Below are 92873 nucleotides of genomic sequence, written 5' to 3'. Positions count from 1 at the left end.
GGCTTGGAATTGATCAGAGCCTGAGGAGTGATGCCTGAAGGATCCTGGATCGTCATTCTTTCCTTGATCTCGCGCTCCATCTTCATCAGGGCGATCCTGAAATGATTCTGCAGCTGCTCTCCCACATCCTGACACGGCGGTTTCCAAGATGATCAATATCGTCCTCATTACCAATGCCGTTGGCAAATTCAAGCAGATAACGGATGGTTCCAACAATGTCATCCACTGTGATCAGACGACCTTTTTTCACAATTATCTTTCTGATATCCATGTTCTTGATCGCAGCCCAGATGGAAAAATTGATCTCTTCACCCACCTTGGCAATGACCCTGGATCCTTTCTTGATTTCATTGTGTACGATTCGTCCAAGCACACGCTTGCGATTCAAATCTTCATTGTCCATGTTGTACAGTTCAACTTCACCATACCAGCGGTTGAGTTCGGTGAGGTCCACAACCTTCGGTTCGCCGTCCTCGTTGCGCTTGACGATGAATTTGCGGTCTATGAGAGAACTGAACTGTTCAATCACTTCTGTATTGACAGGAGTACCGACAGCCAGCACAGTCTTTCCCATCTTCACTTCTTCAACCAGATACAGAAGATCCCGGATTTTCAATTCTTCGAAATCCTGCTCGTTGTAAATTACGAATTCCTCGCCGTCGTCGTTGACAACTTTGATCATGTCGACGCCGGTATCTTCGATCAGTTCGGAGGTTCGGGTGTTGATGTTTTCGCCCGGTTCCACCAGAATCTCATTGGTATCGGCCTTGATGATTGTCTGAGCTGCCTTACGGCGGACGATCCTGGAACGCATCCGCAGCTTATTGTTCAGCTTATACCTTCCCACATCGGAAAGATCATACCTTCTGGGATTGAACAAAAGCTGCTGCAGATGATTTTCGGCGTTTTCCACAGTGAACGGCTCGCCCGGCCGCTGCCTGGAATAAATTTCCTTCAGGGCTTCTTCGTATGTGGCCGCTTTATCGTTTACCAGTGTGTTTTTAATATAGGGATTGGCACTGAACCGTTCCAGGATAGTGTCATCCTTGAGAAATCCCAGGGAACGCAGAAACGCGGAGATGTAGACCTTGCGTTTGCGGTCCAGCCTGATATAGATTGAATCCTTGATCAGGTCCAGTTCGATTTCCACCCAGGCGCCCCTGCCAGGAATTATCCTTGCATCATAGATTTTTTTTATCCGGTCATAGCCGAAATACACACCCGGGGAGCGATGCAGCTGATTCACCACGACACGTTCAGCGCCGTTGAATACGTATGTCCCGCTGGTGGTCATCAGGGGAAGGTTACAGAGGAATACTTCCTGCTCTTTAACTTCTCCGGTATTTTTATTGATCAGTTTCACCTTCAGATTCAAGGGGATGCTGAATGTCTGGTCAAGCTTGCGGCAGTCCTCAGGAAGATATTTCACCCGGTAGGGCCGGCCATACAGGTTGAAAATCTGACATTTTCGTTCACGATAGTGGCATTTGAAAAATCTGCAGTTCTCTTCAGGGCTTTTCTTGAGTCCCGGACATTTTTTGCATCGGCCCAGTCCCAGGTTGTACTCCACGTAATCCAGCACCAGGTTTCCGGAAAAATCCTGGATCGGAAAAATCTCCAGGAAAACCTCGTGCATGCCCTGCCGCCTGCGTTCGTTCGTTTCACGTTCGGGCTGAAGAAACCAGTAATAAGAACTGAGCTGAACGTCGATCAGATTCGGGACGTCGAGCTTCTGGGGCAGCTTTTGAAAGCTGATTTTGTCGCGATTACCCACCCTGATGATTTTAGGCATCAATTCCCCCTTTAATTTATTTTATGAGAATCTTGAAAATTAAAATTCTGTAAATGCCTCTTAAGTAATGATATTTTGAATGAAACTGAACTGTCGGGAGAAGAAAAGAAAATAATGAAGAATTCTGTAATAATTTCCCCATACTTCTTAAGGTGTAAATAATGTATGTCAGGGTATATCTGAAGTCAATAAAAAAATAAATTACCACTCACCAATCCGGTGAGTCGGGATGAACTGAAAAAGTCGATCTCAGGCAGCTTCTACTGCCACAGCAATTCCCATGCCTCCGCCGATGCAGAGAGTAGCCAGGCCTTTCCGCAGATTTCTCTTTTTCATCTCGTAGAGCAGGGTCACCAGGATCCTGTCGCCTGAAGCTCCGATCGGATGCCCGAGGGCTATTGCCCCGCCGTTCACATTGACTCTGGATATGTCCCAGCCGAGGTCGCGGCCGACGGCAATCGACTGCACCGCAAAGGCTTCATTGGCTTCGATCAGCTCAAGGTCGGAAATTTTCCAGCCCGCTCTGTCCAGAGTGGCGCGTACCGCTCCCACGGGTCCAAGCCCCATCACCGAAGGATCGACTCCGCTGTAGGCATAGGCGACGATCCTGGCCATGGGCTTGAGATTGTTCTTTTTCAGATAATTCTCGGAACAGACTGCCACAGCCGCTGCTCCGTCATTGATTCCTGAAGCGTTGGCTGCGGTGACTGTGCCGTCTTTCTTGAAAGCAGGCTTCAATTTGGCAAGCCCCTCGACAGTGCAGCCGAATCTGGGGAATTCGTCTTGGCTGAACTGGATCGGGTCGCCCTTTTTCTGGGGTATGGCGACAGCTACTATTTCATCCTGGTATCTGCCGGCCTTGATGGCTGCCTCGGCCTTATTCTGGGAAGCGCAGGCGAATGCATCCTGCTCCTGTCTGGTTATTTTATATTTTTCAGCGATGTTTTCCGCAGTGATGCCCATGTGGTAATTGTTGAAAACATCGGTCAGTCCGTCCATGATCATCGAATCCTGGATGGTCTGATGCCCCATCTTGGCGCCGAAGCGGTTGGTGGTGAGGTAATAGGGGGAATTGCTCATGCTCTCAGTGCCGCCGGCAATGATCAGCTCAGCGTCCCCAGCCTTGACCGCCTGGGCAGCCATGGCCACTGATCTCAGCCCTGAACCGCAGAGCATGTTGATGGTCATGGCTGTCTTTTCCACCGGTATTCCTGCGCCTATCTGCACCTGCCTGGCCACGTTCTGCCCAAGTGAGGCCTGGAGAATGCAGCCCATCAGCACTTCGTCCACATCAGCCGGGTTGAGGTTTCCCCGCTTCAGGGCTTCCTTTGCGGCGATGGTGCCGAGCTGAACCGCGCTGAAGCCGGCAAGGGATCCGCCGAAATTCCCGATCGCAGTTCTGACTGCTGAGACTATATAAGCGTTGTTCACAAATCCTCCCTGGAATTTTTTTATTGAGATGATTATTTCAAACAATCCGCCGGTCTGTCAATTTATGGAAGGCACCAAAGGACCAAGGTGCTTAGTTATATCCTTATGCAATTTTTCTCGTCCACATTTGAGCTGAAATCGGAAGTTCGAATAAAGTCAGCTTTTCTCCCATTCCCGGTTTCTCCATTAAGCGGCACGGATAGGTTTCTTGGATTCCAGGTGATTGATAATATCCTTGAATCCAGGATCAGATTCCAAAATTTCGCGGGTTTTGCGGCACTTTTCGGCCCATGTCAACCCACTGTCTTCGCGATCAATTTCTTCCCGTCGTTTTCTCATCCATTCAACAGCGTCAAATGTCTTTTTCATCGCACAGAACCTCCCTGGGAGAACGGATTTCCATCAAACCATAGCCTTGCTGCAAATTCACGGCATTGAACATGCGTATCCTGCCGAGATTGACTATATGCTTGAAATTCCAGCTGACTAACACATCCACTTTCCCGATCGTTGCTAGAGCTATATGCAATGCATCTGCACGACTACCGGGACCGACAACTCCATGTTTGAGGTATTCATCAGCCAATGCATCGGCATCAGGACTGTCCGGCAGCACAAATTGGTATTGTGAAGGAATCTCGAGCAGCAGCACCCGGACTTTTTCAGGTGCACCCTGTAATTCCCTCAATGTATGCTCAGAGAGAACCTGGATCATTTCTCCCTTAATGAATTTATCCCATAATTTCCTGCTGAAGAGCGCGAATTCATCGTCAACGCACCCTCCAATCACTGAGGCATCAACATACACTTGAAGCAGTTTCATATCACACCTCTACAAGCATTATTATACCCTATTTCCCACCGCCGGTTTCAATCAATCCCTCTTTCCCGCTCAACCCCGGCTATTTCATACTTCGAATGTCAATGTTGAGATACGGTCTCGGCTACACTGCGGTCTCGGCTACACTGGTCTCAGCTACACTTTCATGTCCATTTTTAATAATCACTCTTTACTTTTTTGTATCAGCGCACCACCCCGAGATAAGCATATAGCAAAAATGATTACGGAAACAATCAAACCAGGAAAATACAAGAAATTTAAATCGCCTTGAAAGATGAAAAAACCGCGCGTACCAGCTAATAAAATCAACAACCCAATGAACTGAATCCCTTGCCCTTTACTCTTCAGTTGTAAATCGGACATAGTTGTTTCCTTCTGGAGAAAATAGCGCTCGTTTAGTCTTTGATAATTTTCTCAGCATCTTCATAAATTCACTTGATCTTATTGCCATAATAATCACTTATTACCCAACTTTCAATCGTGTTCAACATTGCTGAACTTCATGTTTCAGTGTTACCCAAAGATAGTCCAGGCGCTTTCAGTCCCAGCATAAACCCATCTTTTCACATGTCATAAATAGATAGATTCCAGCTTGCGCTGGAATGACGGGAGGTAATTCTCTGATTGTTGAAACCTTTCTTAGCCGCTCCTGGATGTGGCGGGGTTGAGAGGGTTGCTCCAGACCTTGGGTAAAGACGCGTAGACCTTCTTAGTCAGGTTATCCATTCTGTTTTCAAATATATGGTAAAAACATTTTGTGAGAGAAGTAGAATCCATTTACTCCCCGCCGGGGAGTTCAGAGGGGCGGAGTCGCTCTGATGGAAGGGTTCGCCAAGGGAAGGTGAAATCTTCCCTTGGCCTATGTTGCGTGGAGGCGAAGCCTCCAATAGGGCTCAATTCGATGCAAGAGCTTTCGCATTCAGATGGGGTCAGGTCGATTTTGGGGCTGGCTTTGGGTGAACGACCAGACCCCATCTAGCCGCGACATGTCCCCAACTTCCCACATCACCCCAGCCGGGGGCCTTTTTTCTGATCCTCGAAGTTGGTGACAAAGAAGCGGGAGAACTCTTCCAGGATACGTTGTGCAGCTTTATTTCCGCTTTCCTGGAGTTTTCTCAGTTCTGTTTCAGCCCGCTTTCTGGTTTCAACATTGGCGTCATAAAGCTGCTTTTCAAGTGCCGTGATATCTCCGGTGCTCCTCGCCACATCCTCGCTGACCTCTCCGCTCTTCGGCACATCCATCTGTCCTGCTTCTATGAATTTCCTCATGCTGTCTTCAAAAGTCAGCTGGCCCTCCTTGGCTCCGCCTTTCATCACTGTCGGCAGCATGAACAGCTTATCTTCCAGCAGAAGTTTCATGATGTTCTGGTTGACCTGAAGAATCTCGCGCAGAAACAGCGGCTTCTTTTCCTTGCTGTACATCAGCTTCTGGGAAATTACCAGTTTAAGCGAACCGGCCATCAGTGTCAGAATCTGCTTGCGCTGAAAATCAGCGAACTGGTGCAGAATATACTCCAGGCCTTGAATGCAGTTCACCATGTCCAGTGTCACTATCACAAGGTGCTGAGTCATGCCAAGTTTCAGAATCGGAAGCCAGAGATTGGGCTCTTCCATGTCATTGATGCAGATCACTTCCGGATTCTGATGCTGGATCACTTCCAGGGCCTCGGAGAAAGACTCCACATCCTTGCCGATTTCGCGCTGTATCACAAGTCCCTTGCCATTCTGGTAAATATATTCGATTGGTTTTTCCAGCGAAATTATCACGCATCTGCGATTCTGGTTGATGCGGTCGATGATGCTGCCGAACAATGTGCTCTTTCCGCTTCCCCCCGGGCCATTCAGGATGATCAGCCCTTCGCCCTTGTCGATCGTTGAGAGCACACTTTCAGGAACTCCCATTTCCTCAAGTGAGGGAACTTTCCTTTTGATCGGCCTGAAGATCATGGTAAAGCCCTTATCCATGGAAAAGAGATTCAGCCGGAATCTGCCGACTTCAGGAATGTCAACTGTCCTGTCCTGATCTTTTTTTTCAGCCAGGTAATCGCCGATCCTGTCGGCTCCCACGATTTTTTCCAGGATTTTCTTCTGGGTGTCTTCCTTTAGCGTCTCTCCGGTAAGGGGCTTGATTTCGCCACTGATTTTCACGAAAATCGGGGCTCCTGTACTGAAAATGATCTCGGTCGCGTTCTGGTCAAGACCCATCTTAAACAGACTGCTCAGTTCCATGAATCCCCCATGCTTTTGATATACATATCAGCATTACTATTCTTCAATGAACTTCCGGATGCTTTTTTCTATCCCTTCAGCATCCAGACCCAGTTCATGCAGCAGTTCTTCAACTGTCCCGTGCTGGACAAATTCGTCAGGTACGCCAAGCGTCAGCATATCGGCCTTCAATCCGTGCCTGGCCATCAATTCAAGCACTGCGCTTCCCAGTCCACCGATTATAGTGTTTTCTTCAACAGTAATCACTTTCTGATGTTTTCGAATTTCAGAGAGCAGCAAATCCTCGTCAATAGGCTTCAGAAAGATCGGATTCAGCAATGTGCCGTATTTGCCGCCTGCAGTAAGGCTTGCGACTGCCTGCTGGGCATTTTCCACCATCCTTCCCAGCGCGATTACCAGGAAATCACTTCCTGCGACAACGATTTCTCCACGGCCGACAGGCAGAATCTCACTCGACGTATCCAGTTCTCTGATTCCAGCGCTGCCCCGGGGATAGCGGATGGCAAAAGGCTTTTCGGTAGATCCGACGGCAGTATAGAGAAGATTTTTCAGCTGCGTGGCATTGCGGGGGACTGCAATCACAAGCCCAGGCACGGTTCTTAAAAAGCTCAGATCAAAAGTCCCGTGATGAGTCGGACCATCCTGTCCGACAAGACCGCCCCTGTCCAGAGCGAATATCACAGGGAGCTTCTGCAGGGCGACATCGTGGATGATCTGATCATAAGACCGCTGGATGAAACTGGTATAGATCGCCACTACAGGTCTGAATCCTTCTCTGGCTAGGCCTGCGGCAAAAGTCACGGCATGCTGTTCGCAGATGCCCACATCAAAATACCGGTCAGGGAACTTTTCCCTGAATTCGGAAAGGCCGGTACCGAGCGGCATGGCTGCGGTGATTGCCAGTACCTTCGGATTCTGCTCGGCAATCCGCACGATCGTCCGTCCAAAAACCGAAGTGTATGAAAGGTCTTCGCCTGACAGCAACTTTCCAGAAGCAATGTCGAACCTCCCGACTCCATGAAAGATCTCGGGATTGTTCTCAGCTACCTTGTATCCTTTGCCTTTGATGGTATTTACATGCAGAAGCACCGGGAAATGTGCCTTCCTGATCCAGCGGACAGCGGAAATCAACTGCCTGAGGTCATGGCCATCAATCGGCCCGTAATACTTGAATCCCAGCTCTTCAAAAAAGGCTCCAGGCACCACGACGTGTTTCAGCTGATTCTTGACGTCCTTCAAGCGCTGCACCATGCTCTTTCCGATAGGCGGCAGATAGTTGAACAGGTAATCCATATCATCTTTGAAGCGCCGGTATGCCGGATCATTCCTGATTTTCAGCAGATAGCTGGAAAGCGCGCCTACATTGGGAGCTATCGACATCTCGTTGTCATTCAATACTACCAGGAGATTTTTCTTCAGGTGACCTGCATGATTCATGGCTTCAAAAGCAAGGCCTGCTGTCAGCGAACCGTCACCGATTACAGCAATCACGTGATGGTCTTCGTGGTTAAGATCCCTGGCTACAGTGATTCCGAGTGCCGCTGAAATCGAAGTTGAGCTGTGCCCGGCTCCGAAAATGTCGTGAGCTGATTCCGCGGGCTTGAGAAAGCCGCTCAACCCGCCGTAAGTCCTTAGCGAACTGAATCTTTCCACCCTTCCGGTGAGCAGTTTGTGGGCATATGCCTGATGCCCGACATCCCAGATGATCCTGTCCCTTGGACTTTCAAAAACATAGTGCAGGGCGATGGCCAGTTCCACGCATCCCAGGCTGGGAGCAAGGTGACCGCCGTTGTTGGCCACTGTCTCGAGGATTTTCTGCCTGATTTCGAAAGCCAGCTGCTCCAGTTCCGGAAGCTTTAATTTACGGATGTCATCAGGTGATTTTATTTCCTGCAGAAGGTTCATTTTCCATCTCCGGTTGAAAGAAGGGCAACCGCATATGCTTTGATGCCTGAAAGCGACCCGGTGAACCCCAGTCCCTCTTCCTTTTTCGCCTTGACTGAAACACAATCAAGAGGGATTTTCAGGATCACCGAAAGATTGCTCCTCATCTGGTCAAAATATTGAGCCAGCTTAGGCTGCTCGGCAACAATCACAGAGTCGACATTGACAATTCCTAATCCCTGTTTCTCGAGCAATGTCACAGTACTGGAAAGCAGCACAATGCTGTCGATTCCTTTATAGGCCGGGTCTGTGTCCGGAAAATGTTCCCCGATGTTGCCCTGGCAGGCGGCCCCGAGCAGCGCGTCGATCAAAGCATGGATAAGCACATCGGCATCCGAATGACCGGAAAGGCCAAGCCTGAAAGGGATCTTCACCCCGCCCAGAATCAAGTCTCTTCCTTCAATCAGAGGATGCACATCATATCCGAATCCGATCCGCATCATTTTCTCCGTTCACAGATGAATCTGATCAGTTCCTGAAATATTCCCTTCCTGAACCGATCATCAGCCCTGATTTCCGAGAGGATTTCCAGGGCTTCGTCCCTTACGGCTCCAGCCATTTTTCTGCTCCGGCCAAGCCCGTACATCGAGACGAAATTGGCCTTATCATGGCAGCTGCCGGGTTTTTTTCCGGCGTCAGTCGCTGCATCAAGGATATCGTCGGTGACTTGAAACAGCAAACCGATTTTTTCGCCGAGTAGAGCAAGCAGGTCCAACTGACCGGGATCAGCGCCGGATATGATACCGGCAATTGAAAGCGGTGCGGTCAACAGGGCTCCGGTTTTTAACAGGTGCATTTCAAGCAGTGCTTTCCGGGAAATCCTGCGGTCTGCAGATCGAATGTCCAGGACCTGTCCACCCACCATGCCGCGGGTTGAGGCAGAAACGGCGATCTCTCTCAACACCGGCCGCAGATGTTTTACCGGAAACCCGGACAAAAGGACAAAAGCCTCTGTTAAAAGAGCGTCACCGGCCAGGATCGCCAGTGCTTCGCCAAAAACCTTATGGCAGGATGGCTTACCCCGCCTGAAATCGTCGTTGTCCATGGACGGCAGATCGTCATGAATCAGGGAATAGGTGTGGATCAGCTCAAGAGCACAGGCGGGCAGCCGGACTTTATCGGCTCCGGCTCCAAGCATTTCCGCGGTCAGGATCAGGAGCAGCGGCCTGATCCTTTTCCCTCCTGAAAACACGGAGTATCTCATGGCGCGATGGATTTCCACTGGTGCAGTTTTCTGGGACGGCAGCAGTTCGTCCAGCCATTTGTCGACCGTGTTCACGGTTTCCCGGAAATAAAGTTCCAGGTTATTTTTCTTCAATCACGATCTCGCCTTCCCGCTCCAGCACCTGATTCACTTTGAGCTCAACTTCTTTGAGCTTCTGTTGCAGACTTTTGTAAAGCTTGATCCCTTCCTGAAATGTCTCGATCATTTCCTCTATCTCGTACTCTTCCTTCTCCATCTTGTCCACAATCTCTTCAAGCCTTTTCAATCCTTCGCTGAATTTAAGCTTTCGTTCTTCACTCATGACAGGACCTCCGCTTCCTTTTTTCCATCGCTGAACTTGATCCCGATTTTATCGCCGGCTGCTATTCCGGCAGCCCTTTTGACAGGTTTTCCATCCTTCATAATCACAGCGTAACCTCTCTTCAAAACATTGTCCGGATTCAGCAGCGAAAGTTTGTCATGTTCAAACTCCAGTCGCTGATTCAATAACTTCAATCTGTTTTCAGGATATCTTTTGAGCAGCATGAGGCAATTTTCAAGCTGGCTGCGTTGTCTGAGAAAGGAGAGTTGAAATACCTTCGGCCAGCGGCAGGGAGAGAGAAGCAAAAGTCTGGATTCGATCCGGTGGAAAGCCTGCTGAACACCAGGAACAGCGGCAGTGAAACGCTCCAGAACTCTAAAATGGCGGTGCAGCCGTCCCTGGATATCCTGCTTCAGCCTGAGTTCCATGTTATCAAGCCATTGCTGCCTGTCGGTTATGGTTCTCACGATCTTCCGGCAGATCTTTTCCCGATCTCCTCGGATCGTCTTCTCAAGCTCATCCCTGTGTCTGACGGCCAGTTCGGCAGCCTGTGTCGGTGTAGCTGCACGGACATCCGCCACAAAATCCACCAGAGTGAAGTCCACTTCATGCCCTACAGCGCTCACGACCGGGCAGGCCGAGCTGAAAACAGACTCGACCACAGGCATTTCATTGAAACACCAGAGATCTTCCAGGGAACCTCCGCCTCTGGCGACTATGATCAGGTCCAGTTGATGAATTCTGTTCAGGAGACGAATCGCTCCAGCGATCTCGGCTGCAGCGCCATCCCCCTGGACCCTGGAATCTGCAATAAAAACCTGAAGCCCGAATGCCTTACCCCGGAAAACTTTAAGCATGTCCTGCAGGGCGGCTCCCCCTTTGGCAGTGACAATCCCGATCCGCGAGGGGAATTCAGGCAGCGCTCGTTTACGTTCAGCCGCGAAATAGCCTTTTCTCTCAAGCTCTTCCTTCAATTTCTGAAGCTTGAGCAGGATATTTCCTCTGCCGAAATCAAGCAGCTCTTTCACATAAACCTGGTATTCTCCCCTTTTTTCAAAAACCCCCAGTTCACCCCGCACAATTACCCTTGCGCCTTCGTTTAGAAAACTGTAGGTTTCCCGCTGCTGCCCCCTGAAAAAGACACAGCGGATCAGGGCGTTTTCATCTTTCAGACTGAAATAGATATGTCCTGAACCGTGGCGGGTCAGGCCTGTAACTTCGCCTGCGACAGACAGACGGGATAGGAAAGGATTGGAGCCAATCAGCCCCTTCAGATAAGCAGTGATTTCGGTGACTGATAGAAATCCGTGCTCAGCCTCTGCCGATGTATTCTCGCGTCCTGGTATCAATGCGGATCTTTTCTCCCTGGTTGATAAAGAGAGGGACTCCTATTTCATAACCAGTGACCAGCTTGGCTTTTTTCATCACATTGTTCACTGTGTCGCCCTTGACCGCTGGTTCGCATTCCACAACAACCATATAAATAAAATTGGGCAGTTCGATCCCGATCGGAGTGTTCTCGTTGTACATTTTGACATAGCATTCCATGTTTTCAAGCAGCAGATCCTTGGCATCCCCGATAAATTCCGGGGAAAGATGATACTGTTCGTAGGACTGCTGATCCATGAAGCAATATCCTTCGCTATCCTTGTATAAATACTGCATTGCCCGGTCTTCAACGTGTGCATCCTGGAACTTTTCCCCGGCCTTGAAGGTCATATCCCTCACCAGTCCGGTCTTGATGTTCTTCAGTCTGGTCCTGACGAAAGCACCGCCCTTGCCTGGCTTGACATGCTGAAATTCCACGATCACGTAAAGAACGCCTTCCATTTCTATACTCTTGCCGTTCTTGAAATCACTGGTGCTGATCATCTGTCCCCCGTCAGGATTAATTTTTGATAGAATATATCATAACATGTGAAAAATAGTCAAAATCCAAAGGAAATTTGACTATCCTGGAACAAACGACTAAAATGATTTAAATTCAGATGGAGGTCCGCGTTTAAATGCCTGAGATTTTTTTATATATGATCATGGCCCTGCTGGTCATGCTGCTCGTGGCAATCTCGATCAAAAACAAGCAGAACCTTGCCAGGATCGAGGAACAGCTCCTGAAGATCACCACGGAAAACACCAAGATCAAAAATGCACTTTCCAGCCTGGATGAAGTGGATGAGATCAACCAGATCTATACCTTCAAATATTTTCATCATCTCGTGGAACGTGAAATCGAGCGCGCCGAACGTTACAACACTAAATTTTCCCTGCTTTTCATTGAAGCCTTGGGATTGAAGGACATGGACAGCGCTTCCCAGGTCTCTATTTTCCGCAACATCATGGATATCATCAAATCCAATATCCGGCTTGTGGATATCTGCTTCCAGAACGAAATCACCTACACTTATGTTCTGGTACTGATGGAAACAGAACCGGGTCAGGCCAAAAAAATCGCCTCCAGAATTTACAGCTCGATTCTCAAACTTTCTCCCAATGTTCAGAATCTGGTGAACATGGGAGTGGTTTCTTATCCAGTAGATGGAACCTTGAGACGGAATCTGATCGAGAAAAGCAAGATCTGCCTTGAGGAGGCTTCCAAACTTAAGGATCAGCGGATCACAGTCTATTCTGAAATCAGCGGGATGGAATAGGCGAGTAAAGCACTTTCACAAGAACACATGTCATCTGCAAGAAGTTTATATGTTTTTAGGTTGGTAAGTTTGTATGTTGGGATTGGTATCAGATTTTTCTGTAACATGCCAACCTACTAACATACTAACCTACAAACCTCATGCAGTGGTGAATCGATATCATTTAATAATTTCTCAAATTACCAACACGTCAGCAGACGGCGCCAGTGCCTGCAGTTCAGATGCAGTAATTCCAGGAGTCACCACTTTCACCTTTCCCAGTGCATTCAGAATTCCTGAGATTGGACCTGTTGTGATTCCGGGCGGCAGATGCACGATCAGATCAGAGAAATGATCCCTGAGAGCTACCAGCAGTGTGTGAAAAATCGGTGTTTTAAGGATTTCAAAAGATTTTTCCACGCCTGAACCGAGCCTGACAGGAAAATAGAACAGGAGATTCTGACGGGCGAGCTTTTGGAAATCCAGCCTGCCTGGAGCAGCAAGATAATCTTCCAGCGTGAAACTGCCGTCTGACGAAAACTCATGAAAAAGACCTCCCTCGGGATAGAGGTCGATCAAAAGCATTTCCTTGTCCCGGCAATTGATCATGGATAGAAGGGCGGCAGGTTTCGAAACTCCGTGGTTGATAAGAAAAATAATTTCCCGCTGCCTGTCAGGCAACAGAATCCTTGTGCTGAAAATGTAAGGATCAGCCTTTTCGATCAGCCATAGCGCCAGACACCCCATTGCCAGCATCAACAGCAAGGAACCGACGGGAATCCGCCAGGTCACTCTGCAGTCCTCTTTGGCTCTGGAATTCAGAAGTCCAATTCTTTTTTCCAGTACTTTCTCGTACTTGGAGAGTTCCATCAGAGAAGCACTCAGATTCCCGCGCTCCATTGTTAGCGAATTGAGCCTGATCTGAGCTTGTTCAAACTTCGCCGAAAAGTATTCGTCGTGCTCCTGCGGGCTGCTTTCAATTCTGCCTGCCGCAGAAATTGACGCAGCTTCCTCTGTCAGCAGTCTGATCCTGAGGCTTTTCTTTAACACTTCCGGATGCCTTCGTCCGAAATAAACAAGCATCTCAGCTAATTTCAGCTTCTCGTCCTGAATTTCCTGCCTGCATTTTTTCAATTCTGAATCTGCTGATTGCTCCTGTCCTGCATAATCCTGATGGTCTATCAGGAATAAATCGCAGTCCCTGATTTCAGAATTAGAGCGCTCGATTTCCTGATCCATCCTTAAAAGATTCTGTTTGGCAGTCTCCTGCTCCGCTCTGGCCTTGCAAAGGTCAATTTCCAGGATCGGCCGCATTGCCAGGGCATCAGCAACCGCTTTCTTCAGCTCCAGATTTTCCAGCCTGTAGCAGGAGAAATCCTGCAGATACCAGAACAAAGGTGTCTCTGCTCTGCCAATGGTTGTCTTGAAAAGAAGCAGAGCTATGAAAGAAGCAGCCAGCAGAATGAAAATCAATTTTCTCTTGATCAGATATGTTTTCATGAATTCACCAGACAATCACCTGCGAAATTTCAGAGAGCGGAAAATCCGGATTCTGAATGGAAAAACTTTTTCTATCACCGCGGAAATCAACTAACTCCAGTTTTTCGATTTTACCGATCATTTCCTTTCTTAAAAATCGGGTGACTTCGCTCCAGTCGTAAAACAAATACCTTCCGGGTTCAAGCAGCTGTCCCAGAATTTCAATTTCAGCCGGCTTGATCAAACTTACTTCAACTTTCGGAGAGCGATAGATTTCCTCATTCTTGTAAATATCTGCAATCATCGCTTCGGCCTGACTCAGGGTCAAGCCATTCAAATCCAGCCTCCCGCTGATCAGAGGGAGTAGAACCCCTTGATCCTGGTTGATGGTCGTTTCCAGGGTGCGCTCTTCCAGTCCGGAATCAATCCTGATCAAAAGATGCAGACCTTCTGTGAGGGTCACGGCCGAGACATTCCCGATCCAGCAAAACAGCATAAATATCATTAAAAGTTTCATGCCAGTTCCAATAAAATCCGGTTCAGGGTTTTCCGTCCCAGCAGCTTGATTTTCAATGTCTTGGCGATATTTTTCGCCTCAAGGGTGAAACTGCCGCAGCTGACGTATATACCGATTTCAGCATTCTTCCTCCGCATTTCAGCGAGCATCTCATAGACCGCTTCCGGACCGGCACAGGTCATCCAATTCCTCAGGTAGACCAGGACCCTGTGTCGATCGTCTGAATCGGGATGAGCAATGTAATTGATTCCTCTGGGACGCATCTGCTCCTCGTCCACTTGCAGCTTCAAGTGATTCAAAATCCGGCTCCCTGTTTTTTTGAATGTCACGGCATTCTGCCTGGTCAGCTCTCTGACAGTACGGATTTTCCCCATGCTCTGCAGTTCATTTCCGCGCCTCCAGATTTCAAACTGCTGCTGCAGCATGGGAATGTCATATTTACAGGGATGCCCGATTACGGTTTCGAGATTCGGGATTGTCTCGAATTCCGGCACAGCCTGACTTTTCTCGTCTTTCAGAAGATATCCCAGGTAAAGGTGAGCCCTCGGATAATCGGAGCTGCAGTCAATGATCTTCTGGAATTCCCGCCTGGCTTCCTCCCGCCAGTTTTTTTTGCAATAACAAAGCCCGAGATAAAGATGCGCATCCCAGCCTGAGGGTTCGACTTCGACCGCTTTCTGAAACTCCCAGAAGGCTTCATCAAGCATCGATTGTCCTGCAAAAAACATTCCAAGATAAAGATGCGTCCGATACAATGCTCCATCCAGTTCCAGCACTTTTTTGAATTCCAGAAAAGCCTTGTCAAACTGTCTGTTTTTCTGGTAAAGCTCCCCCAGATTCTGGAAAATCGCCACTTGATTCCGGATGTTGTCCGGGTGGATTGACAGAAGCCTGTGATAAGTCTTTCCGGCTTCTTCCACATTGTTCAGGGCTTCGTAAATCCTTGCCAGATAAAGATTGGCTGAAACATGAAACTGGTCAATTTCGATCACTTTGCTGAATTCTGCAAGGCTTCCTTTGTAATCGCTGTGGTTGAACTTTTCCACCCCGTCCAGATAAAAACGTTCGATGCAGTAAATATATTTGAAATAAATAAACAGAATGGAAATTAAAAAAAGCGCCAACGCAAAAAATAAGTAAATCATACCTGACTGTTATCGGCGGAAAATGCCTATACTTGACTGCCAAAACTGGAATCCAGGATTAGATGGGGTCAATCCTTTCCCACTTGTCACAAAATCCGACAACTTAGTCATTGATGCAGAGCAAGTTCCTGACAAAAAAACAGACTTTGGTTGCTGTTTTCAAAAATTCTTCGGTCAATCTCTTCACAGCACCACTCCCTCTTCCATGATTCCGAGAAAGAAAACTCTTTCAGCCTGTACTCGATCTCCTGTGGCGTGCGCACGATGATGTCGAGAGGCCGCTCGATCTTCACTCGGATTCGAGGGCCATGCGGATGGCTGTGGCCTGTTTATATCCTTTCAGGTCAGTATCCATCAACACCAGAATGTCGTAATCTACTTCCCTGCCGGCTCTGCCCTCAGCGGCTGAACCGAAAAGGATGACTTTTTCAGGCTTGAACCTGGTACGGATCACTTCAACGCACTTACGGAGAAAGCTGTCCTTTTTCATCACTGCGGCTGCTGTCATTTTTCCTTCACTTCCGAATCACTGAACAGAATCTTCCCTTAAGTCCCTTACTCTTAAAATTATTTTAACCTCCCAGGAAGTAAACATCTTTCAAGCTGTGATCTTTCCAATCATGTGACCTCCAGACGTCCTTGCATGAATTCCCGTTCGGCTTGCTTTCAACCCTCAAGTTCTTGCAGCTTATCCTTCCAATAAGTCACAAAATCAAACTCCTTCTCTACTTTTCGCATAGTATTTTTCTAGGTAATCATGGGCAGCATTCAATTTCTTCGCCATTTCCTCGGCAACATACAACTCATTTTTATCCCTGCCGGCAAACTTATCAGGGTGATATTGCTGCATTTTTTGGCGGTAGGCACTTTTAATGTCATCAAATGAATTCGGCAACTCATAGAAACCTAAGATTTTTATATATTGATAAATTTCCTGCTTTTGAGGTGAGGCCGATTGAGAATCTTTTTTGTCATTTGCCCTCTGTTGTGAAGATTGTTCATCTTTCCTATTCTGATTTTCTTGAGTGCGATTTTGAAATTCAGGGATATCAAAAGGTTTTTTTATTCCATAATCTGAAGCTATCTTATTTGCGAAACGAAATAAAAATTCTCGTCTGAACTCTGGTTCTATATCATTGAGGCAATTAAGGGGAAACCATATCCTTTTTACTGAGCCATCAGGGTTTTTACCATCTGTAAGTGTTCCATCGAAAAGAAAAATTAATCGTAATACTTCAGAACGAGTAATCATAGTGTCGAGTCTGCCACGTACATATAAAAAGTAAGGCAGCCAGCCATCAATTAACCAGGATGCAATGAATAGATATGTGATAAAAATAATTATCACCGAGACAATGTTGATCCACTGAAATTTACTCTGCTCAATAATTTTTCCGAGTGGGGAAAAAATAATACCCAGAGTAGAGCCAATTCCCATGACTAAAAAAAGAACAAAAAGAGATCTGAAACTCCTTATCAGTTGGTCATCTTTACAACGAATTGGTAATAAAAAACTAAAAATTACAAGTATTATTTTATAAAGCGCGGGCCATCTTTCAATGAAATCCTTTTTTAATGTTGCTCTATAGTCTCGGCTATCCATCTGTTGCTTTCCCTGACTTCTTTGATCTGAAACTTTTGATAGAGGTGTCGGCCTGACATTGATGCTGCCCCTATCGAGTAAACTCCCTCACAATTTGGACTAGATTATCTGTATTAACCTTTAAAATTTTACTTTTTTTATTTGCAAGTAAAAGCTGCTCTCTTCCCCAAGGTTGAGAGAATATTTTGTTGCCATCAACATCCGTAATAATAAAGGCTTGTTGGGCTGATGCCGCTTTCAACAGAGCGAGGTCATCCGTTATTCCTTGAGGATAATACTCCTTCATCTTTTCGTATAGCTGATTGAATCGTTGGGTCGTGAAGTACTGCTTGCGATCCCACGAGGCAAGAACTATTGCGCCAAATTCAATTCTATAGTTAGCATTCAGTTCGAGTTCCTCGATAAAGTCTGCAGCTTCCACTTTAGAAAAATACCGGCCTAATCTTTTAGTAGCAGATTGCATGATACTGCGGAATTTAATTAAAGCATCTTCTGACAAAATCTCCACATCGGTGTGGGAAAGGAAGTCCTGAATTTTCGCACCTTCATCTGCATTAAATTTGATGAGCTCTGTTTGATTATTTTGGTTCGCTGTTGAATTGTCTGTAAGAACAAAGTAAGGCCAAGCAAAGGCTTTCACAGTAGCAACTATCTCTCCCAAGAAAAACCATTTTATAATACCACTTTCTCGAATGTAGACCCAGTTGTAGTAAGGTGCGAATACAAATAAAGAGAAGAAATATGCGCTTATTATAAAAGTAAATATTTTTTTCCCCATATCTATCCTCCAAACTTCTTTGTTCCACCCTGGTTTACGCTCCCAAGTGACTTAGCCGCAAAACACACACCGAAAACAATTAATAGAAAAATACACAGCATACACACTGGAGCATTCCACCAAAGAGGAGAGTTGCAGACTGGGTCCAGTCTGTCCCATTCTCCACCACCATTAATAAATTTGATAATAGTGTAAATATTGATAATCGCCATAGTGATCTTTAGCCCTCCAAGAGCTGCAAACACACGGGAACTATGTGATGGAGCTATTTTCAGTCCGCCGATTATAAAGAAAATCGGAGCATATGCTTGCCATGTCAAATAGTCAAAGCCAGGCTTGAATGTGAGTTGATGGTTTATGACTACCTCGATAATGGTAAAAATAAGCCGTGGGATAAACTCTGAAAATAGCCCCATAATAAAAGCCGCTGGGAGAACCATCACCCAGCGAAACCAAGACGGCAGCCTAGTCAATCTTGGCAAATTGAACAGCTTTAAGGAAGGTATAAGTATCGCACTGGAGACCGCAAAAATTGTTAGACTATAAACAAATACGACCCTAACCCAATCCCAGGTAAACGGCAGATAATTTTCCATTTAAAAGCCTTTCTGAAATTGATGGTCGCGTTCTAACCGCTAACGTCAATTTTCACCGATTGGATTACCAGCTTGAAAAGCTGCTAATACAGATCAGTGGAATGAGTTGTTAATGCTCATTCTTTACTATTTTTAAGCTTCTCTTTTAGTAATTTATTTATACCATCTATGTGCTCATAAAAAGGCAATAATTCCCCTTCTTTAACACTATATTTTTTTAAAGCCTCAATCGGATGAGATTTGGACAAAAATCTCTCCCAAGTTTCAACAAATTTAATTAGAGTAGGAAAATATTTTTTTGTTTCTTCTTCAGCTAACCAGTAATTATTTTCAAAAGTATCTTTCATTTTTCGATAGGAAGGAATTATTTTTTCAGTTAACTGATTATTGTCATATTCGATTAGAGTTGGAATCTTTTCACCTTCCTTGTCACAATATTCATTAGCTTTATCAGGATCTTCAATCTTTTCGGCAACATCGCAAACTTTTTGCCACCATTCTTGAGATGCTTTTCCCCCTTCGACGCGGAATTCACTAAGAATCCCAATTTCTTTCCTAATCCCTGCCAAGGGAGAATACAGTTCTCTTAGTTGTTTTTCATAAAAATCCAGTTTCTTTTGTGTACGATTTTGACGATTTGTAAGCCATGCGCCGATATATACACCCAGTAAACCAGTTATAGCTGCGAAGTTCTCGGAAATTATATGTTTAAGCCAGTCCATGGTTATTATTACCTACCCATTTTATTTACTTATTACTTCCAATTTTTTATGAAGGATAAAGTCTTTTCTTAAATTGGCTCATATCTACCTGGATTTCGCTAAATTAAGCAGGTCATAACTTAGCTACATAGTCAAGCACTTATCTTTTGAACGACTTATGCTATTTCATTTTCACAATGGACCTCCCTATATCGACTAAGATTATATAGCTATAAAAAATAATAATCGCCATTAAGACGCGGCCTGCTCCAACAAGCTTATGACTGACATGGAACCCACCTTCCTTGTCCCATGAAGTGATTCCTTCTTTGGTAAGCTTGTTATAGGCATGATTTATCGTAAACAATGTAATAAGTGGAAATCCAAAGCCTAACCCTCGAATCCATACCCTAAATGCCCTCATAAAAGCTTCTAAGAGGTTTAATTTAGTGCCGTCGATCTTTCTAAGGCGAATGTTGAAAAGAGCTTTACCTGGTGTTGTACCTATAGATGACAACATGCAAGGTTCGATGAAGATATAGAAAAATAACAAAATGAGTCCAAGAAGATTCTCATCGATACTTAGGAGCGTGGGGTAAAATCTTTGAAGAATGAGACCTGAAAGAAAAGAATATAATATCATATCGATTAATCTCGCACTGAAACGTACAAACGGCCTTACTTGTGGACCACTAGGTACATATACACAGAGAGTCGGTGTTTCTTGCGAGACAGTGGTTGGTAAAGGTGGTGGAACAAAAGATACCGGTATAAGGTTATCTATCGTATGCGCTTCCTGCCATTCCTTGAGACCTTCAGACCAAACGAGTGTATTCGCATTTAGAGAACCATTAACAAATAGTTTTTTAAATTCATCTTCAGCAATAGGTCCCTTTTGTTGGCCAGATTCGTGATAATACCAGTATTTCATGATTCACCTATCTGCGTATTTTGGAATTTACAATTAAAATTATTACATGCCATCGTTCATCACGTTCGCAAGACATAGGGCTTTTCTACTATGAAATAATTTTTTTCTGTATTATCCGGAAAAAATATTCGCCAAAAATTTTGCCTATAATCATCGTTCCATAATTTACAGTCGACTCTTTTTTTATCTAAAATTATCTGATGTTTTTCTTTAATCAAAAACAATAGTTCTCGCCCCAAAGCATAAGAAAATTTGACTATATCTTGAGATGACCCCACTGAACTGTAATAAAAATCTCCAGTAGGGTATTTTTCATAGAGTAGAACAGGTTGGGGAAATCTTGATTCAATGTATGCTTTCGCCAAGCAGTCTAATACATCCATTCCAGTAATATCTTTTGTAGAATCTTTACAAGTCCTAATTGGTCTATATTCCCGTTTCAAAAGAAGTGAAATACCACTTGTTGGGTTATCCGAACCAATTTCATTAATTGCCTCTTTTATTTTATGTTCAATTTTTTTTGCAATCTTGTCTATTCTTTTCTTTGCTTCTTCAAAGTTTTCATGTATATAACTTTCGCTTTCCTCAGCAATGGAAAATGCCTTGCATAAAAATTCAACACCCATAGAGCAAAAGAAGGGTTCGAGATTTATCCCAACATCGCTATGAACATCAGTAGTGTCCGCTAAAGCATAACCTATAAAATAAAACTCAAAACTACGAGTCATCCAAGTTTGCACAGCAATTTCTTTTGAAAGATAATTTGGAAGATACGGGGACGCCTTACTCAAATATCTTCTCCTTCTGCCGGTCCGGGATTAATCAACTCCGTCAAGGACTATGGGGCTTTATCTTTTTCATAACAGATTATCCAAGCAACCATAGGTCTTTGATTTCAAACCTTCCCCTCCAGCAGCCTGCTAGCCTTTACTTGTTCGTGCCGCCCTGGTCACCACCTGACTTTTCTTGCCGTGCATATCTGACATCTCGATCCTCTTGCATCACTTGCCCTCCAACAAATCTTCCCAAACTCTAGGTGCTCTTTTCATATGCATCACTGCGATAATCAACAGCTGATCTTCTTTTATCTGATACAAAATGGCATAAGGGAATTTATTCGTCAGGCATCGCCTTGTATGTCTGGAAAAAAGCGGCCAGGCATCTGGAAAAGAGACTATGCGGTCAATCGTGTTGCCAAGCTCAACGGCAAATTCATAACCCAATCCGGCACGCTGCTCGTTGAAATGAACAACCGCTTCGGCGAATTCTTGCTCTGCGCAGGAAAGAAAGTGTACCTTCACAGTCTGTTGATCCGTCCAAATACATTCTTCGCGGAATCTGAGCCGATCTTGCCTGTATCGTGAGCCTCAATACGTGATTCGGCTTCATCTGCCCACAACCGGTCAATTTCCGGATTCTGTTTTTTTTCGAAGCTTTGCAGAAGTTCTTCGATCAATTCCGCGCGTTGGACAGGTTTAAGGTTCAGTGCCTTGGTCAGGATGTTCCGCATTACAGCTGTCATTGCCAAGCCCTCTCATTTCTTCGGAAGTTGTTAACAATATACCATTTTTAGCATTTTCACGCTCAAAGAGAAAAATCTTGAAGACACACTGGGACACCTTGCTTTTCCTTTCATCCCATTTCCAAAACCCCGGCAAGATCTTCGAAACCTTGCCGGGGTTTTGCTGGTTACTACTGCGGCTTTTTCTTTACCCTCCTTAACCGCACCCAAACAATTTCAGGGGTTGAGAGGGTCGCTCCAAACCCTGGGTAAAGACGCGCTGACCAATTTAGTAGAATAATCAATTCTGTTATTGAACAGAGGGTAAGAACGGTCTGTGATAGAAGTATAACTCTGGAGCTCCCCGCTAGGGGGTTCTGGGGGACATCGTCCCCCGGATTGGAGGGTTCGCCAAGGGAGGATTAAGTCCTCCCTTGGCCTATACCTTCATCTTCTCTCGTCAATCACTCTTCTGATCTTACCGGTCCTGGCTATCCGTTCGATCGCTCCAGGATCCAGAATCCGGATCTCGATGTTCAACAGTCCCTGACTGATGGAAAAAAAGATGTTTTCAGCCTCGCTCTTGAGTATGCTCAGAAACTTTTCCTCGAGCTTCCGTAAATCCATCCTGCAATCCGGCCGGCGCTCGATCCTGATGATCAGCCGCTCTCTGTGGCCGTCTTTTCTTGCCACCAGCTGAAAGATCGGGGAAAAACCCGCAGTCTTGCCGACAGCACGTGAAATGTCGTCCAGAAGCAGATTCATGCCTCCGATTGTCAGAGTGTCATCGCAGCGGCCGAGCAGTTCAAAAACAAAATCCCGGTTCCCGCATGGGCAATCGAGCTGGACTTTCCTGCCCAGGTCGCCTGTCCGGAATCTGATCACAGGCATCAGCCGTCTGGAAAGGTTGGTGACAATGATTTCGCCGGTTTCACCGTCAGGCACGGGTTTGTGGTCGCGGATGAATTCAATCAGGTTGTACCTGGAAATGGCGTGATGCAGGGTACCGGAAAGGTGCCGGCACTGCACGCCGATCGGGCCTGAATCCACGATTGCGTATCCGGCAGACCGAACCTCAGTCACTCCCATCTGCCTGCGCAGAAAGGCAGCGGCTTCCAGACTCATGTGTTCGCCGCCGTAGAGTACTTTCCGCACACTCGATTTCAGCTTTTTTTTCCGGAAATGCTCGGCCACGCTGATAATGACGGAAGGCAGCCCGACAATGGCTGTTGCCGAAAAACGCGATACCAGTTCCGCTATCTCTTCAGTTCTGGTGTTCCCGCCGATCGGAAGATTGAGGCAGCCGATGTTCATCAGTGCCCTGTTGACAACCAGAAAAGAAGTCCAGAGATTGCCGGCAATGAAAGTGTTGGCGACAATGTCCCGCTGATTGATGCCGGCCTGCTTGTATATGTCTGCCAGAATCTCCGTAGACTCGAAAAAATCGTCATTGGAATAGAAAGAATATTTCGGGTTTCCAGATGTCCCGCCGGAACAGAAATAGAATCCTCCTGTCAACGGTCCTGTCAGAATTTCATCTGAAACAGGCGGCGAAATAGAACGGATTATATCCCGGTCCAGAAAAGGAATCCGGGTCAGATCTGCTTTGGGTTTTATGATTTTTCCATAATATGGAGAATTTTTCCTGGCAAAATCCAGGATATCCGCAAGCTTCTCCGAGGTTCCTTGTTCAAAACTGATGAAATCGATCAGTTCGTGTAGAAGGAAGCGTCCATCATGAGGAGCACCTGGCACTCCTTCACACATCCTGCCCGGCGGAACTATGCGCATGGCACCGGTGGCCAGTAACTTATCCGCCAGTTTCCTGCTCAGGCTGCTGATCTTGATGCCGATTGTCTGAAGAAACGGCCTCAAATCACTGGCTTCAGTAAGGACATCTTCCGGGGTTCTGATTTTCTTTAAAAAAACGTTGCGGTGGTTCGGGGAAATTCTTGCGCCCTCTTCGTAAAGCCTGATCAGGGCAAAGTCAGGAGAGCGGTTTTGGAAAAGCGGTGCGTCACCCCGTTCCAGGGCTTCGATTCTGGCTCTCTCGCGTTCCCTGCGGATTTCAACCCGCTCATCGAACGGTATTTTCCCGGGTGGGAAGCTGTTCAAGACCCCTGCCAGCGCCTGGTTCAGCTTGCGGGAAAATTTATTTTCATCTCCAATCAGGTAGATGATCTGCGGCGAAGAACAGGCCTGCTGCTCCCACATCACGATATCGCGGCCGAGCAGGTTGTAGTCCTCGTCGGTGAAACACGCTTCCTCAGCTACTGCCAGTGAAAAACGCGGCCCATTTAGTATCAGCCTGGTGGAGAGTCCGGCTTTATCGCGATAGACCGACATTGCCTCAGCCCCGCCCCAGAACAAAATACCGTCAGCCTCCCGGCAGATCCTGTCCAGTTCCGGACTGTCGTGGCTGGACTCGAAGAAGTCCAGGCAGGAGCTGACTATGCCCTGTTCGTCGACTGATTTCAAAGCAGCTGCAAAATAGCGGGGAAAAAAAGTATCTCGCGAAGAAAGCTTGATCAGCGAAGCGTTTTTTGTGATCAGAGCCATTACGATACTGTCAGCGATCCCAAGGAAAACATTGCCAGGCGCGATATGCAGAATCACTCCCAGCGGCCTGGCTTTTTGCAGTAGTCCGGTGGCTCCTGTTCTGACGAATTCATCCAGCAGGCGGAGATTGCCGAATTCACCATTGACACGGGCTAAAATCATCTCTCTGGACAGAATTTCAGAGAGAACCTGCAGCCCTGCTTCGCACATTTCAACGGAAAATCCTGTGATCCCGGGCAGTTTTTTCAGAAGCTCTTTCCGCACTGATTTTTTGGCGAAATGAGCGGAGAGTTTTTCCAGGACTCCGGCAATTTTCTCAAGTGACAGCCCTGCCAGAAGCTTCTGCCGCTGGCGGAGATTTTTAATCAGTTCAGGCATGACGTCTCCCTTCCTGCCTGGCCAGCAGTTCAGCGGCATTGATCGCACAGCCTTTATGCTTTTTCACCCCGCCGCGGCCCAGAATATTGAAAAAAGGTGTTTTTCTGCCGCAGGCACAGCCTTCACCCATGCTGATCCGGTCGGTAGAAAGCAGTGAGACAGCCGGGAAGGAGTGCATGTAAGGCGAAACGAGCTGGGCGATGCCTTCCCCGCCGTATGGCATGACGGAAAGGCTCAACGGTTCGCGTGCCAGAACCCTGGCATAGATCGGCACGTGGAAATTTCCCTCCCGGCAGTCAATGTAAGGAATCCCGTGTTCCACCATCCCATATGTGTCGACAATATGGTCAGGAGCAATGCCGAGCTTTTTCCCGATCATGCCTTTGAAGACCTGCTTGGGTACTTCCTCGCCGGTATGCAGCTTCCAGCCGCCTCCGGTAATCACGAAACTGTCGGCTGGAAACGAAAAATCACCATGATGGGAAGTAAGTACTTTCCAGAGGTAAGCGGGAAAACCCAGGATACGGAGGGGAAGGCCGGATTTCTGGTATTTTTTCAGAAGTTCCACGCATTCCTGCTCGTTGAACTCAAACTCTCCGGATTTATCGTTGAATTTCAGGCTGTAATATACTGAAGCCCGGGGAGTCAACCCGGTCAGCAGCTTGTCGGAAAAGGCAGTGCCGACATCTTTAGCCACCTTCGGGTCATAGGTGAAGCAGAGGTAGTTGCAGCGCTTGTCAGACACCAGTCCGTGGTCATCGAAAGTCTTGGCCACGATGCGTTTTATCCGGGAAAGGCTGATCCCGTCAAGGTAATGATAGCTCTTCCTCCCGCCTGTGCCTGACGAGGATAACCTGATCCTGATCTCGCGGGCTTTGACACTGCACATCCGCCTGGATTTGAAAAGATCCACGAAAAGATAAGGATAAGCGGGAAGATCTGCATCGCTTCTGGGGCACTTTTTTCCGAAGAAATCCGCATTTTTGCGGAAAAGATCGTTCCTGGAATAATGAAAATCAAAACATTCATTGAGCGCATCATAAAAAGCCTTTTGCGCAGGTTTTCCTGTTTCATAAGGAGCGTGTTTCTCGATCAGGATGTCCATTTTATCCATCATGACTCCTAAATAGTCTTTTCTAATGCCTGTAATTATTTTTTCCGCTTCTCGCAGTAAATTTTGGGCAGTATATTTTTATAGGGGGTGTTTTGCAGATAGGCGTCAATGAACTGCCTGTCTGTCTCGAAAAGTTTCACATTGGAGAAATTCAGCTCACGCGAAGAATAGGCGCAGACTATGAAATCCAGCCTCTCTCCATCGGCAAGGTCAAAAGCCGGATAATAGGCGCAAGGGAGGAACCCGGCGTCCAGCGAAGATTTCTGCTGCTTGATGTCATACCCTGATACCAGTAATTCGATGTAGTCCATTCTGAGAGTGGCACCGGTGCTGATCACACCTTTCAGGATCCTGGCCAGATCGTCCTTCTGCCTGGCCTGGATTCCGGTAACGCATGAATGCCCGTCCTTTTCTTCTACATACATGAATACTTTGATCGATTCGGCAGAATTCTCGAAACAGTAGTTAGGTTCATGCAGCGGGAAAAAGTCGAAAAACAGGCCCCCTTTTTTCTTCAAAGCAAGGAAAGTCTTTTTCACGATCTCACCCTGCAGTATTTTGTCGAACTTGAGCTCACGTTCCTTATGTTCGTCGCAGATTATGGCTTCTTCAAGCCCCATCTCCTGGCGCACAACATCGTAGATCGGGATCATCTCAGGCAGCAGAAATGGCGGTTTCTTGCGGTTCCTGACTGCTTCTTCGGAGATCCAGGCCTGCAGCCCGTGCGTTTCTTCCTCGTCCACCCTGTGCACGTTGGGGAAGATGCCCAGGCTCTTGAATCCCATGTCTGACAGCACTTTGCGCGGAGCGAGCGACACAGTGCGGAAAGTGGCGTAGACAGTATCCAGATAGATGTTCATCTCTTTTTCCAGATATTTTTTTGTGCAAGTGATCATTTTCACCATCAGGTCGTTTCCCCGGAAATCCGGGTGCACGACTGCAGCATAAAGCTTGCCGATTTTCTTCTCCAGCTCGATGGCAAAGATGTATGAGGCGCAGATCCTCTTGTTTTGCACTGCCAGTATCCAGAGATGGCTTTCGTCATACATGATTTTTTCCATCTTTTTGCGCTGGATGATTTCAGGCAGCGTGAAATTGCCCTCGTAAACCTCGTTATACAGTTCCTGGATCGCCTTGACATCGCGTTTTCTGGCTGTGGCGATCAGGAACTCCTGGTCCCCGATCCGGACTTTTCTCCTGAAACTGGGAATCATTGGTACACCACCTTTTTTTGGAAGCTGTAAAACTTTATGAATAATTGTAATGTTTTCCGAAATGGTTGACAACTATTTCAGGTGAAATGGCAGGGCAAACGCTGTCATCCCTTCCACAAAAGTGTAACCTGCCAGATGGTAGTACAATTTCCTGAGAAACATGCCTAAAGGTAATACACTGGAAAGAAAAATACTGCAGTGCCATTTCTTTTCATGCTTCCAATGAAGTTTTTTGTGAGCACGCAGGCGATCCCAGGCGAAAAAGTATCGATGAAACTGGACAGGCTCCGTGTGATCTGCGGGCTTTTAAAATCGGAGTACTTTACTTCGACAGGTATGATTTTTTCTCCCCTGCTGATCACGAAATCGACTTCAGCGCCAGCCTTGGTCCGCCAGAAATTAAGCCGTTCCATGCTGCCGAGCAGATTGTTCAATCTTGTAAAAACCGTATTTTCGACCAGTACTCCTGCGTCAGTCCTCTGATCAGGAGTCGAAAAATTTCCGAGCAGGCAGTTCCTGAACCCCTGGTCGATAAAATAATACTTCGGATTCTTGCAGAGTTCGCTCTGCCTGTTCCTGAAGAAAGGTTTTACTTCCCGTACAATGAAGGTTTGTTCGAGCAGCGAGAGGTGTTTCTTGAGATTGCGGCTGTCCAGTGAGGCAGCCTGGCCAAGGTTTTTGTAAACGACAATGTTCCCGGTCTGGGTGGCCAGGAGTTTCGCAAGCAGAAGCAGGTTCCTGTCTGTGGCCAGTTCCAGGAGTCCTTTAACGTCTTTCATGATATAGCCGTTGAAGATATCCTCCAAGATCTTGGCGCGGATATCGTCAGTATCAGCGAGCACCACTGCCGGATATCCCCCGAATACGGAATATTCTTCAAAACGAGTGATAAATTCGTCCCTGAAAAGATCACAGCCGTTCTCAAATTCAGGCCGCCTGTCTTTCAGGAGCAGCTCCAGAATCTTCCGGTTGTTTTCCAGGTAGATTTCGTGAAGCCTGTTGTCCCGGGTTTTAAGGAACTCGCTGAAGCCGAACTGGTAGAGCATGAAATACAGCATGCGGCCCGTCATGTGCCTGCCGGTTGCTGCTATTTCGAGCGACGAAGACCCGGTTACGATCACCTTGATCTGTTTCTGTGTATCGTAAACAAGCTTCAGTTTCTGTCCGCCATTCTCAGCGTATTGGAACTCGTCAATCATGAGGTAGAAGGTGCCTGTGCGTTCCCCGGGCACAAACGAGCGCACAAAGGATACCGGATCTGATTCAAACTGGACTAAGTGTTTACGGTTTTCGAAGGTGACAAAGCCGGTCATTTCAAACGGTATTCCGTGCTTTTCAACGAGATGGTTTCTAAGCATTTCCAGCAAAGTGGTTTTTCCGGCCTGGCGCGGACCAATGACAGCCAGAAATTCCGGCCGTTCGAGATAAGGGGCAATAGTTTCCATTAGTTCTCTTTGAATCACGTTAACCTCACTATTATTGCATTCGATGCATTAATAGTATCACTGTTTTTACATTGACTTCAACTATGGTAGAGAAATTCTAATAAAGTAACAAAGCGTTGTTGATCGGACGCTCGCGGCCGTCAGAGGGACGATTCATAAGCTGATTGTTGACGACTATCGTGGCTGAACCTCCCCCGTCCAGATTCAGGGCATTCTTGCAGCCGAGATTCAGCATGATTTCGGCCAGTTCTTCCAGAGTGACTCCGATGCTGTAGTCAGGCTGCCTCCCGTCTATCACCACCATCACGATCTTGTTGTCGATGGTGCCCAGCGCAGTCCTGGGGGCGCGTCCGACCAGAATGTCGTTCTGGAACTGCTCCCGGTCCTCGAAGGGACATAGCTTGCCGTCCCGCAGAAGCCTTGGCCCGCCGCCGATGGCATATTCGGCGAAAGACCATCTATAGTCAAGCCCGCTCATCACTTTGACGTGTTCCAGCAGGCTCACTGACTTGAGGGACTCTGCATAGTCGCCATATGCCCCAAGCACATATCCTCCCGGCGGGATCAGGCTGCCGCCCTCACCCAGGCCGAACACTGTGTCCCGCAGGATCACAAACTCCCTGCATCCCGGCTGTACAGGGGTAAAAGTGCCGAAATCGTGCGTGTAAAGGACCAGTTGGCTGCGGCTGGTGCATTGATTGATCCCATCCAGTGAGTATGAGCGGCCGCTCTCACGGAATTCCACCATCCCCTTGAAGACAGGATTGCCCCAGATTTCCCTGCGGTCGGCCGTGATTCCGAAGGCGGTCCGGCTCTTGAGAGGGACGCTTAGAAGTTCCCTGTTGCTCATCAGAATCCCGAGGGTCCCTGTTTCCTTGCCGAAATAAGTGCCGTTGACGGCTGCCAGTGGCTTGGCGCTCCTGCAGATCGCGGTGAGAGTATTCCTTTCGTTGGATTTGTCTCCTGCCAGAACGATCTTGATTTTTCGTTGAGGATTAGATAAATCCATCATCAGGATATGTATTACAAGGGGTCCGTCGAATTTCTGATTTTTCAGGCAGTAATAATTTAACCCCCTGGCAACTTGAAACCCGTTGCTCTCCGCATGAAGCGGAAACTGAAAAAAGCTAATCAGAAAAATCAGAAAAACTTTAGGCATAAGGTTTGATTTTCACGTAGCCTTCCTCATATACCAGGCAGGCGGATTTGATCTCCTCCTTGACCTGGAGTACACTTTTACCGATAGTGACGGTTACCCCGGGATATATGACTTTCTGGACTTTGATCTTCCCGCCTCTGGCGGACTCGAGCTGTTCATCCAGCTTGGTTTTGCTCTCGTCCTGTTCCTTCATGGTGACATCGAGCTGTTTTTTGATGGCCAGTGTCTTGTTAAGCTTGTTCTGATTCTCCTCGTTCAGTTCGCCGGAACGTTCCTTGAGTTTTTGAATCATGCCGACAGCCTGATTGACTTTGGTAAGATTGGCCACAGTCTCCTTGCAGGCTTTATCCAGATCCGCCATGCGCTGCAGCAGCTCCCTGCTGGTACCGAGTATGATCGAGGTTTTGGTGGCCATGGTCGAACCGATCGCAGTTGCCTCCACTTCGTCCTCAGCCTGGATTTCGCCTCCTACGATCAGCCCTTTTGAACTGGTGACTATTACACGCTTGGCTTTTACCCTGCTGTGCATAATCGCACGCTCCACAATCACCTCTTCCTTGGCCTCGATACTGCAGTTCTCTATGAACTTTGCGAACAGGCTGCCTCCGCACTTGATTTCGCCCTTGTCTTTGCCGAGTATTCCCCCCATGACGACGATATCTCCGGTAGCTTCGACATAGCTTGCACCGATAGTCTTGCCGACATCAATGTCACCCTTGGAACTCACCGTAAAACCGTCGAGGATGTTTTCCTTGACAACCACATTCCCTGCAAAATCAAGATCTCCGCTGGCATAGTCCACATCCCCGGCCACAGTTAATACCGGCATCACGTTGAGCACGTTTTTTTTAAAGCAGACCTGCCCGTCGATCATAGCGATCAGCGTCAATCCGTCAGCGCCAAGCACAACATTTTTACCTGGAATCAGCATGATATCCCTGCCTGGTATCGCGTTTACCAGTTCACCGAGCAGGTTCTGGCCGGGTTCACCGGGAGTTGCTGCGATCTTCTCTCCGATTTTCTCGCCTTTGACGATATTATCGATCAGGTTGAGTTTCTTGAAATCGACTCCGCCGTCATCACGCAGAGAGGGTGCAAGCTTATCCTTTTTGGGCTTGAATTTATACTCGATCCTGGCATCAGACCCGTTCTTCGGGGGTGTGCCTTCAGCAATCACAATCGCCTTGTTGTATATATTGCCTGAAATGGCCTCTTTAATTTCATTCTCCTTGAGCTTGACTTTGACGCCGTTCTCCCGGATCAAATCCATGACCTGTTCGAATGACACCGGATTGCCGCCCTTCGGGGATACAAGGATCAACTCCATAGTCATCAGGTCTTTGCTTAGAATCAGCTGCGCTTCTCCGTCTTTGTATACAGCCGGGTCGAATTCCGCGATTCTGACAGGTTTCTCGTCTGAACGGTTAACAGCTTCAGAAATCGCGTCAAAATCCACATTCACGATTCCATACTCTTCCACAAATTTCGCAGCCTGATCCAGGGTGATCCTGGAGCCCTTTCCCCGGGGAGGGGTGATTATCAGAAAAATACCGTCATTTTCGCGTCTGATGTCGCAATAACCGTTGATTTCCACAGCCAGTTTCTGTACATCATCCAGTACTTTGTCGATTTTTTCTTCGTCACTCAATAGAGTTTTTTTAAGCAGGACACGCAGCTTGAAATTCTGGCTGACCAGGCCGAAGAGACCTTTCTTGCCTTCAGCCAGAACTTCGAAATCAAGATCTTCTTTCTGACATTTAAGCTCAACACAAGCTTTTTTCAGGCATTCTTCGATTGAAGGGGCTTCCATAATCAATTGATTTGTCATCCCCATCTCCTTGTTGCTAATCAGATTTCCGCATTTTCCCCAGCTTGCCGCGCAACCTTAGAATAGCCTTTGTATGAAGTTGTGAAACCCTGGAATCCGTAACTCCGAGGATCTGGGCGATTTCTTTCAAGGTCAATTCTTCGTAATAATACAGCGTGACAACAAGCTTCTCACGCTCTGAAAGTTCTTCCAGAGCATTGGCAAGCATATCCTTGAGTTCCTGGCTTTCCAGGAGTTCCTGTGGAGAGTTGCGCCCGTTGTCGCTGATGAAATCGAGTCTGGACGAGCTGGATTCCTCGTCCTCGTATATTTCATTCAGTGAAAGCAAAAGGGATTTCTTTGTTTCATTATACAATTTATATAATTCTTCAAGAGGGATGTTCATTTCCCGGGCAATCTCTTCATCATTCGGAGTACGCCCGAGTTTCTGTGAAAGGTCATCTGTGATTTTTTCCAGTACGCGCATCTTCTGGCGAAGGGATCTGGGAGCCCAGTCCAGATTGCGCAATTCATCCAGGATGGCACCATTGATCCTCAGCTGGGCGTACGTTTCGAACTTGACGTTCTTATCCAGGGAAAACTTTTCAACTGCATCGATCAAGCCGAGCATGCCGTAACTCATCAGATCCCCTTCTTCAATGTTCTTGGGAAGGTTCATCGCCATTCTGCCTGCGATCAGCTTGACGAAAGGGGTATATTTGACTATCAACCGCTCCCTGGCCTTTGGGTTTTGGTTTTCCTTATAGTCATTCCAAAGTTTCAGTTCTTCTTCAGACACGATTCCCCCTCGTTTACCGGAAACAAGCGATGATAATGAAGGTTCAGCTGCTGTTCTTACCGTTGAAAACCCCTTATCGACTGATTTTACACTCATTTTCTTTGTTCACACTTTTTTCATCCGGATCGAGTTCAGGAAAGATGAAATCTGTTCTTTCCTTATCCTCGCCTTGTTCCATCTTCAGTTCCGGAAATAAAAGGCAGAGGATTTCTCCCAGCCCGCCGCCAAAAACAAAACCTCCGGCCAATCCGATCAAGGCTTTTTCGATTCCTACAACATACCCGTTCTTTAAACCAGCGAAAACCAACACGACCGCCGACAGTATAACACCAATGAAACTCGCTAATTTCCAGCTAAACCGGGAAAGCATAGTTTTTTCTGTTTCCCAGACTGTCGGTCAGCTCGATCCGGTTTTCTGAAGGCGAAACCAACACTCTGCTGCTGGCGTTCCCTCCGATTTCTTCAAAACTCAGTTCAATTTTGAAGCAATTTTTTATTTTATCAAAATACTGCCAATTGTTAAAGCCGGAACTGTATTTTTCATCCGGATGGATCAAAATATTTGCCCCGCCGAAGACCGAGACCCTGATAGTTTCACCTTCCCGGCACGATCTCCTCATCTGGTCGAGAGCGAACCAAATTCCTGGATTCAACCCATAAAAAAGATTCCTGTCGTACCACTGGACCTCATCCACTGCAAAAAGACCCAGTCCGAACAGGCGTGAAACCGGTGCCTGGAATACGACAGCCAGGCTGCTGGAAAACCAGGTTGAGGACAGCTCGGCCGAGCCTGAAATGCGGAACTCGCCTGGAGCCACAATTCCATTCAACATGGAAGGAATTTCGAACTGCGATTCACGACCATTTTTTTGGTCAGGATTTTCAATTTCAGCTGTCAAACCCCATAATTCCGGAATCAGCGCCATGAAAGTCAATCCCTGCAGAGAAAAATGGGAAAAAAAGAATTTCCGCCGTTCCCTGAGGGTTTCCGAAAGAAGCTGATCCGCTACCCCCTGATAACTGTTTTTGAATTGAAATTTATGATATGCTCCCCGGATTTCAGTGCCCATGTTTTCCGAAAAGCTTGCCAGCCAGGCTTTACCCATAATTTCTACTAATTCAAGACCTTCCTCCCTGGGAAGATTCTTCCCTTCGTCGGAAAGCACAAACCAGAGATTCCGGCTTTTCAAGTGCATGGCATAGAGCTTGCGCTCGCCCTCAGGAAAAAAAGGCAGGCTGCCGCCTTCAAAAGGATGAATCGTTAAATTCCTGACCTTGGGAATCCCTCCCAGAGTGTCGGCGACATATTCGGATGCCCATTCCAGTGATTCACGCCACTTCCAGGCTTGCTCCCAGATCCAGGATTCAGATTGGTCTGAATATATTTCTCGGTTCATGCGACCATTGTAACACATTTACCTCGTCTGTTTAAAGTCCCGCTTCATGTTATACTTGAGAGCATGGATTCCAACCAGAGACTATGCCGGAAGCTTTCCGGCGGCGGATTTTCCCACTCCGTGATTAAAGCGCTCGAATTGACCGACCGGGCCATGTTCGTGCCTCCGGAACAGAAACACTTCGCTTACGAAGATCGGGCTCTGCCGATCGGCCACGGGCAGACGATCTCACAGCCATCTGTTGTAATTCTGATGACTGACCGCCTTGAATTGACAGGTTCTGAAGAGGTACTGGAAATCGGCACAGGTTCTGGTTATCAGGCTGCGATTCTGGCTAAGCTCTGCCGAAATCTGGTGACAGTGGAAATCATTCCTCCCCTCCAGCAGCAGGCTCAAGCCCTTTTTACCAAACTGGGACTTTCGAATGTGGTCTGTCTGTCCGGGGACGCTTTTCTGCTTGCTGATTCAACCCAATACGACAGAATCATAGTGACCTGCGCCCTGCCTGTGATTCCGGCTGAATTGACCGGACTCTTACGGCCGGGTGGAATTATGGTCGCTCCGGTGGATGCAGGAATCTGGCATCAGGAACTCTTGAAAATAACCAGAAACAGGGATAAATTATTGATTGAAAAAATTGAGGATGTGGTTTTTGTTCCAATGACAGGAAAAATCAGAGAAAAGGCTTCCGCATGACAATCACTCTGCTTCTACTGTTCTGGCTTTGCCATCAGGCTTTGGCAACTGAACTCGATACCGACGAACTGGAGATCGAATCAGTCAGCAGGATTTTTTTCATTGAGGGACTCGTTTCAGTCAAGGAAAAGGATGGAACTGCCTGGGACACGGCTGAAGTGGGACAGACTCTGGCACCGGGCGATTCGCTGAAAACAGGTGAGGACAGCCGCGCCACCGTAAAACTGGCCAATTCTTCGGTCTGCAGAATCAAGGAACTGACTGAATTCCTGATTCCCCCTGATCGAAATACAGAGGAAAAATGTTCAGTGATCGAAATAATCACAGGAATACTCTGGGCAAAAGCTAAAAAAACCGAAGATTCACTCACGATAAATACGCCTAATTCCGTCTGCGGAGTCCGCGGTACCGAATTCACTGTTGACGCCATGGATGAGGATGCCACTGAAATCAACGTGCTGGACGGGGAAGTCGAAGTGAAAAGCAAGGACCCGAAATTCTCAGCGACTCCACTCAGGCTTCAACCGTCGCAGGGAACAATGATCCAGAAAAACCGGGCACCCCTCATGCCGTGGAAAGTCAGAATGAAAATCCAGAATCGGAAATTCAAGGATTTTGAAAAAATCAGATCCGGTAATCTTTTGAAGGCTACCCGGAATCTTCTCGTAGAAATCGACAGCCTGGAGCAGGCCTTGGAGAATCAATGAGATTCATGTTTAAATTCCTGCCTGCAGCAATTCTCCTTGTCCTGTCGGTTTCCACCATGATTCAAGCTGTCGAACTGACTCCGCAGAAAATCCAGGCACTGGAAAACCTGGTCAGTAAAGATCTGGATAAGGATCGTGTGGATGCAGATCTCTATCCGGATCTGCAGGTAAATCAGCAATTTCAAGGATTACGCGAAAAATTCAGGAAAAACGCCCAGGCGTTACTGGATGCTCTTAAATCCGGAAACGAGTCCGCGATCAAAGAGAATGCGAAGACCTATACTCAGGATAAAAACCGGCTGTTTGACCTGTATCGGGCCGCTGAACGCAACGCTAAAAAACCTTCAGCACAGAACAATGGTAAATCTTCTGTGGGAAACAGGAAAAATCTCCAGAATGCTATCAAAGCGCAGGCTATGAATCGCGGCAACTCTGGAAAGAGCAACCCGCTGGCAGACAAGCTGAAAAACGCCGTCATTCCCGGAAAAGGACTGCGCTCCAAATTACCCCCTGATAAACTGCTGGTAATGAAACTCAGGCTGCAGCTTAAGTTTCTCGCCCGCTCGGCTCCGCAGAATGCTGCGGCAGATTATGGCCAGGCTCTCAAGCTGCTGCAGTCCGACGATCCGATGATCATCAAGAAAAATCTGGGCGAAGTCAGAAACCTGATGAAAAGTGCTCTGGTCAAACTGCAGGGGTTGGAGGAACAGAGCGAGGAAATGGGTAAAAGCGGGGATCTCAGCAATATGGAACAGGAGCTTACGTTCCTGAAAAAAACCGTCAATCTGGAAGGCAACCCTGTGGTTCAGAAATTCATGCAGCAGATCCAGGAAACCAGATCCGGCAAAGGTGGAAAGCTCGATCAGCAGAAAATCAGGAAAGTCCGTGAGTTTCTTGTGCAGCTTCGAAAGAAAGCAGCCGATCTCTCTGCCGGAGAAGGGAAAAAACCTGCCCCAGACAAAACCGCGGTGATCGCAGAGTTTGCAGATGTCAAGAGGCTCCTGTCCCAAAAGGAACTTTCTGATGCGGATGAGGAAGTGATAGATCAGCAGTTCGAAAGCGCCAGGAAGATGATCAGGTCCGGAAATATAGTTGAAGCGAACTCCATCCTAACAATTCTCCGTAAATCAGCCGAAAAATAAGATAGAGGTAAATTGCCGGTGAAATTTCTGGCTCAATTTGTGTTTTTGCTGTTATTTTTGCTTTGGAGCGGGTCAGGATTCTGTCTGGACTTGGAGATCGGGCTGTCCAGCAGATTCGACCACGCCAATGGCAGTTCCGAGTTCAAGATTGATGACCTGGCCAAGGATCTGTCCCTGACCGGCTGGGAAGGCCTCAGCCGGAACATCGACCTGACTTATGGACTGCAGGGTTTTCTCAGCCAGGACTATGACGAAGCCGGCATCGACCTGGAAACAGGATTTTCCTCCCGGCCGTTCAGAATCGGAAGCAGCATCCGGTTTTCCAGCCACAAATTCCCGGTTCTTCCGGACTATCTTAACCGGAGTTTCGGCTTCAATCTGTCCCGGGAGATCAAGGACGGCACAATCTCTCTGGATTATGCTCTGGATCTCAACGACTATCTGAAATTCAATCTGCTCAGCCAGGACTATTCCCTGCAAAGCTGTGAGTTTGTTGTTACGCATTGCCACGGAGAACGGATCAGCAACAATCTGCTTCTCTCAAGCAGAGTCGAGCGGAACAAAGTGTCGAGCAGCCTGGATTTCAGCGACCTGGGCCTGGAATACAATTACAGGAACGAGCTGCTCCGCTACCTGAATTTCGAATGGAAGACCGGTCTTTTGCAACGTGAAGCCCATCCAGGCTGCGGTTCAGGGTATCATGAAATCCTGTCAGGATTCGATTTCGAATATCTCAGGGAAACTTACTCACTGGCTGTCAGCGAACAGATGACCGGCTGTCGCAAATTAGTCTCCCAGGCTTATGACAGCAGTTACATCCTGGAAAGCACGCAGTGGATGGTAGCGCATGATTTTTCCAGCCGGCTGAACCTGTCACTCAATCTTAATTTCGACAATGAAATACACAAGGATTTCGACTTTGAAACATGCTATAACAGTGAATGGAAATTAAACTTGGGTCTTCTGATCAATGAATTTACAGGGTCTGTCTTTTCAGGCTGCCGACTTAGAGATTTCTTAGCCATGGACGATCTGGGAGCCAATCCAGACGGGCGAATCACTGAAAACGGATTCAGAGTAGCTTATAAACTCACAACCGGCCCGGAAATTTCCCTGGACTGCCTGCACGAACTGGAACGTACAAACGACGGCACCCGCCGCAGTGAAAACAGCGGAAACCTGACGCTGAACGTGAAATTCTGAACCTTTATCTTACGGACAGATTACAGGCCCTCTTCGACTTCGCTGGTCCCGGCTTCAGAAAGCTTCAGGGTTTCACCGTCCAGCTTCACTTCTCCGGATTCGAAATCCACCAACCAGAACAGGATTTTCTGCTCTGACACCAGCGAAAGTCCCAGAGCCGGACCATCATCACCCCGCAGCGCTTTTGCTGCAGCCAGCACTTTGTCGGTGTCGTCCACTGTGGAGGGCAGTTTTCTGATCCTGCGTAAAGGTGCGGATTTTTCCTGAAGCCGGATTTTTTTTATCACACGGCCGGAGACTCCGTCCACCAGGACCTGCCTGAGAGTTCCATTGATCCCGTAATTAAATTTCCAGACCGGTTTTTTGCCCTGCATTTCCAGTGTGATCTTTTCCGGATCTACCTCTGCCTTGATTGCGCCATGTGCAGCTGCAAAGGCGTAACTCAGCGGGATTTTCGGCAGGATCAAGGCCTTCTGCCTGTCTTCTGCGTTCGCATGGATTGAAAAAACCATGATCATCAAAACAACATTTGTGAATTTAATCATCTGGCAGCACCTCAATTGGCTCATCCTTTCAACTGAGAGATCATTCTTCTGCAGTAATTCGCCTTATCCTCGTCTTTCAGCTTCAGATAAATCCCGCAAAGGGCCTCCCACAGCTCCAGGTCTTCCGGGAATACTTCCAGGGCCTTGTCGCAGAAGGAAACCGCATCATCGGTCTTCCCGGCGCTGATCATGGCTTCGAGGATTCCAAGATAAAAGCGCGGTTGATCGCCGAATGTCTTGATGTTTTCCTGATAAAGATCAATCATTTTCTGCCAGTTGGCTTCCTTCTTAAAAATACTGGCCTTGAACATCCAGACTTCTGCATCTTTGGAATTGATCTTCAGATTTTCGTCGATGCTCTGATGGGCTTCCCTGGTATAGTTAAGCGCCAGCAGGGCTTTGGCTTTAAGCAGATACAAATCAGGATTCTCCGCATATTCTCCCTTGAGAGCATTCTTGCATAGTTCAAGGGCTTTCTGAGGGTCATCAGACAGGGAAATTTCAATCTGATGCAATGTTGCAGGCAGGTACTTCTTATTAAATTCCATTGATTTTCCGAAACTGGCAAAAGCATCAGGTTTCTTGTTGAGCATTTCCAGAAGCTCACCCTGCAGGAAGTAAAATCGATAGTCTTCCTTGACTTTGAGGGCTTTCTCCAGGCAGGTCAGTCCTTTGGCCGGCTGCCGCACTTCCTTCAGGATTCTAGCGGTATAATACCAGTATTCCGGTTCATATGGTTCCTGTTCCAGCGCCTTGTTGAGCATCTGGATGGACTCGATATAAGCCTTGTTCTCGAAACTGATCCTGGCAGCCTCAAACAGGGCTGGAACAAACCCGGGGTCCTGTTTGAGCGCTGCTGCAAGATCTGCTTCAGCTTCGGTCTTCTTCCCGCGTTCCAGTTCAAGCAGGGCGCGGATATAATGATACAAAGGCTTCTCGCAAATATTCTGAGGTAAAATTTTCTCAGTCTCTTCCTTTTTCCCCAGACGATAAAACACAAGTGCCTTGAACAGATAATATTCTTCAGAGTTAGGAACTATATTCAGGGCGGCTTCAATGGAGTTCAGGGCTTCGTTGTATGAACCCCGCTCATATGTAAGCCACGCTTTCTGATACCAGTAACTGTCCTGCTGATAATTATTCTTGCAGGCCATCGCGATATGATGCAGTGCCTTATCGTAATCGCGGTAGTGATGGAAAATACACCCCAGGTAATAATGGGCGATATCGTTGCCCGGGTTCAGATCCAGGGTTTTCAGAAAATAATCACGGGCTTCATCGTATTTTTTTTCAGCATTGAGAAGCTCTCCAATCTTGACCGAAAGTGTTTCATTGGAAATTCCCGCTGTTTCAGCCATCCTGAGCGTTGAAAGAGCTTCCGCTCCGCGCCCGTTCTTTTTCAGCGCTTCCGCCAGATCGAAATAATTCCCTGGATCTGTCGGATTCTTGCTGATCAATTCCCTGAAGACGCTGATGGCTTCGTCGATGCTGCCGTCCTTGAACAGCTGATAAGCCTGGAGATATTCCTGCTTCCGCTGCATCTCCTTCTTCAGATTCTCCAGTTCCTCATCGCTCATTATCTTGTGGATGCTGTAAAGCCAGCGTTCCATGAACTGATGGACTTTGCCTGAACGAGTGCGCACGAGGAACGACCCTTCTTTGGCATCCCTGATAAAATCCTCGGCTTTTTCGATTTTCATTTCAGCACGGGAAATGCCTTCCATGGCCTTTTGCCGGTCTTCGCTCGTCTGAAGCCGCCCGATGAACCAGGAGTGGCAATTGGTCAGGCCCTTGTAATCGATGTCCCCGGGATTCTGGGTAGACAGCACCATTCCGACTCCGAAAGCTCTTCCCTGACGCAGGAGCAGATTCAAGGCAGGTTTCGCAATGTTGTAGAAAGGTTCAGGCGGAAAAAAGGCATTGTTGTCACTTCCACCAATCTCGTCCAAGTAAATCAGCAGCCGGAGTTCATCGGAATGGGTGCGCCGGTATGTATTGTAAATACTGTAAGCCAGCTGCGAAACTACCAGACTTTTATCAGCGAAAGAATCCAGCTCAGTCAGGTTGAAGATTACTACCTTGGTTTCCTTGCTTTCATAAACATCTTTCACAATCTGCGAGATTGCCTTTCCCTCGAACCAGCATCGCTGCGATCCCAGCAGCAGCGAATTGAGTTTCCGCACCAGATCCATCCTTTTTTCCTCTGGAAAATACTCATCAAGTTTGAGTTTTCCGATTCTCTCAAAGGGAGGAGTTTTAATCGCGTCGATCAGTCGTTCGATGCCTGCTGTCCCTTCCAATTTTGATTTTTCGAGCCAGAGATGCTTGATGATCTCTTCCAGAAAGGAATTTTCGATCATCATGTGCCTGGGGTCTGCGTCCGGATAAATCCTGCTCAGGACCGACAGGGCCATATTCTGGATCATGCCCGCAACTATCTCAGGCTCCTGTCTGAAATAATTCTCGATGTCTTCGGGTCCGGAATAAAGTTCTGAGATGCTGAATTTGTCACCTTTGCGGGACCGGGGTGTGTAAATGTAAAAAGTACTCTGGCGGCGGAACTCCTTTAGCGAATCCTGCGCCATCCCGAAAAATTTCAGTTTCTGTTTATAATTGTTGATGAATTCCCGCGATTCCTCCTGCTTCTCTTCCTCGGATTTCCCGACCGGGAACCAGGGAATCACCTCATCAGGCATCAGATTGATGAATGGAATCGCCATTGAGGAAATGTCGCCCTTGAGATCGAGCAGGATCGAAGAGACACCGTTTTTTGCCGCCTCTTCCACCAGTATCTTGCCGATCACCGTCTTTCCGGCGCCGGTAGAGCCGCAGATAAAAGCATGGCGTAGAAAATCGTCTATAGGGAGTGTAAATTTCTCTTCAGTAAGTTTGTTGAGCTTGATCTGCAGGCCCAGGAAGAAATTTTTCATATAAGTCATCCTCTCAATTAATTACTGAACTACCCCGTAAAACTGTAAACCTTATCAAAGGCTCCATGCTCTATAACATATAACCCATAATCAGGGTTTTACAATCTAAACAGCATTATAAATCAGAACAACTCAAAAACAGAGCATGTCAGCTGCATCGAAAAAAATATTGACAATGGATTGGATAGAAAATATCATGAAAACAAGTGGGCGATTGGCTCAGTTGGTTAGAGCGCTGGCCTCACATGCCAGAGGTCGCTGGTTCAATTCCAGTATCGCCCACCATCTATCAATAAATTGAAACAATATTCCAATAATCCCTTGTTAACGGCAAGAAGTTTTTAAGTTTGTAAGTTGGAATTTTACCTGAACGGGATTTCCCAGGAAAACATCAGACTCTGCACTCGGGTCTCAAAGCTGCGTTCTATTGCCAGAGTCCCTCCAGCGGTTTTCCGGAAGGACAGCCCGAGCAGGAAATCATTGGCATTCCGATGCCATTCGCTGATCAGAGAAAGATATTCGTCGATGCTGTATTGAATCCCTGACTGAAAGTCAGTCTCCCAGTCCAGCGGGTCATCGACTCTGTTCCAGGCAACAATCGCCCTTCCCCATTCAAAATCATGTTGATACCCCGAAGTCAGATTCCGCTCTCTGAGGAACTGGTCGCTGTTGGGAAAATAGCCTTCGTAAGTCATGAACATTCCAGGCGCTGGAATGTATTTCAAAGCCAGGCCTTCCCCGCTCGAACAACGGGTCAGGCTGCCGGATCTGTAGCTGGTCTTGTTCTCAGAGAAGGAGATTTCACTGCGGTCGAAACTGATCCCCACCGGAAAAAATGTTTGATAACCCCGCCCATTGTCCCATCTGTGCTGCAGGATCCTGCAACCGGTGGTCAGGCTGCCGGTATCAGCTTCCTTGAGAGTTGCGCCCGGGATTCTCACCAGGCCGGAAAGACCTGAAACAGTAGAATTTTGTTTGGGTTTTACCACAGGTGCAGGTTTTTTTCTCTGTCCGAAGTCGAACATTTTTTTCAGGCATTCCGCCTTGTCGCCGCCCATCTGGAATCCGAGGTCTTTCTCATGAGTGTGATAATATCCCGCCAGAACTGAGTAATCATCATCCGCAGGCCGGACCTTCATCCGGCAGAGTGCCTCAAAACCGTTTGCATACAGGATTTCTTTCTCATTATCATTCATCCTCGCGTAAACATCAGGATTGACGAGAATCGCCTTCCGGCACTGCAGTGCGGAATAAACATCATCTTCAGCCATGGCCCCCACGGCGATGATCAGCAACAGGACGATCGTGCTATTTCTCACTTTCCACCTTTTTGACATTTCCCAGAAAATCATCCAGCCTGCATTCGGACTTCAGGTAATAGTCTCTGATTTTTCCCTTCCTATCGACCAGAAATAAAATAATCTCATGCCTGGGAGCATAGTAGCTTCCACAGATATCCCGGTCCCAGTCGATAACCCAGTGAATTTCCAGATCCTGCAGAAATTTTTTCCGCTCAGCAGGCGCTGTTGCGATCACTTCCGCGGTGCGTTCATTGATGCTCCTGCGGATTCTGTGAACCACTTCTCCCCTTGGTACTGCCGGGGAAAGCCCACCCGGAAAGTAAACATTCACGAATAAGGTTCCGCCAGGCAATTGATACAGATTCTCCCAGCTGCTCCAGAATGAATCCTCGATTCTGGATCTCTTGTCGCCCAGTGAAACAATGATGATCCGTCCGAGACATGAGCTGAAATTGAATTTATTGCCGAAAGCGTCGGTATGTTCGAAAACCGGCACTTTGGCACCTATCATCCGTCTCCAGTCGGCATGGGAGGGAGTGAGACAAGCGCTAATTAAAACCAGCAGTAGGAATAATTTCCACATTAGTTTTGATTGATACTTTTTCCTGGGTTGTGAATCTATGCGGTCCGCCAGTCAAAAGAACAGTGACCCTTACATCCTGGATCAGGCCGATTTCAATGTTGATCGAGCCGGAATTGTTCCAGGTGTGAAAGTAATCAGGGTCGCTGGGATCCATCGGAACTCCCATCGGGTTGTTTGGCGTGATGGAGTTGGGCAGAACATTCATGGCGATGATTTCTGCGGGTTTGTAGCGGGGACTGTGGGACATTTTGATGTATTCCACATTTTCCACCATCACTTTGTCGTTGACCGGCTTGATGATGGTTGAATCAGTAGTGGTACGGCGATACACTATCACATTCCGCCTTTTGGTGTCATAAGGAGATCTCTTATAGGCCACTATTTCGCAAACTGCAGCAAAGGAGGGATCTGAATCATTCTGTCCCTGATCTTGAGCCAGATCAACCGTAACTCCCGGGTGGCTGATCTGCCATTTCATCAGGATCTGTCCGTCTGAGAGGGAATCGAACTTGATGATCGAGGTATTGGGATCATTGGGGTCAATCGCCCCACCCTTTAGATATTGTAATTTCATCGCATTTGTCGGATCTGGAACCGTAGTCATATCCGCATCAATCGTGCTCGGATAGGTGGCTTTATTAATATCAGGAATCAGGTAATCCTTATAAAATCTGCGGATTGTATCCTGGGATTGCGTCTTCCAGCGGACAAACTCGGTAGTGCGGTTCATGGACGCCTGCAGACGATATAAAGCAGCAAAGAAAAAGCCGCAAAGCAATACGGCCATCATCATTTCCACAAGAGACATGCCCCGCCTGTTCATCTCATCATCCTCCATATTTAAGTATAATTTCGTGAACTTCCTCAATTTTCAAGCCTTCACGCAACTGAACCGGATCGCGGCTTCTCATGACTTCACCCACCGTCTTGCCGCTGTCTTCTCTGGCCCAGACCTTGATCTTCACAGCATCATTACGGTTGCCTGAGCGCCTGGTGATGAATCTCAACTCAGTCACAAAAAACTGGCCTGTAAACGGGCCGTCGCAGGTAAGACCTTCGGTCATGCTCCAGCCGGCAGTTGCCCCTTTAAACATCTTCATCTGCAGTTCGCGGATAAATTCACCTTCATGAATCCAGTCGCCTGGGACATCCGGATTTCTGAGTCCGAGAACGGTCAGGCGATCCGGAGCCGACGCCAGCCCTCCCGAAGCTTCAGACATGTTTTCAATGGTTCCCTTTGCGTCAAAAAAACAGCAGGCATCTCTCAGTTCCTCGGGAAATTGCCTGGTCTTCAGCATGGCCATCTGGATAGCTCCCTTGGCCAAATAGATGGCCCTGTAATTTTCCCTGACTACCACCTGGTCAATCGTATTGGAACGGTTGAGCTGGGAGATGAAAAGGATCAGGCCGAAGGCCACGAAGATGAAAATCATTGCCACAGCAAGCGCGATACCCTTCCGATTCATATCTCCTCCTACTTGTCGTTGGAATTGTCCAGATTGGCCTTGAACGTGACGAACGAATATTCCATGTCACGGTCATATTCCTTCCACTTCACATAAAGAATCAGCTGTACAAACATGTCCCTCTTGATGTCGTTCACATCAAGAGTCTGAACATTGGGTTCGACTCCAGCCGGTTTGATCTCCCAGCCGATGACCTCATTGTGGTTTTCATTGGTTTTATACTGTTTCCAGTGAAACTGCAGGGGTATATTGGTAATTTTCAACGTGAAGTAGTAATCGACCTTGTTCGAACGGAAATAGGTGCCATTGCCGCTCACCCGCCACAACCCTTCAGGGGTGTTTTCCTGTCCTGAATTATCTTGCGGACAGATCTGCTTACCGTCACGATTCACCAATTTTTTATCTGTCAGATCCGTGATCAACGCGAAGGCTCTGTCCTGAAGGTCGATCACATTCTCGCAATGCCCGCCGCCTTTTTCTTTCATAAGTGTATAAACTACCTCAAAACTGACATCATCGAGCAGGGCATTCAGGACCGCCTGAGCCCGATTCGTGAAACCAAGGGAGCCTTCAATGGTCTTGACCCTCTTGAAATATGAAAGCATGCTTCCGGTGATTGGGACCAGCGAAGCTCCAACCACCGCCACAGCCAGAACAAATTCGATCATCGTCACTGCTTTATGATTCATTTCAGACTCCTTTCCAACTTATTAATACCTCCGTAAACTGCAGTAGTTTCATTTCAGGACAATGTCAGGGATCAGATTTTCCTCGCTGGTTTCAAGTCGAACCGCTTTGAGCACGGTTTTGCACCCTTTTGCCTCTGCCACAATCCAGTGTACCCCCGAAGGACTTCCTTCAAAACTGAAGTTTCCCTTTTTATCAGTGGTGATTCTCATGATTTCTCCTGATTTTGAAAGCAGCGGGGTTACCTTTACGCTGTCTTTGTTCCTGAGCTTGCCGAATGTGATCTGGACTCCGCTGTAATCGACCTTGCCCTTGATCACTACACGGCCGCGGACATTGGTGTAGAATTTAGCGCAAGTCCGCTTACGGTACATTCTGGTCGCAAGCAGCAGGAAAATCAGGATTATTGTAATTGCCACTGCCACAGCCAGGTAATCAATCAGATGGGTCATTTGAAGCATGTCCATTCTAATAAATACCCTCAGACTGCATTTCCAGAAGATTTAAACCAAGTTCCTGAAAAAAATCATTCAATCTTCCTATCGGCAATCCAACCACATTGAAAAAACAACCTTCGACCCTCTCGACGAGAAGACGGCCGATTCCCTGGATGCCGTAAGCTCCAGCCTTGTCAAATGGTTCCCCAGTATCAAGGTATGCTTCGATTTCAGCGGCCGAAAGGGTTCTGAAGCTCACCACAGTGCGTTCTTCGGCAGAAAGACATTCGGCAGTGCCTGAAACCAGGAGGCAGAGACCGGTAAATACTTCGTGTTTCTTCCCGCTCAATTCCAGGAGCATCCTGCGGGCATCATCACGATCCTTCGGTTTTCCGAAAATGACTCGGCCCTGCACCACCAGCGTGTCAGCCGCGATCACCAGATTGCCCGGAGCAACCCGGGAAGCAACGGCCAGGGCTTTTTTTGAAGCCAGCTTCTGCGTAAGTCCTGGATAAAATTCCTCGCTCCCTTCGTCGATCTCAGGCACCATGATTCTGAATTTCAGCCCGAGTTCGCGCAGCAGTTCGCGTCTCCTCGACGACGAGGAGGCCAGAATTATTTCTCCGGAAAATTTTCTCACTAACTAATTTTACCTGAAGCCAGGTGACAAAACAAAGGGGCATTTGCAAAACTTAACTTTAACCTGAAAATTGCACTGCAACAGATTCAATCCAAAAGTTTTTAGTAATGCCCCTTGTAAAATGCTTGCTAACGCTATATCTTGGGGAGACAATCTGTCATTGTCCCACGGAGGTACCATGTTCCAACCTGATTCCATCAAAGTCAGGATTTCTAAGGAAGAAATCTCACAACGCATTAAAGCGCTGGCCTCAGAAATCAATGCTTACTATGGAGACCAGGAGATCCTGATGGTCTGCATACTCAAAGGCGCTTTCATGTTCCTCGCGGACCTGATCCGGGAATTAAGCATGCCGCTGACAGTTGACTTCATGGTGGTTTCAAGTTATGGAGATGAAACTGAGACCAGCGGGGAAGTCCGGGTGCTGAAAGATCTTCAAAAGAGCATTAAAAATCAGCATGTCTTGATCGTCGAAGACATCGTGGATACAGGATTGACCCTTAATCACATCCTTAAATTTCTTGGAACCAGGGAGCCGGCGGAACTCAAGGTATGCACATTTCTCAACAAACCGGTTGCCCGCAAGGTGGATATCCGCCCGGATTTCTGGGCTTTTGAAGTCGGACAGGAATTCGTGGTCGGCTACGGACTCGACTATGCCCAGCATTACCGCCAGCTTCCTTTTATCGGCGTCATGACTGAAGGTTGAGGATGACCAGGCTCGTCAAAACCTTCACACTGGGAGATATTTCCACTAACTGCTATCTGCTGCAGATCGGTGACGGCAACGAACTGATCGCCGTTGATCCTGCCCTGGCGGATCCGATCCTGGAATTCTGCTCTGAGAATGACTGGAAGCTCCTTCACATCCTCTTCACCCATGGACATTATGACCATCTAACCGGCGCCGGGGAGCTGGTTGAAAAGACCGGGGCATCCCTTGTGGCCGGAGTGCATGAACAGAAATGGTTTACAGATCCCGAGCTGAATTTTTCTTCTTTTCTGTCTAAACCGATCGTGCTGGATATCGACCGATTCCTCGAAGATGGAGAAGAATTTGCAGGTCTCAGAGTAATCCACACACCGGGACATACACCGGGTGGACTCAGTTTTGCAGGTTCCGGCTTCGTGATTTCAGGGGATACCCTGTTTGCCGAATCGATCGGTCGCACAGACCTGCCGGGTGGTGATTACAAAGCTCTGATCCGCAGCATACAGAAGAAGCTTTTCACTCTGCCAGATCTGACTCTGGTCTACCCTGGTCACGGCCCTCAAACCAAGATCCTGCATGAAAAACAACACAATCCATTTCTGGTGGGGATAAAAGGAGATCGGTAAAATATCATTTATGCTGAAGCGAATCGTGAAACTGAAATTTTACAAGAGGCTCAATGGAAAGTTGAGGTAAATGCATGGAACGGAAAAAAGTACAGTCTTCGCAGCTTAAATCTGTCGGCTATGACAATGAGAACAAAGTCCTGGAAGTCGAAATGAGCGACGGCTCGATCGTCCAGTACTACGATGTTCCGAAACGGGAATACGAGAATCTTTTGAATGCAGAATCGCACGGTAAATTTTTTTACCGCTATGTTAAGGAAAAATATCAGCATCAGCAGGTAATTTGAAAATCCGGACTGACTAGTGGTCCGCCACACTTAAATTTGTGGTTTCAGAAACATGAGATCGAGACAGATTCGCAAAGCGGCGACAAGGCAACCTGGGCTGGTTGCCGCGACAGCCGCGACAAAGAAGCTGGCCGATATCATGTTTCATTACTCGCTGACTGCCGGGTGGCGGCGATCCGTCTGCTGCGTTGCGGTTCGTCGAAAATGCACCACATTTTCTTCCTCACCGCGCCTTGCATCCGAATCTCCGGCACTCCGGCTGAAATCATAAATTTAAGTGTGGTGAACCACTAGTGGTCCGTATCATTTGAATTTCATAATAATGCTTTCCTACAAACGCCTGTAGCAGAAGCGTTTCCGGAAACTGACAGTTGGTAAATTCAAATGTAACGGTCCACTAAGATTTAAGCGGTCCGGTTTCAAAATAAACCATAAATAATTCTTTGTTTTTCCTTGACTCTCTGTTACTATATTATGGCCATGCAAAATATATCGGAGATGCTTGCTAAAACATTTAAAGAAAACAGGCGCCTGGAAGGCTTCTTCCTGGCGGCCAGAATCACGGCCGTCTGGCAGACGATCGGAGCCACCTTTCAGAATGATTTCCGCATCGTAAATTTCAGTGAGGGGGTAATTACCCTGGCCGGCGAGAATAATCTTTATCTTTACCATCTCAAGCAGATGAAAAAGAACCTGATCGAAGCCTTCAACAGGGAACTGGGTGCTGAAACTGTAACAGACATCCATTTCAAAATCTGCAGGCTGAATGACTCTCAGGCCGAGCAAAGAGATTCCTGGCTGGAATACCAGGCTGGGCATCCTTTAACAGGAGAAATCCTGGATGAAATCAACGCACTGCTCTCGGATATTGAAAGCAACGAATTGAGGAAGAATTTCAAGTCATATCTGGGCAATGCCTGGCTGTATGAGCGATACTTGAATGAAAAATAATTATCTGCATCTCGGATTCGGAGAATATGCAATGACAGCTTCTGTGATCGGAATTTTCAAGAGTTCCTGTCTGCCGGATTCTAAATCCTGCGGAAAAACAGCAGTTCTGACTGACAGGGGTTTCAGGTATACCGAACTCCGCAGTGAAACACTGCTTGGGCGTGTTTCGGGGAAAAAGAACTACAATGACGTCTACCGGAGGAGCAATGAATAACTCAGCATTCGATTATAATGCGAACAGCATCAAAATCCTGAAAGGCCTGGAAGCGGTCCGGAAACGTCCGGCCATGTATATAGGCAACACTCATACAGAAGGATTGCATCATCTGGTTTATGAAGTGGTCGACAACAGCATCGACGAAGCACTGGCAGGGTACTGCACACAGATCGATGTTTCGATCAACGACGACGGAAGCGTGTCTGTAACAGACAATGGCCGTGGCATACCCGTCGACATCCATCCTGAAACTGGAAAGAGCGCGCTCGAAGTCGTGATGACCGTGCTGCATGCTGGCGGTAAATTCGAAAAAAAAGAATACGAGATCTCGGCTGGACTGCATGGAGTCGGTGTATCTGTGGTAAATGCGCTCTCCGAACTTCTGGAAGTCGAAGTGTACAAAAACGGCAATGTTTATTATCAGGCATACCAGCAGGGCATTCCAATCGAAGACGTCAAGATCATCGGCAAAACCGATTCCAAGGGTACAAAAGTCCGTTTCAAGCCGGACCCGGGAGTCTTTGAGATCACCAATTTCAGCTTTGATGTACTGGCCAACCGCATGCGGGAAATGGCTTTCCTCAACAAGGGGGTCCACATCAACCTGGTCGAGGACTCCACCCAGAAAGTTTACAATTTTTTCTATGAAGGAGGGATCGTTTCCTTTGTGGAATTCCTCAATACAACCAGAAAAGCGATTCATCCCGAAATCATCAGCTTCGAGAAGAAAATCAACGGGATCGGGGTAGATGTGGCGTTCCAGTATAACGACAGCTACATGGAAAATTTGTTTTCCTTCGCCAACACAGTCAACACCCACGAAGGCGGCACCCATCTCACAGGTTTCAAAACTGCCATCACCCGCGCCATTACCGAATACATCAAAAACGCAGCACATCTTAAAGTGGACAAGGAACTGAAAATTCAGGGCGACGACACACGTGAAGGACTGGTGGCGATCATCAGCGTCAAAGTTCCTGAACCCCAGTTTGAAGGCCAGACCAAGGGGAAACTTGGCAACAGCGAAGTCAAGGATATAGTGGCAGACATCACCTTCGAAAAATTCGCAGCATTTCTGGAAGAAAATCCGAATTCCGCAAGAGCCATTGTAGATAAAATCATGCTCGCCACCCAGGCCCGTGAGGCGGCCAGGAAAGCCAGGGAAATCACCAGGCGCAAGAATGCGCTGGACAGTCTCTCACTGCCTGGTAAGCTGGCCGACTGCTCGGAGCGGAGAACTGAGCTTACGGAACTGTTCTATGTGGGAGGCGATTCGGCAGGCGGTTCCGCCAAACAGGGCCGGAACCGATTTTTCCAGGCGATCCTGCCTCTGCGAGGTAAAATTATCAATGTGGAAAAGCAGCGTATCGACAGAGTCTTGAAAAACGAGGAAGTGCAGACTTTGATCTCAGCCATTGGCACCAACATCAAGGACGAATTCAAAATGGACAAACTCCGTTACGGCAAGGTTGTGATCATGACTGATGCCGACGTGGACGGTGCCCATATCAGAACCCTGCTTTTGACCTTTTTTTATCGATACATGCCGGATTTGATCAGGAACGGGCATGTTTTCATCGCCCAGCCTCCTCTTTACAAAGTGAAATCCGGTAAAACCGAAACTTATGTTTACAGCGACGATGAGCGGGATTCACTTTTGCAGAAGATGGACCTGAAAGACAAGAGCAACTGCTCCCTTCAGCGCTACAAAGGTCTGGGCGAAATGAACGCTGAACAGCTCTGGGACACCACCATGGATCCTGAAAAGAGAACTATCCTAAAGGTTTCCATGGACCACGGCTTTGAAGCAGATCAGATGTTTTCCACCCTGATGGGTGAAGAGGTTGAGCCGCGGAAGGCCTTCATCCAGGAACATGCGAAGAAAGTGAAGAACCTAGACATTTAGATACATTATTTCTAAGGAGCTGACATGGACGAGCTGAAAAACACCCACATTATTCCAGTCCAGATTGAAGAGGAAATCAAGTCCGCCTATATCGACTACGCGATGAGCGTAATCGTCTCCCGTGCCCTGCCCGATGTCAGGGACGGTCTTAAACCGGTCCAGAGAAGAATCCTTTTTGCCATGAACGAAAACGGGATGCAGCCAGGCAAAGCCTATCGCAAATCCGCCAGGGTCGTCGGCGACGTGCTCGGTAAATATCATCCACATGGCGACAGCTCGGTTTACGAGGCAATGGTGCGCATGGCTCAGGAATTTTCCCTCCGCTACCCGCTGGTGGACGGGCACGGTAACTTTGGATCGCTGGATGGGGACTCCGCAGCTGCGATGCGTTACACAGAAGTCAGGATGGACAAGCTGGCGATGGAAATGCTTTGCGACATCGAAAAGGAAACCGTCAATTTCCGTCCTAATTTTGATGAGTCCGAACAGGAACCTGTAGTACTGCCGGCCAGGATCCCCAACCTCCTGATCAACGGAGCTGCCGGAATCGCTGTCGGCATGGCTACCAACATTCCTCCGCACAACCTGCATGAGGTCTGCCAGGCTACTCTGCACCTGCTTAAAAACGGATTCGAAAAGACTGAAGTGATCGATCTTTTAAAATACATCAAGGGTCCTGATTTTCCCACAGGCGCTGCAATCCTTGTCAACCGCAGCATTGAAGATGTCTACCGCACTGGGCGTGGAAGCGTCACCATCCGTTCCAGAATCGAACTGGAAGACAGTAAAAAGCGCAATCTGGTGGTAATCAAGGATGTTCCATATCAGTGCAACAAATCCACCCTGGTGGAAAAGATTGTTGAACTGATCAAGCTCAAGAAACTCGAAGGTGTGACTGATCTGCGCGACGAATCCAACCGGGAAGGAGTGCGGATCGTACTTGAAGTCAGAAAAGAAGAAAATACGGATGTGATCATAAACAGGTTGTACAAGAACACTCCTCTGCAGACCAACTTCAATTTCAACCTGGTCGCACTGGTGGACAATGTACCACAGCTCCTTAATCTGAAATCTCTTCTGGTCAATTACATCGGCCACAGGCGGGAAGTGATCACACGCAGGACAAAATTCGAGCTCAGCAAGGCCGAAAAACGTCTGCACATAGTGGAAGGCCTGGTCAAGGCTCTGGACCACATCGATGCCATCATCGCGCTGATCAAAGCTTCAGAGACCGCTGAAATAGCCCGTGAAAAGCTTTCGAAGAAATTCGGATTCTCGGAGCTCCAGTCTCAGGCCATCCTTGACATGCGCCTGCAGAGGCTGACTGGACTTGAGCGTGAAAAACTGGTGAGTGAATATCAGGAACTGCTCAAGATGATCGAACGATTCAAAGCGATTCTGGCAGATGCTAAACTGGTCGACGAAATCATAGTCCAGGATCTGGAAGAAATCGATTCCAAATATGGAGACAAGCGTAAGACGGAAGTTGTGCGGATGGAAATGTCCGAAGCCTCGTTCGAAGAAGAAGACCTGATCAAGGACGAGCCAATGGTGATCACTGTGACCCGGGACGACTATATCAAGCGCCAGGCCCTGGAAATTTACCGCACCCAGAACAGGGGGGGCAAAGGTGTGACAGGCGGCAAAATGAAGGATGAGGACTCAATCAGGGACATTTTCGTTGCCAACACCAAGGATTATCTGCTGTACTTTTCCAACCGTGGAAAACTCAGGGCAATGAAAGTATACCAGCTCGAGGAAGCCAGCAGAATCGCAAGAGGCAAGGCTATCGTTAATTATCTCAATCTGGAGAAAGACGAGCGGATCGCCACCCTCATCCCGGCAAAAAATTTCACAGATCCCTTTTTCATACTGATGATCACTAAGAAGGGCAAGGTCAAGAAAACCCCGCTCTCCGCCTTCGTCAATCTGCGCCGCCATGGTGTGGCTGCCATCTCTCTTCAGGATACGGATGAACTTGTCAGCGTCAATCTGACCAGCGGACAGAACGAAGTGATCGTGGTCACCCGCAACGGACAATCCATCCGTTTCAATGAAAAGGATGTCAGGTCCATGGGACGTCAGGCAGCCGGAGTCAGGGCGATCAGACTGAAAGGTGACGATGAAGTGGTCAACGCCGACATCGTCAAAAATGAAAGCGCCAGCCTGCTTGTTGCCACCGTGAAGGGCTGCGGCAAGCGCACACTGATCAGTGAATACAGAGCTCAAGGCCGAGGCGGCTCAGGCATCAAGACCATCCGCATCACTCCAAAGACAGGACGCGTTGTTTCCCTCTGCGAAGTCACTGATGGGGATGAACTGATTCTGATCACTATGCAGGGTATGATCGTGCGCTGCAAGGCAGGGGACATCTCCCTGATCGGACGGACTACACAGGGTGTGCGCCTGATCAGGCTCAATCCTCAGGACGAACTGGTGGCTGTCGAGAAAATCTCAGCTGACGAAAGCATCACCACCAGTACTCTGGAAAAGGACGACGAACCAGATATCGGCGATTCCGAGTGAGAGTTCTTGAATGATTATGAAATTCAAGGATTTTTCCCTGACGCCAGGAAAATCTCCCCAGGAATCCAGAAAAATCCGGATCGTGCTCACACAGAAAATCATAGTGCTTTTCGGCATAATTTTTATCCTGGCCGTCTGCATCCTGTTCAAAAACAGATTCGATGAAATCAAGGCCAATCAAGCCATGGTCCAGAAAAAAATCGAGGAAAATCAGGTTCTGCGCGAAAAAATAATTGAACTGGAGAAGAAAATTGCCGAAATTAAAACTGATGAGGGCGTGGAGAGACTGGCGAGGGAAAAGCTCAAACTCATCAAAAAAGGTGAAAAAGTGATCCGGATCGTGGATCAGAAGGAAAAGGTACCTGATGGCAGCGGAACAAACTGAACTCAATTCGAAAAACCCCCAGGCGCAGAGAAATGCACTCAAGGATCTGATTAAAAACGGCGACATCGCCTCGATCAGGGATCTGGAAAAATTCACCTGCGAAAGAACTTCCAGCGAATTATACTATCTGGCCCGCAAAGGCATTGAAATTCTCAAGGATAAATTCCGGATCGAGCCATCCAGTCTGGACCATGGGAAGGGAAACCTGGATCGGAATTCCATCGTCAATCTGCTTGTTTCCGATGATCCCTGGAAAAGGATCAAGGCAATCCAGAATCTCACAATCAATGACAGGAAAGAATACCTCCCTGATCTGAGAGAACGGCTGAAAAATGAAAAAAACAACTATGTGATCGCCACCATCGTCAAAGGGCTGGGACTGCTGGGCGGAATGAATGAAATTCCGTCCCTGAAAGATTTCCTGCGTCATAATGATTCCCGGATCCGCGCCAATACCGTGGAAGCTCTTTCGGCCATGAACACTGTGAAAATCTATCCGCTGATCATACCCCTGCTCAAGGATGAAAGCCCCAGGGTCAAGATCAACGTGGCCAAAGCGCTTGTAGATTATAAAGAAATGGATATACTAACCACCATCAAGTCCATGCTGTGTTCGAACGAAACCTGGCAGCTGGAAAGCGTGCTCTATTTTCTCTCCCAGACCAAAATCGCAGACGATGAAATCCGCTTCTGCCTGATCGAGCTCCTGCGCAAGGCCAAGACCGAGAGCCTGCGCAAACGGATCAACGATACCCTGCGTGAACTGTCGGTAAAAAATCTGAATACCATTTCAGCCATGATCAAGGATGCCCAGGTGGATGAACTGAAAATCCTGGAAAAAAAGGTGACTGAAAAGCACCTGATCGACAGGGCGCAGGAATTGTCTGAGAAAGTGCCTGAACTTCCTAAGACTGAACATGAGAAGCTGATCCAGCAGGCGAAAAACGGGGATTTTCACCAGAAGCGCCAGGCCCTGGTGGATATGCTGAATTTCCCGAGGAAAGAATATACGCGTGTGCTTTTAGAAATCGCAAAGACCGATCACCCTGTGCTCAGATACTTCGCGCTCAAGGGCCTTGCCAGAATTCAAAAGTAATCATGACCGGCTGACCGGCAGCCCGGTCCCACGTTTTTTCTTGACAATACTGAGCTCCATCCTTTAGTCTTTTGCTTACCCGCGTGGGAAATACCGTTTTTTCATTATATAAGGAGGCGTGTATGTACGCTATAGTAGAGTGTGGAAACAAGCAGTACAAGGTCGAGGAAGGCAAGTGGTTCGACGTTGACCTGCAGCCTTACGAAGCGGAAGAGAAGATCGAGCTCGACCGCGTCCTGATGGTCAACAGGGACGGCAAGCTGGAGTTCGGCACACCATACCTTGAAAAAACCAAGGTTGTGGGAAAAATCGTGAAGAACTTCAAGGACAGGAAGGTCACTTCCTTCAAGTACCGCCGCAGAAAGGACTCCCATGTGAAAAGGGGATTCCGCCACAGCCTGAGCAGAATCATGGTGGAGAAAATCATCGCCTGATCCTGTGAGAGGTCCAAGCATTGATTACGGTGAAAACCGAGCGGGAAAACCATCTAGTGCTTGTAAAAGGACATGCCGGGTTTGCCGGCAAGGGTTTGGATATAGTCTGTTCAGCGGTTTCAGCGCTGGTGTTCACATACCTGAACAGCCTGCGGGAACTGTTGAGCCTGGAACCTGTCGTGGTCGAGGGGAAGAAAAACAACTCCCTGTCAATCACAATGCCTCAGGCGGATTTATCTGAAGCGGAAAGATTGAAAGCCGACCTTCTCTTTGACAGCCTGATACTGGGTTTAAGGGAGATCGGCAGGAATTACGGAGATTATCTCAGGATAATAGAAGGAGGATCAAATGGCTCATAAGAAAGGCGTCGGCAGTTCAGGCAACGGTCGCGACAGCCATCCAAAGTATTTAGGACCCAAGCGTTTTGCCGGACAGCTTGTTACAGCCGGTTCCATCCTGGTCAGACAGAAGGGCACCAATTTCTTCGCAGGCACCAATGTAGGATGCGGCGGAGACTACACCCTGTTCGCCAAGATTGATGGAATCGTCAAGTACCAGGCCAAACGGGACGGCAGGCGCTATGTCCATGTGCTCCCCAAGGATGCATAATTCACCTGGTGAATGAAAATTGGCGTGCTGGGAGGCAGTTTTGACCCTGTCCACAGGGGTCATTTGCTGCTGGCCAGAAAAGCCCAAAAAAAACTGGCTCTTGATCGTATTCTTTTCATTCCTGCCTATCAGAATCCGCTGAAATCGACTCTTCCTGCTGATATCCGGCATAGATTTGTGATGCTGGCACTTGCATTGAGAAAAGAAGACACTTTTTTTCTGTCCGATTTCGAGCTTCAGCATCCTGGAAAAAGCTATACCTATGACACGCTCGTGCATCTCCACAAAATCTTCCCGGGAGGGAAGTTTTACCTGCTGGCTGGCACTGACAATCTTTCACAGTTCAAGCGCTGGCATCGTTTTCAGGAGCTCGAAAAACTGTGCCAGATCGTGCTGATCTCCAGAGGGAAACGCTCTGCAGAACAATATCCTGTGCTCCCTTTTTCCTGTCCTGTTTCCTCTACACAGATCAGGAAAAAATTAAAAAACGGTGAACCTGTAACAAGAATGGTCCCCGCAGAAACCCTGAAGTACATTAAAAAAAATGGTTTGTATATATAAGGCTCTACAAAATATTTAGCAAGAGGTACCATGTTCATAGATGAAGTAAAAGTCCATTTGCAGGCAGGCACAGGCGGAAACGGCTGCGTATCATTCCGCAGGGAAAAATGCGTCCCCCGCGGCGGGCCTGACGGCGGTGACGGCGGTGACGGAGGAAGCATCCATCTGAAAGCCTCCCGCCACCTTAAAACACTGATTGACCTGCATTATCAGATACACTATACAGCGAAAAACGGCGCACACGGCAAAGGCTCCAACAAAACCGGAAAAAGCGCTGAAGACATGACGATCATCGTCCCGGCCGGTACAACAGTATTCAGCGAGCAGGGCGAACTACTGGCGGATCTTGTGACAGACGGCCAGGTGCAGTTGCTTGCGAAAGGTGGAAGAGGAGGAAGGGGAAACGCCAGATTCCTTTCTGACAGCCGCAGGGCGCCCAGATTTTCCGAAAAAGGGGAACCTGGTGCAGGTTTCTGGATCAGGCTGGAACTCAAGCTTCTGGCAGATGTAGGCATTGTCGGATTCCCGAACGCCGGAAAATCCACCCTGATCAATGCGATTTCAAACTGCAAGGCCAAGGTGGCCGACTATCCCTTCACTACGCTCGTACCGAACCTGGGCGTAGTCAAACTGGAAGATTCAAGCTTCACTGTGGCAGATATCCCGGGATTGATTGAAGGAGCCCACGATGGACATGGGCTGGGAGACCGCTTCCTGCGGCACGTGGAACGCACGAGAGTCATCCTGCACCTCATCGACGGGAGCGAGCCAGACCTGGTGACGCGTCTTAAAATCATCCTGAGCGAGCTCGAATATTACAAGCCGGAACTTCTGAAGAAATCCCAGGCGGTTGCAATCAGCAAACTGGACCTGGCACCCGACGAAAAACAGCTTGTCAAACTGGAAAAATTCTGCAAAAAGAACGGCTGGCCCTGCTTCAGAATTTCCGCTGTAGCTAAGAAGGGACTGAAAGAGCTGCTGTATTTTCTTTCCACCAGACTGTCCGAGATTACCGAACCGGTTGAAGAACAGGAATACAAGGTTTACAGACTTGAAGAAAATGAGACTCCTCTCAAAGTTTTCAAGAACGGGAAGGTGTTTGTGATCAAGGGGTCCAAGATCGAACGGGTGGCAATCCGCATCGATTTTCAAAACAAATTCGCCATGGAATGGTTTTACAACTTTCTGGTGGAAAAGGGCGTGATCTCTCAGCTGAAGGAGCTCGGGATCAAACCGGGAGAGACTGTAAACATCGGAAAATTCGGATTTGAATATTTTGAAGACTGAAGAACTTCGCTCTGAGCTGAAAGTGCTGCTCACTCCAGAGCGGATGCTGCATTCTGAAGGATGCGCTGAAATGGCAGCAGCTCTAGCCGCACCGTTTGGAACCATTCTGCTCGAAAAGGCTTGTTTTGCCGGCCTGGCTCATGATATAGCCAGGGATTTTCCGGAAAGATTAATTAAGAAATTTTCAGCCATTGAAGATGGCAGAGACATCGAAAGATGGAAAAAGGGTGCGCTTTTGAGCCATGGCCCGCTGGGCGCCCGTCATGTCGCCGCTAATTTCTGTTTCGACAGAGCCATCTACAAAGCCATCTTTTTTCACACTACAGGCTGCAGAGGGATGAGCCGGCTGCAGCAGATCCTTCTGATCGCGGATTTCTGCGAAAAAACCCGCAGCTTCAAGGAAGCCCTGCTCCTCCGCCGGGAAATAAGCAGCACCAGGCCTTCAAAGGAACGCCTTTTAATTTGGTCTGTGCAAGTGCTAAAATATAAACTACGCTATCTGCTGGATGAAGGGCGCAGGATTTCTCCGCTCAGCCTCCAGGCTTACAATTCTATGCTGAAACGGATTTCCTGACATGACGAAAAACTCAAGAATCGAACTCGCTGCCAAAGTCATCCGCTTTAAAAATTATCAAGGCCATGACAAAAAATCCTTCCACATACTGAGATACCTGATTGCCTTTTTCACCACCGCTTCGCTCTTTCTCTTCGCTTTTCTCTGGTGGCTCGGCAGCGGCATCGGGGTCAGAAACCTCTTTTCCAGCGACCTGACTGAGCAATTCACGATTCTGATCGCAGGCGCTGACATGGATTTTCAGGGGCAGCGTACAGACACGATGTTTATAGGCGTGATCACACCGGAACAGCAGAAAATGGACTTCATCTCACTGCCCCGTGATACCAGGGTAAAGATTCCGAAATTCGGGTATAGAAAATTAAATCAGGCTTATCTATCCGGTGGAGAGCAACTGCTGAAAAAAACAGTAGAGCAGAATTTCAACTTCAAGATTGATCATTACGCAGTAGTGAATCTCGATGGATTCGTAAACATTATCAATATACTTGGAGGCATCAACATCGACGTGGAACAGGACATGGACTATGACGATGTGCGTGGAAATCTGCACATCCATCTGAAAAAGGGCCAGCAGCACCTGGATGGGCAGAAAGCCATGCAGTACGTCAGATTCCGCGAGAAACTGTTCGCTGATCTGGGCAGAATCAAACGTCAGCAGAAGTTCATGGAAGCAATTTCTGAAAAATTCAAGGAATTCGACATTCTGTGGAAACTTCCTTCCCTGGTCAAGGAAATCAGGGACAACATCAAGACAGATCTGTCCTACGAATCAGTCCTGAAGATAGCCGGCAATTTTCACAGCTTTGAGAGGAAAAATCTGACAATGAGAGTGCTGCCCGGCTCCCCGGAATATATCGGAAAGGTTTCCTATTTTCTACCGGATATGGCTGGTTTCAAAGAGATGCTGGAAACAGTCCTGTCCGAGGAAGGTAACCCGGACGAAAAAAGCAAAGTCGGCAATTTTATCAAGGAGATAAATCAAAACTCTGCAGAAACAGCTGCTGACTCGTCCGAGATTTTCAGATCATATCTGCAAGCAGAAACTCTATCCTGCCCATCCACAGAAGAAATACTAGAAACCGAGGAAACCGATGTTGACAGTCCATACCAGGAGCTCCCGCAACCGGTCCCGCAGGGGACTCTTGAAACTTCCCCACGGTGAGGTCGAGACCCCGGTCTTCATGCCGGTTGGAACGCTGGGATCCGTTAAAACTCTTTCATCTGAAGATCTTACGGAAATCGGCTTTCGACTGATTCTGGCAAATACCTATCATCTTCTTCTGCGGCCGGGTCCGGATCTGATCCGGGATGCGGGGGGACTTGCCGGATTCTGCAGCTTCCCTCATAATTTTCTCACTGACAGCGGAGGGTTTCAGGTCTTTTCCCTGGCTACAAACCGCAAAATCAGCAGGGAAGGCGTAGTCTTCCGCTCCCACATTGACGGCAGCCCTCTCAAGCTGACTCCTGAAACATCAATCGAGACTCAATTGAAACTTGGGTCCGATATCATCATGGCAATGGACGAGTGTCTCCCGTTCCCGACTGATACCGCTCATGCCAGAACTTCGTTGAATCTTACACTGGACTGGGAAGAGCGGAGCAGGGATTTTTTTTCCAAATACCGTGACCCTGGACGCGGTCAGAAACTTTTGGGAATTGTGCAGGGTGGTTTTGACAGGGACCTGCGGATTGAGGCAGCCAGGAAAACCGTGGAGCTGGGATTTGACGGTATTGCGATCGGCGGATTGAGCGTGGGTGAGCCTCATGAACTCATGCACGAAATTCTGGATGCAGTCGTGCCGGAGCTTCCAGAACATAAGCCCCGTTATCTGATGGGGCTGGGATCTCCCCTGGAACTGGCCCGGGCTGTATCCCAGGGCATCGATATGTTTGATTGTGTGCTGCCGACCAGAATCGCGAGACACGGCATGCTTTACACCTGGCAAGGCAAATTGAGGATCAAGAATCAGATCTTTGCGCATGATTTCGGGCCTCTCGACCCTGAATGCCGCTGCCTGGTCTGCAGAAATTATTCGCGCGCCTATCTTCGTCATCTCTTCCATTGCGGAGAGTTTCTGGCTCAGCGTCTCCTTTCTTATCACAATCTCTTTTTCATGAAAACCCTGATGGACAAAGTCAGAGAGGCTGTTTCAGCTGACAACCTGGAAAACCTGATTTGGATGCTTCAAGAAATCTATTCCGCCTGAACAAACAGGATTATTTACGTAAATTTCCTGTTTCCCAGTTATTTCAGCTTGACAATTTATGGTAGTATTTGTACAATTCACCTAGGGTCGAACAATTGACGAATTACAGGAATTACTAAAACGAAGGGAGCTAACATGGAAACTAAAACAGCGATCGAGCAGTATCTGAATTTCATCTCAATAGAAAAAGGGCTGGCTACAAATTCCCAGCTGAGTTACAGCAGGGATCTGGTAAATTTCGACAAGTTCATGAATGAGCAGTTCAAGAAGCACATTGTTCATGACATCAGCCGGGACGATCTGGAAAACTACATCGCCCACCTGCGCGATATGGGCAGAAAATCCACTACAATCACCCGTACAATCACCACGATCCGTTCATTTTACAAATTCTTGATCCAGGAAAAGCAGCTGGAAAAAGATATCAGCCGCGAAGTGGAAACTCCAAGAGTCGAGCGCAGGCTGCCTTCCTTCCTGACTGTGGAGGAAGTGGAATTGTTGTTGAAGCAGCCCCGGGTGAGACGGAAATATGAGTTGCGCGACAAAGCCATGCTGGAATTGCTTTATGCCACCGGAATGCGCGTATCCGAACTCGTGGGCCTGGATAATGATTCCGTCAATCTAAAGGAAAAATTCGTCAAGATCATGGGTAAAGGCAATAAGGAACGGATCGTCCCGGTTGGAAAAACCTCGATCCATTTTCTCAAACGCTATTTAACGCTCTCCTTCCCCCTGATCGACAAGAACCGCGACCCCAAAGCGCTTTTCCTGAACTGCCAGGGACGGCGGATGACCCGACAGGGTTTTTGGAAGCTGATCAAGAAATACTCGGAACGCGCCAACATCCAGAAAAACATCACTCCACATGTACTGCGCCATTCTTTCGCCACCCATCTGCTGGAAAACAATGCTGACTTGCGTTCAGTGCAGGAAATGCTCGGGCACAGCGACATCACCACCACCCAGATTTATACTCACCTCACCCGCAAGGGCTTGAGGTACGTATACAGCAAAACACATCCCAGAGCTTAAGTTAGAATCAAATCACCAAGAAAAGTCCTGCCAAAGCAGGACTTTTTTTATTCAAACTTTTGGAATTCACTGATTCGGCGGAAATATCACATTGATCGCTTCATCCAGAGATCGTTTCATTTCCGGTGTCGCAGTGGAATAGATTTTTTTGACGACTTTCTTGATACTTTTCAGATGCTTTTTGTCCAGTTTGATTTTGCTTAGACTCTGCAGCGACATGAGCCGCACTTCCTCGAAATCAGAATACTCAAGATCGTGCAGAAATTGACGGACCTGGCGATCAGTATACGTGGATCCAAAGCTGGTGCTGGAAGTGCCGTCAAACTGGCTGGAATCCATCATCCCTGATTCAGGAAGAATCGGTCCAGGCACTCCCGGCTGCACTGGTCCGGTATCAGCTACGGATTTCATTTCAGCAAGGGAATCCCGCTTGGTTTCGGATGCGGCTGGTTGGGAAAGTTCCACCAGATCCTTCAAACCATTCTCCCGTAAAAAATTGGTCAATGCCCTGTTGCCCTCAGGGTTGATTCTCTGAAGTGTCAGCTGCGCCCAGTAGCAAGTGTCCCGGTCCTTCTTCTTTGCAGCCAGTTCCAGCAGAGGAAAGATCACCATCGAACCCAGGTTGATCAGAATTTCACTGCTCTTCTGGCGGATGGGCCAGTATGGATCGGCCAGAGCAGATAACAGCAGTTCCTGCAATCTGTTGCTGAACCTGGATTGCGGGAGCTGTGAAATGGACTGGATGATGTTCAATCTGATAGCCTGGCTGCGTACTTTGTAGTAATTCTGATATATTTCCAGGAACGGCAGCGCCGCTTCTTCGGCGATCTTGAGTATCCAGGGACAGATTTCCTCGTTCTCTGCAGCAAAATATGCTGACAGTAACGACACTGTCTCTTCGGGAATCAGATTGGCAATAAATCCTGCTGCCCTGACCACCTCTATTTTGACCAGCCAGCTGTCATCTGCCAGTAATTCAAGCAGAAGTTTTACTCCTTCTCTGGATCCGGTTTCCCCGAGAGCTTCCACAATCAGTATCTTCTCCTCGCGCGGGGAGTCGGAACGCAGTTTACCAAGCATTTTCCGGAACAAAGGCACAGCTTCATCGTGCAGGATTCTGGCGATGATCTTGCATAGAATCTGCTTTGTCTCCGGTTTCAGATTATAGGCTGAAACTTCCTCCAGAAACGGGATTGCCTTCTCTCCGAAACTCTCAAGATAAGCTGCAGCCTGAATCCTGGTATACAGATCAGCATCATCCAGGTTTCTGAGTAAAAGTGGTATCGCTTTTTCCTCTCTAGTCGCAGCCAGTGCGGTCATGGAAAAATACTTGGAATCGCGGTCCCCTTTTTCCATGAATTTCCGGAATGGTTCGATCCCTTTATCCCCAAGAATCGTTCCCAGGCATTTCAGGATCCAGTATTTCTGCTCAAAAGGAGAATCTTTGTAATATTGATTCAAGATTTTAACTGCATTCATCCCCATCTGCATAATACCATCAGCAGCAAATTTTCTGTGATTCCAGACAGGATCGGAAAGAGCCTTGATCAGAATTTCGAGTTTAAGGGGATTCTTGATCTGTGGGAGATTCAGGATGGTGTAAAACCGCACCTTCTGATTCCCAGTCTGGATAAATCTGGTGAAAACTTCCAGAATCTCGAAATCTTCTACAGCCACCATCGTTCTGATCGACCAATAAATAATGTCCAGATTCTCGGTGGTGGTGATTGCGCTGATCAAAGGTTTAAGAACATTCTTTCTGATTGTGGTAAGTGCGAGAGAGGCTTTTCTGCGATAAATCCAGTGCTGTGAGCCGAACTGATCGATCAGGTCCCTGATCAATTTGTATTGTTGTTCAAAGGATAATGCAGAATGGATCTCCTGAATTTTTTCTTCCAATTTCTCAAAGGAGATGTTTTCGATAAATTTTTTGATGTCTGGGGTATTATCTGCCATTTTTTCTTTTCCCGAAAACCGCCAAATAGGTATAGACCCCGCTATGTAGAGGCTCTTCAATTACTATTGTTAGAGCCTCTCATCCCAAAGCCGCAGGATTTGGGACGTCCTGTCTGCGACAGGACTCCGGGGATCAATATCTGTAAGTAAATACTCGTACACTCGTATTTACTAACAGCTATAGATGGCGGAGAGGGTGGGATTTGAACCCACGGGACTTTTGACATCCACACGCTCTCCAGGCGTGCTCCTTAGACCGCTCGGACACCTCTCCGTATATTTCATTTCCTGCAGCTATAACAGCTATCCCGCTCAGCCCTGTCTGCGACAGGACTTCGGGGATCAATATCTGTAAGTAAATACTCGTTACACTCGTATTTACTAACAGCTATAGATGGCGGAGAGAGTGGGATTTGAACCCACGGTACGTTTCAGCGTACTCTCGATTTCGAGTCGAGTGCCTTAGACCAGCTCAGCCATCTCTCCGTATCATTGCGAAAAATCTAACCAGGCGTGTCAAAAATGTATTTATGCTAGGCGCCCGAGTTCGCGCAAGGCGAGGCGTACTTAAAGGTACGTTGAGCCGCGCAGGACGAGGGCAACGACGCAGAAATGCATTTTTCACACGCCGATTGGATGGCGCACCCGAGTGGGCTCGAACCACCGACCTTTGGCTCCGCAGGCCAACGCTCTATCCAACTAAGCTACGGGTGCTCCAATATTTTTGGCGGAGAGGGAGGGATTTGAACCCTCGCGGCTGTTTAGACCCTATCGGTTTAGCAAACCGACCCCTTCGACCACTTGGGTACCTCTCCGTTTTTTTTCTCCGAAAATCCACTCTTGGGATCCTCCAGTTTGTCAAATAGCTCGGATGATAGGCGCCCGAGTCCGCGCAAGGCGAGGCGTACTTGACGTACGTTGAGCCGCGCAGGACGAGGGCAACGACGCAGCCGGGCTATTTCACAAACTGGTTGGCGGAGGGACAGGGATTCGAACCCTGATGGCTTTCGCCTTACCGGATTTCAAGTCCGGCCCCTTAGCCATTCGGACATCCCTCCGAAATATTGCGGGTTATAGTTTAATGTCAATTAGATGAATTTGTCAATTATTTTCCTTCTCAGATAAATTTATAGAGACGTGCCATGACCTGCCATTGTAAAGGCGCGCCATAGCGCACCTCAACAATGGCAGGTCTCAACTGTAGATTCTGGTATAATATCCAAAAATCATCCGGAGAAAACAGTGGGAAGTTATCTTGAAATCAATCTCGATAAAATCAGGCAGAATGTCAGCACAGTTTCCTCCATCTGCCGAAGATATGGAGTCACACTATATGGCGTGACCAAAGTCTTCTGCGCTGATCCTCGAATTGTGAAGAGTTTTCTGGACGGAGGAGTCGCCGGCCTCGCTGATTCCAGGATCGAGAACATTATTAAATTGAAGGAACTCAACACTGGACTGCCTCTGATGCTTCTACGCCTCTCGTCCCAGTCCGAAGCCAGGGATGTGGTCACGCTCTGCGATTTATCCCTCAATTCCGAGATCTCCACCTTAAAAGCACTGGACAGAGCAGCCAGAGAATTTGACCGTGTGCATGAAACAGTTATTATGGTCGATCTAGGCGATCTGCGGGAAGGAGTGCTGCCTGACAAACTTTTCGAACTGATCGCTGAAGCTGTATTATTCAAAAATCTCAGGATCATCGGCCTCGGAACCAATGCCGCCTGTTTCGGAGGTGTGATTCCTACGCCCGAAAACATGGGACAACTGCTGAATTTGAAGCATCAGGTTGAGCGAAAATTCAAGCTGAAACTTCCTTTCGTTTCAGGAGGAAATTCCAGCGCTCTGCCACTTCTGCAGTCCGGTAAAATGCCTGCGGGAATCAACAATTTCAGGGTCGGGGAAGCAATCGCCCTTGGCAGGAATGTGATCGACCGCTCACCTTATCCGGGAACCACACAGGACACTTTCGTTTTTAAAGGTGAGATCGTGGAATATCGCGACAAACCCTCGGTGCCGATCGGTGACCGGGGTCAGAACGCCTTCGGCGAAACTGAAGAATTTCCTGAACGCGGAATCATCAGGAGGGCGATTGTCGCTGCAGGAAGACAGGATCTGAAGCCGGACGGGATGATGCCTGCAGACTCACTCGTCTCAGTGCTGGGCGGATCGTCAGATCATCTGATCCTGGAAATCAGAGGCCGGAAAAACCGGTACAAGGTCGGGGATTTTCTGGAATTTTACCCGAATTACGGCAGTCTGCTGGCATTAATGACTTCGCCGTATATAAAAAAAGTATATGTATGATCTTTGCAAGGGTGAACGGCAGTTCACTCTTACGAAAAAAGCCGTTCGCCCCGACAAAGACATTGTCATGATAAAAATCAATTGCGATCTAACGAATTTCGTCCGGGAAAACCAGCTCAACATCGTCCTGTTCGAGCCGGAAATCCCACCCAATGCGGGAAATGTAGCCCGCCTCTGCGCAGCCACCGGGTCGTCCTTGTTTTTAGTCGGAAAGCTCGGTTTCAAGCTGGAAGACAGGCATCTGAAGCGGGCAGGCCTCGATTACTGGCCCAAGGTGGACTTGTACCATCTGGAATCCCTGGACGAACTCTGGCTGAAATTTTCCAGAGACTGCTTCTACCTGGTCAGCACCAAAGGAAAAATCAGCTATACAAAAGTCTGCTACCGCAAAGGAGACTTCCTGGTTTTCGGCAAGGAAAGCGCAGGACTTCCAGCAGATTTTCTGGTCGACAACCTGGACCGCACAATCACGATCCCGATGCCTGGGGAAATCCGTTCTCTCAATCTTTCCTCGTCCGCGGCCATTGTAGCTTATGAAGCACTCAGGCAGATTCACGGATGGTAGAGGAAAAAAAATAAGTGATGAGCAATTCTATTGATTATCGTTTCCAATACACATATTACTTGTCTATCTGCCTTAAAAAAAATATAATGTTGCCTGATGGATCCAATCATACCGAATCGAGGTAATCATGAAAAAAATGCTGCTGTTGCTTCTTTGCATCTTCACATTCTCACTCGCTGCCGCTACCGAAGAGGAGTTGTCTAAAAAATACGGCCCCCAGCCTGCAGGTACAGGTGAAACGAAAATCACGCTGAATTCTACTGAAGTAGCTCAGTTGATCGCATCAATCACCTGGGAAACCAACGACAAAGCCACTTCCATCGGAGACCCCAAGGCAAAAAAGGGCGGAACTTTCAGCTGGGGCCTGACTGGCTATCCTCCAACATTGAGGACTGAAGGTAAAAATTCAGCCACTACTTTCAACACCTTGATGGGAGGACTGGTTTATGAGACCCTGCTGAGCCTCGATCAGGTGACTTCGAAATACACACCGGCCCTGGCAGATAAATGGTCGATCGGACCCGATAAAAAGACATTCTTTTTTCACATCGATCAGAGGGCCCGCTGGCAGGACAAAACTCCTGTCACCGCCTATGACTATGTGGCGACCTGGGATCTGGAAACCAGCCCTGACATCGAAGATCCGTTCATCAATGAATACTATAACAAGTTCGAGCGCCCGGTAGCCTTCTCCCGGGAAATTCTAATGGTTAAAACAAAAGAACTGGAATGGAGGCTCTTTCTGTCCGCTGCGCTGATGAACGTGCTTCCGCAGCATATCATCGGTGAAATGACAGTGAAAGACTATATGACCAAATTCCAGGACAAAATGATGCTCGGTTCAGGCCCTTATAAATACAAGGAAAGCCGTACCAACGAGTTCATTGTGCTGGAACGGAACCCTGAATGGTGGGGAGTCTCCCTGCCTGTGAATCTCGGCACCTGCAATTTTGATCAGATCAAATTCTTCTTCTTTAAGGACGACACTCTGATCAAGGAAAAATTCAAGAAAGGCGAACTGGATTTCCTTTATATAAACAAAGCCCTGGACTGGTTCGAGGATTTCACGCCCGACAAGATTGCTGCGATTAAAAACAACTGGATTGTCAGGCAGCGCGTCTTCAATCAGAAACCCGAAGGTTCAGGCGGACTCGCCTACAATATGAGGACTGAACCTTTCAGCGATATCAGAGTCAGGCAGGCCTTATACTACCTCTACAACAGGGAAAAACTCAATGAAAAACTCTTTTTCAAGGAATACAAACTCAAAGATTCATTGTTTCCAAATACCCGTTATGAAAATCCCGGCAATCCTAAAATCCGCTTCAACCGGGAAAAGGCGATCGAGCTGCTGGAGGCGGCAGGCTGGAAGCAGGAAAGCCTGAACAATGACGGCTACATGGTCAAAGACGGCAAAGTATTCGAACTGGACCTAGACATCTATTCCGATGACACCAGAATCCAGACCATACTCCAGGAAGACCTCAAAGCAGTCGGCATCAAGCTCAATCTGAGACAGGTCACCTGGCCTGCCCATATCAAAGATATGGGAGAGCGTAATTTTAAAATCGCGGAAGTCAATTACTCAGGTACTCTTTTCCCGAATCCGGAAAGCGCATATCACAGCAAGTGGGCTGACCAGAAGAACACCTCGAACATCTATGGATTCAAAAACCAGCGTGTCGATGAAATCTGCGAACTGTACAACAAGGAATTTGATCTTGACAACCGGACAAAACTTCTGCAGGAACTGGACGGGATCATCACAAACCAGTATATCCTGGCTCTGAACTGGTACTCTGATAATTCCAGGCTCCTCTTCTGGAATCGCTTCGGCACTCCGGAACCGGTTCTTTCACGTTTCAACGACTATACTTCGGCTCTCTTCTACTGGTGGTTTGACCCTGACAAGGACAAAGCCCTTCAGGATGCAATGAAAGACCAGAAATCACTGCCTGCCCTCCCCGAAGAAGTAAAATACTGGGAAAAATTTTCCAAGGATTTTAAAATACAGTAACTGACAGGTCTAAGATGCTGACTTATTTCATCCGCAGACTCATGATGGTGATTCCGACTTTCATCGGGATCACTTTTCTCTGTTTTACAGTGATGCGCTTTGTGCCTGGCGGTCCTGTGGAAATGGCGATCATCCGTTACCAGCAGATGCAGGCCCAGGGAGAAGCCGGCTCTACTGCAGCCACTGACAACAAAGGCAACAGCCAGGTCTCTGATGAAATGGTCGAGAAACTCAAGAAAATCTATGGATTCGACAAGCCCTTCTGGCTGGCCTACCTGATCTGGCTCAAAAACCTGTGCCTGCTTGACATGGGAGATTCGGATACTTATGCGCAACCGGTCTGGTCTGTAATCGTGGAGCGCTTCCCGATTTCGATCCGTTTCGGGATTACCGGATTCCTGCTTTCATATATGATCTGCATTCCACTCGGTGTATATAAAGCCATCAAGCACGGCTCGTCTTTCGATATTCTGAGTTCCGCTCTCGTGTTCATCGGCTATTCAGTTCCCGGATGGGTCGCAGGCATTGTTCTGCTGGTGCTTTTTGGAGGAGGCTCGTTCTGGAATCTATTCCCGCTCGGCGGGATTCACTCTCAGGGCTATGAAACCCTGTCTTTTTTTGCGCAGTGCAAAGACACGGTCTGGCACCTGGTGCTGCCGGTATTTGCCTATATGCTGGGATCGTTCGCCTCAATGACCATCCTGATGAAAAACTCGCTGATGGAAAACCTTGGCATGGATTATGTGCGCACTGCCTATGCCAAAGGCCTGTCTGAAAAAGTGGTGATCTTCAAGCATGCCTTCCGGAATTCCCTGATTCCCATTGCCACAGGTTTCGGCGGAGCTTTTTCCCTGGTCCTGGCCGGATCGTACCTGATCGAAAAAATCTTCAACATCAACGGCTTCGGACTGCTCGGCTATGAATCCCTGATCGCCAGGGATTACCCGGTTACGCTTGGCATCCTGGTCATTTCATCGATTCTGAGGCTGCTCGGCAATATTCTCTCTGATTTTCTTTACTGTGTGATCGACCCGAGGATCAGGCTGGAATGAAGATTACCTATACTGAAAAAATTCTGCTGACTTTTTTTTCTCCGCTGCTTGTCAAACGGATCAGAAAATTCAAGACTCTCAGGCGGGGTTATTATTCGTTTCTGATCATCACAGGTCTTTATTTTCTCTCCTTTTTTTCGGAGTATTTCATCAACGGCAATGCCCTGATCGTAAAATACGACGGCAGTTATTACTTCCCGATATTCAGGACAATCCCCCTGAAAAAGGAGATCATCAGGCTTGACACTGAAGCACGCAAGGCTTATACGGCGCTGAGGGACAAATACGACTCAAATCCGGAGGAAGAGCAGGCCAGGCTGAAACCTGAACTTGATGCCCTGAAATTGAAATATGAGAAATACGAAGAACAGAAAAAATACTCTCAGAATTACAGGCTGCTGAAGAAGCTTTTTTCCACCCAGAATGAAGGAAACTGGTTGATCCTGCCGATTTATCCCTACAGCCCCAATGAAAACCTGCTGGATGAGCTTGTCTCCAATCCGCCCACCCATCCGGACAATATTCATTTTTTTGGTACTGACGACCGGGGAAGGGATGTCTTTGCCAGACTGGTGTATGGCTTCAGAATTTCCATGTCCTTCGCACTGATTTTGACTCTGATCAGCTATATCATCGGCATCGCAGTCGGTGCATTTCTCGGCTATTACGGAAAAAAAATCGATTTCTTCGGAGTCAGGCTCATCGAGATCTGGTCAGGACTGCCATTTCTGTATACGGTTATGATCGTCAGCTCTATCGTCATCCCCAGCTTTTTCCTTCTGATCTTCATTCTGACCTTCTTCAGCTGGATGGGAGTGAGCTATTATATCCGGGGTGAGTTTCTGCGAGAAAAGTCAAAGGATTATGTGCTGGCAGCTGTTGCCATCGGCTTATCCGACCGGCTGATCATCTTCCGCCACATCCTGCCCAACGCGCTTACACCAGTGATTGCTTTCCTGCCGTTTACCATAGTCGGAGCCATCAGCTCCCTTGTCTCGCTCGATTTTCTTGGTTTCGGCCTGCCGCAACCCACGCCCAGCTGGGGAGAACTGCTCGGGCAGGGATCAAGAGCTCTCAACTGCTGGTGGCTCGGGCTGGCTCCTGTTTCAGCTCTTTTTTTGACACTGATGCTGGTTACATTTATCGGCGAAGCGATCCGCGAGGCATTTGATCCGCGGATTTACTCCCGCCTGAGATAACGGAGGAATTTTGGAGAGAAAGGAACTGCTTAAGGTCAGGAATCTGAAAACCTATTTTTACATCCCTGATGGAATCGCCAAAGCAGTTGATGATGTTTCATTCGACCTCTACCAGGGCGAAATCCTCGGCATTGTAGGTGAGTCTGGCTCAGGCAAATCCCAGACATCTCTCTCAATACTTCGTCTGATTCCTGACCCTCCAGGCAGGATCGCCGGAGGAGAAATCGTTTTCCGCGGGCGGGACCTCCTGAAACTTTCCTGGGAAGAAGTACGGGCAGTTCGCGGTAATGAGATTGCCATGATTTTCCAGGAACCCATGACTTCGCTGAATCCGGTTTTTTCGATAGGCATGCAGGTGATGGAGCCGATCATTCTGCATCAGAAGAAGACTCCTCAGGAAGCAAGAATCCTGGCTACCCAGATGCTCGAGCTGGTGGGAATTCCGGACGCAGGGAAAAGGCTCGATGATTACCCGCACCAGTTTTCAGGCGGCATGCGCCAGCGGGTGATGATTGCCATGGCACTGGCCTGCAATCCATATCTCCTGATTGCTGACGAGCCCACCACAGCACTGGATGTCACCATTCAGGCTCAAATCCTGGACCTGATGGTGCGCCTCAAAAACCAGCGGCCTGAATCAGCGATCATTTTGATTACCCACAATCTCTCAGTGATCGCTGAAACCAGCCACAGGATTGCAGTCATGTACTGCGGAAAAATCCAGGAAATCGCAGACACTGAAACACTTTTTGCCGAGCCCTTCCACCCTTATACAAGGGGGTTGATGGAATCGATCCCATCCCTGGAATCTAAAAAAAAGCGCCTTAACGCCATTCCGGGCAACGTACCTGATATCATGAATCTACCTGCAGGGTGCAGTTTTTCTACCCGCTGCAAGGATAAATTCGGACCCTGCGAAAAAAAGATCCCTGACCTGATTGAGATAAAACCCGGGCATCAGGTGAGATGTCATTTGTATAGGAGCAAGGTTTGAATAAACTGCTGGAAATCAAAGATCTGAAAATGTACTTCCCGGTACTCGGCGGAGTTTTCAGGCATGTCGTGGCAACCGTCAAGGCTGTGGACGGAGTGAGCTTTTCAGTGAATCAGGGGGAAACGCTCGGACTGGTCGGGGAATCAGGCTGCGGCAAGACTACTGTAGGGCGGACTATCATCAGGCTTAATCAACCGACAGACGGCAGTATCCTGTTCCATGATCCGGACAAAGGCGAAGTTGAACTCGCACATCTTAGCAGAGCTGAACTGCGACCTTACAGAGCCTCAATCCAGATGATCTTTCAGGACCCTTATTCCTCTCTCAATCCCAGGCTTACAGTCGGGAACATCATCGAAGAACCGATGCAGGTGCATCCTCAAAAAATCAATTTCAAATCCAGCCTCGATAAAGTAACCTGGCTGCTTGAAAAAGTCGGACTCTCGCCTGAGCATGCCTTCAGATATCCGCATGAATTTTCCGGCGGACAGAGGCAAAGAATCGGGATCGCCAGAGCCCTCTCCACAAACCCCAGCCTGATCATCGCCGACGAACCTGTCTCTGCCCTGGACGTTTCGGTGCAGGCACAGGTGATCAATCTGATGCAGGATCTGCAGGAAGAGTTTGGTTTGAGCTATATTTTCATAGCCCACGATCTTTCTGTGGTCAAGCATATCTCACACCGCATTGCAGTAATGTATCTTGGAAATATCGTGGAAATCGGTCCGGCAGAAGATGTGTACAACAGGCCCAAACACCCTTATTCACAAGCTCTGCTGGCTGCAGTGCCGATACCGGACCCCAGGAAGAAGAACAGGGAAAAACCGGTGCTGGGCGGTGATGTGCCTTCCCCTCTTGCCAAGCCGTCAGGTTGCGGATTCCGCACCCGCTGCCCGGCCTGCCAGCCGGAATGCGCAGAAACCATTCCAGCACTCAAAGAAATTTCACCTGAGCACTGGACTGCGTGCCATTACATTTAGTGGCTGTTAAATTTGAACAAAGTGAAAATTTTACAGCCGCTTAACCCCCGAAGTCCTTTAGAACGGAGTGGGGTATATTGAACGATTTCCAAATCATTACTTATTCAACATTGGAAGTTAGTAGGTTAGTAAGTTAGTATGTTGGTATGTTGCAGAATTTTTCCGTACATACAAACTTCCATCAGCAATCAAATGTTGTACTGTAAGCTGCATGTAATATTAACATACTAACCTGAAAAGGAGCTTAAGCGATTAGTTGTATGAAAAAAGCCATACGCTTCATCCACACCGCTGACTGGCACATCGGTTATCCTTTCACAGGCATCGGCAGATCGGACTCAGCCCTGCAGGAGAAACTTCTTTCCGCATCATTCAATTCCATCAGAAATATCTTTGAGCTCGCCAGATCCGAGCAGGTTGATTTCATCCTGATTGCAGGCGATGTCTTTGAAGATGTCCAGTATTCACAGCTGATCCCGCTTAAATATGGGAAGCTCCTGGCTGAGGCTCCGCCGGTCTTCATCGCCTGCGGAAACCATGATCCACTGCCCTGGGACTTCAAGCTGCCTCCCAATGTGCACTTGTTTTCCGAACGCTTCAGCACTGTAGAACTGGACAGCGTTTTCGGTAAAATCGCGATCACTGGAATCTCACATCCGCAGAAAAACATCGAATCAGATCTGACCACAGGCTTTCCCGAAAAGATCCAGGGAGACGTCTTTCTCAGGATCGGACTGATACATTGTAACCTGACAGAAATCTCTCCTGAATACAATTATGCACCGACCACCAGGAAAAGGCTGCTGGAGCTGCCGGTAGACATCTGGTGCCTTGGACACATCCATCAAAAAACAATGGTTTATAACGAGCGGAACCGTGTGATCCTCTATCCTGGAACTCCGCAGGGAAAAAAGTCCAAATATTCCGGACTGTGCGGGTGTTATCTCGTGGAAATCGATGAAAACAGGAAAATCGATGCCCGTTTCATAGCCACCGCAGATGCAGAATGGCTGGAAATAACTGCAACTTTGGACGACCTTTCACAACTTCCGGAACTGATCGAAAAGAGCTCTGTAATCGGGCTGGCTTCTGTCAGGCTCTGCAAGCTGCGCCTCACATTGCCGGCAGGAGTCCAAATCCCTCCGGATTTTCTGACTTCTGACGGGAAAAACTACTTCTATGATCTCGAAATAAATCATCCCAGGGAATTTCTCACCCCTCTGGAAGATCAGATTCAAACACTGCTTTCAGAGATTTGTGACGGACATTCCGACCTGCCGTCGTTTCAATCTGTCAGGAACGAGATTCAGTCTCTTTATTCTGAATGCGGTCAAACCCCTGACTGGCCGAAACTGACACAGGAAGCTGAAAAACTGGCGACTGAACTATTGTTCCATGAAGATTAAACGGGCTTTTATCGGAAATTTCAGGCCATTGTCAGATAAGGAATTCCTGTTTTCCAGAGGATTCAACTTTATTTTTGGCGAGAATGAGGCAGGCAAGACCAGCCTGTTCAATTTTTTCCGTTTCTTCTTTTTTTATAAAGGCAAAAAGGGCATCACAAAAAATTCGCCTCTCTCAGCTCTGAAAGATGATCTGGATGGGTGCAGCGGCGAGATGAATCTGGAAGAAGCAGGCGAAATCCAGAGAATTGTAAGATCCGGAAAAAAAACCGAACCGAAAAGCCTTAGCGGGATATTCGACTGGGACGAACGGAAATATTTTAATATTTTCAGCCTGACCCTTTCCAGCATTGAGACCCTTAAAAACGACCCTGTCCACCCTTTTTACAGCCTTCTTTCAGGTTCCAGAGGTGTCAATCTGGGTCAAGTGGAGAAAGAACTGAGCTGCAGGCTGGAAGCTCTGCACACTGACCGTTCCCAGAAAAAGCCTATGGATGTTTCGCGATCTGTGGTTAATAATCTGGAACAGAAATTAGAACTGCAGAGATTGAAATCAGCTCAGCTCAAGCCTCTTACACAGGAATTGAACACTCTCTGCGCAGAGAAAACAAAGCTGGAGGAACTGCTCCAGAAAATCAGCACAGAGCAGAAATTATCCAGTCTGAGAAAAAAACTTGTGGAAGATCACGCGAAGATTCAGGCTGAACTCAAGGAATGGGATCTGAATCCGGAGCTTCTGGCATCGCTTTCATACCGCCTCAGCGGTTTAGCGGAAAAAAAACCGATTCTGACAGGTGCCTTCGGATTAAAGGAAAAACTGACCAGGCTTTACGGCGAACGGGAAAAACTGATCCAGGAATCTCAACTTCTCCAGGAAGAATCAGACCTGATGTCGCAATCCCTTCTGCGTAAAGAATTCAAGCTGAGTCATCAAAATCTGTTTAAATTTCTTTATCTGATTATCCCTCCTTTGCTGATCGCTCTGTTTGTCCTGTCCGGAGCAAGCTACTGGCTGCTGGCGCTGCTCCTTTCCGCTTTCTGTTTCGCAGCCTGGCGGCAGTCGGTTTCCGGAGCCAGGGAAGCTGAGAAAAACCTGGATTCTGCCAGGCAGCTTGTAACTATTCAGGAGAAATTCGAGAAAATTCAAGCCAGGCTGGAATCGACTGAGCTAGAATACAGGGAAATCATTTGCCTGAACAAACTTCCTGAAGAACATTCCAGTGCTCTAGAAATCCTGCGCAGGGAAGAACATAAAGAGATCATCCATGATCAGGAAATCCTGGAGATCCAAATCCTCATTGATCGCATCAGGGACAGAATTCCTGAGTTTTCCATGCCCTCTTTCATTCCAGCGGAAAGCGAACTTTATTTAAAAATCATTGCAGAACTTCAGAACATCACAGGCAAACAGCACGAACTGCGGCATAACCTGCAATTGATTGAACTGCAGCTTTCCACCCTGCCTGAGGTAAAAAATACAGACACTCTGGAGCAGGAAACACGCGATAAAATCCAGGCTTTGACAGCCAAAATCACTGACCTGAATCTCAGGATCAGAGACAATTCAGGCCAGGACCCCGAAATTCTCAGTCAGGAACTGGAAACTGCCAGAAGCAGGCTGGCTTTGCAGCTTAATGAATACGGCAGCCTCAGGATCGCTCTCTATTTTGTGCAGACAATCAAAAAAAAGATGGAAGATAAAATGCAGCCTGCTACACTGGACATTGCAGGCAGGTTTTTAGAAAAAATCACAGCCGGGAAATACAATTCCATAGTCAAGACACAGGAGGATTTCCTGATAATGGATAAGCTTGGAAAAAGCTTGAATCTATCCATCCTGAGCACAGGCACCTTTGCACAGCTTTATTTCGCGCTCTCAGCTGCTTATCTCACTTCCCCGCCAGGCCTGGAAAACGACAAATCCATGGACCTGCCCCTGTTCATTGACGAAGCCTGGGCAGTCTTTGACGAGAAAAGGGCTGAAGCAGCCCTGGAAATCCTGCTGGAAATCTCCCGCAAAAACCAGGTGTTCTTCTTCTCCTGCCACAGGTATCTGCTGGACATCTACAAAAAGCTCGCGCCTGACGGAAACATAGTTGAATTGAATCAATAAATCAGAAAACAGGGTTGACACACGGGTCAACCCTTATAGAATGATAGAATGAAATTTCTGTAAGGGCGGACCCCTGTGTCCGCCCCATCTCACTTGTATAAAATGGATTTCCACTTTGCTAATTCTGCTGTATCCTGATTCTAAAACTTGTCAGAGGTGTGCCATGAAACTCATGCTCTGCTCTCTGCTCACATTTTGTCTCTGCGCTGCCACAGCAGCTCCGCTTGACCCTGGCTGCAGACAGGTGATCCTGGTCCTCAGCCGCGACTGGAGCGAAATCCATGGAAGGATGTTCCTGTTTGACAAAGGCTCGCACTGGACCGAATACAGGGGAGACATCCCTGTCACGCTCGGGAGAAGCGGGCTGGGCTGGGGGCTCGGGCTGCATCCCGCCAATCTTCCAGGACCCGAAAAGCGGGAAGGAGACGGCAGGGCTCCGGCAGGGATCTTTTCCATCGGCGACTGCATGGGATATGCGCCGGCTCCTCCGTTTCAGACAGCGTATAAATACGTCCACACTTTACCAAGCATTCTGGGCATAGATGACCCTGAATCGCAGTATTATAACCAGATAATCGATACCGCTGGGCTTCCGCAGGGAGTCACCTGGAAATCCTTCGAAACAATGAGAAGGGATGATATCCTCTACAAATGGCTGTTTGTAGTCAATCACAATCCATTGCGAATCCCGCAGATGGGAAGCCTGATCTTCATCCACATCTGGCGGGGTTCCGACAAATCCACCTCAGGCTGCACAGCCATGTGCGAATATGACATGCTCGACCTGATGCGCTGGCTCGACCGGTCCAGATCACCGCTCCTCGTGCAGATGCCGGTGGAAGCCTATCAGAAGTACCGGAAAGCCTGGAAACTGCCGGATGTCAAACTCTAATCCACTTGTGCATTAGCCGGAAACGATTTAAAATAGTAATGCAATGATACTTAGTTGCCTGCTTGTTCACGGCACGATGTTGGTAAGTTAGTATGTTAGTAAGTTGGTATGTGGAAGAATACTGCAAATCGGCCGGCAATATTTTATTTCAGGAGGACTGATGAACACAAATTTCAGGGGCAAACATTTCATCGACACTGACGAATTCACCAGAGAAGAAGTTGATACAATGCTGGAGGCTTCCAGTTACCTGAAGCTGAAATTCGCATTGGGAGAGCAGCATCGCCTGCTGCAGGACAAGACGGTTTTCATGATGTTCTTCGAGCAGTCCACCAGGACCAGGAACTCGATGGAGGCCGGCATCACCCAGCTCGGCGGGCACGCCCACGACCTGACACCGGACAAGATGCAGCTGTCTCATGGCGAATCAGCGAAGGATACCGCCGAAGTGCTGTCCCGGATGGGTCACGCCATCGCCTGCCGCAACTGCTTTTTCGGATACGGTGAGAAGAACGAGCTCGGCAATAATTACTTGCGCGAACTGGCCAAATATTCCCAGATTCCGATCTTGAGCCTCCAGGACGACTGGTATCACCCGATGCAGTCCCTGGCAGACCTGCTCACGATCCAGGAGAAGTTCGGAAAAAACCTCAAAGGGCTGAAAATCTGCATTTCCTGGGCTTATGCCACCAGCCACGCCAAACCCCTGTCTGTACCGCAGAGCCAGATCCTGCTCTTCCCGCGCTATGGCATGGATGTCGTAGTAGCAGGGCCAAAAGAATTCCCCTTTATCCCGGAAATAGTGGAAAAAGCCAAAAAAAACGCTGAAAAACACGGCGGAAGCATTAAATTTGTAGACAACATGGAAGAAGGATTCCGCGGCGCTCATATAGTGATCCCTAAGAACTGGGGAGGATTCCTGGGAGTCGAAGTTCCTCCTGGTCAGTCCCGCATCAAACACCTGTCCACTGACGACGGCAAAAAAGTCATGAAAGCCAATCTGGAAAAATACAAGCACTGGATCTGTGACGAGAAATTGATGGGCATCACTGATAAGCAATCAGTCTACATGCACGCTCTGCCGGCGGATCGCGGCAAAGAAGTGGTGGACAGCGTGATCGACGGTGAGCATTCAATCGTGATCGACGAAGCGGAAAACCGGATCCATACGGCAAAGGCTGTGATGGCGTTGACCATGGGAGGGCGTCCTTAGCAACAGCGAACGTTGCAACAACCAATTCTGCACTGCATGATGTTAGTAAGTTGGCAGGTTTGTAGGTTAGTATGCTGAAAAATAGCTTTTCCCAACATACAAACTTACCAACCTACTAACATACCGACTTCTTGGAGTTTATCAGAACACAGCTTACTCATCATCCTTTTCCGAGAGAAACAGGCCGGTAAGATTATTATGTGAGGGAAAAACAAGGTCTTTATGGATTTCCTGCCCGTTCGTGAGACAATAGATCGGAATAGTCCGAAAGGCTTCGCTCAGATTAATCAGAAATCCGAATTTTTTGGTTTCATCAAGCTTGGTGATGATGCAGCCCTTGGGATTGGCGCGGCTGAATTTCTTTAAAATATTCTCCTGGTCAGCTTCCTTGGAGCCGGCAGTGAGAACCAGGAAATTGCTCAGTTCCGGAATTGCGAGCTCTTCGCACATGCTGGTGATTTCATGAGGGTCATTCGGGCTTCTGCCTGGAGTATCGATGAAAATCAGGTTATAGCCATCCTGGCAGTATTTCCGCACTTTTTCCTTGGTCATCTTCTCGCGTTCCGGAAGGTCGCAATCGATAACCTCCACTGGAATTCCGAGAATCTCCCCGTGCTTTAAAAGCTGCTCTGTCGCACCAATGCGGTATGTGTCCAGCGTAATGAAAACAATCTTCAGATTTTCATGTGAAAGTTTCCACTTGGCGGCCATTTTGGCGATTGTCGAGGTTTTGCCTGTCCCGGTGGGACCGATCAGGGAGATCACCTGGCACTGCCCCTGGTACAATTCAAAGTTTTTGATGCTGACAAGATTCTGCAGTTCTTCTTTGAACAGTTCTGAAAGCGACCAGCTGAAGCTGTTTCCCCTTTTTTTCAGGGTTTCAGCGATATTGGCACAGATTTTCTGGACTTTCTCAGGTTTCACCCGGTGCAGGGTCAGTTTTTCACCCAGCTGACGCACTTCAAGCGGTAAAGTATCAAGGCCGAACCTGCTTTCCGGATTTTCCGGAGCCAATACGCTGTTCTGAAGGTCATCCAATTTTTTCTTGATACTGCTGACTTGATCGCCGATTCCTTCCAGAGCCTCGGATTTGCTGTGGGGTTCCTTCAGCAATGCATCCGGTTTTTCTTTGATTTCAGGTTTGGGTTCAGAATTTTTCCTGCCCTTATCGACCAGCTTGAGAATTTTTTTTATGTTCTCCAGATCAGGTGGGGCTTGACATACAATCACAGGTTTCTCTTTTTCGGATTTTACTCTGCTGGATTCAGGCTTGGTCGGTTCGACGGGCTTCTCCGGGGTCACAGTGATCTCGATTTCCCGCCTCCTGAAAAAACCGAAAAATCCACCTTTTTTGACCTCGCGCCTTCCGATCACCTTGATCCGGCAATTGAAGGCAAGACTAGCCTTAAGTTGAGCTTCACTATATGTAGGTGCGGAAAACGTCTGGTGATTCGATTCGTTCATTAATTTGCCGTCACAGCTTCTGGAGAGCTGTTTGATCTTTCAGGATAAAAAACCTGGGTTTTCATTAATTTTACTACTCCCTTTTCAAAATTTCATCTAATCGAAAAAAAACTGCTCAACCGCTTCAGAATACTGTGCCCTGCATCGGGTTTGTATTCTGAAGCTCCCAGTACTACTTCACCAATCCCGCGCAGGTTTCTCGTGACTTCTGCAGCCGGGCTCAGAATGTAAAAAGGCTGCATCTTCTGAGTGGATTCCCGAACCAGTGGTTCATCAAGTATGATGCCGGCCAGCTTCAGATCCTTCTTCAGAAATTTCTTTGCTGTGGCGCAGAGTTTGTGGAAAAGCATTCTGCCATGCTTTTCGATCCGGATCCGATTCATGATCACAGTGATTTTACCCTGATAATTGGCCTGGCTCAAGGCTTTGACCACACCATAGCTGTCAGCGATCGAAGCCGGTTCATCGGTCACGATCAGCACCACCTGGTCGGCCAGAGTAAGGAATCCCAGCACATTCTGAGAAAGACCGGCTCCGGTATCGATCAATAAAATCTCTCCCTCATACTGCAGCGAGGCGATTTCCCCGATCAGGTTGCGCCGCTCGGTTTCGCTCAGATTGGCAAGGTCGGCAATCCCGGAAGCTCCGGAAATCAATTTCAATCCCATGGGGCCGGGCTGAATGATCTCTTTGAGACTCTTTTGCCCCCTGATCACCTGCAGCAGAGTGCCTGAAGGCTTCACCCCCAGGATCACGTCTATGTTTGCAAGGCCTAAGTCAGCGTCCATCAGGATCGTTTCCAGCCCTCTGGACGAAAAATACAGCCCCAGGTTGGCGCTGATGGTGCTCTTTCCCACCCCGCCCTTCCCGGATGTGACAGCCAGTATCTGCCTGAGCCTGGGAGGAGGCATTTCACCCGCGCTGTCGATCAGGCTCTGCAGCAGGGTGGCTCTCTCCTTGAGCTCGCGCTCCCTGGTTTTCTTTGCCATCATCACCCTCAATCCGCTCGCCTGGTCTTTCATATTTCGATCATCCCCAGAGTGTTGACTTCAATATTCGGCTGCAGTTCCAAAGTAGACAGGACTACGATTCCAGGGGCAAGCCTGTCGAACAAATCCTTCACCATCTTCCGCAGGTCCGGCGAAGTCAGAATGATGCAGGGCGAAATCTTTTTCTCGCTCAGACTTCCGAACAGTTTATCCATGGAAGAACGGATTTTTTTCATAGTCCCGCTGTCTAACGCTATGTGCTGGTCTGATTCGTCCGGTCCCTGGAGGCTATTCCGGAAAAGTTCCTCGAGTTCCGGATCGAGCGTGATTACATGCACCAATCCGTCACGGGCGAATTTCTGGGTGATCAGCGGAGCCATCCTGATCCGGCAGAGCTCGGTCAGTTCCCCTGCAAACAAAGTTGCCGACGACTTGCAGCGCTCCATGATTCCTTCGAGTATCAAGACCATGTTACGGATCGAGATGCCCTCACGGAGGAGATTCTGAAGCACTTTCAAGAGCACTCCCTGCTCATAGGCCTTGGTCTTCCTGACTTCTTCTATCAGAGACGGATAATTTTTCTCCAGATTCTTTAGAATATCCTTCAATTCTTCCTGACCCAGGATCTGAAAAGCAAAGTGCCTGATGACCTCGGTCAGGTGAATGGTAAGTATGGCCGGCACATCCAGGACAGTATACCCTTCCTGTTCGGCTTTTTCACGATTCTCCTCATTCACCCAGACTGCCCGGGATCCGGAAATCGGTTCCTTGATTTCAGTCCCCTCGATCAGATTGCCTGATTCTTTGAGACCCATCACCAGATACTGCTTCAGCATCAATTTACCGCGTCCCGCCTCGAATCCCTTGATTTGAATCGTATATTCGTTCATCTCCAGATTGATGTTGTCCCTGATTCTGACCGACGGCACTATCAATCCGAGTTCCAGGGCAGTGTTGCGCCTGATCGTCTGGACCCTGTCCTGCAGATCACCGCCGGATTGCACATCAAACAGCGGCACAAGCCCATAACCCAGTTCCAGTTCCAGGGGCTCTATCTGCAGAAGAGCTGCAACATCTTCGCTCTTTTTTTTCTTTTCCTGATTCATCTTCGCGGTCTCTTCCTCGGACGGGCGCCAGAGCTCTTCGGCTTTCTTGCGTTTCAGGGCAAATCCAAGCGAGACAGCCATCAAAGCCAGCATCAGGAATGAGAGAGTGGGCAACCCGGGTGTGAAACCGAGTGTAGCAAGAAGAGCGGCGATGATGAAGTAGACCTTGGGTTCTACAAGAAATTGTGAGATCAGGTCCCTGCCCAGATTGGATTCTGATGCAGCCCTGGTCACGATCAAGCCTGTGGCAGTGGAGACGAGCAGAGCAGGAATCATTGTCACCAGTCCGTCTCCGACGGTCAAAAGGGTATAAGTCTGAGCAGCTAGAGCAATGCCCTCACCCCGCTGAAACACTCCTATGATCAAGCCTCCGATGATATTCACGACAGTGATCAGGATGCAGGCAATGGCATCACCCTGCACGAACTTGGATGCTCCATCCATAGCTCCGTAAAAATCCGCTTCCCGCTTGATGTTCTGGCGCTTTTCCCTGGCCTGGTCTGCATCGATCAGGCCGTTCTGCAATTCAGCATCCACACTCATCTGCTTGCCTGGCATGGCATCCAGAATGAACCGTGCCGCCACTTCCGCCACTCTGGTCGCCCCGCGTGTAATCACTATGAACTGGATAATGACCAGTATGATGAAAATGACGATTCCGACCACATAATTCCCTCCCACTACGAAATCCCCGAAAGCGCGCACGATTTTGACGTTGAAGGCGACTCCCTGGAGCAGAATCAACCGGGTGGTGGAAACATTCAGAGCCAGCCTGAATAAAGTGATGAGAAGCAGAAGGGATGGAAAAACGGAAAACTCCAGTACATTCCCCAGGTACATAGAAACCAGTAGAATCGCCATGGAAATGCTGATGTTCATGGCGATCAGAATGTCGAGCAGGAAAGAGGGCAATGGAATGATCATCATCACCACTATAGAGACGATGCCGATGGAGATCAGGATGTCGCTGTTGCGCAGGAATGCGGCTAAATAAGTGTTCTCGAATTTGCGTTCCTGCATCAATCACGCCTTCTTTTCATGGGAATGATCTGGGCCAGAATCTCGGAGATAATAACATACAGTTCCGAAGGGATTTCCTGGCCCACTTCACAGTTCTTGTAGATCAGTCTTGCCACTTCCTTGCGCTCCACGATCGGTACATTATACTCCCCTGCGATTTCCTTGATCCGCTCTGCAATTTTTCCGGCTCCCTTGGCGACGACATATGGAGCGCTGTGGCGCGGATTTTCCGGATCATATTTCAGCGCGACTGCAAGCTGTGTAGGATTGGTGAGCAGGACATCTGAGGAAGGTATATCTTTCAGCGTAGCCCTCATCAGCATGCTGCGGGCGCGCTTCCGCTGTTCATGCCTGACCTGCGGATCCCCGTCAATGTCCTTGTGTTCCTGTTTCACATCATATTTAGACATTTTCAAGTTTTTCTCGTACTCATATTGCTGGTAATAATAATCGAAGATTGCAAGCACCAGAAGGGCCAGTAAGACCTGAAGCAGTATTTTCACCAGCAGCGACATCATCACAGAGATGATCATTTCCATACTCATACCTGAAAGCATGATGAAGGTCTTGATCGAACCGGTGAGGGTGCGATACGGCAGATATCCGATTACCAGGAGCTTAAGAATATCCTTTGCCATTTCCACCAGGGAACGGGTGGAAAAGATTCTTGACAGTCCGGCCACAGGGTTGAATCTACTTGGGTCAAAGGCAAATGGATAAAAAGTGAATAGAAATCCCCTGGATTGATAGAAATTGATGGCGACCGCTGAAATCATGACAACTGTTAGGATCGGGGCAAGGGTATACCCGAAGACAAACATCATGTAAGTAACGATCTGCAGGATCTTGCCTCCTGACAATGGGGAAGCCAGTTCGCCCAGGCAGTATGTGAGAAAACCCTGCATCTCTTTCCGCATCTGGTGGCCGAAAAAATACAAAGCCGCGAATCCGGCAAACAGTACTACTACACTGTTTAAATCGATGCTCTTAGCCACCTGTCCGTGTTCACGGGCTTTCCGAATGCGCCGCTCAGTAGGCTTTTCAGTACGGAGTCCTGTCGGAGAATCATCTGCGAAATACTGCAAGTCAAAGCTGGGAGAAAATGGCCGCTTTTCAAACACTGGAATATTGTTCAAAAGTGGTCGGATGCGAGGCATAAGAGCCTCTACAAATAAATTTGAAGAGGCTCTATACAACGCAGCAGACGGCCGCTTTTCAACAATATTGTTCATGATAAAAGCCTCAGGGCAGTGTTAAGTTCCTGATAAAGCCTCAGATATACCTTTGAGATGAGGATCGCCACACCAGGAAAAATCAGGATCAGCAGTCCCAGTCCAACACCGATCTTCAGGGGAAAGGAGATCAGGAACACCTGCACCCTCGGTGCGGTTTTGGCCACAACACCCAGAGCAATGTGTACGATCAGGATGGAAGCCACGATCGGGAGAACTATCAGAAAAGAAAAATAGAACATCCAGGCGAAATTTTCGATCAATATCCTGCCGAAATCAGGAGATATCGATAAACCTCCGATGGGAATGGTTCTGAAACTCTGGATAATCGCATCCACAAGCATCAGGTGTCCGTTGATCGCAAAAAAGATCAGCACAGAAAATAAATACAGGAAGGAGTCCATGCCGGTGAAACCGTTTGCATTGTATGGGTCGATCACGTCCACCAGGCTGAAACCGAGTTCCAGGCCAAGATAACTGCCGGCAGCGTGAAAAACCTCAAAAATCACTGCGCAGAGTATTCCCAGCATCATACCCAGCAGGATTTCACTGCAAAGCAGAAGGACGAAACCGACAATGTTTCCCGGGATGGCCCGCAGGGCAACAAAAGGGAGTACGACCAGACTGAAGATCGCGGTCATTCCGGCTTTGTAACGGATGGGGATCGTCTGTCCGCCGAATACCGGCAGCAGCTGGATGAATGTACCCATCCGGACATTGATCAGTAAAAACAGAAAAAGCTGATTGAAAACGGCATTTTCCATGCTCATCCGACAAAATACCGAAGATTTCCAAGCAGCTTGACTGTAAATTCCACCAGGTCTGACAGGATTTTGGGACCGAAGTAAACCATCGCGAAAAGAATCGCCAGTATTTTAGGCACAAATGTCAGGGTCTGTTCCTGGATGGATGTGGCAGTCTGGAGAATCGACACCACCAGACCTACCAGCACTCCCAGAATCAGTATCGGTCCGGCAGCGGCAATCGATATCTTCAAAGCATCACGGGCAAGTGAGATCACAACAGTCTGATCCATCAGCCAAAGCTCTCCACCAGCGATTTGATCACCAGGCTCCAGCCGTCTGCCATCACGAAAAGCAGCACTTTGAAAGGCAGCGAGACCATCACTGGCGGCAGCATGATCATTCCCATCGACATCAGAGTGCTGGCCACAACCATGTCGATCACGAGGAAGGGGACAAAAATCACTACTCCCATCTGAAAGGATGTCTTGACTTCAGAAAGCACAAACGCGGACATCAGCACATGAAACGGGACATCGGACTCGCTCTTGGGTTTGTCCTGTCCGGCAGTTTTTAAAAAGAGTTCAAGGTCGCTCTCCCTGGTCTGCCTGAACATGAATTTTTTCAAGGGAGACAATGCTGTTTCCAAAGCCTGAGTCTGCGTGATCTTGTTTTCCAGATACGGATTCAGGGCTTCCTGATAGATCTTGGTGAAAGTCGGATTCATGATATAGAAGGTCAGGATCAGAGCCATATTGATCAGAATCTGATTGGAAGGCATCGACGGAGTGCCGATGGCCTGCCGCATGAAGGAAAAAACGATAATGATCCTGGTGAAGGATGTCACCATCACCAGAATGGTGGGAGCAAGGGAAAGCACGGTCAGGATCAGCAGAAGCTGCAGGTTGATGCCGAAATCCTTGGGATTCGAGGATTGGCCGATCTGAATGTTGAGGTTTGGGATTGTGATCGGTCCGGGAGCCGCCTGAAGCGGGATTGAAAAGAGCAGGAATAATAAAATCAGTTCAATCGTGCGCTGAATCCATTTTCGTTCTATTTCTTTTGAGCAAATCCGCAGCGAGACCATTCTGATTCGATTCACCTTTTTTTGTGTCCCGCCCGCATCAATTCGAAACCGTTATCATAAATGATTATAAATGATTTCCGGGAAAATAAAAACAGCTTAACACCGGAAGACCAAATAATGCGGTCAGCTGATTTTATTGATCTTGCGCAGTTTTTCAATCTGTTTCTGCAGTTCATTGACTGTGACCTGACGCTTGGAGAGCTTTCCCTTGATCAGTTTTCCAAAATCCACGCTCTTTTTTTCGTATTTTATTTTCCAGAGATCGCGCTGCTCTTTATCGATTTCCGTAATCAGCGAGATCTGCTCGTCCGTAACCCCGAGAATCAGCAGACGCTCGCATGCCTCCACCAGATAGAGCATGCGCTTGGGTCCGAGCGGGAAACACTCCAGCACCCTGAAGGCTTCGCTTCCCTGCGTATAAGATCTGCGCGAGAGGAAAAAATGGAAAACCAGGATTAACCCTATGATCAGAGCCAGGGAAACGGAAATCCGCAGCAGCATGCCCTCGAAATTCAGATTGGGCTGGAAATTGATGCTGTCCCTGGATTCCCTGGTAAAAAGAGACAGTTCTTCGGAAGCAACGGCGGCCAGAAATAAGAAGGAACAGATCATAAAAAATCCCGACTAGTCAGCAACCAATGTTGCGTAAACATCTCCCACATACAAACCTACCAACTTACTAACTTCTTGCAGCAACAGAACGATGTATTGAATTCAATTTACAGCTTTACGCCGTTTATCATGTAAACAAGTATTTTCTGAGTCTTGCCTTTGACCTGCGAATAGCCCAGCGCCTTGGCGTCCACAATCTCCTTCACGAGCTGGTAAGTGTACTCGCTGATCAGCATGTGGCAGTTGAATTGTCTGGTGAGTGTCTGAATCCTGGAGGCGGAGTTCACATGATCTCCGATCACTGTATAGTCCATTCGTTTTTCAGATCCCATGTTCCCTGCGATCATCTCGCCTGTATTGATGCCGATGCCGATGTCGAATGGTTCCACGCCTCTCTTCTGCCAGCTCTTCTGAAGCTCCTTGAGTTTCAGGAGCATGGCCCAGGAAGCTTTCACTGCCAGGTGGGCATGCTCTTTCTGGGGAACAGGCACTCCCCAGATGGCCATGATTTCGTCGCCCACGAACTTGTCCAGGGTGCCGTTGTAGTCCATGATGATATCGGTCATTGCGGTTAAATATTCGTTAAGGATCGCCACCACCCGTTCAGGAGGATATTTTTCGGAATAGGTGGTGAAACTGCGGATATCGGAGAAAAAAACAGTAGCCATGCGTTTCTCGCCGCCCAGCTTGAGCATTTCAGGATGGTTCAGCACCTGTTCCATGACAGCAGGGGATGTATATCTCGAAAGAACATCTTTGATCTTCTTTTTTTCCTCGATCTGGTCCTGAGAAATTTTCTTCTGAGAAACCAGCTCGTCTTTTGTCAGTTCATAGATATTCGAGTTGGCCATTGCAAGTGCCGCAACGCGCCCGACTGTAGTGATCAGGAGCTTCTCTTCTTCCTTGACATCCTCGCGGTTTCCACTCAGTTTCCCTACATTGATGACGCCGGCGATCTCTTTGCCCTTGAAAAGGGGAACGCAGACCACAGCCGGAATTTCACCCTTGTTCAAAAGTCCGGCCAGCAGCGCATTTTTCCTGGCTTCATCCCTGATTACAAACAGTCCTTCCCGGGTGGCTTTGGCGAGCAGGGATTCGTCGGACAGCTTGAATTTCACGTCTGCTCCCTGAGGATAGTGGTTGCTGCGCACAAGAAAGGCTTCCTGCTTCTTGGCGTCGACCAGAAAAATATCTACAGCCTCGGCTTCAATGCCTTTTTCCAGCACACTGATAATGGTGGTGAACAGGGTTTCCTTGTCGATTGCAGAGGCAATGTCCTTAACTTTCACCATCAGAGAGGTGAATTTTACCGCTTTATCCCTGAACTCGTTGTTTAAACGCTCCAACTGGCGCTCGAGCTCCTGTCCCTTGACTTTCATCGCTCCGCGAGCGGCGTTCAGTTCGAACGGCAGGGAGAAAAGCAGATAAAACTGCAACCCGTTCATGATGATCAGGGCCAGCAGGATAAAGGAAAAAAAAGGAGCGTTCTGAGGATTCTGCAGCAGCTTCCCGAAATATCCATAAAAGGAATAGATCTGACCTTTGAAGGCGAACGCCAGCGCGAGCAGCGCTATCGGGATCAGCAGTTTGACCATCTTGATGATCAGCTGTTTCAGTTTCAAGACCCTACCTCCATAAAGAAATCATCCTGCTGCTTTCCGAGGACTCCTTGCCGACCACTGATTTGACTTTGATGCCAACCCAGCATATCTCTCTGCTAGTATACCATGTCACGCTCAAACTCGGAACTTCCTTGGTGGTGAAATTCTTGTCAAAAAAAGTGAGGGTCATTTCCGAGACGTTCTGCCCAAGAAGAGAATTGGTTTCAACCCGGTTCCCGTTTTCGAAACGACTGTTCCAGAGTCTGACTTCATGAGAAATCAAGTCATTGTACAGTCCGTAGTATTTGGAATGTTCATCGATCTGATCCTCTGCGTCGAACGGCAGAGCGATTCCGTTCCTGAATGCAAACGCTGATCTCCACTTTCTGGGCAATGCAAGCTGAGTTTTGATCGTTTCAATGTCGTATTTCTCAGTCCCGACATACCATTCCATGCAGTTGAAATAGTTTTCCTTCAGCAGCTTTTCCAGTGTGTCAATGATATAGGTGCTGCTCTGAGCCGCATCCATTCTGGAACTGGAAAAATCCCAGGACTGCACTGATACGTTGAAAAAACTGTAGGCAGCCATCAGCACGATCGAAGACACTGCCAGGGAAATGACGATCTCGATCAATGTGATGCCTCTAAGCCTGGTCATTCAATCCTCGGTTTTCCTGTGCTGAGGTCAATCGTAATCTTTCTGGTCTGATTGATGTATGTCGAACGAAAAATTATCTGGTTATTGCCGAGCAGGTTGATTCCATCTCCAGTCGGTTCTCCCCGGTTATTATACAGGATTTTATGGGGAGGAGGAGAAACCGGGTCTGAGAAACCTTCGATTTGCGCGCCTGCCGGGAAAAATTTCACTTCCGTAAGATCGTTTTCCACATCCCAGGTTTTGGTATCCGGGTTGTAAACATAGCGATACAGCTTGTATGATTTGTCGCTGGTAAATTCAAGCCCGTAGCAGACATTGATGTAAGCTTCCCCAGTGCCGTTCTGCCTGACCACTTCCTTATGAGAAAGAGATTCGTTCATGATGAACCTGATATCGCCGGCCACATTCACCACACAGCCTTCCAGCTGAAACACATAATACATTCTGCTGAGGTTTGGATAACCGATGACTGCTATGATACCGATCAGCACGATCGCTATCGACAATTCGATCAGGGTAAAAGCATCATGTTTCACGAACAGCGTAAATCCGCATCAGTTGGGACTGACGCCAAGCATAGGCGTGAGGTTCTGGAAGTTCCCGGGTACCTGATCCCAGGTAAAATATCCAGCAGGACCGGCTTTGGCTTCGCCGCCGTCATATCTGAGCCAGTCCTTGATGTCGTCATTGGGAGTGGCTGTGCCTTTCAGGCCGTCCGGGCCGAATGAATAGACCACAAATCCTGAAGGACCTGCAGTTTCATAATATACGATATAGGGGTGTCCCCAGGCATCGGTACAGACGTCTTCCACTGCACCATCCATGTAAGGGCCTTTCCAGACTTCGACTCCTGCGATCCAGGGAGCTTTGCTGTTGGAATAATTGTCTGCCGGAGCCACCATCAGGTTGTAAGTGGACTGCGGCATGACACGCATGTGCATCTCATACATCTTGGCCGCGGATTTGATCGCTGACATTTCCTGTTTGGTGGCGGAAACCCGGCCTTCTTCAATGAATTGATTGAAACGAGGCAATCCAACTGCCACCAGGATACCAATTACTACCAGAATGATCATCAGTTCGATCAAAGTGAAACCTTTTTTAAGCATGGTCTATCTCCCAAACTTACTGTTTTTAACAATTTATCAGATTATCGCTTATTGTCAACAGCTGCGTGAAAATCTCCTCAGTGCCTTTCATTTCCGATTGAGATGATGCTGACATCTGAATTCAAGATCTCGTCATAACATTTTTTGGAAATTTTGAGAAAAGATTCCACCACCTGCGGGTCGAACTGAGTACCGGAATTTTTGCGGATTTCCGCCATGGCAGCTTCATACTCCATGGCCTGACGGTAGGATCGGGTGGAGGTCATGGCGTCGAAAGAATCAGCCACAGCCACGATCCTGGCTTCAATGGGTATTTTAGTCCCTGCCAGTCCGCTCGGATAACCCTTCCCGTTGAAACTTTCGTGATGATACCGGATGGCAGAAAGTTTTTCCTCCAGGAATTTGATCGGTTTGATGATTTCAAATCCCTTGACCGGGTGCTTTCTGATCAACTCAAACTCGGAATCCGACAGGCGTCCGGTCTTGTTGATGATTTCAGGCGGGATACCCACCTTGCCGATATCGTGAAGAAGTGAGCCGTAGCGCAGATTCTTGATCAGCATCTCATTCAGACCCATCTGTTCCGCAATCTCCACAGAGTAGCGGGACACGCGCACAGAATGTCCATGTGTGTAAGGATCAGAAGCATCCAGGACATTGGCCAGAACTTCAACCGAAGCCAGATAACTTTCTTCCAGGTCCGCATAGAGTTTGGTTTTTTCTATGGCAGTAGCCGCCTGAGCGGCGAAACCTTCCAGAAGTTTCAAGTCTTTACTGTTAAAACAATGGGACTTCTGCCGGTTGTCGACATAGAGCACCCCCACGATCTCGCGCCTGGTTTTCAGAGGCACGCACATCACTGAGCGGATGTTCATGTTGATGATGCTGGCTCCTTCCTTGAACCTGGGATCCAGCAAAGCATCGGTGGTGACGATGGATTTTCCGCTCTTGGCCACCTGAGAGGCGATGCTCTTGCTGACGCCCTGCCGCTCTTCGCTTGACAGCACATCGTGCATTTTCCTGGCGACCGCAGGGACGAGTTCCTTGGTTTCTGCGCTGTATAACATCAGAAATCCCCGCTCCGCGTTCATGATCTTGATCACCATGTCAATGATCAGATTCAGAAGTTCCCGGAGATCATAGACAGAACTGACAGCTTCGTTGATCCTGTTTAGAGTCAGCATGATCTGATAGGATTTTTCCATTTCCCGGCACGAATTCAAGGTTCCAGTCAGGGAGTCATGAATTTTTTTCAGGTCGCAATAGTTGATTGCACTCTTCCCCTGCTCTGCCATGGCAATCGTCTTTTCCAGCTGTTTCGCCATCTGTTCCAGATTGTCGCTGACCTTCTTCTCGGTCTTTCCACTCTGTCCTTCCCGTTCGTCAAAAACTCCCTGGATCAATTCGGGAATTGCGGTGTCCCTCCGGAAAACGATCATGGTGTCACCGATCATGATCTCGTCGTTGTGGATAAGCCTCGCTTTTTTCACTCTCTTCCGATTGACAAAGACTCCGTTCGTGCTGCCGAGATCTTCAATATAAGCTCCGTTGACTTCATAATAAATTCTGGCATGGGTACGGGAAACCTTATAATCTTCTAAAACAATCAGATTGTCTTTCCCCCTGCCCATCCGCAATTCGGGCCGCTCAGCGGAAAGATGAAATGACTCCTGATCCTTGTTTAAAAAATATACGGTGATTAACGGCATAAATTAAATTCGCACCTGTTCCTCTATCACCAACTATTATACTGCTTCCTCTTCTTAATTCCCATGTCCCTTGCACAACCAGGATACTAATCGCCCGACCATGGCATCGTCTGCATCTATCGACAGGATCAGTTTCAATTCACCTGGAGCCAATCCGATTTCCAGGATTTCCACGTTCGCCATGCCTTCGGACAGGTCGAAGGACAGCGCCAGTTCCTGGTGAACGATCCTGCAGTCAAATCCAGGCAGCCATTTCCGCGCGAGAGGTGATGTCAGGGAAAGGAGCAGATTGATCAGCGCGGAATTGCATGTAAAAACCGCGTGACAGCGTCTTCCTTTCTGATAAAATTCCCGAAGCAGCAGTGAGATTATGATTTTTTCCCTGGGAAAACAGCTGAAAGCCTTCCTGGCATAAAGGACTAGAATCAACGTTTTTTCCTTGAAAAGCAGCCGCAGTATTTTCCCGTCCAGATTTCGCTCCTGCAGAGCTCTCTCAAGAATTCGATTCGCCAGATCCTGCGACAAGCGAAGGTCTAAAACAATACCCTGCATAGTGCAACTCCGATCAGGATCGCAACTCCAAGGATCACAGGCGGGTAAACTTTATGAAGCCGGGACCCGAAATATTCGTTGGAGAGAATCAGGCAGAGATGTACCGGGGAACAGAGCACGCCTCCGTATCCGGACACATATGCCAGCAGAACTCTGGAAAAGTCCACGTCGCCGTTCTGACGGAGAAGGGGCAGGAGCAGGGGAAAACCGATGCCGACAAAAGCATTCGAGACACCGGTAAGCAGCCCGATCATAAATGGCAGCAGAATCAGCAGAAGTTCGACGCTGAATCCCGCGTTCTGAGAATACACCTTGAATTCCATCGCCATTCCTGAAAGTTCAATCGTTTTCTTGAAAAAGAAAACTGTGACAATCAATGCCGCCATTTTGATCTCCAATGAATCGTACAGAACCCTCCAGAAAGACCCCTTCATTTTCACAGTGAGCCAGATGGCGTAAGGGATCGTGGCCAGAGCTATCAAAACCACGAAATCCAACTTCAGAAATACTCCTATCACTATCACGATGAAGGGGAAAAATGCAGTCAAAACCTGTTTCCCGCTGATTGCCTGCTCAGAGCCCAGGTCGGAATCCGGCGGAGGTTGCTTTTTGATGAAATGGAATAAGTATCCCACTCCGTAAACCAGGGCGATTGGAGTCATATACCACTGACTCTTGACTATCATCCAGAGCGGGACTCCCAGTATTTTCACCATCATCACTACACCAGAATAGAGGGGGAAAAAAAACTCCCAGACATGGCGGAACCAGTAATTGGCAAAAGTCTTATGTTCGGGTTCAAGGGTGAGGTTGCGGCCGGCTTCTTCTACAAATGGAGCTGAAAAGACCGCCCCGCCCAGCATGGGCAGCAGTCCAAGTATCGATGGGAAAATCGGAATGATCAGGCGCTTGTCTCGCAGCCGCTGGTGCAGGAAATTAAAGACCGGGGGGAAAACCTTGTAAACTTCAATCAGTTTAGCCAGAAACAGGATCAGGTAAATAGCGATGAAAAGTTCCCATACATCACGGTCAGACAA

General features: G+C 48.0%; 90 protein-coding genes, 6 tRNA genes and 2 pseudogenes (1 of these 98 only partly in view). 35 read left to right on the top strand and 63 right to left on the bottom strand.

Features of this window, described 5'->3' with window-relative positions; all coding sequences use genetic code 11:
* The 12 genes and pseudogenes from PHW04_04800 to efp form a co-directional block, all read right to left on the bottom strand.
* Positions 1-223 (bottom strand): annotated as a pseudogene (locus PHW04_04800) (hypothetical protein).
* A gap of 585 nt (positions 224-808) precedes the next feature.
* A pseudogene (locus tag PHW04_04795) lies at positions 809-1636 on the bottom strand (hypothetical protein).
* Between the two features lie 405 nt (positions 1637-2041).
* Positions 2042-3223: an acetyl-CoA C-acetyltransferase gene (locus PHW04_04790; protein ID MDD2715193.1), complete on the bottom strand. Its 1182-nt coding sequence runs from the start codon at positions 3221-3223 to the stop codon at positions 2042-2044.
* Positions 3224-3409: 186 nt separating this feature from the next.
* Positions 3410-3592, bottom strand: coding sequence for a hypothetical protein (locus tag PHW04_04785; protein MDD2715192.1), 183 nt, complete (start codon positions 3590-3592; stop codon positions 3410-3412).
* The gene (locus PHW04_04780; protein ID MDD2715191.1) at positions 3576-4046 is read right to left on the bottom strand and encodes a PIN domain protein; all 471 of its coding nucleotides are present in this window, start codon (positions 4044-4046) and stop codon (positions 3576-3578) included. Before PHW04_04780 ends, PHW04_04785 begins: the two co-directional genes overlap by 17 nt.
* 1023 nt (positions 4047-5069) lie before the next feature.
* The gene (locus PHW04_04775) at positions 5070-6293 is read right to left on the bottom strand and encodes an ATPase, T2SS/T4P/T4SS family (GenBank protein MDD2715190.1); all 1224 of its coding nucleotides are present in this window, start codon (positions 6291-6293) and stop codon (positions 5070-5072) included.
* Positions 6294-6329: 36 nt separating this feature from the next.
* Positions 6330-8198 (bottom strand): 1-deoxy-D-xylulose-5-phosphate synthase, encoded by a 1869-nt coding sequence (dxs, locus tag PHW04_04770; protein MDD2715189.1) that lies wholly within the window; start codon positions 8196-8198, stop codon positions 6330-6332.
* Complete coding sequence (gene ispF, locus PHW04_04765; protein MDD2715188.1) at positions 8195-8677, bottom strand: 2-C-methyl-D-erythritol 2,4-cyclodiphosphate synthase; 483 nt, start codon at positions 8675-8677, stop codon at positions 8195-8197. Before ispF ends, dxs begins: the two co-directional genes overlap by 4 nt.
* On the bottom strand, positions 8677-9555 hold the full coding sequence (locus PHW04_04760) for a polyprenyl synthetase family protein (protein ID MDD2715187.1): 879 nt from the start codon (positions 9553-9555) through the stop codon (positions 8677-8679). The genes ispF and PHW04_04760 overlap by 1 nt, the downstream gene beginning before the upstream one ends.
* The gene (gene xseB, locus PHW04_04755; protein ID MDD2715186.1) at positions 9542-9763 is read right to left on the bottom strand and encodes an exodeoxyribonuclease VII small subunit; all 222 of its coding nucleotides are present in this window, start codon (positions 9761-9763) and stop codon (positions 9542-9544) included. The genes PHW04_04760 and xseB overlap by 14 nt, the downstream gene beginning before the upstream one ends.
* A complete protein-coding gene (xseA, locus tag PHW04_04750; protein ID MDD2715185.1) occupies positions 9760-11112 on the bottom strand; it encodes an exodeoxyribonuclease VII large subunit in 1353 nt (450 codons plus the stop codon). The genes xseB and xseA overlap by 4 nt, the downstream gene beginning before the upstream one ends.
* The gene (efp, locus tag PHW04_04745; protein ID MDD2715184.1) at positions 11075-11635 is read right to left on the bottom strand and encodes an elongation factor P; all 561 of its coding nucleotides are present in this window, start codon (positions 11633-11635) and stop codon (positions 11075-11077) included. Before efp ends, xseA begins: the two co-directional genes overlap by 38 nt.
* A gap of 134 nt (positions 11636-11769) precedes the next feature.
* Between efp and PHW04_04740 the strand changes: the two genes are divergently transcribed.
* The gene (locus PHW04_04740) at positions 11770-12411 is read left to right on the top strand and encodes a hypothetical protein (GenBank protein ID MDD2715183.1); all 642 of its coding nucleotides are present in this window, start codon (positions 11770-11772) and stop codon (positions 12409-12411) included.
* A gap of 174 nt (positions 12412-12585) precedes the next feature.
* Here the strand turns inward: PHW04_04740 and PHW04_04735 are convergent, their stop codons facing one another.
* The 21 genes from PHW04_04735 to PHW04_04635 all read right to left on the bottom strand — a co-directional run bounded on the left by PHW04_04735 (position 12586) and on the right by PHW04_04635 (position 33513).
* A complete protein-coding gene (locus PHW04_04735) occupies positions 12586-13890 on the bottom strand; it encodes a hypothetical protein (protein MDD2715182.1) in 1305 nt (434 codons plus the stop codon).
* 4 nt (positions 13891-13894) lie between these two features.
* The gene (locus PHW04_04730) at positions 13895-14365 is read right to left on the bottom strand and encodes a hypothetical protein (GenBank protein ID MDD2715181.1); all 471 of its coding nucleotides are present in this window, start codon (positions 14363-14365) and stop codon (positions 13895-13897) included.
* 17 nt (positions 14366-14382) lie between these two features.
* A complete protein-coding gene (locus PHW04_04725; protein ID MDD2715180.1) occupies positions 14383-15510 on the bottom strand; it encodes a tetratricopeptide repeat protein in 1128 nt (375 codons plus the stop codon).
* A gap of 310 nt (positions 15511-15820) precedes the next feature.
* Positions 15821-16039: a nucleotidyltransferase domain-containing protein gene (locus PHW04_04720; GenBank protein ID MDD2715179.1), complete on the bottom strand. Its 219-nt coding sequence runs from the start codon at positions 16037-16039 to the stop codon at positions 15821-15823.
* Between the two features lie 204 nt (positions 16040-16243).
* Positions 16244-17134 carry a J domain-containing protein gene (locus tag PHW04_04715; GenBank protein ID MDD2715178.1) on the bottom strand — a complete coding sequence of 297 codons (891 nt, stop codon included), beginning with the start codon at positions 17132-17134 and terminating at the stop codon, positions 16244-16246.
* A gap of 70 nt (positions 17135-17204) precedes the next feature.
* Positions 17205-17912 carry a hypothetical protein gene (locus PHW04_04710; GenBank protein ID MDD2715177.1) on the bottom strand — a complete coding sequence of 236 codons (708 nt, stop codon included), beginning with the start codon at positions 17910-17912 and terminating at the stop codon, positions 17205-17207.
* A gap of 2 nt (positions 17913-17914) precedes the next feature.
* Positions 17915-18508, bottom strand: coding sequence for a hypothetical protein (locus tag PHW04_04705; protein MDD2715176.1), 594 nt, complete (start codon positions 18506-18508; stop codon positions 17915-17917).
* Positions 18509-18624: 116 nt separating this feature from the next.
* Complete coding sequence (locus PHW04_04700) at positions 18625-19230, bottom strand: hypothetical protein (protein MDD2715175.1); 606 nt, start codon at positions 19228-19230, stop codon at positions 18625-18627.
* Positions 19231-19390: 160 nt separating this feature from the next.
* Positions 19391-20140: an RDD family protein gene (locus PHW04_04695; GenBank protein ID MDD2715174.1), complete on the bottom strand. Its 750-nt coding sequence runs from the start codon at positions 20138-20140 to the stop codon at positions 19391-19393.
* 59 nt (positions 20141-20199) lie between these two features.
* A complete protein-coding gene (locus tag PHW04_04690) occupies positions 20200-20931 on the bottom strand; it encodes a hypothetical protein (protein MDD2715173.1) in 732 nt (243 codons plus the stop codon).
* A 210-nt stretch (positions 20932-21141) separates the two neighbouring features.
* Positions 21142-21441: a type II toxin-antitoxin system RelE/ParE family toxin gene (locus PHW04_04685; GenBank protein MDD2715172.1), complete on the bottom strand. Its 300-nt coding sequence runs from the start codon at positions 21439-21441 to the stop codon at positions 21142-21144.
* The gene (locus PHW04_04680) at positions 21438-21662 is read right to left on the bottom strand and encodes an addiction module protein (protein MDD2715171.1); all 225 of its coding nucleotides are present in this window, start codon (positions 21660-21662) and stop codon (positions 21438-21440) included. Before PHW04_04680 ends, PHW04_04685 begins: the two co-directional genes overlap by 4 nt.
* 426 nt (positions 21663-22088) lie before the next feature.
* Positions 22089-24578: an acyl-CoA reductase gene (locus PHW04_04675; GenBank protein ID MDD2715170.1), complete on the bottom strand. Its 2490-nt coding sequence runs from the start codon at positions 24576-24578 to the stop codon at positions 22089-22091.
* A complete protein-coding gene (locus PHW04_04670; GenBank protein MDD2715169.1) occupies positions 24571-25692 on the bottom strand; it encodes a hypothetical protein in 1122 nt (373 codons plus the stop codon). The genes PHW04_04675 and PHW04_04670 overlap by 8 nt, the downstream gene beginning before the upstream one ends.
* A gap of 35 nt (positions 25693-25727) precedes the next feature.
* A complete protein-coding gene (locus tag PHW04_04665) occupies positions 25728-26906 on the bottom strand; it encodes a hypothetical protein (protein MDD2715168.1) in 1179 nt (392 codons plus the stop codon).
* Positions 26907-27070: 164 nt separating this feature from the next.
* Positions 27071-28351, bottom strand: a complete 1281-nt coding sequence (locus PHW04_04660; protein ID MDD2715167.1) for an ATP-binding protein — start codon at positions 28349-28351, stop codon at positions 27071-27073.
* Between the two features lie 97 nt (positions 28352-28448).
* Complete coding sequence (locus PHW04_04655; GenBank protein ID MDD2715166.1) at positions 28449-29510, bottom strand: phosphodiester glycosidase family protein; 1062 nt, start codon at positions 29508-29510, stop codon at positions 28449-28451.
* Entirely contained in the window at positions 29503-31338 is a 1836-nt protein-coding gene (locus PHW04_04650; GenBank protein MDD2715165.1) for a FapA family protein, read from the bottom strand. The genes PHW04_04655 and PHW04_04650 overlap by 8 nt, the downstream gene beginning before the upstream one ends.
* 16 nt (positions 31339-31354) lie before the next feature.
* A complete protein-coding gene (locus PHW04_04645) occupies positions 31355-32116 on the bottom strand; it encodes a FliA/WhiG family RNA polymerase sigma factor (GenBank protein ID MDD2715164.1) in 762 nt (253 codons plus the stop codon).
* Between the two features lie 73 nt (positions 32117-32189).
* Positions 32190-32426 (bottom strand): hypothetical protein, encoded by a 237-nt coding sequence (locus PHW04_04640; protein ID MDD2715163.1) that lies wholly within the window; start codon positions 32424-32426, stop codon positions 32190-32192.
* 43 nt (positions 32427-32469) lie between these two features.
* On the bottom strand, positions 32470-33513 hold the full coding sequence (locus tag PHW04_04635; GenBank protein MDD2715162.1) for a hypothetical protein: 1044 nt from the start codon (positions 33511-33513) through the stop codon (positions 32470-32472).
* A gap of 63 nt (positions 33514-33576) precedes the next feature.
* Here PHW04_04635 and PHW04_04630 point away from each other — a divergent pair, with 63 nt between their 5' ends.
* From PHW04_04630 to PHW04_04615, 4 genes are read left to right on the top strand one after another with little or no spacing between them, the layout of a single operon-like run.
* Positions 33577-34209, top strand: a complete 633-nt coding sequence (locus PHW04_04630) for a protein-L-isoaspartate(D-aspartate) O-methyltransferase (GenBank protein ID MDD2715161.1) — start codon at positions 33577-33579, stop codon at positions 34207-34209.
* Positions 34206-34916, top strand: a complete 711-nt coding sequence (locus tag PHW04_04625) for a FecR family protein (GenBank protein ID MDD2715160.1) — start codon at positions 34206-34208, stop codon at positions 34914-34916. The genes PHW04_04630 and PHW04_04625 overlap by 4 nt, the downstream gene beginning before the upstream one ends.
* Positions 34913-36058, top strand: a complete 1146-nt coding sequence (locus PHW04_04620; protein MDD2715159.1) for a hypothetical protein — start codon at positions 34913-34915, stop codon at positions 36056-36058. The genes PHW04_04625 and PHW04_04620 overlap by 4 nt, the downstream gene beginning before the upstream one ends.
* A gap of 12 nt (positions 36059-36070) precedes the next feature.
* Positions 36071-37261: a hypothetical protein gene (locus PHW04_04615; GenBank protein MDD2715158.1), complete on the top strand. Its 1191-nt coding sequence runs from the start codon at positions 36071-36073 to the stop codon at positions 37259-37261.
* Between the two features lie 20 nt (positions 37262-37281).
* Here PHW04_04615 and PHW04_04610 read toward each other — a convergent pair whose 3' ends face one another.
* On the bottom strand, positions 37282-37806 hold the full coding sequence (locus PHW04_04610; GenBank protein ID MDD2715157.1) for a PepSY domain-containing protein: 525 nt from the start codon (positions 37804-37806) through the stop codon (positions 37282-37284).
* A gap of 20 nt (positions 37807-37826) precedes the next feature.
* Entirely contained in the window at positions 37827-40736 is a 2910-nt protein-coding gene (locus PHW04_04605) for a DUF853 family protein (protein ID MDD2715156.1), read from the bottom strand.
* Positions 40737-40944: 208 nt separating this feature from the next.
* On the opposite strand from PHW04_04605, the gene PHW04_04600 reads away from it, so the two are divergent.
* Positions 40945-41021: transfer RNA gene (locus PHW04_04600), tRNA-Val, on the top strand.
* 77 nt (positions 41022-41098) lie between these two features.
* Here the strand turns inward: PHW04_04600 and PHW04_04595 are convergent.
* From PHW04_04595 to PHW04_04565, 7 genes are read right to left on the bottom strand one after another with little or no spacing between them, the layout of a single operon-like run.
* The gene (locus PHW04_04595) at positions 41099-42073 is read right to left on the bottom strand and encodes a hypothetical protein (protein ID MDD2715155.1); all 975 of its coding nucleotides are present in this window, start codon (positions 42071-42073) and stop codon (positions 41099-41101) included.
* The gene (locus PHW04_04590) at positions 42045-42548 is read right to left on the bottom strand and encodes a hypothetical protein (protein ID MDD2715154.1); all 504 of its coding nucleotides are present in this window, start codon (positions 42546-42548) and stop codon (positions 42045-42047) included. Before PHW04_04590 ends, PHW04_04595 begins: the two co-directional genes overlap by 29 nt.
* A gap of 37 nt (positions 42549-42585) precedes the next feature.
* Positions 42586-43443 carry a hypothetical protein gene (locus PHW04_04585; GenBank protein MDD2715153.1) on the bottom strand — a complete coding sequence of 286 codons (858 nt, stop codon included), beginning with the start codon at positions 43441-43443 and terminating at the stop codon, positions 42586-42588.
* A gap of 4 nt (positions 43444-43447) precedes the next feature.
* Complete coding sequence (locus PHW04_04580; GenBank protein ID MDD2715152.1) at positions 43448-44086, bottom strand: hypothetical protein; 639 nt, start codon at positions 44084-44086, stop codon at positions 43448-43450.
* Between the two features lie 8 nt (positions 44087-44094).
* Positions 44095-44775, bottom strand: a complete 681-nt coding sequence (locus tag PHW04_04575) for a hypothetical protein (protein ID MDD2715151.1) — start codon at positions 44773-44775, stop codon at positions 44095-44097.
* A 48-nt stretch (positions 44776-44823) separates the two neighbouring features.
* Positions 44824-45225: a carboxypeptidase-like regulatory domain-containing protein gene (locus tag PHW04_04570; protein MDD2715150.1), complete on the bottom strand. Its 402-nt coding sequence runs from the start codon at positions 45223-45225 to the stop codon at positions 44824-44826.
* A 16-nt stretch (positions 45226-45241) separates the two neighbouring features.
* Positions 45242-45850: a Maf family protein gene (locus PHW04_04565; protein MDD2715149.1), complete on the bottom strand. Its 609-nt coding sequence runs from the start codon at positions 45848-45850 to the stop codon at positions 45242-45244.
* Between the two features lie 178 nt (positions 45851-46028).
* Between PHW04_04565 and hpt the strand changes: the two genes are divergently transcribed.
* The 18 genes from hpt (at position 46029) to xerD (ending at position 61263) form a co-directional block, all read left to right on the top strand.
* Complete coding sequence (gene hpt, locus PHW04_04560; GenBank protein MDD2715148.1) at positions 46029-46559, top strand: hypoxanthine phosphoribosyltransferase; 531 nt, start codon at positions 46029-46031, stop codon at positions 46557-46559.
* Between the two features lie 2 nt (positions 46560-46561).
* Positions 46562-47188 carry an MBL fold metallo-hydrolase gene (locus PHW04_04555; protein ID MDD2715147.1) on the top strand — a complete coding sequence of 209 codons (627 nt, stop codon included), beginning with the start codon at positions 46562-46564 and terminating at the stop codon, positions 47186-47188.
* Positions 47189-47262: 74 nt separating this feature from the next.
* Positions 47263-47475 carry a KTSC domain-containing protein gene (locus PHW04_04550; GenBank protein MDD2715146.1) on the top strand — a complete coding sequence of 71 codons (213 nt, stop codon included), beginning with the start codon at positions 47263-47265 and terminating at the stop codon, positions 47473-47475.
* A 480-nt stretch (positions 47476-47955) separates the two neighbouring features.
* On the top strand, positions 47956-48426 hold the full coding sequence (locus PHW04_04545) for a DUF721 domain-containing protein (GenBank protein ID MDD2715145.1): 471 nt from the start codon (positions 47956-47958) through the stop codon (positions 48424-48426).
* Positions 48416-48640, top strand: coding sequence for a hypothetical protein (locus PHW04_04540; GenBank protein MDD2715144.1), 225 nt, complete (start codon positions 48416-48418; stop codon positions 48638-48640). The genes PHW04_04545 and PHW04_04540 overlap by 11 nt, the downstream gene beginning before the upstream one ends.
* Positions 48633-50549: a DNA topoisomerase (ATP-hydrolyzing) subunit B gene (gene gyrB, locus PHW04_04535; GenBank protein MDD2715143.1), complete on the top strand. Its 1917-nt coding sequence runs from the start codon at positions 48633-48635 to the stop codon at positions 50547-50549. The genes PHW04_04540 and gyrB overlap by 8 nt, the downstream gene beginning before the upstream one ends.
* Before the next feature lie 24 nt (positions 50550-50573).
* Positions 50574-53075, top strand: coding sequence for a DNA gyrase subunit A (gene gyrA / locus PHW04_04530; GenBank protein ID MDD2715142.1), 2502 nt, complete (start codon positions 50574-50576; stop codon positions 53073-53075).
* 10 nt (positions 53076-53085) lie between these two features.
* Positions 53086-53460 (top strand): septum formation initiator family protein, encoded by a 375-nt coding sequence (locus PHW04_04525; protein ID MDD2715141.1) that lies wholly within the window; start codon positions 53086-53088, stop codon positions 53458-53460.
* Positions 53441-54556, top strand: a complete 1116-nt coding sequence (locus PHW04_04520; GenBank protein MDD2715140.1) for a HEAT repeat domain-containing protein — start codon at positions 53441-53443, stop codon at positions 54554-54556. The genes PHW04_04525 and PHW04_04520 overlap by 20 nt, the downstream gene beginning before the upstream one ends.
* A 122-nt stretch (positions 54557-54678) precedes the next feature.
* The gene (gene rplU / locus PHW04_04515) at positions 54679-54990 is read left to right on the top strand and encodes a 50S ribosomal protein L21 (GenBank protein MDD2715139.1); all 312 of its coding nucleotides are present in this window, start codon (positions 54679-54681) and stop codon (positions 54988-54990) included.
* Positions 54991-55019: 29 nt separating this feature from the next.
* Positions 55020-55349, top strand: coding sequence for a ribosomal-processing cysteine protease Prp (locus PHW04_04510; GenBank protein MDD2715138.1), 330 nt, complete (start codon positions 55020-55022; stop codon positions 55347-55349).
* The gene (gene rpmA, locus PHW04_04505; GenBank protein ID MDD2715137.1) at positions 55339-55599 is read left to right on the top strand and encodes a 50S ribosomal protein L27; all 261 of its coding nucleotides are present in this window, start codon (positions 55339-55341) and stop codon (positions 55597-55599) included. Before PHW04_04510 ends, rpmA begins: the two co-directional genes overlap by 11 nt.
* Positions 55600-55611: 12 nt before the next feature.
* Entirely contained in the window at positions 55612-56160 is a 549-nt protein-coding gene (gene nadD / locus PHW04_04500) for a nicotinate (nicotinamide) nucleotide adenylyltransferase (GenBank protein ID MDD2715136.1), read from the top strand.
* A 30-nt stretch (positions 56161-56190) separates the two neighbouring features.
* Positions 56191-57447 (top strand): GTPase ObgE, encoded by a 1257-nt coding sequence (gene obgE, locus PHW04_04495; GenBank protein ID MDD2715135.1) that lies wholly within the window; start codon positions 56191-56193, stop codon positions 57445-57447.
* Positions 57428-58021: a hypothetical protein gene (locus PHW04_04490; GenBank protein ID MDD2715134.1), complete on the top strand. Its 594-nt coding sequence runs from the start codon at positions 57428-57430 to the stop codon at positions 58019-58021. Before obgE ends, PHW04_04490 begins: the two co-directional genes overlap by 20 nt.
* A 1-nt stretch (position 58022) precedes the next feature.
* Positions 58023-59186: an LCP family protein gene (locus PHW04_04485; GenBank protein ID MDD2715133.1), complete on the top strand. Its 1164-nt coding sequence runs from the start codon at positions 58023-58025 to the stop codon at positions 59184-59186.
* Complete coding sequence (gene tgt / locus PHW04_04480; GenBank protein MDD2715132.1) at positions 59167-60231, top strand: tRNA guanosine(34) transglycosylase Tgt; 1065 nt, start codon at positions 59167-59169, stop codon at positions 60229-60231. The genes PHW04_04485 and tgt overlap by 20 nt, the downstream gene beginning before the upstream one ends.
* A 135-nt stretch (positions 60232-60366) precedes the next feature.
* Entirely contained in the window at positions 60367-61263 is an 897-nt protein-coding gene (xerD, locus tag PHW04_04475; GenBank protein ID MDD2715131.1) for a site-specific tyrosine recombinase XerD, read from the top strand.
* 66 nt (positions 61264-61329) lie between these two features.
* On the opposite strand, the gene PHW04_04470 is transcribed toward xerD, so the two are convergent.
* The 6 genes from PHW04_04470 to PHW04_04445 form a co-directional block, all read right to left on the bottom strand.
* Positions 61330-63219 (bottom strand): HEAT repeat domain-containing protein, encoded by a 1890-nt coding sequence (locus PHW04_04470; protein MDD2715130.1) that lies wholly within the window; start codon positions 63217-63219, stop codon positions 61330-61332.
* Positions 63220-63404: 185 nt separating this feature from the next.
* Positions 63405-63493, bottom strand: a tRNA-Ser gene (locus PHW04_04465).
* Between the two features lie 121 nt (positions 63494-63614).
* Positions 63615-63705, bottom strand: a tRNA-Ser gene (locus PHW04_04460).
* A 151-nt stretch (positions 63706-63856) separates the two neighbouring features.
* Positions 63857-63933, bottom strand: a tRNA-Arg gene (locus PHW04_04455).
* Between the two features lie 11 nt (positions 63934-63944).
* Positions 63945-64034: transfer RNA gene (locus PHW04_04450), tRNA-Ser, on the bottom strand.
* 157 nt (positions 64035-64191) lie between these two features.
* Positions 64192-64277, bottom strand: a tRNA-Ser gene (locus PHW04_04445).
* A 184-nt stretch (positions 64278-64461) separates the two neighbouring features.
* Here PHW04_04445 and PHW04_04440 point away from each other — a divergent pair.
* The 11 genes from PHW04_04440 to PHW04_04390 all read left to right on the top strand — a co-directional run bounded on the left by PHW04_04440 (position 64462) and on the right by PHW04_04390 (position 77954).
* Positions 64462-65526: an alanine/ornithine racemase family PLP-dependent enzyme gene (locus PHW04_04440; protein MDD2715129.1), complete on the top strand. Its 1065-nt coding sequence runs from the start codon at positions 64462-64464 to the stop codon at positions 65524-65526.
* 67 nt (positions 65527-65593) lie between these two features.
* Positions 65594-66091, top strand: coding sequence for a tRNA (cytidine(34)-2'-O)-methyltransferase (locus PHW04_04435; protein ID MDD2715128.1), 498 nt, complete (start codon positions 65594-65596; stop codon positions 66089-66091).
* 127 nt (positions 66092-66218) lie between these two features.
* A complete protein-coding gene (locus tag PHW04_04430; protein ID MDD2715127.1) occupies positions 66219-68108 on the top strand; it encodes an ABC transporter substrate-binding protein in 1890 nt (629 codons plus the stop codon).
* A 14-nt stretch (positions 68109-68122) separates the two neighbouring features.
* Entirely contained in the window at positions 68123-69160 is a 1038-nt protein-coding gene (locus tag PHW04_04425) for an ABC transporter permease subunit (protein MDD2715126.1), read from the top strand.
* On the top strand, positions 69157-70359 hold the full coding sequence (locus tag PHW04_04420; protein MDD2715125.1) for an ABC transporter permease subunit: 1203 nt from the start codon (positions 69157-69159) through the stop codon (positions 70357-70359). Before PHW04_04425 ends, PHW04_04420 begins: the two co-directional genes overlap by 4 nt.
* A gap of 10 nt (positions 70360-70369) precedes the next feature.
* Positions 70370-71353, top strand: a complete 984-nt coding sequence (locus PHW04_04415) for an ABC transporter ATP-binding protein (GenBank protein ID MDD2715124.1) — start codon at positions 70370-70372, stop codon at positions 71351-71353.
* Positions 71354-71382: 29 nt separating this feature from the next.
* Positions 71383-72333 (top strand): ATP-binding cassette domain-containing protein, encoded by a 951-nt coding sequence (locus tag PHW04_04410; GenBank protein ID MDD2715123.1) that lies wholly within the window; start codon positions 71383-71385, stop codon positions 72331-72333.
* 260 nt (positions 72334-72593) lie between these two features.
* A complete protein-coding gene (locus PHW04_04405; GenBank protein ID MDD2715122.1) occupies positions 72594-73739 on the top strand; it encodes a DNA repair exonuclease in 1146 nt (381 codons plus the stop codon).
* Entirely contained in the window at positions 73729-75849 is a 2121-nt protein-coding gene (locus PHW04_04400; protein ID MDD2715121.1) for an AAA family ATPase, read from the top strand. Before PHW04_04405 ends, PHW04_04400 begins: the two co-directional genes overlap by 11 nt.
* 163 nt (positions 75850-76012) lie before the next feature.
* Positions 76013-76741: a hypothetical protein gene (locus PHW04_04395; GenBank protein MDD2715120.1), complete on the top strand. Its 729-nt coding sequence runs from the start codon at positions 76013-76015 to the stop codon at positions 76739-76741.
* A gap of 160 nt (positions 76742-76901) precedes the next feature.
* Positions 76902-77954: an ornithine carbamoyltransferase gene (locus PHW04_04390; protein MDD2715119.1), complete on the top strand. Its 1053-nt coding sequence runs from the start codon at positions 76902-76904 to the stop codon at positions 77952-77954.
* A gap of 153 nt (positions 77955-78107) precedes the next feature.
* Here the strand turns inward: PHW04_04390 and PHW04_04385 are convergent, their stop codons facing one another.
* The 15 genes from PHW04_04385 to PHW04_04315 form a co-directional block, all read right to left on the bottom strand.
* The gene (locus tag PHW04_04385; protein ID MDD2715118.1) at positions 78108-79418 is read right to left on the bottom strand and encodes a hypothetical protein; all 1311 of its coding nucleotides are present in this window, start codon (positions 79416-79418) and stop codon (positions 78108-78110) included.
* A 92-nt stretch (positions 79419-79510) separates the two neighbouring features.
* A complete protein-coding gene (locus PHW04_04380; GenBank protein MDD2715117.1) occupies positions 79511-80440 on the bottom strand; it encodes a P-loop NTPase in 930 nt (309 codons plus the stop codon).
* Positions 80437-82533: a flagellar biosynthesis protein FlhA gene (gene flhA / locus PHW04_04375; GenBank protein MDD2715116.1), complete on the bottom strand. Its 2097-nt coding sequence runs from the start codon at positions 82531-82533 to the stop codon at positions 80437-80439. Before flhA ends, PHW04_04380 begins: the two co-directional genes overlap by 4 nt.
* Positions 82533-83690 (bottom strand): EscU/YscU/HrcU family type III secretion system export apparatus switch protein, encoded by a 1158-nt coding sequence (locus tag PHW04_04370; protein ID MDD2715115.1) that lies wholly within the window; start codon positions 83688-83690, stop codon positions 82533-82535. The genes flhA and PHW04_04370 overlap by 1 nt, the downstream gene beginning before the upstream one ends.
* Positions 83691-83761: 71 nt before the next feature.
* On the bottom strand, positions 83762-84529 hold the full coding sequence (gene fliR / locus PHW04_04365) for a flagellar biosynthetic protein FliR (protein ID MDD2715114.1): 768 nt from the start codon (positions 84527-84529) through the stop codon (positions 83762-83764).
* A gap of 2 nt (positions 84530-84531) precedes the next feature.
* Entirely contained in the window at positions 84532-84801 is a 270-nt protein-coding gene (fliQ, locus tag PHW04_04360) for a flagellar biosynthesis protein FliQ (GenBank protein ID MDD2715113.1), read from the bottom strand.
* Positions 84801-85610 carry a flagellar type III secretion system pore protein FliP gene (gene fliP, locus PHW04_04355; GenBank protein MDD2715112.1) on the bottom strand — a complete coding sequence of 270 codons (810 nt, stop codon included), beginning with the start codon at positions 85608-85610 and terminating at the stop codon, positions 84801-84803. Before fliP ends, fliQ begins: the two co-directional genes overlap by 1 nt.
* A gap of 108 nt (positions 85611-85718) precedes the next feature.
* A complete protein-coding gene (locus PHW04_04350; protein ID MDD2715111.1) occupies positions 85719-86207 on the bottom strand; it encodes a flagellar biosynthetic protein FliO in 489 nt (162 codons plus the stop codon).
* 107 nt (positions 86208-86314) lie between these two features.
* Positions 86315-87829, bottom strand: coding sequence for an adenylate/guanylate cyclase domain-containing protein (locus PHW04_04345; protein ID MDD2715110.1), 1515 nt, complete (start codon positions 87827-87829; stop codon positions 86315-86317).
* A gap of 4 nt (positions 87830-87833) precedes the next feature.
* Positions 87834-88466 carry a prepilin-type N-terminal cleavage/methylation domain-containing protein gene (locus PHW04_04340; GenBank protein MDD2715109.1) on the bottom strand — a complete coding sequence of 211 codons (633 nt, stop codon included), beginning with the start codon at positions 88464-88466 and terminating at the stop codon, positions 87834-87836.
* Positions 88463-89002, bottom strand: coding sequence for a prepilin-type N-terminal cleavage/methylation domain-containing protein (locus PHW04_04335; GenBank protein MDD2715108.1), 540 nt, complete (start codon positions 89000-89002; stop codon positions 88463-88465). Before PHW04_04335 ends, PHW04_04340 begins: the two co-directional genes overlap by 4 nt.
* 18 nt (positions 89003-89020) lie before the next feature.
* Positions 89021-89575, bottom strand: a complete 555-nt coding sequence (locus PHW04_04330; GenBank protein ID MDD2715107.1) for a type II secretion system protein GspG — start codon at positions 89573-89575, stop codon at positions 89021-89023.
* Positions 89576-89652: 77 nt separating this feature from the next.
* Positions 89653-91284: an HD domain-containing protein gene (locus PHW04_04325; protein ID MDD2715106.1), complete on the bottom strand. Its 1632-nt coding sequence runs from the start codon at positions 91282-91284 to the stop codon at positions 89653-89655.
* A 54-nt stretch (positions 91285-91338) separates the two neighbouring features.
* On the bottom strand, positions 91339-91836 hold the full coding sequence (locus PHW04_04320) for a hypothetical protein (GenBank protein MDD2715105.1): 498 nt from the start codon (positions 91834-91836) through the stop codon (positions 91339-91341).
* Positions 91818-92873, bottom strand: the 3' portion of a protein-coding gene (locus tag PHW04_04315) for a DUF401 family protein (GenBank protein MDD2715104.1). It continues 150 nt past the right edge of the window; only the last 1056 of its 1206 coding nucleotides appear in the window; its start codon lies beyond the right edge, outside the window — the gene reads right to left on this strand; its stop codon occupies positions 91818-91820. Before PHW04_04315 ends, PHW04_04320 begins: the two co-directional genes overlap by 19 nt.

The organism is Candidatus Wallbacteria bacterium (genome assembly GCA_028687545.1).
GTDB lineage: Bacteria > Muiribacteriota > JAQTZZ01 > JAQTZZ01 > JAQTZZ01 > JAQTZZ01.
Note: the sequence above shows the minus strand (reverse complement) of the source record. Positions and strands in the feature narration are given on the sequence as shown.

Excerpts from the sequence above, each read along its gene's own strand:
- PHW04_04785 (MDD2715192.1), bottom strand. The coding sequence starts at position 3,592 with ATGAAAAAGACATTTGACGCTGTTGAATGGATGAGAAAACGACGGGAA.
- PHW04_04780 (MDD2715191.1), bottom strand. The coding sequence starts at position 4,046 with ATGAAACTGCTTCAAGTGTATGTTGATGCCTCAGTGATTGGAGGGTGC.
- PHW04_04775 (MDD2715190.1), bottom strand. The coding sequence starts at position 6,293 with ATGGAACTGAGCAGTCTGTTTAAGATGGGTCTTGACCAGAACGCGACC.
- dxs (MDD2715189.1), bottom strand. The coding sequence starts at position 8,198 with ATGAACCTTCTGCAGGAAATAAAATCACCTGATGACATCCGTAAATTA.
- ispF (MDD2715188.1), bottom strand. The coding sequence starts at position 8,677 with ATGCGGATCGGATTCGGATATGATGTGCATCCTCTGATTGAAGGAAGA.
- xseB (MDD2715186.1), bottom strand. The coding sequence starts at position 9,763 with ATGAGTGAAGAACGAAAGCTTAAATTCAGCGAAGGATTGAAAAGGCTT.
- efp (MDD2715184.1), bottom strand. The coding sequence starts at position 11,635 with ATGATCAGCACCAGTGATTTCAAGAACGGCAAGAGTATAGAAATGGAA.
- PHW04_04740 (MDD2715183.1), top strand. The coding sequence starts at position 11,770 with ATGCCTGAGATTTTTTTATATATGATCATGGCCCTGCTGGTCATGCTG.
- PHW04_04735 (MDD2715182.1), bottom strand. The coding sequence starts at position 13,890 with ATGAAAACATATCTGATCAAGAGAAAATTGATTTTCATTCTGCTGGCT.
- PHW04_04730 (MDD2715181.1), bottom strand. The coding sequence starts at position 14,365 with ATGCTGTTTTGCTGGATCGGGAATGTCTCGGCCGTGACCCTCACAGAA.
- PHW04_04720 (MDD2715179.1), bottom strand. The coding sequence starts at position 16,039 with ATGACAGCAGCCGCAGTGATGAAAAAGGACAGCTTTCTCCGTAAGTGC.
- PHW04_04715 (MDD2715178.1), bottom strand. The coding sequence starts at position 17,134 with ATGGATAGCCGAGACTATAGAGCAACATTAAAAAAGGATTTCATTGAA.
- PHW04_04710 (MDD2715177.1), bottom strand. The coding sequence starts at position 17,912 with ATGGGGAAAAAAATATTTACTTTTATAATAAGCGCATATTTCTTCTCT.
- PHW04_04705 (MDD2715176.1), bottom strand. The coding sequence starts at position 18,508 with ATGGAAAATTATCTGCCGTTTACCTGGGATTGGGTTAGGGTCGTATTT.
- PHW04_04700 (MDD2715175.1), bottom strand. The coding sequence starts at position 19,230 with ATGGACTGGCTTAAACATATAATTTCCGAGAACTTCGCAGCTATAACT.
- PHW04_04695 (MDD2715174.1), bottom strand. The coding sequence starts at position 20,140 with ATGAAATACTGGTATTATCACGAATCTGGCCAACAAAAGGGACCTATT.
- PHW04_04680 (MDD2715171.1), bottom strand. The coding sequence starts at position 21,662 with ATGACAGCTGTAATGCGGAACATCCTGACCAAGGCACTGAACCTTAAA.
- PHW04_04675 (MDD2715170.1), bottom strand. The coding sequence starts at position 24,578 with ATGCCTGAACTGATTAAAAATCTCCGCCAGCGGCAGAAGCTTCTGGCA.
- PHW04_04670 (MDD2715169.1), bottom strand. The coding sequence starts at position 25,692 with ATGGATAAAATGGACATCCTGATCGAGAAACACGCTCCTTATGAAACA.
- PHW04_04665 (MDD2715168.1), bottom strand. The coding sequence starts at position 26,906 with ATGATTCCCAGTTTCAGGAGAAAAGTCCGGATCGGGGACCAGGAGTTC.
- PHW04_04660 (MDD2715167.1), bottom strand. The coding sequence starts at position 28,351 with ATGGAAACTATTGCCCCTTATCTCGAACGGCCGGAATTTCTGGCTGTC.
- PHW04_04655 (MDD2715166.1), bottom strand. The coding sequence starts at position 29,510 with ATGCCTAAAGTTTTTCTGATTTTTCTGATTAGCTTTTTTCAGTTTCCG.
- PHW04_04650 (MDD2715165.1), bottom strand. The coding sequence starts at position 31,338 with ATGACAAATCAATTGATTATGGAAGCCCCTTCAATCGAAGAATGCCTG.
- PHW04_04635 (MDD2715162.1), bottom strand. The coding sequence starts at position 33,513 with ATGAACCGAGAAATATATTCAGACCAATCTGAATCCTGGATCTGGGAG.
- PHW04_04630 (MDD2715161.1), top strand. The coding sequence starts at position 33,577 with ATGGATTCCAACCAGAGACTATGCCGGAAGCTTTCCGGCGGCGGATTT.
- PHW04_04625 (MDD2715160.1), top strand. The coding sequence starts at position 34,206 with ATGACAATCACTCTGCTTCTACTGTTCTGGCTTTGCCATCAGGCTTTG.
- PHW04_04620 (MDD2715159.1), top strand. The coding sequence starts at position 34,913 with ATGAGATTCATGTTTAAATTCCTGCCTGCAGCAATTCTCCTTGTCCTG.
- PHW04_04610 (MDD2715157.1), bottom strand. The coding sequence starts at position 37,806 with ATGATTAAATTCACAAATGTTGTTTTGATGATCATGGTTTTTTCAATC.
- PHW04_04605 (MDD2715156.1), bottom strand. The coding sequence starts at position 40,736 with ATGAAAAATTTCTTCCTGGGCCTGCAGATCAAGCTCAACAAACTTACT.
- PHW04_04595 (MDD2715155.1), bottom strand. The coding sequence starts at position 42,073 with ATGTCAAAAAGGTGGAAAGTGAGAAATAGCACGATCGTCCTGTTGCTG.
- PHW04_04590 (MDD2715154.1), bottom strand. The coding sequence starts at position 42,548 with ATGATAGGTGCCAAAGTGCCGGTTTTCGAACATACCGACGCTTTCGGC.
- PHW04_04585 (MDD2715153.1), bottom strand. The coding sequence starts at position 43,443 with ATGAACAGGCGGGGCATGTCTCTTGTGGAAATGATGATGGCCGTATTG.
- PHW04_04580 (MDD2715152.1), bottom strand. The coding sequence starts at position 44,086 with ATGAATCGGAAGGGTATCGCGCTTGCTGTGGCAATGATTTTCATCTTC.
- PHW04_04575 (MDD2715151.1), bottom strand. The coding sequence starts at position 44,775 with ATGAATCATAAAGCAGTGACGATGATCGAATTTGTTCTGGCTGTGGCG.
- PHW04_04570 (MDD2715150.1), bottom strand. The coding sequence starts at position 45,225 with ATGACCCATCTGATTGATTACCTGGCTGTGGCAGTGGCAATTACAATA.
- hpt (MDD2715148.1), top strand. The coding sequence starts at position 46,029 with ATGTTCCAACCTGATTCCATCAAAGTCAGGATTTCTAAGGAAGAAATC.
- PHW04_04555 (MDD2715147.1), top strand. The coding sequence starts at position 46,562 with ATGACCAGGCTCGTCAAAACCTTCACACTGGGAGATATTTCCACTAAC.
- PHW04_04550 (MDD2715146.1), top strand. The coding sequence starts at position 47,263 with ATGGAACGGAAAAAAGTACAGTCTTCGCAGCTTAAATCTGTCGGCTAT.
- PHW04_04545 (MDD2715145.1), top strand. The coding sequence starts at position 47,956 with ATGCAAAATATATCGGAGATGCTTGCTAAAACATTTAAAGAAAACAGG.
- PHW04_04540 (MDD2715144.1), top strand. The coding sequence starts at position 48,416 with ATGAAAAATAATTATCTGCATCTCGGATTCGGAGAATATGCAATGACA.
- gyrB (MDD2715143.1), top strand. The coding sequence starts at position 48,633 with ATGAATAACTCAGCATTCGATTATAATGCGAACAGCATCAAAATCCTG.
- gyrA (MDD2715142.1), top strand. The coding sequence starts at position 50,574 with ATGGACGAGCTGAAAAACACCCACATTATTCCAGTCCAGATTGAAGAG.
- PHW04_04525 (MDD2715141.1), top strand. The coding sequence starts at position 53,086 with ATGATTATGAAATTCAAGGATTTTTCCCTGACGCCAGGAAAATCTCCC.
- PHW04_04520 (MDD2715140.1), top strand. The coding sequence starts at position 53,441 with ATGGCAGCGGAACAAACTGAACTCAATTCGAAAAACCCCCAGGCGCAG.
- rplU (MDD2715139.1), top strand. The coding sequence starts at position 54,679 with ATGTACGCTATAGTAGAGTGTGGAAACAAGCAGTACAAGGTCGAGGAA.
- rpmA (MDD2715137.1), top strand. The coding sequence starts at position 55,339 with ATGGCTCATAAGAAAGGCGTCGGCAGTTCAGGCAACGGTCGCGACAGC.
- nadD (MDD2715136.1), top strand. The coding sequence starts at position 55,612 with ATGAAAATTGGCGTGCTGGGAGGCAGTTTTGACCCTGTCCACAGGGGT.
- obgE (MDD2715135.1), top strand. The coding sequence starts at position 56,191 with ATGTTCATAGATGAAGTAAAAGTCCATTTGCAGGCAGGCACAGGCGGA.
- PHW04_04485 (MDD2715133.1), top strand. The coding sequence starts at position 58,023 with ATGACGAAAAACTCAAGAATCGAACTCGCTGCCAAAGTCATCCGCTTT.
- xerD (MDD2715131.1), top strand. The coding sequence starts at position 60,367 with ATGGAAACTAAAACAGCGATCGAGCAGTATCTGAATTTCATCTCAATA.
- PHW04_04470 (MDD2715130.1), bottom strand. The coding sequence starts at position 63,219 with ATGGCAGATAATACCCCAGACATCAAAAAATTTATCGAAAACATCTCC.
- PHW04_04435 (MDD2715128.1), top strand. The coding sequence starts at position 65,594 with ATGATAAAAATCAATTGCGATCTAACGAATTTCGTCCGGGAAAACCAG.
- PHW04_04430 (MDD2715127.1), top strand. The coding sequence starts at position 66,219 with ATGAAAAAAATGCTGCTGTTGCTTCTTTGCATCTTCACATTCTCACTC.
- PHW04_04425 (MDD2715126.1), top strand. The coding sequence starts at position 68,123 with ATGCTGACTTATTTCATCCGCAGACTCATGATGGTGATTCCGACTTTC.
- PHW04_04420 (MDD2715125.1), top strand. The coding sequence starts at position 69,157 with ATGAAGATTACCTATACTGAAAAAATTCTGCTGACTTTTTTTTCTCCG.
- PHW04_04410 (MDD2715123.1), top strand. The coding sequence starts at position 71,383 with ATGTACTTCCCGGTACTCGGCGGAGTTTTCAGGCATGTCGTGGCAACC.
- PHW04_04405 (MDD2715122.1), top strand. The coding sequence starts at position 72,594 with ATGAAAAAAGCCATACGCTTCATCCACACCGCTGACTGGCACATCGGT.
- PHW04_04400 (MDD2715121.1), top strand. The coding sequence starts at position 73,729 with ATGAAGATTAAACGGGCTTTTATCGGAAATTTCAGGCCATTGTCAGAT.
- PHW04_04395 (MDD2715120.1), top strand. The coding sequence starts at position 76,013 with ATGAAACTCATGCTCTGCTCTCTGCTCACATTTTGTCTCTGCGCTGCC.
- PHW04_04390 (MDD2715119.1), top strand. The coding sequence starts at position 76,902 with ATGAACACAAATTTCAGGGGCAAACATTTCATCGACACTGACGAATTC.
- PHW04_04385 (MDD2715118.1), bottom strand. The coding sequence starts at position 79,418 with ATGAACGAATCGAATCACCAGACGTTTTCCGCACCTACATATAGTGAA.
- PHW04_04380 (MDD2715117.1), bottom strand. The coding sequence starts at position 80,440 with ATGAAAGACCAGGCGAGCGGATTGAGGGTGATGATGGCAAAGAAAACC.
- flhA (MDD2715116.1), bottom strand. The coding sequence starts at position 82,533 with ATGCAGGAACGCAAATTCGAGAACACTTATTTAGCCGCATTCCTGCGC.
- PHW04_04370 (MDD2715115.1), bottom strand. The coding sequence starts at position 83,690 with ATGCCTCGCATCCGACCACTTTTGAACAATATTCCAGTGTTTGAAAAG.
- fliR (MDD2715114.1), bottom strand. The coding sequence starts at position 84,529 with ATGGAAAATGCCGTTTTCAATCAGCTTTTTCTGTTTTTACTGATCAAT.
- fliQ (MDD2715113.1), bottom strand. The coding sequence starts at position 84,801 with ATGGATCAGACTGTTGTGATCTCACTTGCCCGTGATGCTTTGAAGATA.
- PHW04_04350 (MDD2715111.1), bottom strand. The coding sequence starts at position 86,207 with ATGATCTGTTCCTTCTTATTTCTGGCCGCCGTTGCTTCCGAAGAACTG.
- PHW04_04340 (MDD2715109.1), bottom strand. The coding sequence starts at position 88,466 with ATGACCAGGCTTAGAGGCATCACATTGATCGAGATCGTCATTTCCCTG.
- PHW04_04330 (MDD2715107.1), bottom strand. The coding sequence starts at position 89,575 with ATGCTTAAAAAAGGTTTCACTTTGATCGAACTGATGATCATTCTGGTA.
- PHW04_04325 (MDD2715106.1), bottom strand. The coding sequence starts at position 91,284 with ATGCCGTTAATCACCGTATATTTTTTAAACAAGGATCAGGAGTCATTT.
- PHW04_04320 (MDD2715105.1), bottom strand. The coding sequence starts at position 91,836 with ATGCAGGGTATTGTTTTAGACCTTCGCTTGTCGCAGGATCTGGCGAAT.